The organism is Variovorax sp. H27-G14, assembly GCF_046156345.1.
In the GTDB taxonomy this organism is placed as follows: domain Bacteria; phylum Pseudomonadota; class Gammaproteobacteria; order Burkholderiales; family Burkholderiaceae_C; genus Variovorax.
Window position 1 is genome coordinate 1 of record NZ_JAYLVN010000012.1, and the last position, 115,343, is coordinate 115,343.

General features: G+C 67.1%; 86 protein-coding genes, 5 tRNA genes and 2 riboswitches. Of the genes, 39 read left to right on the plus strand and 52 right to left on the minus strand.

Translation table 11 applies throughout. The features are described 5' to 3' along the window. Positions 1 to 345: 345 nt before the first annotated feature. The 7 genes from VLK31_RS23880 to rfbB form a co-directional block, all read right to left on the minus strand. On the minus strand, positions 346 to 1,299 hold the full coding sequence (locus VLK31_RS23880; protein WP_409170947.1) for a glycosyltransferase: 954 nt from the start codon (positions 1,297 to 1,299) through the stop codon (positions 346 to 348). Beyond that, the gene (locus VLK31_RS23885; protein WP_409170948.1) at positions 1,296 to 3,359 is read right to left on the minus strand and encodes a hypothetical protein; all 2,064 of its coding nucleotides are present in this window, start codon (positions 3,357 to 3,359) and stop codon (positions 1,296 to 1,298) included. Before VLK31_RS23885 ends, VLK31_RS23880 begins: the two co-directional genes overlap by 4 nt. Further along, positions 3,320 to 4,981 (minus strand): glycosyltransferase family 2 protein, encoded by a 1,662-nt coding sequence (locus VLK31_RS23890; protein WP_409171114.1) that lies wholly within the window; start codon positions 4,979 to 4,981, stop codon positions 3,320 to 3,322. The genes VLK31_RS23885 and VLK31_RS23890 overlap by 40 nt, the downstream gene beginning before the upstream one ends. Before the next feature lie 1,463 nt (positions 4,982 to 6,444). Continuing rightward, complete coding sequence (gene rfbC / locus VLK31_RS23895; protein ID WP_409170949.1) at positions 6,445 to 6,993, minus strand: dTDP-4-dehydrorhamnose 3,5-epimerase; 549 nt, start codon at positions 6,991 to 6,993, stop codon at positions 6,445 to 6,447. Next, entirely contained in the window at positions 6,990 to 7,886 is an 897-nt protein-coding gene (rfbA, locus tag VLK31_RS23900) for a glucose-1-phosphate thymidylyltransferase RfbA (RefSeq protein ID WP_409170950.1), read from the minus strand. Before rfbA ends, rfbC begins: the two co-directional genes overlap by 4 nt. A 23-nt stretch (positions 7,887 to 7,909) precedes the next feature. Next, positions 7,910 to 8,800 (minus strand): dTDP-4-dehydrorhamnose reductase, encoded by an 891-nt coding sequence (gene rfbD / locus VLK31_RS23905; protein WP_409170951.1) that lies wholly within the window; start codon positions 8,798 to 8,800, stop codon positions 7,910 to 7,912. Continuing rightward, positions 8,797 to 9,912: a dTDP-glucose 4,6-dehydratase gene (gene rfbB, locus VLK31_RS23910; protein ID WP_409170952.1), complete on the minus strand. Its 1,116-nt coding sequence runs from the start codon at positions 9,910 to 9,912 to the stop codon at positions 8,797 to 8,799. Before rfbB ends, rfbD begins: the two co-directional genes overlap by 4 nt. A 126-nt stretch (positions 9,913 to 10,038) precedes the next feature. Continuing rightward, positions 10,039 to 10,125, plus strand: a riboswitch (glycine riboswitch). 35 nt (positions 10,126 to 10,160) lie between these two features. Further along, positions 10,161 to 10,279, plus strand: a riboswitch (glycine riboswitch). 91 nt (positions 10,280 to 10,370) lie between these two features. Between rfbB and VLK31_RS23915 the strand changes: the two genes are divergently transcribed. Continuing rightward, on the plus strand, positions 10,371 to 11,681 hold the full coding sequence (locus VLK31_RS23915) for a D-amino acid dehydrogenase (protein WP_409170953.1): 1,311 nt from the start codon (positions 10,371 to 10,373) through the stop codon (positions 11,679 to 11,681). 15 nt (positions 11,682 to 11,696) lie between these two features. Here VLK31_RS23915 and VLK31_RS23920 read toward each other — a convergent pair whose 3' ends face one another. The 3 genes from VLK31_RS23920 to VLK31_RS23930 form a co-directional block, all read right to left on the minus strand. Then, a complete protein-coding gene (locus VLK31_RS23920) occupies positions 11,697 to 12,977 on the minus strand; it encodes an FIST C-terminal domain-containing protein (protein ID WP_409170954.1) in 1,281 nt (426 codons plus the stop codon). A 46-nt stretch (positions 12,978 to 13,023) separates the two neighbouring features. Further along, entirely contained in the window at positions 13,024 to 13,833 is an 810-nt protein-coding gene (locus tag VLK31_RS23925) for a PhaM family polyhydroxyalkanoate granule multifunctional regulatory protein (RefSeq protein ID WP_409170955.1), read from the minus strand. Positions 13,834 to 13,905: 72 nt separating this feature from the next. After that, positions 13,906 to 15,351 (minus strand): PLP-dependent aminotransferase family protein, encoded by a 1,446-nt coding sequence (locus VLK31_RS23930; protein WP_409170956.1) that lies wholly within the window; start codon positions 15,349 to 15,351, stop codon positions 13,906 to 13,908. 137 nt (positions 15,352 to 15,488) lie between these two features. Between VLK31_RS23930 and VLK31_RS23935 the strand changes: the two genes are divergently transcribed. From VLK31_RS23935 to VLK31_RS23985, 11 genes are all read left to right on the plus strand, one after another. Then, positions 15,489 to 16,088 carry a LysE family translocator gene (locus tag VLK31_RS23935; RefSeq protein WP_409170957.1) on the plus strand — a complete coding sequence of 200 codons (600 nt, stop codon included), beginning with the start codon at positions 15,489 to 15,491 and terminating at the stop codon, positions 16,086 to 16,088. Further along, positions 16,085 to 17,032 (plus strand): DMT family transporter, encoded by a 948-nt coding sequence (locus VLK31_RS23940; protein ID WP_409170958.1) that lies wholly within the window; start codon positions 16,085 to 16,087, stop codon positions 17,030 to 17,032. The genes VLK31_RS23935 and VLK31_RS23940 overlap by 4 nt, the downstream gene beginning before the upstream one ends. Next, a complete protein-coding gene (locus tag VLK31_RS23945) occupies positions 17,032 to 17,448 on the plus strand; it encodes a VOC family protein (RefSeq protein WP_409170959.1) in 417 nt (138 codons plus the stop codon). Before VLK31_RS23940 ends, VLK31_RS23945 begins: the two co-directional genes overlap by 1 nt. A gap of 61 nt (positions 17,449 to 17,509) precedes the next feature. Next, the gene (locus tag VLK31_RS23950) at positions 17,510 to 18,712 is read left to right on the plus strand and encodes a PLP-dependent aminotransferase family protein (protein WP_409170960.1); all 1,203 of its coding nucleotides are present in this window, start codon (positions 17,510 to 17,512) and stop codon (positions 18,710 to 18,712) included. A gap of 49 nt (positions 18,713 to 18,761) precedes the next feature. Beyond that, positions 18,762 to 19,400 carry a LysE family translocator gene (locus tag VLK31_RS23955; RefSeq protein ID WP_409170961.1) on the plus strand — a complete coding sequence of 213 codons (639 nt, stop codon included), beginning with the start codon at positions 18,762 to 18,764 and terminating at the stop codon, positions 19,398 to 19,400. Between the two features lie 12 nt (positions 19,401 to 19,412). After that, the gene (locus tag VLK31_RS23960) at positions 19,413 to 20,255 is read left to right on the plus strand and encodes a PhzF family phenazine biosynthesis protein (protein WP_409170962.1); all 843 of its coding nucleotides are present in this window, start codon (positions 19,413 to 19,415) and stop codon (positions 20,253 to 20,255) included. Between the two features lie 37 nt (positions 20,256 to 20,292). Then, positions 20,293 to 20,934, plus strand: a complete 642-nt coding sequence (locus tag VLK31_RS23965) for a glutathione S-transferase family protein (protein WP_409170963.1) — start codon at positions 20,293 to 20,295, stop codon at positions 20,932 to 20,934. A 5-nt stretch (positions 20,935 to 20,939) separates the two neighbouring features. Next, positions 20,940 to 21,863 (plus strand): PhzF family phenazine biosynthesis protein, encoded by a 924-nt coding sequence (locus tag VLK31_RS23970; protein WP_409170964.1) that lies wholly within the window; start codon positions 20,940 to 20,942, stop codon positions 21,861 to 21,863. A 34-nt stretch (positions 21,864 to 21,897) separates the two neighbouring features. Next, complete coding sequence (locus VLK31_RS23975; protein ID WP_409170965.1) at positions 21,898 to 22,590, plus strand: VOC family protein; 693 nt, start codon at positions 21,898 to 21,900, stop codon at positions 22,588 to 22,590. Between the two features lie 2 nt (positions 22,591 to 22,592). Beyond that, on the plus strand, positions 22,593 to 23,225 hold the full coding sequence (locus tag VLK31_RS23980) for a LysE family translocator (protein WP_409170966.1): 633 nt from the start codon (positions 22,593 to 22,595) through the stop codon (positions 23,223 to 23,225). Between the two features lie 24 nt (positions 23,226 to 23,249). Beyond that, the gene (locus VLK31_RS23985) at positions 23,250 to 24,218 is read left to right on the plus strand and encodes a threonine dehydratase (protein ID WP_409170967.1); all 969 of its coding nucleotides are present in this window, start codon (positions 23,250 to 23,252) and stop codon (positions 24,216 to 24,218) included. A 374-nt stretch (positions 24,219 to 24,592) separates the two neighbouring features. Here the strand turns inward: VLK31_RS23985 and VLK31_RS23990 are convergent, their stop codons facing one another. Further along, the gene (locus tag VLK31_RS23990) at positions 24,593 to 25,471 is read right to left on the minus strand and encodes a creatininase family protein (RefSeq protein WP_409170968.1); all 879 of its coding nucleotides are present in this window, start codon (positions 25,469 to 25,471) and stop codon (positions 24,593 to 24,595) included. Between the two features lie 383 nt (positions 25,472 to 25,854). Here VLK31_RS23990 and pgaA point away from each other — a divergent pair, with 383 nt between their 5' ends. The 6 genes from pgaA to VLK31_RS24020 all read left to right on the plus strand — a co-directional run bounded on the left by pgaA (position 25,855) and on the right by VLK31_RS24020 (position 35,805). Further along, positions 25,855 to 28,410 carry a poly-beta-1,6 N-acetyl-D-glucosamine export porin PgaA gene (gene pgaA / locus VLK31_RS23995; RefSeq protein ID WP_409170969.1) on the plus strand — a complete coding sequence of 852 codons (2,556 nt, stop codon included), beginning with the start codon at positions 25,855 to 25,857 and terminating at the stop codon, positions 28,408 to 28,410. Then, a complete protein-coding gene (gene pgaB / locus VLK31_RS24000; protein WP_409170970.1) occupies positions 28,410 to 30,554 on the plus strand; it encodes a poly-beta-1,6-N-acetyl-D-glucosamine N-deacetylase PgaB in 2,145 nt (714 codons plus the stop codon). Before pgaA ends, pgaB begins: the two co-directional genes overlap by 1 nt. Further along, positions 30,551 to 31,828 (plus strand): poly-beta-1,6-N-acetyl-D-glucosamine synthase, encoded by a 1,278-nt coding sequence (gene pgaC / locus VLK31_RS24005; RefSeq protein WP_409170971.1) that lies wholly within the window; start codon positions 30,551 to 30,553, stop codon positions 31,826 to 31,828. The genes pgaB and pgaC overlap by 4 nt, the downstream gene beginning before the upstream one ends. After that, positions 31,818 to 32,399, plus strand: a complete 582-nt coding sequence (pgaD, locus tag VLK31_RS24010) for a poly-beta-1,6-N-acetyl-D-glucosamine biosynthesis protein PgaD (RefSeq protein ID WP_409170972.1) — start codon at positions 31,818 to 31,820, stop codon at positions 32,397 to 32,399. The genes pgaC and pgaD overlap by 11 nt, the downstream gene beginning before the upstream one ends. A gap of 145 nt (positions 32,400 to 32,544) precedes the next feature. Beyond that, positions 32,545 to 33,342 carry an SDR family oxidoreductase gene (locus VLK31_RS24015; RefSeq protein WP_409170973.1) on the plus strand — a complete coding sequence of 266 codons (798 nt, stop codon included), beginning with the start codon at positions 32,545 to 32,547 and terminating at the stop codon, positions 33,340 to 33,342. A gap of 330 nt (positions 33,343 to 33,672) precedes the next feature. Beyond that, positions 33,673 to 35,805, plus strand: a complete 2,133-nt coding sequence (locus VLK31_RS24020; RefSeq protein ID WP_409170974.1) for a hypothetical protein — start codon at positions 33,673 to 33,675, stop codon at positions 35,803 to 35,805. Here VLK31_RS24020 and VLK31_RS24025 read toward each other — a convergent pair. Then, a complete protein-coding gene (locus VLK31_RS24025; protein WP_409170975.1) occupies positions 35,749 to 36,732 on the minus strand; it encodes a LysR family transcriptional regulator in 984 nt (327 codons plus the stop codon). The genes VLK31_RS24020 and VLK31_RS24025 overlap by 57 nt on opposite strands. An 86-nt stretch (positions 36,733 to 36,818) precedes the next feature. Between VLK31_RS24025 and VLK31_RS24030 the strand changes: the two genes are divergently transcribed. Beyond that, entirely contained in the window at positions 36,819 to 37,829 is a 1,011-nt protein-coding gene (locus VLK31_RS24030; RefSeq protein ID WP_409170976.1) for a zinc-binding alcohol dehydrogenase family protein, read from the plus strand. A 14-nt stretch (positions 37,830 to 37,843) separates the two neighbouring features. Further along, the gene (locus VLK31_RS24035; protein WP_409170977.1) at positions 37,844 to 38,419 is read left to right on the plus strand and encodes a GNAT family N-acetyltransferase; all 576 of its coding nucleotides are present in this window, start codon (positions 37,844 to 37,846) and stop codon (positions 38,417 to 38,419) included. 13 nt (positions 38,420 to 38,432) lie between these two features. Here VLK31_RS24035 and VLK31_RS24040 read toward each other — a convergent pair whose 3' ends face one another. Next, complete coding sequence (locus VLK31_RS24040) at positions 38,433 to 39,806, minus strand: PQQ-dependent sugar dehydrogenase (protein WP_409170978.1); 1,374 nt, start codon at positions 39,804 to 39,806, stop codon at positions 38,433 to 38,435. Positions 39,807 to 39,937: 131 nt separating this feature from the next. Between VLK31_RS24040 and VLK31_RS24045 the strand changes: the two genes are divergently transcribed. From VLK31_RS24045 to VLK31_RS24075, 7 genes are all read left to right on the plus strand, one after another. Continuing rightward, positions 39,938 to 40,705 (plus strand): alanyl-tRNA editing protein, encoded by a 768-nt coding sequence (locus VLK31_RS24045; RefSeq protein WP_409170979.1) that lies wholly within the window; start codon positions 39,938 to 39,940, stop codon positions 40,703 to 40,705. 54 nt (positions 40,706 to 40,759) lie between these two features. After that, on the plus strand, positions 40,760 to 43,024 hold the full coding sequence (locus tag VLK31_RS24050) for a protein-disulfide reductase DsbD family protein (protein ID WP_409170980.1): 2,265 nt from the start codon (positions 40,760 to 40,762) through the stop codon (positions 43,022 to 43,024). Between the two features lie 95 nt (positions 43,025 to 43,119). Next, positions 43,120 to 43,812: a thioredoxin family protein gene (locus VLK31_RS24055; RefSeq protein WP_409170981.1), complete on the plus strand. Its 693-nt coding sequence runs from the start codon at positions 43,120 to 43,122 to the stop codon at positions 43,810 to 43,812. A gap of 120 nt (positions 43,813 to 43,932) precedes the next feature. After that, positions 43,933 to 45,276, plus strand: a complete 1,344-nt coding sequence (locus VLK31_RS24060; protein WP_409170982.1) for an MFS transporter — start codon at positions 43,933 to 43,935, stop codon at positions 45,274 to 45,276. A gap of 204 nt (positions 45,277 to 45,480) precedes the next feature. After that, a complete protein-coding gene (gene hemE / locus VLK31_RS24065; protein ID WP_409170983.1) occupies positions 45,481 to 46,590 on the plus strand; it encodes a uroporphyrinogen decarboxylase in 1,110 nt (369 codons plus the stop codon). 453 nt (positions 46,591 to 47,043) lie between these two features. Continuing rightward, positions 47,044 to 49,143, plus strand: coding sequence for a primosomal protein N' (priA, locus tag VLK31_RS24070; RefSeq protein WP_409171115.1), 2,100 nt, complete (start codon positions 47,044 to 47,046; stop codon positions 49,141 to 49,143). A 49-nt stretch (positions 49,144 to 49,192) separates the two neighbouring features. Beyond that, a complete protein-coding gene (locus VLK31_RS24075; protein ID WP_409170984.1) occupies positions 49,193 to 50,098 on the plus strand; it encodes a hypothetical protein in 906 nt (301 codons plus the stop codon). Positions 50,099 to 50,149: 51 nt separating this feature from the next. Here VLK31_RS24075 and VLK31_RS24080 read toward each other — a convergent pair whose 3' ends face one another. Beyond that, positions 50,150 to 50,359, minus strand: a complete 210-nt coding sequence (locus VLK31_RS24080) for a hypothetical protein (RefSeq protein WP_409170985.1) — start codon at positions 50,357 to 50,359, stop codon at positions 50,150 to 50,152. 244 nt (positions 50,360 to 50,603) lie between these two features. Between VLK31_RS24080 and VLK31_RS24085 the strand changes: the two genes are divergently transcribed. Further along, the gene (locus VLK31_RS24085) at positions 50,604 to 51,347 is read left to right on the plus strand and encodes a hypothetical protein (protein WP_409170986.1); all 744 of its coding nucleotides are present in this window, start codon (positions 50,604 to 50,606) and stop codon (positions 51,345 to 51,347) included. Positions 51,348 to 51,371: 24 nt separating this feature from the next. Here the strand turns inward: VLK31_RS24085 and VLK31_RS24090 are convergent, their stop codons facing one another. Beyond that, positions 51,372 to 52,412, minus strand: a complete 1,041-nt coding sequence (locus VLK31_RS24090) for an AEC family transporter (RefSeq protein ID WP_409170987.1) — start codon at positions 52,410 to 52,412, stop codon at positions 51,372 to 51,374. Between the two features lie 149 nt (positions 52,413 to 52,561). Between VLK31_RS24090 and VLK31_RS24095 the strand changes: the two genes are divergently transcribed. From VLK31_RS24095 to VLK31_RS24115, 5 genes are read left to right on the plus strand one after another with little or no spacing between them, the layout of a single operon-like run. Beyond that, complete coding sequence (locus VLK31_RS24095) at positions 52,562 to 54,658, plus strand: ATP-dependent helicase (RefSeq protein WP_409170988.1); 2,097 nt, start codon at positions 52,562 to 52,564, stop codon at positions 54,656 to 54,658. Then, on the plus strand, positions 54,655 to 55,134 hold the full coding sequence (locus VLK31_RS24100) for a hypothetical protein (protein WP_409170989.1): 480 nt from the start codon (positions 54,655 to 54,657) through the stop codon (positions 55,132 to 55,134). The genes VLK31_RS24095 and VLK31_RS24100 overlap by 4 nt, the downstream gene beginning before the upstream one ends. Next, complete coding sequence (locus VLK31_RS24105; protein ID WP_409170990.1) at positions 55,131 to 56,300, plus strand: phospholipase A; 1,170 nt, start codon at positions 55,131 to 55,133, stop codon at positions 56,298 to 56,300. Before VLK31_RS24100 ends, VLK31_RS24105 begins: the two co-directional genes overlap by 4 nt. Positions 56,301 to 56,329: 29 nt before the next feature. Then, positions 56,330 to 57,205, plus strand: coding sequence for an ammonia-dependent NAD(+) synthetase (nadE, locus tag VLK31_RS24110; protein ID WP_409170991.1), 876 nt, complete (start codon positions 56,330 to 56,332; stop codon positions 57,203 to 57,205). A gap of 4 nt (positions 57,206 to 57,209) precedes the next feature. Continuing rightward, positions 57,210 to 58,625: a coniferyl aldehyde dehydrogenase gene (locus tag VLK31_RS24115; protein WP_409170992.1), complete on the plus strand. Its 1,416-nt coding sequence runs from the start codon at positions 57,210 to 57,212 to the stop codon at positions 58,623 to 58,625. 27 nt (positions 58,626 to 58,652) lie between these two features. Here the strand turns inward: VLK31_RS24115 and VLK31_RS24120 are convergent, their stop codons facing one another. From VLK31_RS24120 to VLK31_RS24130, 3 genes are all read right to left on the minus strand, one after another. After that, positions 58,653 to 60,032, minus strand: a complete 1,380-nt coding sequence (locus VLK31_RS24120; protein ID WP_409170993.1) for a sigma-54-dependent transcriptional regulator — start codon at positions 60,030 to 60,032, stop codon at positions 58,653 to 58,655. Then, on the minus strand, positions 60,029 to 61,921 hold the full coding sequence (locus VLK31_RS24125; protein WP_409170994.1) for an ATP-binding protein: 1,893 nt from the start codon (positions 61,919 to 61,921) through the stop codon (positions 60,029 to 60,031). Before VLK31_RS24125 ends, VLK31_RS24120 begins: the two co-directional genes overlap by 4 nt. Before the next feature lie 103 nt (positions 61,922 to 62,024). Beyond that, complete coding sequence (locus tag VLK31_RS24130) at positions 62,025 to 63,386, minus strand: dicarboxylate/amino acid:cation symporter (protein ID WP_409170995.1); 1,362 nt, start codon at positions 63,384 to 63,386, stop codon at positions 62,025 to 62,027. 270 nt (positions 63,387 to 63,656) lie between these two features. Here VLK31_RS24130 and VLK31_RS24135 point away from each other — a divergent pair, with 270 nt between their 5' ends. From VLK31_RS24135 to VLK31_RS24145, 3 genes are all read left to right on the plus strand, one after another. After that, positions 63,657 to 65,111 (plus strand): MFS transporter, encoded by a 1,455-nt coding sequence (locus tag VLK31_RS24135; protein ID WP_409170996.1) that lies wholly within the window; start codon positions 63,657 to 63,659, stop codon positions 65,109 to 65,111. Between the two features lie 148 nt (positions 65,112 to 65,259). After that, positions 65,260 to 65,520: a hypothetical protein gene (locus VLK31_RS24140; RefSeq protein WP_409170997.1), complete on the plus strand. Its 261-nt coding sequence runs from the start codon at positions 65,260 to 65,262 to the stop codon at positions 65,518 to 65,520. A 72-nt stretch (positions 65,521 to 65,592) separates the two neighbouring features. Next, positions 65,593 to 66,294, plus strand: coding sequence for an aspartate/glutamate racemase family protein (locus tag VLK31_RS24145; protein WP_409170998.1), 702 nt, complete (start codon positions 65,593 to 65,595; stop codon positions 66,292 to 66,294). Between the two features lie 70 nt (positions 66,295 to 66,364). Here VLK31_RS24145 and VLK31_RS24150 read toward each other — a convergent pair whose 3' ends face one another. Next, the gene (locus VLK31_RS24150) at positions 66,365 to 70,609 is read right to left on the minus strand and encodes an OmpA family protein (RefSeq protein WP_409170999.1); all 4,245 of its coding nucleotides are present in this window, start codon (positions 70,607 to 70,609) and stop codon (positions 66,365 to 66,367) included. Positions 70,610 to 70,671: 62 nt separating this feature from the next. After that, entirely contained in the window at positions 70,672 to 78,720 is an 8,049-nt protein-coding gene (locus VLK31_RS24155; RefSeq protein WP_409171000.1) for an SdrD B-like domain-containing protein, read from the minus strand. Positions 78,721 to 78,984: 264 nt separating this feature from the next. Between VLK31_RS24155 and VLK31_RS24160 the strand changes: the two genes are divergently transcribed. Together VLK31_RS24160 and VLK31_RS24165 are read left to right on the plus strand one after the other, a co-directional pair. Continuing rightward, positions 78,985 to 79,857 (plus strand): helix-turn-helix domain-containing protein, encoded by an 873-nt coding sequence (locus VLK31_RS24160; RefSeq protein WP_409171001.1) that lies wholly within the window; start codon positions 78,985 to 78,987, stop codon positions 79,855 to 79,857. Between the two features lie 7 nt (positions 79,858 to 79,864). Then, positions 79,865 to 82,228 (plus strand): ATP-binding protein, encoded by a 2,364-nt coding sequence (locus tag VLK31_RS24165; protein WP_409171002.1) that lies wholly within the window; start codon positions 79,865 to 79,867, stop codon positions 82,226 to 82,228. A gap of 29 nt (positions 82,229 to 82,257) precedes the next feature. Here the strand turns inward: VLK31_RS24165 and VLK31_RS24170 are convergent, their stop codons facing one another. The 29 genes from VLK31_RS24170 to trpE form a co-directional block, all read right to left on the minus strand. Further along, complete coding sequence (locus VLK31_RS24170) at positions 82,258 to 83,322, minus strand: lysylphosphatidylglycerol synthase domain-containing protein (RefSeq protein WP_409171003.1); 1,065 nt, start codon at positions 83,320 to 83,322, stop codon at positions 82,258 to 82,260. Between the two features lie 29 nt (positions 83,323 to 83,351). Further along, a complete protein-coding gene (locus tag VLK31_RS24175; RefSeq protein ID WP_409171004.1) occupies positions 83,352 to 83,564 on the minus strand; it encodes a hypothetical protein in 213 nt (70 codons plus the stop codon). Positions 83,565 to 83,746: 182 nt separating this feature from the next. Next, positions 83,747 to 83,822, minus strand: a tRNA-Phe gene (locus VLK31_RS24180). Positions 83,823 to 83,840: 18 nt separating this feature from the next. Next, entirely contained in the window at positions 83,841 to 84,545 is a 705-nt protein-coding gene (locus VLK31_RS24185; protein ID WP_409171005.1) for a response regulator, read from the minus strand. A gap of 89 nt (positions 84,546 to 84,634) precedes the next feature. Continuing rightward, complete coding sequence (locus tag VLK31_RS24190; RefSeq protein ID WP_409171006.1) at positions 84,635 to 86,965, minus strand: ATP-binding protein; 2,331 nt, start codon at positions 86,963 to 86,965, stop codon at positions 84,635 to 84,637. Beyond that, a complete protein-coding gene (locus tag VLK31_RS24195; protein ID WP_409171116.1) occupies positions 86,962 to 87,534 on the minus strand; it encodes a DUF4390 domain-containing protein in 573 nt (190 codons plus the stop codon). Before VLK31_RS24195 ends, VLK31_RS24190 begins: the two co-directional genes overlap by 4 nt. Positions 87,535 to 87,586: 52 nt before the next feature. Then, positions 87,587 to 88,927, minus strand: a complete 1,341-nt coding sequence (gene rsmB / locus VLK31_RS24200) for a 16S rRNA (cytosine(967)-C(5))-methyltransferase RsmB (protein WP_409171117.1) — start codon at positions 88,925 to 88,927, stop codon at positions 87,587 to 87,589. Positions 88,928 to 89,054: 127 nt separating this feature from the next. Continuing rightward, positions 89,055 to 89,657: a lema family protein gene (locus VLK31_RS24205; RefSeq protein WP_409171007.1), complete on the minus strand. Its 603-nt coding sequence runs from the start codon at positions 89,655 to 89,657 to the stop codon at positions 89,055 to 89,057. A 98-nt stretch (positions 89,658 to 89,755) separates the two neighbouring features. Beyond that, positions 89,756 to 93,991, minus strand: a complete 4,236-nt coding sequence (gene rpoC, locus VLK31_RS24210; protein WP_409171008.1) for a DNA-directed RNA polymerase subunit beta' — start codon at positions 93,989 to 93,991, stop codon at positions 89,756 to 89,758. A gap of 19 nt (positions 93,992 to 94,010) precedes the next feature. Then, positions 94,011 to 98,135 carry a DNA-directed RNA polymerase subunit beta gene (gene rpoB / locus VLK31_RS24215; protein WP_409171009.1) on the minus strand — a complete coding sequence of 1,375 codons (4,125 nt, stop codon included), beginning with the start codon at positions 98,133 to 98,135 and terminating at the stop codon, positions 94,011 to 94,013. Positions 98,136 to 98,388: 253 nt separating this feature from the next. Then, positions 98,389 to 98,760 (minus strand): 50S ribosomal protein L7/L12, encoded by a 372-nt coding sequence (gene rplL / locus VLK31_RS24220; RefSeq protein WP_409171010.1) that lies wholly within the window; start codon positions 98,758 to 98,760, stop codon positions 98,389 to 98,391. Between the two features lie 43 nt (positions 98,761 to 98,803). Next, positions 98,804 to 99,343 carry a 50S ribosomal protein L10 gene (rplJ, locus tag VLK31_RS24225; RefSeq protein ID WP_409171011.1) on the minus strand — a complete coding sequence of 180 codons (540 nt, stop codon included), beginning with the start codon at positions 99,341 to 99,343 and terminating at the stop codon, positions 98,804 to 98,806. A 258-nt stretch (positions 99,344 to 99,601) separates the two neighbouring features. Continuing rightward, a complete protein-coding gene (gene rplA / locus VLK31_RS24230) occupies positions 99,602 to 100,300 on the minus strand; it encodes a 50S ribosomal protein L1 (RefSeq protein WP_409171012.1) in 699 nt (232 codons plus the stop codon). Then, the gene (rplK, locus tag VLK31_RS24235) at positions 100,301 to 100,732 is read right to left on the minus strand and encodes a 50S ribosomal protein L11 (protein WP_409171013.1); all 432 of its coding nucleotides are present in this window, start codon (positions 100,730 to 100,732) and stop codon (positions 100,301 to 100,303) included. It abuts the gene before it with no gap. Positions 100,733 to 100,869: 137 nt separating this feature from the next. Further along, on the minus strand, positions 100,870 to 101,472 hold the full coding sequence (gene nusG / locus VLK31_RS24240) for a transcription termination/antitermination protein NusG (protein WP_409171014.1): 603 nt from the start codon (positions 101,470 to 101,472) through the stop codon (positions 100,870 to 100,872). A gap of 3 nt (positions 101,473 to 101,475) precedes the next feature. Next, positions 101,476 to 101,859: a preprotein translocase subunit SecE gene (gene secE / locus VLK31_RS24245; RefSeq protein ID WP_093057178.1), complete on the minus strand. Its 384-nt coding sequence runs from the start codon at positions 101,857 to 101,859 to the stop codon at positions 101,476 to 101,478. 104 nt (positions 101,860 to 101,963) lie between these two features. Continuing rightward, positions 101,964 to 102,039: transfer RNA gene (locus tag VLK31_RS24250), tRNA-Trp, on the minus strand. A gap of 21 nt (positions 102,040 to 102,060) precedes the next feature. Beyond that, the gene (tuf, locus tag VLK31_RS24255) at positions 102,061 to 103,254 is read right to left on the minus strand and encodes an elongation factor Tu (protein WP_409169217.1); all 1,194 of its coding nucleotides are present in this window, start codon (positions 103,252 to 103,254) and stop codon (positions 102,061 to 102,063) included. A 74-nt stretch (positions 103,255 to 103,328) separates the two neighbouring features. Continuing rightward, positions 103,329 to 103,403, minus strand: a tRNA-Thr gene (locus VLK31_RS24260). Positions 103,404 to 103,455: 52 nt separating this feature from the next. Beyond that, a tRNA-Gly gene (locus VLK31_RS24265) sits at positions 103,456 to 103,529 on the minus strand. A gap of 65 nt (positions 103,530 to 103,594) precedes the next feature. Further along, positions 103,595 to 103,680: transfer RNA gene (locus VLK31_RS24270), tRNA-Tyr, on the minus strand. A 106-nt stretch (positions 103,681 to 103,786) separates the two neighbouring features. Further along, on the minus strand, positions 103,787 to 104,494 hold the full coding sequence (locus tag VLK31_RS24275; protein ID WP_409171015.1) for a uracil-DNA glycosylase: 708 nt from the start codon (positions 104,492 to 104,494) through the stop codon (positions 103,787 to 103,789). Continuing rightward, positions 104,491 to 105,291, minus strand: a complete 801-nt coding sequence (gene trpC, locus VLK31_RS24280; protein WP_409171016.1) for an indole-3-glycerol phosphate synthase TrpC — start codon at positions 105,289 to 105,291, stop codon at positions 104,491 to 104,493. Before trpC ends, VLK31_RS24275 begins: the two co-directional genes overlap by 4 nt. A gap of 38 nt (positions 105,292 to 105,329) precedes the next feature. Next, positions 105,330 to 106,352 carry an anthranilate phosphoribosyltransferase gene (trpD, locus tag VLK31_RS24285; protein ID WP_409171017.1) on the minus strand — a complete coding sequence of 341 codons (1,023 nt, stop codon included), beginning with the start codon at positions 106,350 to 106,352 and terminating at the stop codon, positions 105,330 to 105,332. 25 nt (positions 106,353 to 106,377) lie between these two features. Beyond that, positions 106,378 to 107,046 (minus strand): LysE family translocator, encoded by a 669-nt coding sequence (locus VLK31_RS24290; RefSeq protein ID WP_409171018.1) that lies wholly within the window; start codon positions 107,044 to 107,046, stop codon positions 106,378 to 106,380. A 16-nt stretch (positions 107,047 to 107,062) separates the two neighbouring features. After that, positions 107,063 to 108,121, minus strand: coding sequence for a low-specificity L-threonine aldolase (ltaE, locus tag VLK31_RS24295; RefSeq protein ID WP_409171019.1), 1,059 nt, complete (start codon positions 108,119 to 108,121; stop codon positions 107,063 to 107,065). A gap of 7 nt (positions 108,122 to 108,128) precedes the next feature. Then, positions 108,129 to 108,713 carry an aminodeoxychorismate/anthranilate synthase component II gene (locus VLK31_RS24300; RefSeq protein WP_409171020.1) on the minus strand — a complete coding sequence of 195 codons (585 nt, stop codon included), beginning with the start codon at positions 108,711 to 108,713 and terminating at the stop codon, positions 108,129 to 108,131. Next, on the minus strand, positions 108,710 to 109,102 hold the full coding sequence (locus VLK31_RS24305; protein WP_409171021.1) for a GxxExxY protein: 393 nt from the start codon (positions 109,100 to 109,102) through the stop codon (positions 108,710 to 108,712). Before VLK31_RS24305 ends, VLK31_RS24300 begins: the two co-directional genes overlap by 4 nt. Before the next feature lie 2 nt (positions 109,103 to 109,104). Beyond that, the gene (gene trpE / locus VLK31_RS24310; protein WP_409171022.1) at positions 109,105 to 110,607 is read right to left on the minus strand and encodes an anthranilate synthase component I; all 1,503 of its coding nucleotides are present in this window, start codon (positions 110,605 to 110,607) and stop codon (positions 109,105 to 109,107) included. Between the two features lie 694 nt (positions 110,608 to 111,301). Between trpE and VLK31_RS24315 the strand changes: the two genes are divergently transcribed. Further along, positions 111,302 to 111,901, plus strand: a complete 600-nt coding sequence (locus tag VLK31_RS24315) for a chalcone isomerase family protein (RefSeq protein WP_409171023.1) — start codon at positions 111,302 to 111,304, stop codon at positions 111,899 to 111,901. Positions 111,902 to 111,914: 13 nt separating this feature from the next. Here VLK31_RS24315 and gph read toward each other — a convergent pair whose 3' ends face one another. The 3 genes from gph to VLK31_RS24330 all read right to left on the minus strand — a co-directional run bounded on the left by gph (position 111,915) and on the right by VLK31_RS24330 (position 115,320). Continuing rightward, the gene (gene gph / locus VLK31_RS24320) at positions 111,915 to 112,619 is read right to left on the minus strand and encodes a phosphoglycolate phosphatase (protein ID WP_409171024.1); all 705 of its coding nucleotides are present in this window, start codon (positions 112,617 to 112,619) and stop codon (positions 111,915 to 111,917) included. Between the two features lie 126 nt (positions 112,620 to 112,745). Continuing rightward, complete coding sequence (locus VLK31_RS24325; protein WP_409171025.1) at positions 112,746 to 113,981, minus strand: cation:proton antiporter; 1,236 nt, start codon at positions 113,979 to 113,981, stop codon at positions 112,746 to 112,748. A gap of 19 nt (positions 113,982 to 114,000) precedes the next feature. Then, positions 114,001 to 115,320: a DUF2254 domain-containing protein gene (locus VLK31_RS24330; RefSeq protein ID WP_409171026.1), complete on the minus strand. Its 1,320-nt coding sequence runs from the start codon at positions 115,318 to 115,320 to the stop codon at positions 114,001 to 114,003. Between the last annotated feature and the right edge of the window lie 23 nt (positions 115,321 to 115,343).

The window sequence follows — 115,343 nt, forward strand, 5'->3', positions numbered from 1 at the left end:
CGATAAAACCTCGTCGGAATTTGCAAGGAAACTGCGTTCTACGCCCAAGTACCTTGCAAATTCCGCGCCACGCACGCTCCGAAATCACCAGTGAAATCAAAGAGTTAGAGATTGTTCAGGGCGGACTAAGTAGTTTTCACTTCAGCGAGATATCGGCCCCATTGTCCAACGTCTCGGCTATCGCCTGCCCGTATGTGCTCACCCATTCGTCGGTATGTTCGACCTGCGTCCAGCGGGGTGGGGGCCGCAATGGAGCCCTTTTCAGCAGCTGTACTTTCCTTACGAGTGTCAGGAGTTAGAAGTTCGTTGAACTATCTTTGAGCCTTAAGCGCCAAAGGCTGTCGATCAACGCACTCGTGTCGCGGGAATGGCGAGATACGCTAAACGACGCACTTCGTGGCGACCTCTGGTGACATTGTCGAGCACCATTCCAGCCGAAAGCGACAACATCGCCGAGATCATGATCGCGGCCGAAAGCACGGCCGTTGGCAACCTGGGGACCGTGCCCGACTCGAGGTACTGCACAAAAACAGGTGCTGCAAATGCCAACGACATGACCGCCAACAGTAGCGCGCAGCCACCAAAAAAAGCCAAAGGCCGCTCACTCAAATACAGGTGTCCAATCGTCTTCAGGATGCGCCAGCCGTCGCGGTAAGTCGACAACTTGCTTTCGGAGCCTTCGGGTCGCGAACCATACGGTGTAACGATCTCACCGCAGGCCATCCTCAGTTCCAGCGCATGCACTGTTAATTCGGTTTCGGTCTCGAAACCATGGGAGGCCGCGGGGAACGACTTGGCGTAGCGGCGCGAGAAGGCACGATAGCCCGACAGCATGTCGGTGAAATGGCCGCCGAAGATGCTGGCGACACTGCCGGTGAGCAGGCGGTTGCCCCATTGGTGGCCACGCCGGTAGGCAGCACCGGCTTCGGTCTGCGGGGTTTCACGGCAGCCGACCACCATGTCGAGGTGCTCGTCGAGCAACTTGTCGACCAAGCGGTGGACGCTGCCCGCATCGTAGGTCGCGTCGCCATCGACCATGACGTAGATGTCGGCCTCGACGTCGGCAAACATGCGGCGCACGACGTTGCCCTTGCCTCGCAGTGCAACGTGAATGACTTCGGCGCCGGCAGCACGGGCTAACTCGGCGGTACGGTCGGAGGAGTTGTTGTCGAAGACCAGCACACTCGCCTCAGGCATGGCGCGCTGGAAGTCGCCTACCACCTTAGCAACAGCGACTTCTTCGTTATGGCAAGGCACGATCACGGCCACCCTTTGGCCCCGGTAAAGAGAAGAGCTCATTTTTTTGTATGTACCCGCATCTGAGTAAGGCCAAGGTACAGGCCGATAACGGTGAAACAGATCACCATGGGCGATGCTGGCGAGGCATAGAGAACGTTCACAGAAGGGATCGACGTGGCCTCCAAGTAGGCGAGCATAAGTATGCGCGAAGCGACACCGGCCAGGCACGCCAAAGCCAGCGCTAGCAAAAAGTCGACACGAGGCCACCGCCACCAAGCCACGGCGGCCCACAAAACGCCGATCAGCGCCACGGCAGACAGCCAAGGCCAAATCACGCGGTATGCCGCAGCAATGCGTGAGGCGATTTTTTGCTCCTGCTGACGGATGCGCTCAGGACGCGTGGTGTATGCGTCGGACACGCCTTCAACATAGACCTTGATGGCATCCGAATCGATGACGAGCCCTAAGTGCACATCGCCGGCTGCATCTCGACCCGCAACAAGCGCCTGCAGGCGACACGCAGGCACTGGGCACGACGTTCGCAGACGAAAGCGCCGGGCTGCGCGGTCAGGAAAGGCGACCTCTACGTCAGGTGCCGGCCCAAGAGTGAGGCTGGAAGGCTGTGCCGCGCCAGCCACGCTCTGAACTGCCAAAGTCGGAACGATGTCCGACGCGGAAACCCATCCCGTGATCTCGTATCTTTCGTCGGCCGGCAGCGACACGCGACCAACCATATTTTTGAACTGTGTCAACTGCTGTTGCGTGCCGGCACTGGCGGAAACACCGATCAAGCCATCGCCCAGCCCGAACATCTGTTTAGTCAGAAGCCATGCGGCATCGAGCGTTGGCTCGACATAGCCCCACCGAAAAATCGGTGCGAGTGTAGATCGGCTGGCGCCACAGGGAATGCGTCCTGCATCGCATGCCGCATTCACCTCATCGGCCAGGCGCTCATAGAAGGCCGCTGCCTCGGGCGCAGTGCGGTAGTGGCCGGCCAATGACACGGCATCCCTAAAGGCCCACATGAACCAGCCCGACAATATTTCAGGACATTCCGTCACGGCCAGTTGCGTGCAACCTACTTGGCGCCACATATTTCCGTTGTCGCCATCCAAAAATGGCTTGAGTTCTGAAGCAGTGGGGCTGGCGGCATATGCCCGTGCGCGCGCATCTGCGGGAAAAACCACATAGCGGCGTGGCGCATCCTGATGAATTCGCGCCAATGCACCGTAGGCGCGCTTGAAGCCGTTTTCCTGAAATTCCGTCGATACGGACACCCCGTATTCCGCAAAGTTGCAAGCCTTGACCGCGGCGACCACCGCGCCAGCCACCATCACGGCGCCTGCTGCAGGCAACAGCAAGCGCAGCAAGCTGCGCACATCGGTTGTTGGGAAACGAACAAACCGACCCTGCGCTTCGGCTGACCGCTGCAATTGCCCAAGCATGCCAAGCGCGACGATCACGACCAACGCGGGAACGATCCAGATACCCTCTTCCCGAGTCATCCAGAATGCCCCCAGCGTCAGGCCAGCGGCAGTACTCATAGCAAGAGCTCGCATGCGCGACAGCCTCAGGCCAGCAATTGGCGCTTGGAGCGCATAAAAAAGCAGCAGTGTTGCGAATGACAGAGAAAGATAGAGTCCCTCACGAATCACACGCGCGAGTTCGGGGTGCCAAAGGACGGGATTGAGCGCGAGCGCGGTGAAGAGCACAACAGCCAAAGGCCGACTGCGCGCACGTTGCCCGACGGCCATGGCAGCAAAAAGGGCCACCATCAGATAGACAAGATGCTCGCCCATCTTCAGGCCCACGCCCAGCGTAGACGAGACATTGATGAACAGGGAATAGAACATCCCCTTGGCGAGCGTCAAATTGTCGTAAGGGCCGAGCCATTGACCGTCCGCCAAATGGCGAGCAGTGCGCACGAACAGCGCATCGTCAAAAGTTGCGGGTCCGATCGCATACACCGGAAAGCCTTGGCGCAACCATAGACTGAAGCAGGCCACCAACAGGTATGGCACCCAAATGCCTGGGCTGGAACGCATGAAAACGCGATCAACGCTCGCAGGATCCTTTGACATCATCCAGTTTCGCAGACTCGCCAGTTCCGTGGCGGCCACGCGTAACTGAAATCCTCCCGATCAAGCGTCAGGTTAGGGCTATATGCAGGGTCATCTTTCAAAATGGCATCCCAACGATCAAGCATGTAGTTCACTTCGCGGACAAAACGCTCTCTCTTTTCAGGCGCCGTGTCGGCACCTCGGGTTGCAGATTCGTGATGAAAGAGTTCGGCGTAGGGTGTCCAGATATTTCTGAATCCTTTTTCAAGCAATCTGAGACAGAAATCAACGTCATTGAATGCGACTTTCAAATTAATCTCATCAAGCCCGCCGATAGAAAGATAACGATCCTTTTTGATGATAAGACATGCTGCGGTTACGGCGGAGAATGATTGAATAAGGTTGGCGCGCGAGAAATATCCGCTGTCTCCAAATGAAATTCCCTTATGAGAATGGTTGGCCACGCCGCCTACGCCCAAAATGACACCGCCGTGCTGCAGAGTTCGATCGGGGTACCACAATTTCGCGCCAACCGCACCCACCCCCGGTTGAATCGCCAAGGAGACCATCTCGGACAGCCACTCAGACGAGATTACCTCGATGTCGTTGTTGATCAGGCCGACGATGTCGCCCTTCGCATGCGTCACGGCCATGTTGTTAAGGGCCGAGTAGTTGAACTCCCGATCGTCACGGATCACTCTGACAAAGACGGAATCTTGGAATGACGCGAGGTAACTCAGGGTGTCGGGATCGTCCGAGCCGTTGTCGACGATGATGATCTCGTAGTTTTCGTATGTAGTTCGCGCCAAGATGCTATCGACACACTGGCGCAGAAGGTGCAAGCCATTACGCGTCGGGATGATCAACGAGACCAGCGGCAAGCTCGCTGGGAGAGCATAGCGGACGCGATGTCCGACACTGGTGTATTCCGCCTTTGCATCTACCCCGAGGCGCAAAAAATGCTCGTTGAGTGCCCGCTCCCCGGCGAGCGCGGCGTAGGGCTTCGCATTAGCCGAGCTCGCAGTGCTTTCCGCATGAATGCGCCAATGGTAGAGAACCCGCGGCACATGCAGGATCTGCGAGGCGGATATCTTCTCCATACAGCGCAGCACAAGGTCCCAATCCTGCGAACCCTCCATGCCCAGCCTGAACCCGCCTACGCTCTTCACAACATCGGTACGAAAAACGCCCAGATGCGAGAACATGTTTTGCGAATAGAAGAGATCGAGATTCCAGTTCGGTTTGAAATAGGGAGACGAACGCACGCCCTCTTCGTCGATCTTGTCTTCATCCGAATAGATCAGCCGGGCATCGGGATTGCGATCGATGCAGTCCGCCACCCAGAACAGCGCATGCTCGGAGAGCAGATCGTCATGGTCCATCAGCGCAACCCATTCACCCGTGGCGAGTTCCAACGCGCTATTGGATGCGGCGGAAATATGTCCGTTTTCGGGTCTAAAGACCACCTTGATGCGCGCATCGGTGGCCGCCAGTTCTACCAGCAGCGCGCGTGACTCGGCAGACGGCGAAGCGTCGTCTGCAATACACAGCTCCCAGTGAGGATAAATTTGTCTTCGCACCGATTCAATAGCCTCTCGCAACCAGACAGGCTTTGCGTTATAGGTCGGCATGACAATCGAAATGAGTGGGGTCTCTTGCATCGCCTCAATTCTTCGATGCATTTTCGCCCGCGTATCCTCCTCGACCGGATCGGGGTCGTAAAGTTTCAGCCAATCCCCATATGTAGTCGAAACGACCTCTGTCGGGAATGCTTTTTCCGCAGGAGTTGGCGTGGCCAATTGAGCCTCTAATATTCGGGCTGAACTACGCAGCCCATCAACGCCAGAATTTCGAAGTATTGTTGCGACTCTCTTGACAGCAGAAACAGGATTACCTGCTTTGCTTATTGCCGGCGGGATGATTTTCAGGGTCCGCAAGAAACGCCTTGCCTGAGTTCCTCCCCAGCGCAATGGTGCGGTCACGCGCCAACTGTACGATGCATGTATCTCTTCGACTTGTCGCTGATATGCGCTCAATACGCCAGGCATTTCTCTAAGTTTCAGCCCGCTCGAATCAGCAAATGCAACAACAACTTCGTGTTGTTGCGCAAGCTGATTCAGTTCGCGCTCAGCCGTTCGAAGCCGTGCGCTTATTTTCGCCATTCGCAAACTGCTCTCGACGAGGCTGGCACTCACCAAATTTTTTTTTGTAGCCTCTTTCAAAAACTGCGATTCAAGAGACGTCAGTCTCGAAGATTTTGTTTCCACTTCATCTTCAGGTAATTGCGCGCGCACAGTCCACGTGTTGTCGCGCTCGTCGACTATTGCCGGAGGAGTGTTATGCAGATTTTTATGACCTCCTACAATCGATTCATAGATGCCAGCAATAAATCGAGTGCCCAATCCATTTTGGGCCGGCAAAGCCTTACGAACTACGCAAATTGAATTAATGAATTCAACTGAGTGAATATGCGCAAGCAGGGCCTCATCAATATCGAAATCATATTCTCGCATGAAACTGGCAAGAATCTCCTTACGCATTGTCGGAATCCCCCAATGCTCATGGCTGATGACGTCTGCCAACCGTTTAAAAAAAGCGATGCTGGAGGCGGGGTGAAAAAGCCCACCTTCAAAACCAGCCCAATAACTGCAATGCAAATCTTCAGCAACAAAAAGGCCACCATCGACCAAATGCGAAAAATAGCGAGCAAAAGACCTAACAATATCCCGAGAGGTGTGAGAGCCATCATCGATAATTAAATCGAATTCGAGACTTATAGCGGAAATACTTTCTTCAGCGTCGTCGGTATTGGCATCGCCAACAACAACAGATACTCGAGAATCCGAGTAGACAAGTTTCGCGCAATCAGGATTGATATCACATCCGACAATCACCTTTGCATGCGGGAAAAACTTACTCCATATCTCCAGCGATCCGCCGTTCTGAATACCAATTTCCAGGAGCCGAGTTGGTCCGTCCCTGTAGGGCGAAAAAAATCGATCATATTCAACAAGATAGCTTGACCATTTATCCGAAACTTTTCCTTGGTGCTGTGCATACAGCTCAATAAGCGTTTTTTTGATCATTTATTACCTAGCGCCTATCTTCTTCGTGGGCCGAATTTCACCATTAGCCCGCCGCCTCATCAATCGAACACTTCAGCGGTAGCCAACGTTGCCCCGCCAGCATCCTTGTCAGACAGTTTGAATTCGCCGTCTAAATTTGGCCAATCGATAGCCAACTGGGAATCATCCCATTTGATGCATCGCTCGAATTGCGGAGCGTAGTAGTCGGTCGTTTTATAAAGAAAATCTGCCGTTTCACTGACAACAAGAAAGGCATGCGCAAAACCGGCAGGCACCCATAGCTGCTTGCGATTTTCCTCATCGAGTTGAACGCCAACCCATTTCCCAAATGTCGCGGAGGATTTTCGAATATCAACCGCCACGTCGAAAACAGCGCCACTGACTACTCGAACCAATTTTCCTTGCGGCTGCTTGATCTGGTAATGCAGCCCCCGCAGGACGCCTTTTGTCGATCGCGAGTGATTGTCTTGAACAAAGTCGACGCGACTGCCCACTGCGTCATTGAAAGCACTCTGATTGAAACTTTCCATGAAGAAACCGCGAGCATCGCCGAACACTTTAGGTTCGATGACAAGCACATCCGGAATAGCGGTAGGCGTTATTTTCATGAATGAATCTCTTCGGTCAAAAGGCGAGCAAGGTACTTACCATAGCCATTCTTTTGCAGCGGCGCGGCCAATTTTGCCAATTGCTCGCGATCAATAAAACCATTGCGCCATGCAATTTCTTCCGGGCATGCAATCTTCAGCCCTTGCCGGTGCTCCAAAGTCGCAATGAATTGCCCAGCCTCCAGCAGGCTTTCGTGCGTGCCCGTGTCCAGCCACGCATACCCGCGCTGCATGATCTGCACATTCAGCTTGCCTGCGTCCAGGTACGCCTGATTGACCGCGGTAATTTCCAGTTCGCCGCGTGCGCTGGGCTTCACGGCTTTGGCGATCTCGACGACGTCGTTGTCATAGAAATACAACCCCGTCACCGCATAGCTGCTCTTCGGTTGCACCGGCTTCTCTTCGATGCTGCTCGCCTTGCCCTGCGCATCGAACGCCACCACGCCGTAGCGCTCGGGGTCGTGCACGTGGTACGCGAACACGGTTGCGCCGGAGTCCTGCGCATCGGCGCCGCCGAGCAGGTGCGCGAGGTCATGGCCGTAGAAGATGTTGTCCCCCAACACCAGCGCACTCGGCGAATTGCCCACGAATTTCTCGCCGATGATGAACGCCTGCGCCAGGCCATCAGGGCTCGGCTGCACCGCGTACTCCAGGTTGATGCCCCACTGGCTTCCGTCGCCCAGCAGTTGCTGAAAGCGCGGCGTGTCCTGCGGCGTGCTGATGATCAAGATGTCGCGCATGCCGCCCAGCATCAGCGTGCTGAGGGGGTAATAGATCATCGGCTTGTCGTACACCGGCAGCAGTTGCTTGCTCATTGCCAGGGTGGCCGGGTGCAGCCGGGTGCCGGAGCCGCCGGCCAGGATGATGCCCTTGCGTTGCGTCGTCGTGGTCATGTCGTTGTTCTCTTTTTTTGAATTCAGAGCGTCTCGCGCAGCATGCGCGCAACGCCTTCCTGCCAAGGCGGCAGGCGCAAACCGAAGGTCGACTGCAGCTTCGAAGTGTCCAGCCGCGAGTTGTGCGGCCGCTTGGCCGGCGTCGGGAAGGCGCTGGTCGGCACGGCCTCCACGGCGTCGGGGCCGGCCTTGAGTTCAACGCCGGCCTTTTGCGCCATGTCGAGCACGAAGCGCGCGTAGCCGCACCAGGTGGTTTCGCCGCCGGCAATCACGTGGTACAGACCCGACTTGGCCGGGTCCTGCAGCGTGGCGCGAATGGCGTGCGCCGTGATGTCGGCCAGCAGCTCCGCACCGGTCGGCGCGCCGAACTGGTCGTCGATGACGGTGAGCTTGTCGCGCTCCTTGGCCAGCCGCAGCATGGTCTTGGCGAAGTTGCCGCCGCGCGCCGCGTACACCCAGCTGGTGCGAAAGATCAGGTGCCTTGCGCAGTGCTGTGCCACCAACTGCTCGCCCTCGAGCTTGGTCTGGCCGTACACGCTGAGCGGGCCGGTGGCGTCGTCTTCTTTCCAGGGCCGGGTGCCGCTGCCGTCGAAGACGTAGTCGCTCGAGTAATGCACCATGAGCGCGCCGATCTGCTGCGCCGCCTGCGCCACCACGCCAGGCGACGTGGCGTTGAGCTTGCGGGCGAAGTCGGGCTCGCTCTCGGCCTTGTCGACGGCGGTGTGCGCCGCGGCATTGACGATGACGTCGGGGCGCACTTTCAGCACCGTTTCGGCCAGTTGCTCGGGACGGCTGAAGTCGGCGTGCAGGTCGGTGCTGTCGAAATCGAGCGCCACCACTTCACCCAGCGGCGCCAGACTGCGCTGCAGCTCCCAGCCGACCTGCCCGCCCTTGCCCAGCAGCAGCAACTTCATGCGGCGGCCTTTGCCGATGCGGCAGGTGCGGCAGGTGCGGCAGGTGCGGCAGGTGCGGCGTCGTACTGCTTCTCGACCCATTCGCGGTAGGCGCCGCTTTGCACGTTGCGCACCCATTCGCTGTTCGCGAGGTACCACTCCACGGTCTTGCGGATGCCGGTGTCGAAAGTTTCTGCGGGCTTCCAGCCGAGCTCTGCTTCGAGCTTGCGTGCATCGATGGCGTAGCGGCGGTCGTGGCCGGGGCGGTCGGTGACGTAGGTGATCTGCGCTTTGTACGGCTGGCCGCCGGCCTTGGGGCTGAGCTCGTCGAGCAGCGCGCACACGGTGTTGACGATCTCGATGTTGGGCTTCTCGTTCCAGCCGCCCACGTTGTAGGTCTCGCCGAGGCGGCCGGCTTCGAGCACGCGGCGAATGGCGCTGCAGTGGTCTTTCACGTAGAGCCAGTCGCGCACCTGCATGCCGTCGCCGTACACGGGCAGCGGCTTGCCGGCCAGGGCGTTGACGATCATCAGCGGGATCAGCTTCTCGGGGAAGTGAAACGGGCCGTAGTTGTTGGAGCAGTTGGTGGTGACCACCGGCAGGCCGTAGGTGTGGTGCCAGGCGCGCACCAGGTGGTCGCTGGCGGCCTTGCTGGCCGAGTACGGGCTGTTGGGCTCGTACTTGTGCTCTTCGGTGAAGGCGGGGTCGGTCTTGGAGAGCGAGCCGTACACCTCGTCGGTGGACACGTGCAGAAAGCGGAAGGCGGTTTTGTCGTCGGCCGGCAGCGCGCTCCAGAAGCCGCGCACGGCTTCGAGCAGGCGGAAGGTGCCGAGCACGTTGGTCTGTACGAAGTCTTCGGGGCCGTGAATGGAGCGGTCCACATGCGACTCGGCGGCAAAGTTGACCACGGCGCGCGGCTTGTGCTCGGCCAGCAAGCGCTCGACGAGGGCGCTGTCGCCGATGTCGCCCTGCACGAAGATGTGTTTCGGGTTGCCCTTGAGCGAGGCGAGCGTCTCGAGGTTGCCTGCGTAGGTCAGCTTGTCGAGGTTGACTACGGGCTCGTCGCTGTTCGCGATCCAGTCGAGTACGAAATTGGCGCCAATGAAGCCAGCGCCGCCGGTAACCAAGATCATGGGGTCCCCTGAATGTATGTTCGAAGTCATCGCCCTGCGGCAATGAAAGTAGCGCGCGATTATCCCATTGGGCTTATAGAGAGAAACACAAGACGCTACCGCTCTCTTCACTCGGTGTTTACAATCGGCCACACTGCAGGAGAGCGGGCCACCTGGTGGCCCTACCGAAGGCGCAAACTCCCATGAACGCTCAGGTCGGCCTGACGAGATCTCGAAGATTTCGGCAAGGGGTCAGTACTGCACTACATCAAACGCCGTCTGGAGAGCCATCTCACCCCCTCACGGGTGGTCGAGATGCACCGAAGGAGCAAACCCGCTGCGGGCGCAGGGGGTGAATCTCTCAGGTACCGAGGACAGGGGGAGCGGCAACTTGGACTTCGGTCGTCCGGTTGCCTGCTATTGATTCAATAGCACACCACGCCCGTCGTTCAAGCGCTGCAACCTCAAAGGTACTTGAAATGCGCGTGATTGTTCTTGGCGCCGGCCTGCTCGGCGTGACCTCGGCTTACTACCTCCAGCAACTCGGCCACGACGTGACCGTGATCGACCGGCAGGCCACCCCGGCCGCCGAAACCAGCTTCGCCAACGGCGGGCAAATTTCCGTGAGCCATGCCGAACCCTGGGCCAACCCCAGCGCGCCGCTCAAGGTGTTGCAATGGCTGGGCAAGGAAGACGCGCCGCTGCTGTTTCGCATTCGCGCCGACATGCGCCAGTGGCTCTGGGGCCTGCAGTTTCTGCGCGAATGCACCCCGGCGCGCACACGGCACAACATCGAGCAGATCGTGCGTCTGGGTACATACAGCCGCGAGATGTTGCAACAGTTGCGCCGCGACACGCACATTGCGTACGACCAGCGCGCCCAGGGCATCCTTCACTTCTATACGACGCAAAAGGAGTTCGACGGCGCCCTCGCCCCCGCCGAGCAGATGCGCGCGCTGGGCTGCGAGCGGCAGGTCATCTCGGCCGACGAGGCGGTGAAGATCGAGCCCGCGCTGGCCCACATCCGCCCCAAGCTGGCCGGCGCCACCTACACGGCGGAAGACGAATCGGGCGACGCCAATCTGTTTGCGCGCGAACTCTCCAACCTGGCCGCCGCGGCCGGCGTGAAGTTTCTGATGAGCCACACCATCACCGCGCTGCGCGAAGCCGGCGGCAAGATCGACCACGTGGAGGCCACCGACAACGAAGGCCGCTTCCAGCGCATCCGCGGCGACGCCTTCGTGATGGCGATGGGCTCGCTGAGCCCGCTGCTGGCCGCGCCGCTGGGCATTCGTTTGCCGATCTACCCGGCCAAGGGCTACTCGGTGACGCTGCCTGTAAAGGACGCCAGCAAGGCCCACCAGGTCTCGCTGACCGACGACGAGTTCAAGCTCGTGTTCTCGCGCTACACGTCGCCGGGCGTTGACGGGGGCGACCGGCTGCGCATTGCCGGCACGGCCGAGCTCAACGGCTACGACCGCGACCTGAACCCGGTGCGCTGCGAAGCCATCGTGCGCCGAGTCGAAGAGCTGTTCCCCGGCGCCGGCGACACCACGCAGGCCCAGTTCTGGACCGGCCTGCGCCCCGCCACGCCAAGCAACGTGCCGCTGATCGGCAAGACCAAGCTGGCGAACCTGTTCCTCAACACCGGTCACGGCACGCTGGGCTGGACGCACGCCTGCGGCTCGGGCAAGTCGATTGCGCGCATCGTGAGCGGGCTGGCGCCCGAGCTGGACTTCGCGTTCACCGGCATGCCGGCGGGCCAGCCGCGCGTGCTGCAGCCGGCCTGACCGGGGCTGTATTGCTCAGTCCTTGCTGGTGAACACCGTCAGCACACCCGTATAGCCATACAGGTGATGCCGGGCAATTTCGCCGGCAGCGAAGAACCCGACCAGGGGCACGTCGCCCAGCGCGTGCCGCACGATCTGCAGCTCCGCGCCCGGCGCGCCGAAGTGCGGGCCACCGCGGCCGGAGCAGCTCACATACACCGCGCCCGCAATGCGCCGCGCGGGGTGCGGCGCGGCCTCGGCCTCGCCCGCCGCCACGGCGCGCGCGGTGGCCAGGGTCTGCTCTTCGGGCTCCAGCTCTTCTCTGATTTCGGCGCAGATGCGCATCAGGTCGGCGCGTGCGGCCTGCGCGTTGCGCCGGCAGAAGGTCAGGCGCATGCCGGCCTCGGCCACGTCGGCAATGGCGATGCCGCGCCGTGTGGGGTCCAGCCCGATGATGTGGCGCACCAGCACGTCGGCGCCCAGGTCGCCGGTGCGGCGAATGCCGTCACTGCCCGCGTCGGCCAGGCCGACCAGCGTGTTGCGCACCGCGTCGATGGCCTCCTGCGGCCGCTCCAGCGACACCTGCAGGTCGGCCAGCAGCACGTCGAGCGCCGGCTCGCCGTCGAGCTTGAGCAGCAGGTTGCCGTCGGCCTCGGTGATCTCGCGCTCGCGCACCGCGCCCGAGCGCAGCGGCTGGCAGCCCTGCGTGACGCGCGACACCAGCCGCACGCCCTCGCCGAACACCACGCCCGACAGGCCGCCCGAAAACACGCCGCCCGCCGCGCCCTGCCCGCGGATGTTGCCGTTGCCGCCCACGGCAAATTGCAACGCGCTGCCGCGGCCCGAGGTCAGGCCGCCGAACAGGTAGCCGGTGTCGGTGCGCCCGGCCATCTCGCTTATCAGCTCGGTCAGGTCGGGTGTGGCGGGGTCGGCATGCACCAGCGCCGTGTGCGCCTCGAAGCCGCTCATCTCTGAGTTGCCCAGCGGCGCCACGCCCGAGAACACGCGGTACTGGTCGCTGGGCAGCGCGCACAGCATCAGGCTGATGCCGGGCTCGTCGAAGTACTCGGCGTTGTTGGCCGACACGCCGATGCCCACGGTGCCCGACCAGTCGGTCACTTCGGGCAGCTCGCCGCTCAGGTGGTCGAGGATGTCCTGCGCGTCGCTGGCGTAGTGGTCGGTGATGTAGAGCAGGCCGAGCGTGGGTGCCGACGCGTAGTCGGGCAGCGCCATTTGCGCGCGCAACTGGGCCAGCACGAGGCCGGCCGCCATGCGCCATTGCGGGTGGGTGGCATGGCCGGAGGGAAACAACTTCATGGTGCGTGCCAACCCGTTCTCTTCAAAAAAATGTCTGTGTATGACGTCAGCGTCGGGCGGAGGTTCGCTTTCGCGCGGCGGTCGATGTCTTCTTTTTGGCGGCCGGCGTGGCGGGCGACTTTCTGGCCGCGGCCTTCACCGGTGCCGCCTTCGCGGATGCTGCCTTTTTGGCGGCGGCGGGCTTCTTGCCCATGACCTGGCCGACCACGTCGGCCAGCGGCTGCGCCATGGCGGGCACCTTGAGCTGGGCCGCGTCCTGCAGCGCCGAGCTGGCGATGTGCTGAAACTGCTCTGTGAGCGCGCCCCACCACTGCATCGGGTCGACCACGCCGGCAGCGCCGGCCTTGGCGGCCTTGCCACCCCGTGGCTTTTTCGCCGCGGTGGATGTTTCTTCTTCGGTGGCTTCGTCTTCGGTCTCTTCGACCTCATCGACCTCTTCGGGTTCGGGCTCCGGCGCGGGCGCCGAAGAGAACGCGGCGGGTGCGGCCGGCGCAGCAGCGGCCGGGGCCATTGCGGCCGCCTGCTTGGTGAACGCGCTGGCAATGTCTTCCATGCGCACGTTCATGCCGCGCAGCGTCGACAGGGTCATCTTCTGCACCTCCAGCGCCTGGATGGTCGCCTTGAGCGCGTGGCCGTTCTGCTCCAGCCAGTACTGCACCGTCTTGAGTTCCTGGATGCGCTTGTCGACCTCTTCCACGCTCAGCGTGGGCGCCACCCAGCTGGCCAGGCTCGGAATGCCGGGCACCGCGCCGGCCCCGCCACCGCCGGCGGCGGCAGCACCCCCGGCAAGGTTCTTCAGGAAGTCGAATCCGGGGACGAACTGGCTGAAGTCGAAGGGCTTGTTGGCATTGCTCATGGGCAGGGTCTCCAGGCTGGGTTTTCTTGTGCCGCCCAGCTTACTCCAAGGCCCCGTGGTTTTTGGCGGCCCTCAGAGCTCGCTTCGCACCTTGCTGAACACCTTCCAGAAGGTCGCGTCCTGCGAGGTTGCGAAGTTGATCCGCATCAGCGTGCTGGGCGGGCGGCGCGCATGAAACAGCGAGCCCGGCGCCAGCAGGTAGCCCTGGTCGAGCATGCGCTGGGTGAGCGCGTCGGTGTCCACGCCGGTGTCGACCCAGCCGAACAGGCCCGCCGGCTCCGACGCGAAGGTGCAGCCGTGCGACATGGCCAGCTTTACCGCGCGCCCACGCGCCCCGTCGAGCCGGATGCGCACGCGCTCCGAATGCCGGCGCAGCTGCCCCTGGTCGATGCACCACGACAAGGCCCGCTCGAACAGCGTGGGCGAGGTCAGCGTGGCCAGCAGCTTGGTTTCGAGCAGCCGCTCCTTCAGCGCGGGCGGCGCGGCCAGAAAGCCGATGCGCCAGTTGGGCGCGATGATCTTCGCGAAGCCGCTCACGTAGATGGTGCGCTGCAGCCCGTCTAGCGCGCTGAGGCGCGTGGCGTGCTCGGGCGCGAGGTGGCTGTAGGTGTCGTCTTCGACGATGTGAAAGTCGTGCTCGTTGGCCAGTTGCAGCACCCGGTGTGCGCTGCCCGGCGTGAGGCTGTAGCCGGTCGGGTTGTGCAGCACGCTCACGCTGACGAACAGCTTGGGCTGGTGCAGCCTGCAGTACTGGGCCATCACGTCCAGGTCGGGCCCGTCGGCGCGCCGCGGCACCGGCAGGATGCGCATGCCCAGCGCCTCCAGCCGCGCGAACTCCAGCGCCCAGCCCGGCTCTTCGACCATCACCGGGTCGCCCGCGCGCAGCAGCGTGCGGCTCACGATGTCCAGCGCATGCGTGGCGCCGATGGTGGTCACGATCTGGTCGGGCGAGGCCGGCACGTTGATGCCCATCAGCTTCTGCGACAGGCTGCGCCGCAGGCTGCCGTCGCCCGCCGGCTCGCCGTACTGCAGCGACAGCTCCTGCAGCACGGCGGTGCTGGTCATGCGGCGCACGGCCGTGGGCATGAAGGTCGAGGCCATCCAGTCGGGCGGGAACACGCCCATGCCCGGCTGCGGCTTGTCGCTGGGGCGGTGGAACATGCTGCGGATGAGCGAGCTGGCGTCGGCCGGCACGCGCGAGGCCATCATCTGCACGGCCATTGCAGCTGGCATGCCGCTCGCGCCACCGGCGTGTGCGCTGTTGGCCGAGCGGGCGTCCTGCACCGGTGCCGAATCGCGCACATAAAAGCCGCGCTGGCGGCGCGCCTCCACCAGCCCCTGCGCCAGCAGCTGGTCATACGCGGCGACCACCGTGTACGGGCTCACGCCCTGCTGGCGCGCGCACTCGCGCACCGAGGGCAGCCGCGCGCCGGGCGGCAGCAGCCGGGTGCGAATGCGCTCGGCCAGGCGGTCGGCCAGCTGGGTGGTGAGCGATTGGGTGGAGGTGCGAGTCAGCATGCGTTGTCGTGCCCCGGAAAAGCTTGGCGCCTTGCGCAATTGCAGGCGCTGTGTCGAAGGATTGACCAATACAGATTCCGCGATTGTTCGGTCATCTGTACTGCAACTGTAATGGTCTGAAGTTTAGAGTGTGTGCCATGAACTGGCAAGAATTCACCGCGCTGCTGGTGCTGGCCACGGCGATGAGTTTCTCGCCCGGACCCAACACCACGCTCTCCACCGCCCTGGCGGCCAACGGCGGCATGCCGCGCGCCATGCGCTTCGTGCTGGCGGTGCCGGTCGGCTGGACCTTGCTGCTGGCGCTGAGCGCCGCCGGCATCGGCGCGCTGGTGGTCGCGGTGCCTGCGCTGCGGGTGGGCATCAAGGCGCTGGGCATCGGCTATCTGCTGTGGCTGGCGTACAAGCTCAGCGGCAGCCGCACGCTGGGCAAGGCCGACGGCGCGAAGCTGTCGGTGGGCTTCGGCCAGGGCGTGATGCTGCAGTTCGTGAACATCAAGGCCTGGCTGCTGGCGCTCACGCTGGTGGCGGGCTGGATTGCCGGGCAGCCCGATGCGCTCGGGCGCTTCGCCATCGTGGCGCCGGTGATGCTGGTCTTTGCCTTTGCCAGCAACTTTGCCTATGCGCTGGTCGGCGCCCTGCTGCGCGACTGGCTTGCCAAGGGCGCGCGGCTGCTGTGGTTCAACCGCGCCATGGGCCTGGTGCTGGTGCTCACCGCGTGGTGGATGGTGCGCGTATGAAGCTCGACATCAAGGACGAAACGCTGGGCATGTGGCTGGGCGTGGTCGGGGTGGCGATGTTTGCCGTCACGCTGCCCATGACGCGCCTGGCCACCGGCTCGCAAGAGGCGCCGCAGCTCTCGCCCTGGTTCGTGACGCTGGGGCGCGCGGCGCTGGCGGGCGTGCTGTCGGCCATTTTCCTGCTGGCCACGCGCTCGCCGCGCCCGGCCCGGCACGAATGGAAGCCGCTGGGCATGGCGGTGCTGGGCAACGCTGTCGGCTATCCGCTGCTGCTGGGCTACGCGCTGCGCGTGGTCACGGCCAGCCACGCGGCGGTGGTAACGGCGCTGCTGCCGCTGGTTACGGCCGCTGTGGCGGCCTGGGTGCTGCACCAGCGCGCGCGGCTCGGCTTCTGGCTGTGCGCCGTGGCGGGCAGCCTGCTGGTGGTGGTGTTCTCGGTGCTGCGCGCCAGCCAGACGGGGCACGGCTTCGGCTTTGAATGGGCCGACCTGCTGCTGGTGGGCGCGGTCATTGCGGCTTCGTTCGGCTACATCTACGGCGCGCAGGTCACGCCGTCGCTGGGCGCGGAGCGCGTGATCTGCTGGGTCTGCGTGATGGCGCTGCCCGTCACGCTGCCAGCCACGCTGATGCTGTGGCCGACGCAGCCGATCGCCACCGCGTCGTGGCTGGGCTTTGTGTATGTCGGCATGTTCTCGATGTGGATCGGCTTCTTTGCCTGGTACCGCGGCCTGGCCCTGGGCGGCGCGCTGCGCGTGAGCCAGACGCAGCTGCTGCAGCCGTTCTTGTCGATCCTCGCGTCCATCCCCATCCTGGGCGAGCCGCTCGACCTGGTGACGCTGGGCTTTGCCATTGCCGTGGTCGCCACGGTGGTGATCGGCAAGCGGCTGTCGCAGCCGGCGGGCGCCAGCGCCGCGCCGCTGGCCGCCAGCCCCAGGAGCAGTTGATGTTCAGCCACGTGACCGTCGGCTGCACCGACCTGCCGCGCACCGCCGCCTTCTACGACGCACTGCTCGCGCCGCTCGGCCTGGTGCGCCGCCCGGTCGTGCCCGACGGCGGCCCCGAGGCCGCCTGCTGGACAGCGCCTGGGCAGGCGCTCCCGCGCTTCTACGCGTACATCCCGCTGAACGGTGAACCCGCCAGCGTCGGCAACGGCAGCATGGTCGCGTTCAGCGCGGCCTCGGCCGAGGCCGTCGACGCCGCCCACGAGGCGGCCCTCCGGCACATCGGCCACGGCGCCAGCGACGAAGGCGCGCCGGGCCCTCGCCCACGCTACGGCCAGGGCTATTACGGCGCCTACCTGCGCGACCCTGACGGCAACAAAATCCATGTTGTGTACCGTGGCGACCTCCGGGCGAATTGACCGCCGATCCGCCTGTACGCTCCTACCCGAATCTCACCTCACCGCCTGAAAGAAGACCCCCATGAACTGGAAACTCGCCGCACGTGCCGCCAAGATGAATCCGTCGGTGCTGCGTGAAATCCTCAAGGTCACCGAGCGCCCCGGCATCATCAGCCTGGCCGGTGGCCTGCCCTCGCCCAAGACCTTTCCGATTCAAGCCTTTGCCGACGCCTGCGCCGAAGTGCTGCACAACGACGGCGCGGCCGCGCTGCAGTACGCCGCCAGCGAAGGCTATGCGCCGCTGCGCCAGGCCGTGGCCGACATGCTGCCTTGGAACGTCGACCCCTCGCAGGTGCTCATCACCACCGGATCGCAACAGGGCCTGGACCTGGTGGCCAAGGTGCTGATCGACCCGGGCAGCAAGGTGCTGGTGGAAACGCCCACCTACCTGGGCGCGCTGCAGGCCTTCGGCCCGATGGAGCCGAACCCGGTGAGCGTGGCCAGCGATGAAGACGGCGTGATCGTCGAAGACCTGGTGGCCAAAGCCAAGGATGCGCGCTTCGTCTACCTGCTGCCCAACTTCCAGAACCCCACCGGCCGCACCATGACCGAGGAGCGCCGCGCCGCGGTGTCGGCCGCCGCCGCTGCCGCGAACCTGCCGATCGTCGAGGACAACCCCTACGGCGAGCTCTGGTTCGACGAAGCCCCGCCGCTGCCGCTGGCCGCGCGCAACCCCGAAGGCGTGATCTACCTGGGCTCGTTCTCCAAGGTGCTGGCCCCCGGCCTGCGCCTGGGCTTTCTGGTGGCGCCCAAGTCGATCTACCCGAAGCTGCTGCAGGCCAAGCAGGCCGTCGACCTGCACACGCCCATCTTCACGCAGCGCATGGTGTCCTCGGTGATGAAAGACGGCTTTCTGGACCGCCATGTGCCCACCATCCGCGCGCTGTACAAGGGCCAGCGCGACGCGATGATCGCCGCGCTGACGCGCGAAATGAAGGGGCTGGACGTGCAGTTCAACGCCCCCAAGGGCGGCATGTTTCTGTGGGCGCGGCTGCCCGAGGGCGTGGACACCGTCACGCTGCTGCCCAAGGCGGTGGAGCGCAACGTGGCCTTTGTGCCCGGCGCGCCGTTCTATGCCGGTGAAGGCGACCCGCGCACGCTGCGCCTGTCCTTCGTGACGGCCAGCGTCGAGCAGATCGACATCGCCATCGCCGCGCTGGCGCAAACGCTGCGCGAAGAGCTGGTGCTGCTGGGCGACAAGCAGCTGGCCGCGGCGCAGATCTGAGCCTGCACCCCCACGCCGCTGCACACATTCATCCTTTGAGGAGACTCCCTTGATCGGCCTTGCCACGCTCTCGCTCTTTCTGCTCGCTGTGCTGGCGCTGTTCCTGTCGCCGGGGCCGAACATGGCCTTCGTGCTGTCGCACGGCGTGGCCCATGGCCCGCGCGGCGGCTTTGCGGCGGCGCTGGGCATCTCGGCGGCCGACCTGGTGCACACGCTGTTTGCCGCCACCGGGGTCACCGCGCTGGTGGCCGCCTGGCCAGCGTCGTTCGATGTGCTGCGCTATGCGGGCGCGCTGTACCTGGTGTGGCTCGCGGTGCAAGCCTTGCGCAACGGGGGAGGCCTTCGCATCGGCGAACAGGCCAGGCCGGCCGGCTTTGCGCGCATCGTGCGCATGTCGCTGCTGAACAACCTGGTCAACCCGAAGGCGCTGCTGTTCTTCATGGTCTTTCTGCCGCAGTTCGTCGACCCGGCGCGCGGCAGCGTGCCGCTGCAGCTGGTGCAGCTTGGCGTGGTGCTGTCGCTGGCCGCGCTGGCGTTCAACACGCTGCTGGGCGCGTGCAGCGGGCAGATCGGCCGCTGGCTGCAGGCGCGGCCCGGTGCCGCCAGGTTGCAGAGCAGCCTGCTGGCCGCCGTGATGCTGGGGCTGGCGGTGCGCCTGCTGTTCCTTGACCGTCCCACCGCGCGCTGAAGAGGTCGTCGCATGAATGTTCTGAAGATCGCCGCCTTCTCCGATGGCGAGACGGGCGGCAACCCCGCTGGCGTCGTCATCGCCGATGCGCTGCCGCCCGCGGCACGGATGCAGGCCATTGCCGCGGAAGTCGGCTTCTCTGAAACCGCCTTTGCCGCACCGGCGGAGGGCGACAGCGGCAGTTGGCGCGTTCGCTACTTTGCGCCGCAGTCCGAGGTGCCTTTCTGCGGCCACGCGACGATTGCGCTGGGCGCCGCGCTGGCCCTGCAGCACGGCGACGGCGTGTTCCCGCTGGTGCTCAACCAGGCGCGCATCACCGTGGAGGGCCGGCGCAACGCCAGCCTGGTGATGGCGGCGCTGCAGTCGCCGCCCACACGCAGCGCGGCGGCATCGCCCGCGCTGCTGTCCGCCGCGCTGGCCCTGTTCGGCTACACGCCGGAAGACCTGGACCCGCGCATTCCACCAGCCGTTGCGCACGCAGGTGCCGACCACCTGGTGCTGGCGCTGAAGACCCGCGCGGCGCTGTCGGCGATGCACTACGAGCTCGAGGCCGGCCGCCAGCTGATGGCCGGTGCCGGGCTCACGACCATCGTGCTGGTCTTTGCGGAGAGCGCGCAGCGGTTTCACACGCGCAACCCTTTTGCGTCGGGCGGCGTGTACGAAGACCCCGCCACCGGCGCCGCTACAGCGGCATTGGCCGGCTACCTGCGCGACATCGACTGGCCGCACGGCGGCGCCATCGACGTGGTGCAGGGTGAAGACATGGGCATGCTGTCGAAGCTGCATGCCGACATTGCGCCCGAGGCGGGCAGCTCGGTGCGCGTGTCGGGCACGGCGCGCGTCATGACGCAATGAGCTGCCGAACCGAAAAATCAACGAAAGAGATCTGACCATGCTGAACATCTGGGGCCGCATCAGCTCGATCAACGTACGCAAGGTGGTGTGGTGCGCGCAGGAGCTCGGGCTCGACTTTCAGCGCACCGAGGCCGGCGGCAGATTCGGCGTGGTGCAAACGCCCGAGTACCTGGCGCTCAACCCCAACGCCATGGTGCCCGCCATCGACGACGGCGAAGGCGCCGAGCGCGTGACGCTGTGGGAGTCGAACGTCATCGTGCGCTACCTGTGCGCCAAGCATTCGCACGGCAACTTCTACCCGAGCGACCTGCCCGCGCGCTTCCATGCCGAGCGCTGGATGGACTGGCAGCAGACCATGCTCAACCGCGCGAGCCGCGACGCGTTCATCCAGTGGGTGCGCACGCCGCCGTCGGAGCGCCAGCCCGCGCTCATCGACGCCTCGGTGCGCGCGAGCGAGGCGCTGTTCGACATGCTCGACGCGCACCTGGCCCGCCACGCCTACATGGGCGGTGACGCCTTCACCATGGCCGACATTCCGCTGGGCTGCGAGGCGCACCGCTGGTTTGGCCTGCCGGGCGCCGAATACCGCCGGCCCACCTGGACCCATGTCGAGCGCTGGTACGCCGACCTGCTTTCCCGACCGGGCACGCGCGGCGTGCTCGACCTTCCTCTCGAATGACCTCCATGACATCCCGCCCCTTCAAGCAAGTCGACGTTTTCACCGCCACCGCCTACTACGGCAACCCGCTCGCGGTGGTCGTCGACGGCCAGAACCTCGACGACGAGGCCATGCAGCGCTTTGCGCAGTGGACCAACCTGTCGGAAACCACCTTTCTGCTGCCGCCGACCGACCCCACCGCCGACTACCGCGTGCGCATCTTCACGCCCGGCGGCGAGCTGCCCTTTGCCGGCCACCCGACCATCGGCAGCTGCCATGCGTGGCTGGAAGCCGGTGGCAAGCCCAAGGCCGCGGGCCAGGTGGTGCAGCAGTGCGGTGCCGGCCTGGTGCCGCTGCGGCGCGAAGGCACCCGCCTGGCCTTTGCCGCGCCGCCGCTCAAGCGCAGCGCCCCCAGCCCCGCGCTGCTGGCCAAGGTGGCCGGCGCGCTGGGCCTGAAGGCGACGCAGATCGTGGCCGCGCAGGTGCTGGACAACGGCCCGGTCTGGTTCGGCCTGCTGGTGAACGACGCCGACGCCGTGCTGGCGCTGCAGCCCGACCACCGCGCGCTGAAAGAGCTGGGCGTGAAGGCCGGCGTGGCGGGCGTGCCCGCGGCGCACGACACCTCGCTGCTCATCGGCCGCTCCAACCGCGAGGCGCGCGCCTTCGGCAACCGGCCCGCCACGCCCAATGACGACGGCGCACGCATCGACCTGGAGGTGCGCGCCTTTGCCGAGCCCATCGGCGTGCAGGAAGACCCGGTCACCGGCAGCCTGAACGCGAGCCTGGCCGAATGGCTCATTGCCGACGGCCACATGCCCGAGCGCTACCTGGCCGCGCAGGGCCAGTGCCTGGGCCGCGCGGGGCGCGTGTACATCGAGCGCGACGCCGCCGGAAAGATCTGGGTCGGCGGCGACGCCGTGACCTGCGTCGACGGCCACGTCACGCTCTAGCCACTTGCCCAGGCCCCCAAGGAACACACCGCCCATGCACGCGCAGCTCGACCACCTGGTGATTGCCGCGGCCTCGCTCGACGAAGGCGTGGCCTGGTGCGAAGCCACCCTGGGCGTGACGCCCGGGCCTGGCGGCGTGCACCCACTCATGGGCACGCACAACCGGCTGCTGAACATCGCCAGCGACGCCTATGCGGCGGCCTACCTGGAGATCATTGCCATCGAGCCGGGCAAGCTGCCCTCGCGCCCCAAGACGCGCCGCTGGTTCGACCTGGACGACAGCGCGCTGCAGGCCGGCCTGGCGCAGCATGGCCCGCGGCTGATTCACTTCGTGGCCCGCGTGCCCGACGCGCAGGCCGCCACGCATGCGCTGGCGCACGAAGAGCATGCGCACATCGACCGCGGCCAGTTGATCCAGGCCTCGCGCGACACGCCCGCGGGCCGGCTCGAATGGCAGATCACGGTGCGCGACGACGGCCAGCGCCTGTTCTACGGCGCGCTGCCCACGCTCATTCAGTGGGGGCCGGTGCACCCCACCGACGCCATGCCCCAGTCCGGCCTGGCCCTGCGCGCGCTGCGTGCCGCGCATCCGCGCGCGCCGGCGCTGGCCGCCGCTCTGTCGGCCGTGGGCATGACCGGCATGCCGGTCGAGGCCGGCCCGCCCAACCTGGTGGCCGTGCTGGACACCCCGCGCGGCACTGTCACGCTCGAATCCAAAGGACTCTGACCATGCTGAGCCTCACCGACATCGCCTGGTTTGCCCTGGCCTCGCTGCTGCTGGCGCTCACGCCGGGGCCCAACATGATCTATTGCGTCTCGCGCACGCTGATCCAGGGCCGCCGCGCCGGAATGATTTCTCTGGGCGGCGTGCTGATGGCTTTTCTGGTGCACCTGTTCGCCGCCGCGCTCGGGCTCACCGCGCTGCTGCTGGCCGTGCCGGTGGCGTTCGATGCCATTCGCTTTGCCGGCGCGGCCTACCTGCTGTGGCTGGCGTGGCAGGCGGTCAAGCCCGGCGGCAATGCGCCCTTCGAGGCGCGCGCGCTGCCGGCCGACCCGCCGGCCAAGCTGTTTCGCATGGGCTTTCTCACGAACCTGCTGAACCCGAAGGTGGCCATGTTCTACCTGTCGTTCTTTCCGCAGTTCATTCACCCTGAGCGCGGCTCGGTGCTGTTGCAGAGCATGCAGCTGGGCGTGGCGCAGATGGCCAGCAGCGCGCTGGTCAACACGGTGGTGATCATGGGCGCCGCGAGCATCACGGCGGTGCTGTCGCAAAGCGCCGGCTGGCTGCGCGCGCAGCGCTACATCATGGGCAGCGTGCTGGCGGCGTTGGCCGTGCGCGTGGCGCTCACCGAACGCAAATAAAACAACGCCAGCAAGGTCCGCCCGATGCGATTCACCCGCCAGGAAATCGAAGCCGCGCAGCACACCGTGCATGCGGCCATGCCCCCGACACCGCAGTACGCCTGGCCCTTGCTCTCGCAGCGCCTGGGCGCCACGGTGTGGGCCAAGCACGAGAACCACACGCCGGCCGGTGCCTTCAAGATCCGCGGCGGCCTGACCTATTTCGAGACGCTGGCGCGCGAGCACCCCGAGGTGCGCCATGCGGTCAGCGCGACGCGCGGCAACCATGGCCAGTCGGTCGGTTTCGCCACGCGGCGTCATGGGTTGGCCGCGACCATCGTGGTGCCGCATGGCAATTCGAGCGAGAAGAACGCGGCGATGCGCGCATTGGGTGTGACGCTGGTGGAGCATGGGGACGACTTCCAGGCGGCCTCCGAACACGCGGGTGTGTTGGCGCTGCGAGACGGGCTGCATCGGGTGCCGTCGTTTCACCGCGAGTTGGTGCGGGGGGTGTCGACGGCGTATGTGGAGTTTTTCGAGGCGCTGTCGGGCACGCCGCCCGATGTGCTGTTCGTGCCGATCGGGTTGGGTTCGGGGTTTGCCGCTGCTGCAGCGGCGCGTGCGCACTGTGGTGTGTCGACGAAGCTGATCGGCGTGGTCTCCGCGCACGCCACGGCGTACCGGGATTCTTTTCTTGCGGGCAAGCCGGTCGAGTCTCCCGTGACGACGCGGTTGGCCGACGGCATGGCTTGTCGCACGCCGGTGCCTGAGTCTGTCGAGGTGATCCTGCGGGAGGCGGACGACGTGGTGATGGTGACCGACGACGAGGTTGCGCAGGCGATGCGCATTCTGTTCAGCGACACGCACAACGTGGCGGAAGGCGCTGGGGCCGCTGCCCTGGCCGCGGCGCTTCAGCAGCAGGAGCGTTGGCGTGGCAAGACGGTAGGGGTCAGCGTGACCGGTGGCAATGTGGACTCGGACATGTTTGCTGGGGTGCTGGGTTCGGTGGCCTGAAGTCGGGGTCCTGAGTTCGGGTCCTGTTCAGGGCGCGTGCACAGGCCGCCGGGTACTCCCCTCCGCGAATGTCCCCCGGGCTTCGCCCTCCTCCTTTATTTCGCTGCGGGGAGCACCCGACGCCCTGTGCACCTGGACACGCTCTGGGTGCTCGCCGATCAATGACTGCTCTGAGCAAAGCCCCCCGCTGTCGGTGTGCGGCTGATCAACCAGTGCTCTGAACACGCTCACGCCGATGGGGTGCCTTGCGCAGCGAAATAAAGGAGGAGGGGCGCAGCCCCGGGGGACATTCGCGGAGCAAGGTACCCCGTCGGCGTGAGCGCCGCCCTGAACAGCAGCAGCTCGACCAATAGCACACCGAAGAACACCGCCCCCTAAGGCAACGGCCCCGTATTGACAGTGCTCAACGGCAGCCGAGACACCTCGGCCAGCAGCAACGCCAACTGCCCCGCAGCCGCATCGATCACCGCCTGACCGCCCTCCGCCGTGGCTGCCGCGGCATTGCCCGCGGCACCGTGCGCGTTGTAGTCCTCCATCGCCCAGCCGAGCTTGGCGCTCTTGCCGTTGCCCAGGATCGCGTAGTCGGCCGCGCGCTGTTCTGACGTCGAACGGAAGTCCTTCGCCTCCCCCATGCGCACCAGCTGCGGGGTGAGGGCCAGCATCATCGAGGTCTCGATCTCGCCCGCGTGCACGCCAAAACGATGCTCCTGCGCGCTGAACCGGGCGCCCGCCTCGCCCAACGGCAGGTTGAACCAGCTCACGCTGTAGACGATGAGCCCGTGCGCCGCACGCAGCTCGCGCGCCACGATGTCCATCGCGCCCACATGTCCGCCGTGGGCGTTGAACAGCACCAGCTTCTTCACGCCCGCCCGCGCCACGCCCGCGCCAATGTCGCTCCACAGGCGAATGAGGGTGTCGGCCGACAGGGTGAGGGTGCCCGCGAAACGCGCGTGCTCCGGGCTCAGACCGATCTGCTGGGTGGGCAGGAACAGCACCGGCAGGTCGGCCGGCAACAACGGCAACGCAGCCGCGACGATGCCGTCGGCCAGCACCGTGTCCACGCCCAGCGGCAGGTGCGGGCCGTGCTGCTCGGTCGCGCCCAGCGGGAGCACGGCCACGGTGGCGGCGGGGTCGAGGCCGGCGAAATCGCGCGTGGTGAGCTGGGACCAGAAGCGGGGCAGTGCACGGGGCGGTGCACCAGCCGATGCACCAGGCACTGCACCAGGCGTGGAGGGGGCCGAAGGAGCGTTCATCGGCCGATCTTAGTGGCCGCAAGACGTGCCGAATGTGACGGACCGGGCGCCGTTGTCCCACAAAAGGAAACGTATGAGGGCCAAAAAACGCCAACCTGTTCACAAATACAACCGAATCCTTGGACTTTGGTTTGCTTTTGTTAACTCTTCTACATACAGTGGAGGTCAGGTTTAGTTTTTAGTACTTATGTATCAGTTTTGATGCAAAAGCCCGGTGTCCCGAAAAAGGCAGTCCATAGCCGTTCGGGGTTTTCCGGGTTCAAGGGAGCAGAGTGTTCATCCAGAAAATAACTGGAGGCACGGTCATGTACGGGCGCCCCACGGCGCTTGCGGAATCGTTGTCTCGTCACCTCGCGCAAGCCGCCCGAGGACTACCCCCCATCGTGTGCGTTCTGGCCTTCGGCACGTCCGCGGCCATGGCGCAACCCTTGCCGGCCGTGGTGCCGGTCGGTACAGCGGCGCCCGCCTCTGCCGACGCCGTGGTGGGTACCTCTGGTACCCCCTACGACGCCGCACGGCATGACGCGCTGATCGTCGAGCGCCGTGAAGGCCGCGTCACGCCCGCGCAGGCGCTGCAGCAGCTCAAGGTGTGGCTCGCCTCGCAACCCCCGCTGGGCGACGCCGAGAGCCGCCGCGTGGCATCCGATGCGATCACCCTGGCCACGGACGACGGCCAGTTCGCCGAAGCCGTGGCACTGGGCCGCCAGGTGACGCCTGCCGGGTTGGCCGACTACGCGCTGGGCCCGCTGGCCGTGGCCGCGCGGCGCACGCACGACCTGGCGCTGCAGGCAGACGCCGTGCGCCAGTGGCGCACCCGCCAGCCCGACGCCCGCGCGCCGCGCATCCAGGAGGCCTATTGGCGGCTGGACTCCGGCGACATCGCCGGAGCCCGCACGCTGTACACCACCCTGGCCGCGGGGGCACCGCAAGAAACCGACGACCGCGTGGCGCTGCTCGAACTGCGCGCCCACATCGCACGCGCCGACAACGATCTGCTGCAGGCGCTGGCCGCCTACACCGAGGCCGCCGCGCTCGCCCCCGGGCGCCGCGACCTGCGCCGCGAGGCCGACTTTCTGCTCGCGAGCAGCGGTGCCGCCTCCAGCGCCTTCGCCGACGCCGAAGCTGCCGAGCGCGACCGCCCCGGCAGCTTCTCGCCGCTGGCGCTCTCCAGCCTGCAGCAGGACGCGCTGGGCCAGCAACTGCGCTGGGCCATCCAGGAACGCGACCAGCGCCTGGGCCCGCAGCGCGTGGAAGCGCTCGACCAGGTACTGGCCGCGCAAGAAGCCGCGCTGGCCCGCGCCGATGCCGCGGCGCTGAAGGCCAGCCCGGCCGACGCCGAAGCCTTTCGCGCCCTGCGCGTGCGGCTGCTGTCCGACCGCCTGCTGGCGCTGGTGGAACGCGGCCGCCCGGCCGACGCCATCGCGCTGTACGACACCCTGCACGCCGCGGGCACCGACCTGCCTTTCTATGCCCTCGGCGCCGCGGCCCGCGCCCACGCGCAGGAGCGCCGCTCCGCCGAGGCCGTGCCGTTGTACGAAGCCGCCGTGGCCAAGGGCGGCACCGACCTGCCCATGCCCGACCCGCTGTACTTCGGCCTGGTCTACGCCTACCAGGACACCGGCCGCTTCGAGCAGGCCGACGCACTGCTCCAGCAGCTCGAAGCGGCCACGCCCGCCCGCATGCGCCTGGCGCCCGAGGCGGGCCGCCCCAACGAGCAGTACACCGACGTGAGCGGCCTGCGCGGCCTGGTGCAGCTCTACACCGACCGCCCGGCGCTCGCGCAGCAGACCTTCTCTGTGCTCACGCGCGAGGCGCCGCTGAACGCCGGCTACGCCTACGGCGCGGCGCTCACCGAGCGCCTGCGCGAGCACCCCGAGGCCGCGGTGGCACGCTTCGAGGCACAAGAGGCCGACCAGCCCGACGACATCACCGCGCGCGTGGGCCATGTCGATGCGCTGGTCGACGCCGGCGAATTCGCCCAGGCCCGCCAGCGTGCCGAAGCGCTGGTGGCCGACGCCGGCGACACGGTAGAGGTGCGCGACATGGAACGCCGCCGCCGCGCCAACACCGGCGCGCTGCTCGAGGTGGACGCCGAGGCATCGCGCGGCGGCTCCGCCCTGGCCAGCCGCGAATGGCGCGTGGACAGCCGGCTCAGCTCCGGCCTCATCAACGACGAATGGCGCCTGTTCTACGACCAGTCGCTAGGCCGCGGCAACACCGACATCGGCAACGCCAACTGGGCACGCGCCGGGCTGGGCCTGAGCTGGCAGCGTGGGCGCTGGCTGGCCGAAGGCGCGCTGCAGCACGCCAACGGCGGGCCTTACCAGAACAGCGTGGCCGGGCGCCTTGACTACCGCGCCAGCGACGCCTGGCGGCTGTCGGCCACTTACGACGGCGACAGCAAGGAGCTGCCGTGGAAGGCGCGCGTGGCCGGCATCGGCGCGCGCGAAACCGGCGCCAGCGTGGGCTACGTGGTGAACGAGTCGCGCCGCTTCGACCTGAAATGGCAGCAGCTCGACTTCAGCGACAACAACGTGCGCAACGGCCTGGAGCTGGGCTGGCGCGAGCGCTGGGTGAGCACGCCGCGCTTTCAGCTAGAGACGCACCTCACGGGCGACACCAGCCGCGGCCGCGCCGTGGACGCGCCGTACTTCAACCCGTCCAGCGACAGCAGCGTGCAGCTGGGCGTGCGCGCGCAGTGGCTCAACTGGAAACGCGACGACCGCGAGTTCTTCCAGGCCGTGGAGCTCAGCGGCGGCAGCTACCGCCAGGCCGGCTTCGGCAGCGGCCCGCTGTGGAGCCTGCGCTACGAACACCGCTGGGAGCTGGGTCCCAAGCTCACGCTGCGCTATGGCGTGAGCATTTCCAGCCATCCCTATGACGGCGTGCGCGAACGACAGCGCGGCGTCTTCCTGAACCTCTCGACGCCCCTGCAGTGATGCGAACGACACCGCCCTCCCTCCCCTCCTTGGCACGCGCCGCCCTGGCCTGGCTGCTGCTGGCGTGCGCGCTCGCGCTGGCCTTGCCTGCCGCCGCGCAGCCGCTGCCCCCCGCCGACCCCGACGACGGCGTGACCTTTCGCGTGCTCTCCTTCCACGACGTGCGCACCAACGTGCGCGCCAGCTTCGAAGATTCACCCGACGAAACCGCCGTGGACGAGCGCAGCTTTGCCGAAGTGTTCGCCTGGCTGCAGCACAGCGGCTACCACCCGGTGAGCCTGCAGCAGATCGTCGACGCGCGCGCCGGCGGCAAGCCGCTGCCGAGCCAACCGGTGCTGCTGACCTTCGACGACGGCTACCGGAGCGCCTACACCAAGGTGTTTCCGCTGCTCAAGCGCTACAACTATCCGGCGCTGATGGCGCTGGTGACCAGCTGGCTCGACGTGCCGCAGGGCCAGCTCGTGCACTGGGGCGACAAGCCCGCGCCGCGCGACAACTTTCTGCTATGGAGCGAAGCCGCCGAAATGGCGCGCTCGGGCCTGGTGGAGTTCGCCAGCCACAGCGACGCGATGCACACCGGCGTGCTGGCCAACCCGCAGGGCAACCTGCTGCCGTCGGCGGCCACGCACCGCTACGACCCCGCCACGCAACGCTACGAGGACGACAGCGCCTACACGCAGCGCGTGGAGGCCGACCTGCGCCGCAGCCGCGAAATCATCGAGGCGCGCACCGGCGCCAAGGTGCGGTCCACCGTGTGGCCCTACGGCGCCTACAACGCGGCGGCGCTGGCCGCCTCCGAGCGCGCGGGCATGCCCATCACCTTCACGCTGGACGACGGCGCCAACACCGCCGCGGTGCCGCTCACGCGCATTCGCCGCGCGCTGGCGGCCTACGACAACGAGGCGCCCACGTACGCACGGCTGCTGCGCAGCCCGGTGGGCGGCGAGCTGCGCGCGGTCAACCGCGTGATGCACGTCGACCTGGACTATGTGTACGACCCCGACCCGGCCCAACAGGAGCGCAACCTTTCGATGCTGATCGACCGCGTGGCCGCCGTGCGACCGCGCGCGGTGTTCCTGCAGGCCTATGCCGACCCCGACGGCGACGGCGTGGCCGACGCGCTGTACTTTCCCAACCGCCACCTGCCGATGCGCGCCGACCTGTTCGCCCGCGCGGCCTGGCAGCTGCGCAGCCGCGCCGGCGTGAAGGTCTACGCCTGGATGCCGGTGACGGCGTTCCGCCTGCCGGCGTCCAACCCGCTGTCGACGCACACGGTCACCACGCAGGGCGGCACCACGCCCGCAGGCCGCTACCACCGCCTCACGCCCTTCGACCCCGCCGTGCGCGCGCTGGTCGGCGACATCTACGAAGACCTGGGCCGGCACGCCTTCTTCGAAGGACTGCTGTTCCATGACGACGCCACGCTGGCCGACGACGAAGACGCGAGCCCCGCCGCGCTGGCCACCTATACGCAATGGGGCCTGCCGGGCGACGTGGCCGCCATTCGCGCCAACCCCGAGCTGATGGCCCGCTGGAGCAGCGCGAAGACGCGCTACCTGATCGAGTTCACACAAGAGCTCGCACGGCGCACCGGCGCCTGGCGCCCCGTGCTGGAGACCGCGCGCAACCTGTACGCACGCCCGCTGCTCGAACCCGGCGCGGAGCAATGGTTCGCGCAGAACTACGAAGCCTCGCTGGCCGCCTACGACTACGTGGCGCTGATGGCCATGCCGCGCATGGAAGGCGAGGCCAACAAGACCAACAACGGCGATGCCTGGCTCGAACGCCTCGCGCGCCGCGTCGCCGACACGCCGCGCGGCCTGGACGGCACGGTGTTCGAGCTGCAGGCGCGCGACTGGCGCACCGGCCAGCCCGTGCCCGACGCCGAACTGACACGCCAGTGGACGCTGCTGCAGCGCGCCGGCGTGCGCAACCTGGGCTACTACCCCGACGACTTTCTGAACAACCAGCCCTCGCTGGAGACCGTGCGCCGCGCGATCTCGGTGCGCACGCTGCTGCCGCGCGCCTTGCGCACGCAGTCGGCCGCCGAGATACCGCCGCAGGCCGCTCCGGCTGTTCAACCCGCTCAGTCCGCCCCGTCCGTGAAACCCGCCGCGCCGGCACAAGGAGAACGCTCGCCATGAGCACCACCTACTTTCTGGCGCACACGCTGCCTTCGCTGCTGTTCGGCTTCGTCTTCTATTACCCCTTCTTCATGGCCTATGTGTGGATGGCCGGCGGCCTCTCGCATGCATGGGTGTTCGAGCGCAAGCGCGACACCGACGTGAACCCGCTCGACTTGCTGCCCTCGCTCCCGCTGGTGACGGTGGTGGTGCCCTGCTTCAACGAGGCGCCGCACCTGCGCGAGGTGATCGAGCAGCTGATGCGCACGCGCTACCCGAACTACGAGGTCATTGCCGTGAACGACGGCAGCACCGACGGCACCGGCGAGCTGCTCGACGAAATGACCAAGGAGTACGGCCGCCTGCGCGTGATTCACAACGCCAGCAACCAGGGCAAGGCCGTGGGCCTGAACACCGCCTGCCAGCTGGCGCTGGGCGAGTTCATTCTGGGCATCGACGGCGACGCGCTGATCGACGAAGACGCCATTGCGTGGATGCTGCAACCCATGCTGGCCTCCGAGCGCATTGGCGCCGTCACCGGCAACCCGCGCATCCGCACCCGCACCACGCTGCTGGGTCGCATGCAGGTGGGCGAGTTCTCTTCGATCATCGGGCTCATCAAGCGCTCGCAGCAACTGGTGGGCACGCTGTTCACGGTGTCGGGCGTGATTGCCATGTTCCGTCGCCGCGCGGTGATCGACGTGGGCTTCTGGAGCCCCGACGTGCTCACCGAAGACATCGACATGAGCTGGAAGCTGCAGCTCGCGGGCTGGAAGCTGCGCTTCGAGCCGCGCGCGCTGTGCTGGATCTTGATGCCCGAGACCCTGCGCGGCCTGTGGAAGCAGCGCCAGCGCTGGGCCATTGGCGGCATCCAGACCATGCTGCGCAACAGCGGGCGCATTCTGCAGCCGCGCCACTGGCGCATGTGGCTCATCTACGTGGAGTACATGACCAGCGTGGTGTGGGCCTATGCCATGGCCGTGGTGGTGGTCGTGAGCCTGGCGCGCCCCTTCTTGCCGGTCGACTCGCAGTGGCACTCCGCGCTGCTGCCGCACTGGCAGGGCACGCTGCTGGCCATGACCTGCATCCTGCAGATGCTGCTGAGCCTGTGGATCGATCGCCGTTACGACCGCGACCTGATGCGCTATTTCGCCGGAACGATCTGGTACCCGATCGCCTTCTGGACCATCACGATGGCGACCACCGTCATCGCCCTTCCCAAAGCCCTGATACGCCGGCGCGGCAAACGCGCGGTGTGGACGAGCCCTGACAGAGGAGTTTCCAATGCCCCATGAGTCCCAATCACCCAACCGCTCCCCCGACGCCAACTACGACCTGCCGCCGCCCAGCCGGCGCCGCTCGTGGGGGCAGCCCGCGGGCGAGGAGCCGATCATCGACGCCGCGCGCATCTCGCTGCGCGCGTTCGGCAACGGCCGCTCGCCGCAGCGCACGCTGGCCATGTTCGTGTGGCTGCGCGTGCTGCGCCCGGCCGTGACCATCGCCATCTGGTTCTGCGCCATCTGGTATGCCTGGCCCTACGTGCTGGGCGCGCGCTCGCAACCCGAGGTCCTGCATCTGCTGGGCCTGTACGCGGTGGTGATCGGCGTGATCCTGGCCTCGATGCTGGTGATGGCGCCGTGGCGCCGCCGCCAGCAGGAGCGCGAGGCGCGCCCGGAGCAGGAAGAGTCGTCGCTGGCCTCGCTGGCCGCCTACATCGAAGTGCCGCCCGCGCGCCTGTCGACCTGGCAGCGCACGCAGCAGCTGCTGGTGCACCACGACAACAACGGCCACCTGCGCGACGCGACCGACACCGCGCCCGGCGCGCTGGAGCCCGAGCCGCTGAAGCGCGCGGCGGGTCGACGCTGAGCCACTGCCGAGGCACCGCTGGCACAACGCTGAGGTGCTGGTGGTCGGCGAGTGATCTGCGGCGCACAGCCGCGTCCGTGCAGGGGTTTCACGCCGGTGCTTCAATCGCCGGCTGACTTCAACTCACCCAGGCAAGGACTCTTTCATGGACCTCCAGCTCCAGGACCAGCACGTTCTCATCACCGGCGGCAGCAAGGGCATCGGCCTGGCCTGCGCGCTGGGCTTCTTGCGCGAAGGCGCGCGCGTGAGCCTCGTCTCGCGTGACATGGCCAATCTGCAGCAGGGCCGCAAGACATTGGTCGATGCGTTCGCGCAGGCCGAGGGCCGCGTGTCTTTGCATGCGGCCGACCTGAAGGACCCGGCCAGCGCCGTGGCCGCGCTCGATGCGGCCGAGCAGGCTTTCGGCCCGGTCGACGTGCTCGTCAACTCGGCCGGCGCCGCGCGCCGCACCCCGCCCGCCGACCTGACGCCCGCCGCGTGGCACGACGCCATGGACGCGAAGTACTTCACCTACATCCACATGATCGACCCGGTCGTCAAGCGCATGGCTGCGCGCGGGCGCGGCGCCATCGTCAACGTGATCGGCCAGGGCGGCAAAGTCGCGAGCCCCGTGCACATGGCCGGCGGCGCGGCCAACGCGGCGCTGATGCTGGTGAGCGCCGGCATGGCCGCGGCCTACGCAGGCCAGGGCGTGCGCGTGAACGCGGTGAACCCCGGCCTCACGCTGACCGAACGGCTGCAGGAAGGCATGAAGGCCGATGCGAAGCTGCAAGGCATCGGCACCGACGAGGCACTGAAGCGCGCCACGGCAAGGCTGCCGCTGGGACGCATCGCGACGCCGGAGGAAATGGCGAACACGGTGGTGTTTCTGGCGTCGGCGAAGGCGAGCTATGTGACGGGGGCGATCGTGGCGATGGATGGGGCGGTGACGCCGATGATCTGAGGCGCCGCCGAGCCCCAAAGACACCCGCGTCGCAGGCCCGTTCTACCGGGCCTTTGCGCGAACTTTGCACGCTCCTAATTCGAGGATAAGACGGTCTGCCTAGATTTCGCGGAGCACTTCCGCCTGCGAGATCCTGACCGAGGTCACGTACGCCACAACAAGCGTGCGTGCGGCGCAGGGGCGAAGAATGAATCAAAAAGTTTTGCTCGCCCGCCATCAGGCAAGCGTGCTCCTTTCAAAGCATCTCCGGAGTCAAGGCCCCTGAAAACCGAACTTTCCGAGTGGCGAACTTCTGCCGCGCAAAGTGCTGACTTTGCGGTCGACTCCATCGTGCAGGAGATCCTGGCCTTCTGTTCCGACCAGAAGCTGAAGAACGTCCTGAACATCGGCCGCGGCACAGTGGCCGCCTCATTGCGCAGCGCCGGCCTGCGGGTGCTGGATTGCGACTTCGACCCGGCCGGACCCCACTGCATTCATTTCGATCCATCGGGCTGCGCCGAGGGCGCCGCGCAGGTCTTCGCAGCGATGAAAGAGCAGACCGGGGGCGAGCCGTGGCTGGTCATCTGCCTCGATGTGCTCGCGCACATTGCCAGCGACGACGTCTTCGCGGCGGTGCGAAACCTTCGTGCCGTGTGCGATGGACATCTCATCGCGTCCCTGTCGACACGCCCATGCAGCCTGGAGGGCAAGCTGCACGCGACGATCCTGCCGAAAGCGACCTGGCTGGAAATCTTCCGAACCGTCGGCTTCGCCGTCGAGGATGACCGCGCTCTGGCCAGTGCGCGAGCGGTATGCCAAAAGCGTCCCAAAGACGAAGAACTCGGGCTCGCCTCGTACTGGGCAAAGTGCGACCTCTTTGGCGACATCGGCAACGGCGAGCCTGACTTCGTCCGGCTTTCAGCAGACCATGGCGCCGGCTTGTCGGAGGGTCCGGCTCGACAGCGTGTCGAGGCATTGATGGACGTCTTGTACCGGCGCGAAAAACGCGCACAGTTCAATGCGGGGCTTGGCGCACTCAAGGACCAGGCAAGCCGATTGCCGCGGATAGGTTTCAACCTCCATCACATGCAGGAGTTCATCCTCTACCGCCCGCTGCTGGATGTCCTGTCGCGAAGCTCGGTGGCAGTGCTGATCCGCACCTCCGTCCTGGATCCGGACGCGCTCTTGCTGGCACGCGAATTCTTTGCCAGGCGCGGCGTGCAGGCCGTGTTCTATCAACGGTGCGCGCAGATTGCCTGGCGCGAGTTGGGTCTGCGCTTCCTGATCACCGGTGCAGAATCGAATGTCACCTGCCACCATCTCATGGGCCGGCAGGTAGCGGAGGCGGCAAAGCTGCACGGCGTGCACACGATTCAGATGCAGCACGGGGTCTGGATCGAGCAGTTTCCGCAACGACTCATCGAGTTCGGCTCCGAGACCATCTGGTCGTGGGGCGAGAGCTACGAACGCTTCATCCATGAAAGTCGAGTCAGCCTGGCCGGCAAGACAGTGCAAGGGTGCGTCCTGCCATGGCAAAGGTTCAGGGCGGTGGGAGGCCCCAAGTTCATCGATATGCGCCTGTCCCCGCCGCAGGATCTCTTTCGCTGGCGGCTGGGCCTGGACACGAGCAGGTACCGGGGGGTTGCCCTGCTGGGTACGAATCTGCTGTGGCATCGGCACGGTACGGCAGCCCAGACCGCCCGCGCGCGCCTCGTGAAGATGATGCAGGCACTGCCGGACCTGCTTTTCATCGTCAAGCTGCATCCCTCCGAACGCGCACCCGGCGCGGGCGAACTCGCTCTTGCGAATTCGGTGGTCCTCGATGACGTGCTGATGGGCATGCTGGACCTGCATGTGACGCGCCTCGTCGCCGCTGTCGACGTCGTGATTTCGTCGCTGTCGACCCTGCTCCTCGATGCTGCGGTTGCCGGAAAACCCTGTGTGCAGTACGACACGGGCAACGACCTGTCCTATGCCGGAATGGCAAGCGTGGAGATCGAGCAGTTGCCGCAGTTGCTCACGGACATCGCCGCCATACCGGTCAACGTGGAGCTCGTACAGGAATACGCCAGCGCAGCAGTGGAGCCGTTCTACGAACACCTCGCGCGCACGCTTGCGGCACCCACCCCCTCATACGCATCGCGCACGCAGATCGAAGGCGATGCCGCGAGCTACTACTCGGCCGCGACGGAGACCGAGAATCTCTGGTGCCAGGTACGCGATTACTGGAGCCTTGATCAAGGCCGCAAGCTCGAGATCCAGCGCTTGCATGGCGAGGTGAACGTACTTTCCACCGACAACACCCGGCTCGCTGAAGAACTCGATGCAGCGCGCACCGATGCGGCACGCGCGTTGCAACAGGCACAAGCAGCCGAACGGACAAAAGCCGGGGAGCTTGCCGCTTTGCAAAGGAGCAAGTCCTGGCGTTTAACGGCGCCCTTGCGCGGCGTGCGCCGTCTGCTTGGTTCCATCGGGGCAGATTGACGCCTTCTGGGCACCGTCGACGAACGACGCGGTCAGCGCCTCGAACTTCAACGCCAGGAAGTCCACAAACGCCCTCACCCGCGCAGGCACGAACCGCCCACTGGGCAACAGCGCATGCAACGGATAAGGCTCGGTCTGCCAATCGGCCAAGAGGTGCACCAGCCGCCCCGAGCTGATGTCGTTGCGCACATCCAGCGCCGACTTCAACGTGACGCCATGCCCCGCCACCGCCCACTCCCGCGCCAGCGAGGCGTCGTCCACGCTGCGATCGCCGTTCACCCGCACCTCCGTCCACTGCCCGTTCTGCGCAAAGCGCCACACGCGGTGGCGTCGCCCCCCGCGGTTGAAGATCAGGCAGTTGTGGTGCACCAGGTCCTGCGGCGTCTTCGGCGCGGGATGACGGCGCAGGTACTCGGGCGACGCGGTCAACAGCGGGCTCGTCACCGCGAAGGGCCGCGCCACCAGGCGCGAATCGGCCAGCGTGCCGTAGCGCAGCGCCACGTCGACCTCGTCGCGCATCACGTCCAGCGGCCGGTCGCCGACCGACAGCGACAGCTGCACGCCGGCGTGCAGCGCCAAAAACTCGTCGAACCAGGGCAGCAGCGTGCTGCGCGTGAGGTCCGAGGGCGCGGCCACGCGCAGCGTGCCGACCAGCTCGCCGCGGTCGGCCGTGACCAGCGACTCGCCCTCGTCCAGCAGCTCGAAGGCGCGCACCGCGTAGTCCAGCAGCGTCTGGCCCTGCGGCGTAAGGCGCATGGCGCGGGTGGAGCGCTCGAACAGGCGGGCGCCCAGTTGCGCCTCCAGCCGCTTGAGCGTGGCGCTGGCGGCGGCCGGCGTGATGCCCAGCGCATGGGCGGCGGCCGTGAGCGTGCCGCCGCGCGCCGTCTGCACCAGCACCCGCAGATCGGAGGTATTTTCAATTTTCATTTGAATATGTTGCTGATAAATACCCGCTTATCAATCAGCGATTGCAATCCTACAGTCGAGGCATCGTTTCATCCAAGGACCCCGCCATGAAAGCCGTCGGCTACTACCAGCCCCTTCCCATCGACAACGCCGAATCGCTGCAGGACATCGAGTTGCCCGCGCCCGTGGCCGGCCCGCGCGACCTGCTGGTGCGGGTGAAGGCGGTGTCGGTCAACCCGGTGGACACCAAGGTCCGCAAGAACGCCGCACCCGAGGCCGGCCAGGCCAAGGTGCTGGGCTGGGACGTGGTGGGCATCGTCGAAGCCATCGGCGGCGAGGTGAAGAACTTCAAGGTGGGTGACCGCGTGTACTACGCCGGCTCCATCGTTCGCCCCGGTGCCAATTCGGAACTGCACGCGGTGGACGAGCGCATTGCCGCCATCGCACCCAAGAGCCTGGACGACGCGCAGGCCGCCGCACTGCCGCTGACGACCATCACTGCTTACGAGCTGCTGTTCGACCGACTGAAGGTGCCCAAGGGCGGTGGTGAAGGCCAGACGCTGTTGATCACCGGGGGCGCGGGCGGTGTCGGCTCCATCCTGATTCAACTGGCGCGCCAGCTGACCCAACTGCGCGTGGTGGCCACCGCCTCGCGCGCCGAAACGCGCGAGTGGTGCCTGGCGCTGGGCGCGCACGCGGTCATCGACCATTCGAAGCCGCTCGCGGCGGAGCTGAAGGCGGCCGGCATCGGCGAGGTCGACATGGTCGCCAGCCTCACGCAGACCGAGCAGCACTACGCGCAGATCATCGAAAGCCTCAAGCCCCAGGGCCAGATGGCGGTGATCGACGACATGAAGCTGCTCGACGCCATGCCGCTGAAAACCAAGAGCCTTTCGCTGCACTGGGAAATGATGTTCGCGCGCTCGCGCTTCGAGACGCCGGACATGGCCGAGCAGGGCGCGCTGCTGGCCGAGGTGGCGGCGCTGGTCGACGCGGGCCGCGTGCGCACCACGGCCAACGCGAGCTTCGGCACCATCAACGCGGCCAACCTGCGCAAGGCGCATGCGCTCATCGAGAGCGGCAAGGCGCAAGGCAAGGTGGTGCTGGCCGGGTTCTGAGCACAATCGGGCGCATGACCGACACAGCGCCCACACAACCCACACCAGCCATCGAATTCGACACCGAACGCCTGCGGCTGCGCGCCTGGCGCGAGAGCGACCTTGCACCCTTCTTCGCACTGGCCTGCGACCCGCAGGTGATGGAGTTCCTGCTGCCGCTGCCGACACGCGCCGACAGCGACGCCATGGTCGCGCGCTTCCGGCAACGCTTTGCCGAAAACGGCTGGGGCCTCTGGGCCGTGGAGCACAAGGCCTCGGGCGAGTTCATCGGTTTCACCGGGCTCAACGTGCCCGCTGTCACGCTGCCCTTTTCGCCCTGCGTGGAAATCGGCTGGCGCTTCGCGCGCCATGCATGGGGCCAGGGCTTCGCGAGCGAGGCGGCGCGCGGTGCGCTGCAGGTCGGCTTCGACCGGCTCGGGCTCGACGAGATCGTGGCCTTCACCGCGACCGGCAACCTGCGCTCGGCGGCGGTGATGGACCGCATCGGCATGAAGGAAGACACCGCCGGAGCCTTCGAGCATCCGTTCGTGCCGGAGGGGCACGCGCTGCGCCGGCACCGGCTCTACCGCATCGGCCGGCCGCAACGCTGAGCAAGCACGCGGCTTACTTGTCCTTCGACACCCGCCACACGGCGTTGCCCACGTCGTCGGCCACGATCAGCGCGCCGCCCTTGTCCAGGGTCACGCCCACCGGTCGGCCCTGGGCCTTTTCGTCGGCGGTAAGAAAGCCTGTCAGCACGTCGACCGGCGGGCCGCTGGGCTTGCCGGCGATGAAGGGCACGAACACGACCTTGTAGCCCGACTTGGGCTTGCGGTTCCACGAGCCGTGCTCGCCGACGAAGACGCCGCTGGCGAACTGCTCGGGCATGAGGCCCGCGCGCGAGAAGGCCATGCCCAGGGGCGCGACGTGCGAGCCCAGGGCGTAGTCGGGTGCGATGGCCTTGGCCGCCATTTCGGGGTTCTGCGGCGTGACGCGCGCATCGACGATGCCGCCGTAGTAGCTCCACGGCCAGCCGTAGAAGGCGCCGTCTTTCACCGAGGTGAGGTAGTCGGGCACCAGGTCGCTGCCGATTTCGTCGCGCTCGTTCACCACGGTCCACAGGGCCTTGGTGTCAGGGTCCCAGCCCATGCCGTTGGGGTTGCGCAGGCCGCTGGCAAACAGGCGCTTCTCGCCGCTCTTGGTGTCGACCTCCCAGATGGCGGCGCGGCCTTCTTCGGCGGCCAGACCGTTTTCGCCGATGTTGCTGTTGGAGCCGACCGTCACGTAGAGCTTGCTGCCGTCGGCATTGGCAATCACGTTCTTGGTCCAGTGGTGGTTGATGCCCGCGGGCAGCTGCGTCACCAGCGTGGGGTTGACGCTGATGGTGGTCTGGCCCTCGGTGTAGGGCACCTTCACCAGCGCGTCGGCGTTGGCGATGAACAGCTCGTTGCCCACCAGCGCCATGCCGTAGGGCGACGTCAGGTTGGTCATGAACACCTGCTTGAGCTCGGCCACGCCGTCGCCATTGGCGTCGCGCAGCAGGGTGATGCGGTTGGCGCTGGGCACGCCGGCGCCCGCGCGGCCCATGACCTTGCCCATGACCCAGTTGCGCACGTTGGCCACCAGGCCGTCGCCACCGTCGGTGGCGCTGCCGCCGGGCTTGGGCGGCTTGTTGCTCTCGGCCACCAGAATGTCGCCGTTGGGCAGGGTGTAGACCCAGCGCGGGTGGTCCAGCCCGCGCGCCAGCGCCGTGACCTTCAGGCCTTCGGCGGGGGTGGGCATGGCGGTGTCGGTCCAGCCGATGGCGGGTGCCACGTTGACGGTGGGAATCAGGGTCTTGTTGGGCTCGGCCAGTTGCGGGCGCGGACCGGTGGTGGCCTCGGGGGTCAGCTTGGCGGCCTCGCCACAGCCGGCGACGAGCAGCGCGACGGCCACGGCCACGGCGGGTGCCTGCCAGGTCAAGGCGATGCGGGTGGAGGCTTGCTGCGGTGCTTTCATGCGGGGTCCTTGTGCGGCCCAGTGCCGCATTGCGGCGCAATCTTCCCTGTCGGCCCGGCCCGGGGCTGTCGGTCGTGGGCGCTTTCTGGCGTGGGCGCACCGCATTCGCGCATCGCCGCTACCATCGCCGGATGACCGACGACCTGTTCCGTGCCGACGCCTACCTGCGCACCTGCGACGCCCGCATCGTGCGCATCGACGAGACCGGCGTGGTACTGGACCGCACGGTGTTCTATCCGCTGGGCGGCGGGCAGGCCGGCGACAGCGGGGTGCTGGCCCTGGCCGACGGCCGCGAGCTGGTCATTGCAGACACCCGCAAGGCCAAGAACGACGAAGGCCAGCCGACCAACGAATTCGTGCATGTGCCCGCGCCTGACCAGGCCGAGCTGCTGGCCACACTGAAGCCCGGCGACACCGTCACCGCCCGCCTCGATTGGGAGCGCCGCCACCGGCTCATGCGCTTCCACACCGCCACCCACCTGCTGTGCCACTTGGTGCCGCAACCGGTGAACGGCTGCTCCATCACACCCGAATACGCGCGGCTCGACTTCCACATGACCGACCCGCTGGACAAGGAAGCGCTCACCGCCGCGCTGGCCCGGCTGGTGGAAGCGGCCCATCCGCTGACCGTGGGCGCCATCACCGACGACGAGCTGGACGCCAACCCGGCGCTGGTCAAGAGCATGAGCGTGCAACCGCCGCGCGGCACGGGCACGGTGCGCACCATCCGCATTGGCGGTGAAGGCGAGGCGCAGATCGACTTTCAGCCTTGCGGCGGCACGCATGTTGCAAACACTTCGGAGATTGGCGCCATGGTGGTGACCAAGATCGAGAAAAAGAGCGCCAACAGCCGGCGCGTGGTGCTCGGTTGGGCACCGGTGGCCGGCGCCGCCGCCTGAAACATTCCGGCACATCCTGGAACTTAGCCCCCCTCGAATGCTCCGACTGACGGCATGATCTTTTCGCGCATCCAATTCGCTACGCTTCTGATAGCAACCGCCGCGGCCTGCATGCCGGCTGCCGCGCAATCGACATCGGCGAGTTCGCCCATGGCATCCAAGCCGGGCGCCGTGGTCACCACCCCCCATGTGCGCGCCGAGCTCATTGCGCACGCGCCCGACGGCGTGACGCCCGGCGCCCCGGTGTGGGTCGGCCTGCAGATCACGCACCAGCCCGAGTGGCACACCTACTGGAAGAACGCCGGCGATTCGGGCCTGCCCACCGAACTGACCTGGACACTGCCGCCCGGCGTGTCCACCGGCGAAATTGCCTGGCCGGTGCCCGAGAAAATCGCGGTCGGCACGCTGGCCAACTATGGCTACGAGAACACCGTGCTGCTGCCGGTGCCGCTGGAGGTGTCCACGCTGTACAAGCCGCCGGTCTCGCTGGGCGGCACACCGGCGATGGACATTCAACTGAAAGCCTCCTGGCTGGTTTGCCGCAAGGAGTGCATTCCGGAAGAAGGCACCTTCTCTTTGTCGCTGCCGCTGCAGGGCTCGACCGCGCTGCACAAGGCCGATTTCGACACCGCCGCCGCCGCCCAACCCCAGCCGCTGGCCAAGCCAGGCACCGTGCAGGTCGACGGACAGATGCTGAAGGTGCGCCTCGAAGGCCTGCCCGCCGCCGTGCAGGGCAAGACGCTGGGCTTCTTCCCCGAAACCCCCGAGGTGATTCGCACCGCGGCCGTTTCCGGCAAGGACTGGACCCAGGCCTGGAACAACGGCGTGTGGACCGCGTCGCTCCCGCTGGCCGACCAGCGCAGCGAAAGCCCCACCACGCTGCCGGTGGTGGTGGCGCTGGCCGAAGCCGACCGGCAGGCCGGCCAGCCGATCGCCTGGCGTGCCGAGGCGCCGGTGTCGGGCACGTGGCCCACCACCGCGCCGCGTGCCGGGGTGTCGCCGGCGCTGCAGGCCGCACTGGCCACCAACGCGGCGAATGTCACCGGAGTAACCGGGGCCACCGCTGCCGCGTCATCGAGCGACCTGCCCACCCCCTCCTCCACCACTTTCCTGGCCGCCCTCTTCGGCGCGATGCTCGGCGGCCTGCTGCTCAACCTGATGCCCTGCGTGTTCCCGATCCTTGCCATCAAGGTGCTGGGCTTCGCGCGACAGGCTGGCAACGACAGCGCGCACCGCAAGGCGGGCCTGGCCTACACGGGCGGCGTGATGCTGTCGTTCCTTGCGCTGGGCGGGGCCATGCTGGCGTTGCGCGCGGCCGGCGCCGGGCTGGGCTGGGGCTTTCAGTTGCAGTCGCCGGGCGTGGTGGCGGCGCTGGCGGGGCTGTTCACGCTGATCGGGCTGAACCTGGTGGGCGTGTTCGAGTTTGGCCGTGCGGCGCCGTCGTCGGTGTGCAGCGCGCAGGCCAAGCATCCGCTGGCCAACGACTTTCTATCCGGCGTGCTGGCCGTGGTGATCGCCTCGCCCTGCACCGCGCCGTTCATGGGCGTGTCGCTGGGCTTTGCCATCGGCCTGCCGCCGGTGCAGGCGCTGCTGCTGTTCGCGGCGCTGGGCTTCGGGCTGGCGCTGCCTTATCTGGTGGCCGGCTTCGTGCCCGCCATCGCGCGGCTGCTGCCCAAGCCCGGCCCGTGGATGCACACGCTGCGCCGCCTGCTGGCGTTCCCCATGTTCGCCACCGTGGCGTGGCTGGTGTGGGTGCTGGGCCAGCAAAGCGGCATCGACGGCGCGGGCACCTTGCTGGCGCTGCTGGTGTGCCTGGCCGCCATCGTGTGGGCGCTCACGCTGCGCGGGCGCACGCGCATGGTGATTGCCGGCCTGCTGATCGCCTTCACCGCGGTGCTGACCGCAGCCATCGGGCGCAATGTGTTGCAAGTGGTGGAGCCGGCGCAGCTGGCCTCGGCCGCAAGCCAGGGCGCGGCCGGCCAGCGCTGGCAGCCGTGGTCGGCCGAGCGCGTGGCCGAGCTCTCGGGCGCGGGTCAGCCGGTGTTCATCGACTTCACCGCCGCCTGGTGCGTGACCTGCCAGTACAACAAGAAAAGCACCCTGTCCGACACGCAGGTGCTGGCTGACTTCGACGCCAAGAAGGTCGCCATGCTGCGCGCCGACTGGACCCGCCGCGACCCGGCCATTACCGCCGCGCTGACCGCGCTGGGCCGCAGCGGCGTGCCGGTGTATGTGCTGCAGGCGCCGGGCAAGCCACCGGTCGTGCTGACGGAAATTCTGGGCAAGGACGAAGTCCGCGCCGCGCTGGCCGCGCTTTGACCACCTGCGTGACATGGGTTGTCACAGGCACTTGAAGAAACCGTTCTAAGCTGCAGTTGTTGTTTGGAATTTTTCTTTTGGAGTTCAAGCTGGCCATGTCTCTTTCGCCAACCGCCGACTCGCGTTCCCTGCGTGCCGCGCGCCAAGCCCGCGCCGCCCTGAGCCGGGCCTCCCGCCGTGCCGTAGTCGCCGCAGCCGTGGCGCTGGGCGCCACTTTTCTGATGGGCACCAATGCCGCCGCGGCACCCGTGGTCGGTCAGCAAGCGCCCGACTTCGTGGCCGTCGACACCACCGGCGCCAAGCACAAGCTGTCCGATTTCGCGGGCAAGTTCGTGGTGCTGGAGTGGACCAACCCCGGCTGCCCCTTCGTGCGCAAGCACTACGGCAGCGGCAACATGCCCGCCACCCAGAAGGCCGCGACCGACAAGGGCGTGGTGTGGCTGGCCATCAACTCCACCGAACGCGCCGCCACCGACTACCTGAAGGCCGACGCGCTCGACGCCTGGATGAAGTCGCAAAAGGGCTCGCCCACCGCTGTGCTGATGGACGAGGACGGCGTGATCGGCCAGGTCTACGGCGCGCGCACCACGCCGCACATCTTCATCATCGACCCCAAGGGCATGCTGGTGTATGCGGGCGGCATCGACAGCATTGCGTCGGCGCGGGTGGACGACATCAAGACCGCGACCAACTACGTCAACCAGGCGCTGGGCGAGGCCTTCGGCGGCAAGCCGGTGTCGACGGCCAGTACGCGGCCCTACGGCTGCTCGATCAAGTACAAGACCTGAGCACGGCTAGAGCTTTGCGCCCTGGGCAAGGCGTGACAGCTACCTGACCGCCGCAGTCAGGCCACGGTCGGGAAGCCCGGCCTACCCTTGGCGACCACAAACGCCACAGGGGACAAGAACATGAGCACCGCGCCTTCCACAGCGCCGCAAGGCGCGCCCGGCCACGCCGCCACCGGCATCGCCTCCTCGTCGAAAGTCGCCACCGTTTTGCGCGTGACCGGCGGCAACTTCATGGAGATGTTCGACTTCTTCCTGTTCGGCTTTTATGCCACGCAGATATCGAAGGCGTTCTTCCCCGCGGGCAACGAGTTCGCCTCGCTGATGCTCACCTTCATGACCTTCGGTGCGGGCTTTCTGATGCGTCCGCTGGGCGCGATTTTCCTGGGCGCCTATGTGGACCGCGTGGGCCGGCGCAAGGGCCTGATCGTCACGCTCGCGCTGATGGCCGTGGGCACGCTGCTCATTGCCTGCGTGCCTTCCTACGCCACCATCGGCCTGGCCGCGCCGCTGCTGGTGCTCACCGGGCGGCTGCTGCAGGGCTTCTCGGCCGGCGTGGAGCTGGGCGGCGTGTCGGTCTACCTGTCGGAGATGGCCACGCCGGGCCACAAGGGCTTCTACGTGAGCTGGCAGTCGGCCAGCCAGCAGGTGGCCATCGTGGTGGCGGCAGCGCTGGGCTACTGGCTCAACGTGACCTACACCTCGCAGGAAATCGGCGACTTCTACTGGCGCGTGCCCTTCTTCGTGGGCTGCATGATCGTGCCGGTGCTGTTCATCATTCGCCGCTCGCTGCAGGAGACCGAGGAGTTCATGGCGCGCAAGCACCGCCCCGACGCGCGCGAAATCTTTCGCTCGATGGTGGCCAACTGGGGCCTGGTGGTGGCCGGGATGATGCTGGTGTCGATGACCACCGTGTCGTTCTATCTGATCACCGTGTACACGCCCACCTTCGGCAAGGCCGTGCTGCACCTGAGCACCACCGACGCGCTCATCGTCACGCTGTGCGTGGCGGTCTCCAACTTCATCTGGCTGCCGATCATGGGCGCGCTGTCGGACCGCGTGGGGCGCAAGCCGCTGCTCATTCTGTTCACCGTGCTGACCATCCTCACCGCCTACCCCTCGCTCAAGTGGCTGGTGGGCGCGCCGAGCTTCGTGCGCATGCTCGAAGTGGAGCTGTGGCTGTCGTTTTTGTACGCGAGCTACAACGGCGCGATGGTGGTGGCGCTGACCGAGGTGATGCCGGTGAACGTGCGCACCGCCGGCTTCTCGCTGGCCTACAGCCTGGCCACCGCGCTGTTCGGCGGCTTCACGCCGGCCATTGCCACCGGGCTGATCGAGATGACCGGCGACAAGGGCGCGCCGGGCCTGTGGATGACGGCGGCCGCCATCTGCGGGCTGGTTGCCACGCTGGTGCTGTACCGACGCAACGTGAGCGCGGCGGACACGCGGCGCGTGCCAGCGGTTTGAGTGTGGTGCGCGCCCGCCGACGGTAGCGCTCGCTCAAAACCTCAGAGCAGCAGTTGATCGACTGATCACCGGGAGCGTGCCCTGCGCACGCGCCCCTGCGCCCGCGCCCCCGTGCACCCGCCCCCGTACGACACGCCCCTGTCCACACACCCACGAACCGCACATTCGAACCTACCAAGCGCGCCCCCCTGCGACAATCGCCGGATGCCTTTCGCCCCCCTGCAAAACGACACCTTCCTGCGCGCCTGCTGGCGCCAGGCCACGGATCACACCCCCGTCTGGCTCATGCGCCAGGCCGGCCGCTACCTCCCCGAGTACGTCGCCACCCGCGCCAAGGCCGGCAGCTTCATGGGCCTGGCCACCAACACCGACTACGCCACCGAAGTCACGCTGCAGCCCCTGGCGCGCTACCCGCTCGACGCGGCCATCCTGTTCTCCGACATCCTCACCGTGCCCGACGCCATGGGCCTGGGCCTGTCGTTCGAGGCCGGCGAAGGCCCCCGCTTCGCGCGCCCGGTGCGCGACGAAGCCGCCGTGGCCGCGCTCGAAGTGCCCGACATGGAAAAGCTGCGCTACGTGTTCAGCGCCGTGGCCTCCATCCGCCAGGCGCTGGCCGGCCGCGTGCCGCTCATCGGCTTTTCGGGCAGCCCCTGGACGCTGGCCTGCTACATGGTGGAAGGCGCCGGCTCCAGCGACTACCGCCTGGTCAAAAGCATGATGTACAGCCGCCCCGACCTGATGCACCGCATCCTCGCGGTCAACGCCGACTCGGTTGCGGCTTACCTCAACGCCCAGATCGACGCCGGCGCGCAGGCCGTGATGGTGTTCGACAGCTGGGGCGGCGTGCTGGCCGACGGTGCGTTCCAGGAGTTCAGCCTGGCCTACACCGCCCGCGTGCTGGCCGGCCTGAAGCGCACCGGCGCCGACGGCCAGCCGGTGCCGCGCATCGTGTTCACCAAGGGCGGCGGCCTGTGGCTGGAAGCCATGCGCGAGCTCGACTGCGAGGTGCTTGGTGTCGACTGGACGGTGAACCTTGGCTCGGCGCGCCGCCAGGTCGCGGAAGGAACAGACGCCAAGGCCAAGGCGCTGCAGGGCAACATCGACCCGAACGTGCTGTTCGCGCCGCCCGCGCAAATAGAGGCAGAGGTGGCCAAGGTGCTGAAGGCCTTCGGCACGCCGCACGCAGACCCGCATGCCAAGGGACCGACCCACATTTTCAACCTGGGCCACGGCATCAGCCAGTTCACGCCGCCGGACCATGTGGCGGCGCTGGTGCAGGCGGTGCACAGCCAATCGCGCGCCCTGCGCGTTTGAAACTGTGACCTGGGGGGCGGTCCGCGCAGCGGCGCCGGGCCGCTCCAAAAACCGGGCCCCGGGCGTTTGTCAAGCGCAAAAACGGTATATGGGTACTGACTTATGCACAAAACCCGTGTTGCAGTGCGCAAGATGTTCCAAGCCCCCGACCCCTTTGCTCCCAAAGCAATAGCACTTCTAAGTCGTTGATTCATATAGGTTTTGAGTTTTGCGTTTTTTCCGGGCATTTCGGCGGAAGCCTTGATTTGCAAGGCTTGGCGGCGCGTGGAGCGTTGTTGTCAACAAAGTTATCCACAGAAACGCTGGACAGATTCCAAAGCACTGGAAAATCAACGACTTAAGCGCTTTTGCTCCAAGCCGCATTAACAAACCTTGCCAAGAAGGACACCCATCTCCACCGCCACCCTGCCCCCAGCTGGTGCTTTCGAGCCGACGAACGGTCACCCCGCCGCCCTGCCGTGGCGGCTGGACATCGCGGTGCAAACCCCCGCGCATGCCGCGCTGGGCGACCTGCTGAGCTACGCCAGCGCCGCGCCTTTGCCGCCCGGCACGCTGGTGCGGGTGCCGCTGGGCAAGCGAGAGGTGCTGGGCGTGGTGTGGAACCCGCCGACCTCGCTCGAAGGCGCCGAGCCCGACATGGCGCTCAAGCCCGTGGGCGCGGCGCTCGACGGGCTGGAGCCGCTGGGCGAGACCTGGCGCGACCTGGTGGCCTTTGCCGCGCGCTACTACCAGCGCTCCATCGGCGAGATTGCGCTGGCCGCGCTGCCGCCGCAGCTGCGCGACCTGAGCACCACGCAGCTGGCGCGCCGGCTCAAGCGCAAGACCACGGCGGGGCCGGTGGCCGAGACCGCTGAGTCGTCGAACCTGATTGCACTGAGCGCGGAGCAGACAGCCGCGCTGGCCCGCATCGAGGCCGAAACCGGCACCTTTTTGCTGGTCGGCAGCACCGGCAGCGGCAAGACCGAGGTGTACCTGCGCTGCGTGGCCGACCTGCTGGCGCGCGACCCCGAAGCTCAGGCGCTGGTGATGGTGCCCGAGATCAACCTCACGCCGCAATTGGAAGCCCGTTTCAAGGCCCGCTTCGGCGACGAGGCGGTGGTGTCGCTGCACAGCGGCATGACCAACCCCCAGCGCCTGGCCAGCTGGCTGGCCGCGCACAACGGCGCGGCGCGCATCGTGCTGGGCACGCGCATGGCGGTGTTCGCGTCCATTCCGGGCCTGCGGCTGGTGGTGGTCGACGAAGAGCACGACCCCAGCTACAAGCAGCAGGAAGGCGCGCGCTACTCCGCGCGCGACCTCGCCGTGTGGCGCGGCCAGCGCGAAAAGGCCAAGGTGATCCTGGGCTCGGCCACGCCCTCGCTCGAAAGCTGGCACCACAGCCGCCCCCCCGAAGGCGACGACCCGGGCGGGCGCTATGTGCGCCTGGCCATGCCCTCGCGCATTGGCGCGGGCGAGCTGCCCACGGTGCGGCTGGTCGACATGAACCTGCAGCCGCCCAAGACGGTGATCTCCGGCGTGCTGCTCGACGCCATTGGCCAGCGCATTGCGCGCGGCGAGCAGAGCATGATTTTTCTGAACCGCCGCGGCTACGCGCCGGTGCTGGCCTGCGGCGACTGCGGCTGGAAAAGCGAGTGCCCGCACTGCAGCGCTTTTCGCGTGTTCCACAAGATCGACCGCACGCTGCGCTGCCACCACTGCGGCTTTACCGAGCGCGTGCCGCGCGCCTGCCCGGCCTGCGGCAACCCCGACATCGCCCCCGTGGGCCGCGGCACCGAGCGGCTCGAAGAGCACCTGACCGAGCTGTTCGCGGCCGTGAAGCACCCCGACGGCAGCCCCGTGCGCATCGCGCGCATCGACGCCGACAGCACCAAGAAGCAGGGCGCGCTCGAGTCGCAACTGGCGGCGGTGCACGCCGGCGAGGTCGACGTGCTGGTCGGCACGCAGATGATTGCCAAGGGCCACGACTTTCGCCGCATCACGCTGGTGGCCGCGGTGAACCCCGACGGCGCGCTGTTCTCCAGCGACTTCCGCGCACCGGAGCGGTTGTTCAGCCTGCTGATGCAGTCCGCCGGCCGCGCGGGCCGTGATGCCGCCTACCTGGCGGCGCAGGGCAGCCGCGCCGAGATGTGGATCCAGACGCACCATGCGCAGCACCCGCTGTTCACGGCGCTGCGCCAGCACGACTACGCCGCCTTCGCGCAGCAGCAGCTCGACGAGCGCCGCGCCGCCGCCATGCCGCCCTTCGCCTTCCAGGCGCTGCTGCGGGCCGACGCGCGCGAGCAGGCGGTGGCGCAGGCCTTCTTGAACATGGCCGCCGACCGGGCCGAGGCGCTGCCCGGCGCCGACCTGGTCACGCGCTACCCGGCGGTGCCGCTCACCATTCAGCGCGTGGCCAATGTGGAGCGCGCGCAGATGCTCATCGAAAGCCCCTCGCGCGCCGCGCTGCAGCGCCTGCTGGTGCTGTGGCAGCCGCTGCTGCATGAACTGCGGCGAACGCCCGAGGGCAAGGGCGTGATCCGCTGGCTCGTCGACGTCGATCCGCACAGCATCTGAGCCGGTTGTCCTGCAAGGCTTGCGCGCGCGCTTGAACAAGGTGGGTGCCATGAATACTCTTCACACCCCTTTGGCGTCTTCAGCGTCCTTGGCACGGCGCCCGGTCGCAGGGCTGCTGATTGCGGCAGCCTTGGCGCTGTCGCCTTTGGCGGCACTGGCCCAGCAAGCGGCGGACGGCGGCGGTGCGGCGTTGCGCGCCAAAGTCGATGCGCTGAAGCCGCAGCTCGCGCGCAATGCCTTCAAGCGACCGCTGACCATCGAGTCGAGTGAATCGCCCGAGCGCCTGAGCGGCGACGTGTATGCGCTGGTCGACCATCCGTTCAACCAGGTGAGCGGTGCGCTGCGCGAGCCGGCGGCGTGGTGCCAGGTGCTGATGCTGCACCTGAACATCAAGCATTGCTCCGTGAAGGGCGGCGGCGCCGCGCTGGCGGTGGCGGCGGGCCGCAAGTTCGACCAGCCGCTGTCGGACGCGCAGCAGATCGACTTTGCCTACAGCGTGGCCAAGGCCGACGCCAACTACCTGAACGTGCGCCTGAGCGCGGCCACCGGGCCGCTCTCCACGCGGGACTACAACATCGTGCTGGAGGCCACACCCGCCGACAACGGCAAGACCGCCCTGCACATGAGCTATGCCTACGCCTACGGCACCGCGGCGCGGCTGGCCATGAAGGGCTACTTGGCCACGGTGGGCAGCGACAAGGTGGGCTTTACTTCGAAGGACGGCGGCGCGTACATCGGCGGGGTACGCGGCGTGGTCGAGCGCAACACCATGCGCTACTACCTGGCCATCGACAGCTACCTGGACGCGCCGGCCTCGGGCCAGCTGGAGCAGCGCCTGGGCGCATGGTTCGACGCCACCGAGCAGTACGCGCAACAGCTGCACGAGGTCGACCGCAACGACTATCTGACCATGAAGCGCCACGAGTTCCAGCGGCTGCAGTCGGGGGCTTCCTGAGCGCTTGCCGCGGTGCCTGAGCGCTTGCCGCGGTGCCTGAGAGCGCGGTTGTCAGTGGTAGCCGGTGGGCTCCTTGCCCATGTCGACGTAGCGCAGCTCGTTGTGCCGGCGGCGCACGATGCTGGCCGGCCATGCGAACACCACCAGGCTGAGCGCACCCAGTGCAATGGCTGTGGCAGTGCCGTATGTGCCCGCGTGCCAAAACCAGCCGACGGCGGCGAGCCAGGAAAACCACAGCAGGATGCGAACCAGTATTGCCATTGCGCGCCCCATTCACATCTTTGACCTGGAAGCACTGTAGCAGCGCAACTGCAAACCGAAGCATTCATCTGAAGCCATAGCGCGCGCTATGCCTTCTGGCCTGCCTTGGCTTACCCGAAATTTTGTGAAAAAAGGGTTGACGCCATACCCCTCGCTACTCAAGCTGTAAAGGCGTGAACCCGCCGCCGGGTTGGCGTTCCAAGCATGCTCGTCCGTCGCAAAACAAGGTCCCGCAAAGGTCGCCATGAAACCGCCGTCGCTCTCGGGTTGGGTTCTGTCTGTCGCGTGCTGCGTCGCTGGCCTCGTCAGCGCTGTGCCAGCTGGCGCGGCCGAACTGGCGCTGCAGGGCAACCGGCTCGTGGTGTCGGGCATGCTGGACGGCACGGCCGTGAAGGAATTTGCCGACCAGCTGGGTGGTGGCGCGGTGCGCACCGTGGTGTTCGAGGACTCGTTCGGCGGCACCGCCGAAGCGGCTGGCGCCTATGCCGACGCCATTCGCGCGAGCGGCGCACAAACCGAGGTGCGGGGCCAGTGCATGGCCGCCTGCGCCTACGCCTTCCTGGCCGGCAAGACCCACCGCTTCGGCTACGGCGCGCAGGTCAACGGCATCTTGCTGCCGGTGGCCGTGCGGCCCACGGCCGCCGAACTGGCGGTGCGATGGCGCGGTGACGAAACCCACAAGACGCTGGCCGACTTCACGCCGCCGGCCGCCACGGTGGCCGTGGCTACATCGGCTATATCGGCTACAGCGTCCACCACCGAAGCTGCAGCCAAGCCGGTGGACGCCAGCGTGAAGGAAGTGAAGGACACCCGAGACACGCACGACAACTGGCAGCCCGACCACGGCGTGCTCTTCACCGCCAGCCCCACGCTGTTCGGCCGGGTCTACAACGCCTACTACTGCGACGGCACGCAGGGCCGCGACTTCTCCAAGTGCGAGCGCCTGCCCGACGCGGACCCGTACAAGCTGGGCGTGCTCACGCCCTGACTACGAGCTGGGCGTGCTCACGCCCTAGGGTCTGTTCAGCAGCCCGACCGCCAGCGGAAAGCTGAAGAAGGCCACCACCGTCGTCCACAGAATGATGCGGGCGATGCGCCCGTTGTCCGCACCGAAGCGTTCGGCCAGCATCGACACATTGCTTGCGCTGGGCAACGCAGCCACCAGCACGATCACCACCAGCGCCGGCTGCGCCAGCGGCAGCCCCAGCGCCATGGCGCCCAGCCCCAGGCCCCACACCAGCAGCGGGTGCACCAGCAGCTTGACCGCCACCACGGGCAGCACGTCGGCCCACGGTGCCTTTCGTGCGGCCTTCATCAGGCTTGTGGTGCCCATGGCCTGCGCCACCGCCTCGCTGGCACCGTGCTCGCGCGCCAGCAGCGCCGAGCGCGCCAGCACCGCGCCAATGGTGAACAGCGCCACCGGCGAGGCCGCGTCGGCCAGCATGGCCACGGTGCGCTCCAGCGGCCCCGGCAGCGGCCAGCGCGCGGCCGACAGCAGCACGCCCAGCAAGATGGACCACGGCATCGGGTTGACCAGAATGCCGCGCAAGGCCTTGCGCGCGGCCAGCGTGGCGCCCTGCCGCGCCGAGCCGTCCGGGCCCAGGGCGCCGTCCAGCCGCGACAGCGCAATGCACAGCGACGAAGTCACCACCAGGTCGAACGCGATGGTAATGATCATCGGCCCCGCCGCCTGCGCGCCCAGCAGCGCCACCAGCAGCGGCACGCCCATGAAGCCGGTGTTGGGAAACGCCGCCACCAGCGCGCCGAAGGCCGCGTCGTTCCAGCCGATGCGCGCATTGCGGGTGAACACCACCACGCCCGCCACCACCGCCAGCGCGCACACGCCCCACACGAGCGCCACGCTGCCGTCCAGCAGTTGCCCGATGGGCGTGCCCGCGCCAAACCGCAGCAGCATGCACGGCAAAGCGAAATACAGCACGAAGCTGTTGAGGCCGGGAATCGCGTCCAGCGGCAGGATGCGCGCGCGGGCGGCGGCATAGCCGGCCGCGATTAACGCGAAGAAAGGGAAAGTAACAAGGAAGACAGGCAGCACCGGGCGATTGTCGTTGCGTTGCAGCAGCGCCGCAGAGTGCCCGACGACGTGTCCCGCCTACAACCCTGTGCAGGCCCTCCCCCGTATCATTGCCCGCTTTTGCGCTCACGCCCCGCGTGCGGCGCTTTCCGGTTCCCCCTCCCCCACCCATGTCCCACGGTCTCAATCTCGCGCAGCAGGAAGCTGTCAATTACCTGCACGGTCCCTGTCTGGTGCTCGCAGGCGCAGGCTCCGGCAAGACGCGGGTGATCACGCACAAGATCGGCCGCCTCATTCAGGCCGGCATGGCGCCGCAGCGCATCGCGGCCATCACCTTCACCAACAAGGCGGCCGCTGAAATGCGCGAGCGCGCCAAGGACCTCATCGGCAAGGACGCGCGCAAGGTGGTGGTGTGCACCTTTCACGCGCTGGGCGTGCGCATGATGCGCGAAGACGGCGCGGTGCTCGGCCTGAAGAAGGCCTTCAGCATTCTGGACAGCGACGACGTCACCAAGATCCTGAAAGACGCCGGCGGAACCACCGACGCGGCCACCGCCCGCATCTGGCAGTGGACCATCAGCAAGTGGAAGAACATGGGCCTGAACGCGGCCCAGGCCGAGGCCGCCGCGGCGGACGACAACGAGCGCATCACCGCCAAGATCATGGGCCGCTACGAAGAGCGCCTGCAGGCCTACCAGAGCGTGGACTTCGACGACCTGATCGGCATGCCGCTGAAGCTGCTCTATGAATTTCCGGAAGTGCGCGCCAAGTGGCAGGCCGCGCTGGGCCACATCCTGGTGGACGAATACCAGGACACCAACGCCACCCAGTACGACGTGCTGAAAGCGCTGGCCGGCGAAACCGGCCAGTTCACCGCGGTGGGCGACGACGACCAGTCGATCTACGGCTGGCGCGGCGCCACGCTGGACAACCTGCGCAAGCTGCCGGTCGACTACCCGCAGCTCAAGGTCATCAAGCTGGAGCAGAACTACCGCTCCACCAGCGCCATCCTGCGCGCGGCCAACAACGTGATCGGCCCCAACCCCAAGCTGTTTCCCAAGACGCTGTTCTCCGAACTGGGCGAAGGCGAGCCGGTGCGCATCGTGGACGCCGACAGCGAGGTGCACGAGGCAGAGCGCGCCGTGGCGCGCATCGTGAGCATCCGCGCGGGCGACGCCATCACGCAGGGCAAGCAGCACAAGGAGTTTCGCGACTTCGCAATTTTGTACCGCGCCAACCACCAGGCGCGCGTTTTCGAGCAGGCGCTGCGCAAGGCGCAGATTCCGTACAAGGTGTCGGGCGGCCAGAGCTTCTTCGACCGCGCCGAAATCAAGGACCTGTGCGGTTGGTTCCGCCTGTGGGTCAACAACGACGACGACCCGGCTTTCCTGCGCGCCATCACCACGCCCAAGCGCGGCATCGGCCACACCACGCTGGCCAGCCTGGGCACCTTTGCAAGCCAGTACAAGCTGAGCCTGTTCGAGGCGCTGTTCAGCCCGTCGCTGCCCAGCGTGATGCCCAAGCGCACGCTGGAAGGCATTCACGAATTCGGCCGCTACATCAACGACCTGGAATACCGCGCGCGCCGCACCATGGGTGCCGAAGACTCGCGCGCCTTCATGCTCGAATGGCTGAAGGAAATCGACTACGAAAAGCACTTGTACGACGGCGAAGACAGCGAGGCCGCCGCGGCATCGCGCTGGACCAACGTGCTCGACTTCGTCGACTGGATGTCGCAGCGCGCCGGCGGCACGCTGGACGACACCTCGGGCGCCGACAGCAACATAGAGACCGAGCGCAAGAGCCTGCTCGAGGTGGCGCAGACCATCTCGCTGCTCTCCACCATCAGCGAGCGCCAGCAAGACCAGGACGTGGTGACGCTGTCGACCCTGCACGCCTCCAAGGGCCTCGAATGGCCGCACGTGATGCTCATCGGCGTGACCGAGGGCCTGCTGCCCTTCAAGCTCGACGACGACAGCGGCCGCCAGCAGGTGGTGAGCGAAGAAACGCAGCAGCGCCTGCAGGAAGAGCGCCGCCTGATGTACGTGGGCATCACCCGCGCCCAGCGCAGCCTGGCCGTGAGCTGGACCAAGAAGCGCAAGCAGGGCCGCGAGATGGTGCCCTGCATTCCAAGCCGCTTCATTGCCGAGATGGGCCTGAACAAGGAAACCATCAAGGAAGACCCGCGCGAAAAGCTCAAGGCGCTGCGCGCGGAGTTCGCGCGCAAGGCCCAGGAGAGCGCTGCCAAAGCGGCCGCCACGCTATGAAAAAGTTTTTTGCCAATGCGGCCACCGTGCTGCGTGGGGGCGCTCTGCTCGCCACCTTCGCCCTCGCGGGCTGCGCCATCGGCCGCGGCAACCCCGACTGCCCCACCGACGCGCGCGAGCTGCCCCTGCCCTCGCTTTACGGCCGCTGGGAGGCCCGCTTCGACGGCCTGCCCGCCGTGGCCGCCGTGCAACTGGGCAAGCACCCCGACTACGACGGCGTGCGCGGCACCATCACGCGCAACCCGAACAACCCCGCCAGGTCCACGGTGGCGCAACTCGCCGGCGACGTGGACGACGAAGGCGCGCTCTCCATCGACGAATCGCAGGACGGCCGCGCCATCAGCGGCGTCTGGTCGGGCAAGCTGCAGGCCCGCTCGTGCGGCCGTGAATTCCGGGGCACCTGGCGCAACGCCGCCGACGACAGCACCCACCCGTTCGTGCTCACCAAGACCGCCGCCCCGCAAGGAAAGCCATGAAACCCCAACGATTCCATTTCAAGCCGGCCCGGCTCGCGGCCCTGGCCGCCTGCCTGGGCGGCGCGGCCGTGGCGCATGCGCAGGCCGTGGACAAGCCCGCCAGCCCGCTGGCCGACGCGCAGCTCACCTGGCAGCAGTGCAGTGCGCTGGGCGCCAACAACGAGGCCCGCCTGGCCTGCTTCGACCGCTGGGCGCAGCAGCAGACGCTGCCCTCGGTGTCGGTGCCCGTGGCGCCGCCGGTGCTGGCCGCCACGCAACCGCCGGTGGACGCCTCCATTCCCGCCACGCGCGTGGTCTCGGTGGCCACCACCGAGGGCTGCCGCGACCGCCAGTACTCCACGCTCTCGCGCTTCTGGGAGCTGGAGAACGCCACCGACTGCGGCACCTTCGGCTTTCGCGGCTACCGCCCGCTGAACGTGTCGGTCTCGGCCGCCACCAAGAAACCCGAGACACCCACCTCGCCCTCGGCCGACCACACCGGCACCCCGGTGGCCTACCAGGCCAACGAGATGCGCATCGGCCTGTCGGTGCGCACCAAGCTCGCGCAGGGCCTGCTCACGCAGAACGACCCGACCAAGAAAGACTCGCTGTGGTTCGCCTACAGCCAGCAGTCGACCTGGCAGCTGTTCAACGGCGCCATCTCGCGGCCGTTTCGCACCACCGACCACGAGCCCGAGCTGATGTATGTCTACCCGACCGACTTCAAGCTGCCCGGCGGCTGGCGCTGGCGCTACACCGGGCTGGGCATCGTGCACCAGTCCAACGGCCAGAGCCTGCCGCTGTCGCGCAGCTGGAACCGCGTGTACCTGATGGGCGGCGCCGAACTGGACGACCGCTTCACCATCACCGGGCGCATCTGGAAGCGCATTTCCGAGAACGCCGCCAAGGACGACAACCCCGACATTGCCGACTACATCGGCCGCGCCGAACTCACCGGCCGCTGGAACTTCAACCGCGACAACCAGTTCGGCATCACGGTGCGCAACAACCTGCGCGACAGCGGCCGCGGCTCCATTCGCCTCGAATGGCTCAAGGCCATCGGTGACCCGACCAAGAGCAACCTGCGCTTCCACACGCAGCTGTTCTCGGGCTACGGCGACACGCTGGTCGACTACAACCGCAAGCGCACGGTGCTCAGCATCGGCCTGAGCCTCGTCGATTTCTGATTCCACTCATCCTCACGCCGTTGCACACCATGAGCGAAGACCTGACCCCCGCCGACGACACGCAACGCGACATCATCGCGGCTCTGCATGTGGCGCCCGTGTTCGATGCCGCAACGGAGCTGGCGCGCCGCATCGACTTTCTCGCCAGCTACCTGAAGCAGACCGGCCTGAAGACGCTGGTGCTGGGCATCAGCGGCGGTGTCGATTCGCTGACCGCCGGCTGCCTTGCGCAGCGCGCCGTCGAGCAACTGCGCGCGCAGGGCCACGGCGCCACCTTCATCGCCATGCGCCTGCCCTACGGCGTGCAGAAGGACGAGGCCGAGGCGCAGGCCTCGCTGGCCGTCATCAAGCCCGACCGCACCATCACCGTGGACATTCGCCCCGCGGCCGACGGCATGCTGGCCGCGCTGAAGGCCGGCGAGCTGAAGTTTCGCGACGCGGCGCATGAAGACTTCGTGCTCGGCAACATCAAGGCGCGCGAGCGCATGGTGGCGCAGTTTGCGGTGGCGGGCGCGCATGACGGCATCGTCATCGGCACCGACCATGCGGCCGAGGCACTGATGGGCTTCTTCACCAAGTTCGGCGACGGCGCGGCCGACATCACGCCGCTCACCGGGCTGAACAAGCGCCGCGTGCGCGCGGTGGCGCAACTGCTGGGCGCGCCCGACGCGCTGGTCTACAAGGTGCCCACGGCCGACCTCGAATCGCTGGTGCCGGGCAAGCCCGACGAAGACGCGTTCGGCGTCACCTATGCGCAGATCGACGACTTTCTGGAAGGCAAGCCGGTGTCGGCCCGGGCGCGCGAGATCATCGTGGCGACGCACCGCAAGAGCGCCCACAAGCGCGCGCTGCCGGTGGAGCCCACGCCACCAGGCGCAGCGAGCGCACCAGGCACCGCGAGCTGACCCCATGGCGGACGAAGCCCCCACGCCGCCCGCCCTGCGACACAGCTTCGACACCCTGCGCGCGGCCAGCCTGCGCGCACAAACACCGCCCTGGCCCGAGCGCGCCGACCGCCTGAAGCGCCTGCGCGCGCTGCTGCTGCAGCACCGCGCGGCCATGGCAGCGGCCATCAGCGCCGACTTTCACAACCGCGCCGTGCAGGAGACCGAGCTCGCCGAGCTGTTCCCCTCGCTCGAAGGCATCGACCATGCGCTGCGCCACGGCAAGCGCTGGATGCGCGTGCGGCGCCGCACCACCGGCCTGTGGTTCAAGCCCGCGTCCTCGCGCCTCATGCCGCAGCCGCTGGGCGTGGTGGGCATCGTGGTGCCGTGGAACTACCCGCTGTACCTGGCGGTGGGGCCGCTGACCGCCGCGCTGGCCGCGGGCAACCGCGTGATGCTGAAGCAGTCGGAGTTCACGCCGCGCTTTGCCGCGCTGTTCGCGTCGCTGGTGGGCAAGGCCTTTGCGCAAGACGAGATCGTGGTGGTCAACGGCAATGCAGAAATCGCGCGCGCCTTCTGCGCCCTGCCCTTCGACCACCTGCTGTTCACCGGCTCCACCGCCGTCGGCCACCAGGTGATGCGCGCGGCCAGCGAGAACCTCACGCCGGTGACGCTGGAGCTGGGCGGCAAGTCGCCCGCGATCATCGGGCCCGGCGCCAACTTCGACAAAGCCGTGGAGCGCATTCTGGTCGGCAAGACGCTCAATGCGGGCCAGACCTGCATCGCGCCCGACTACGTGCTGCTGCCCGAAGGCCAGCAGCAGCGCTTTGCCGACACGGCGCGCCGCGTGTTCTCCGCGATGTACCCGCGCCTGGAAGGCAACGCCGACTACACCAGCATCGTGAGCGCGCGCCATTTCGACCGGCTGCAGGAGCTGTCGGCGCTGGCGCAGCAGCAGGGCGCCACGGCGCTGCCGCTGTCTAACACCCCGCCCGACGCCGCCACGCGCTGCTTCGCGCCCGTGCTGCTGAGCGGCGTGCACGACGGCATGCGCGTGATGCAGGAAGAAATCTTCGGCCCGCTGTTGCCGGTGCTGACGTACAAGAACATCGACGAGGCCATCGCCTATGTCAACGCGCACCCGCGCCCGCTGGCGCTCTACCTGTTCGAGAAAGACCGCGCCACCATCGCGCGCGTGATGCAGGAAACGGTGAGCGGCGGCGTGTCGATCAACGAAACCCTGATGCACGTCGCGCAGGACGACCTGCCCTTCGGCGGTGTCGGTGCGAGCGGCATGGGGGCGTACCACGGTGAATACGGCTTCGAGACCTTCTCGCAGATGAAGCCCATCTTTCAGCAGTCGGCCTTCAACGGCGTGGGCCTGTTCCGCCCGCCCTACGGCAAGACCTTCGCGCGAATGATGAAGCTGCTGCTGCGCTAGGCCGGGCATTCAGGGCATTCAAGCCCGCTACTTGAATTCGTCGACCGCCACGCCCAGCTTGCGCACCTTGTCGTGCAGCGTCTGGCGGGCAATGCCCAGCGCCACGGCGGTGGCCGGCTGGTCGCCGCGCTGGCGGCGCAGCTCTTCCACGATCACCGCGCGCTCGAAGGCCTCCACCTGCTGCGGCAGGCCGCGCGGCAGCGCCGCCGCCAGCACGCCGTCGGCGCTGGCGCCGGCACCGCCGCGCGCCTGCGTGAGGCGCTCGCCCAGCAGCCCCAGCACGAAGCGGTCGGCCACGTTGCGCAGTTCGCGCACGTTGCCGGGCCAGGCATAGGCCATCAGGTCGGCCAGCTGCGCGTTGCTCAGCAGCGGCGCGGCGCGCTCGTAGCGGGTGGCGGCCTGCAGAGTGAAGTGCTCGAACAGCAGCGGAATGTCCTCGCGCCGCTCGCGCAGCGGTGGCAGCTCGATGAAGGCCACGCCCAGCCGGTAGTACAGGTCGGCCCTGAACTGCTTGCGGTCGCTCATGTCCTTCAGGTCGTCCTTGCTGGCGGCCACCACGCGGCAGTCGAAGGGAATGGTCTTGTTGGAGCCGATGCGCTCGATGCTGCGCTCCTGCAGCGCGCGCAGCAGCTTGATCTGCACGGCCATGGGCATGCTCTCGATCTCGTCCAGAAACAGCGTGCCGCCGCTGGCGTACTCGAACTTGCCCACGCGCACGCGGGTGGCGCCGGTGAAGGCGCCGGCCTCGTGGCCGAACAGCTCGCTCTCGGCCAGCGCCTCGGGCAGGCCGCCGCAGTTGAGCGGCACGAAGTGCTGGCGGCGCCGTGCGCTGTGGTCGTGCAGGCAGCGCGCCACCAGTTCCTTGCCGGTGCCGGTTTCGCCGTACACCAGCACGTCGGCCGAGGTTTCGGCCAGCGTTTTCACGGTCTGGCGCACCTGCTGCATTTGCGCCGAGCGCCCGATCAGCACCGACTGAATGCCCTGCCAGTTTTCCAGCGCGTCGCGCAGCGCGCGCACCTGCAGCGTGAGCGCCCGGCGCTCGATGGCGTGGCGCACGATGGCCACCAGCCGCTCTGAGCTGAAGGGCTTTTCGATGAAGTCGTAGGCGCCCTCGCGCATGGCCTGCACGGCCATGGCGATGTGGCCATGGCCGGTGACCAGAATCACGGGCAGCGCGGGGTCGGCCTGCTGCAGCTCCAGCAGCCATTCGGCGCCGCTCATGCCGGGCAGGCGCACGTCGCTGATGACGATGGCGGGCACGCCGAAGCCAATGTGCGGGCGGGCGCGTTCGACGCTGGGAAAGGCATCGACCTCGAAACCGGCCAGGGTCAGCACCTGGGTGGTGCTGACGCGGACGTCTTCGTCGTCCTCGACCAGCATCACCCGGATGGCGGGGGCTTCGCTCACGGGGGGGTCACTCCTGTTGAAAAAGGGAAAGGGGAGAAATCGGAGGCATCGGAGGAATCAGCAAGAGGGGGCGGGCTGTGGATCACGGCGATGGCCGCGGGCAGGTCCACCACAAAGCAGGCCCCGCCGGTTGCCAGGTTGGTCGCGCGCAGCGTGCCGTCCATGGCGCGCACCAATTGTGCCGAGATGACGAGCCCCAGGCCCAGGCCCGACCCCGCGGGCTTGCGGGTCACGAAGGGCTCGAACAGCCGCGGCAGGATGTCGGGGTGAATGCCCGGGCCGGTGTCGGTCACGCTCAGCACCACGCGGCCGTCCTTCGGGCGGGCCTGCAGGCACAGCGTGCGCACCGGTGCGTCCTGCATGGCGTCGATGGCGTTGCGCATCAGGTTGACCAGCACGCTGCCCAGCGCGGCCTCTTCGGCCATCACGCTGAGCGTGGCGGGCTGCACGTCGAGCACCAGGCTCACGCGCTGCTTCTTCAGGGGCTCGGCCACGATCATCTGCGCGTCGGCAATGGCCTGCGACAGCAGCAGCGGCACCAGCGGCAGATCGCTCTTGTGGGCGAAGGTCTTCAGCTGCGAGGTGAGGCGCGCCAGCCGGTCGACCATGTTGCGGATGCGCTCCAGGTTGCCGCGCACGTCGTCCAGCCGGTTGCGGTCGAGCAGGATGCCGGCGCTTTCAGACAGCGTGCGCATGGCCGTGAGCGGCTGGTTGAGCTCGTGCACCACGCCGGCCGACATCTGGCCCAGCGCGGCCATCTTGCCGGTGTGCACCAGCTCGCCCTGGGCGGCGCGCAGCTGCGCGGTGCGCGCCACCACGGTCGACTCCAGCGTGTCGTGCGCGGCCTGCAGCGCGGCTTGGTTGGCCAGCTTCTGGCGCACCGCGCGGCGGCGCTGCCACAGCGCGACGGCCAGCAGCAGCAGCACCGTCATGGCCAGCGTGGCGGTGAGGGCCGCGTTGCGCGCGGCCACGCGCACCGGCGCCAGGTCGTCCAGCACCACCAGCTGCCACGGCGCGCCGCGCAGGGTGCGGGCCGAGGCGAGCTGGTCGCGCCCGTCGAGCGAGATCACCTGCACGTCGCGGTCGAGCGCTTCTTTCTGCGTCCAGCGCAGCGGCTGCAGGGGCGCCTCGCCGTAGGGGCGTGAGCGCAGCACCTCGGCGCGCTGCGCGGCGTCCAGCGGCAGCAGCGGACGAAACTTCAGGTCTTCGCGGGTGGACAGAATCACCACGCCGCGCGGGTCGATCAGCGCCACGTCGCCCGGCAGCTTGCGCCAGGCGCGCTCGGCCTCCTCCAGGTTGACCTTCACCGCCACCACGCCGCGCTGCGGCTGGCCGCGGCGCAGCGCGTAGGAGAGGTAGTAGCCCGGCCGCTTGCTGGTGATGCCCACGCCGTAGAAGCGCCCCCGGCCCTGCCCCAGCGCGTCGATCACGTAGGGGCGAAACGACAGGTCCTGGCCCAGCGTGGTGCCGGGCTTGTCCCAGTCGGAGGCGGCCAGCGAGGTGCCGGCGGCGTCGAGCACGTAGAGCATTTCGGCGCCCGCCGTGGCGTTCACGCCGTCCAGGTAGCGGTTGACGGCGTCGCGCAGCTGCGTGTCGGAGGGCGTGCCCAGCAGCGCCGGCACGATGGGCGTCATCTCCAGCAGCGCGGGCAGGTAGTCGAAGCGGGCCAGGTCGGCGTCCAGGCCGGTGGCGAGCATGTCCAGCCGGTGCTCGGCGGCCTCGCGCAGGCGGGCCAGGCCGTTCTGCATGGCGAGCTGGTGGCCCGCGAAAGCCGCAATGGCGGCAATGCCCACCAGGGCCAGCGCGCCGCACCAGCGCGGCAGGCCCCGCCACCCCTTGGGCGCGTCCGGCGGCAGATCGAAACGGCGAACCGGCTCCCTTGAATTCATGGGAGCGTTATTGCACAAGGGCGCACCGCCCGCATCGGTGGCTGCCCGATGACCCCGGGGCGCCCCCCCGCGGGGGGCGCCTCAGGCTTGGCTCAGGCTTGGCTCAAGTGCGGCGGGGGGCGCCGGCCGGCATGTGCACGTCGGTGGCGTCGAGCACGCGCTCGGGCTCGTCGGCCTGCACCACCGTTTCCTGGTTCAGGTGCTGGTGCATGCGCACGGTGTCCAGGTCGCCGGTCCACTTGGCCACCACCAGGGTGGCCACGCCGTTGCCGATCAGGTTGGTCAGCGCGCGCGCTTCCGACATGAAACGGTCGATGCCCAGAATGAGCGCCAGCCCCGCCACCGGCACATGGCCCACCGCCGACAGCGTGGCCGCCAGCACGATGAACCCGCTGCCCGTGACGCCCGCCGCGCCCTTGGAGGTGAGCAGCAGCACGCCCAGCAGCGTGAGCTGCTGGGTGAGCGTCATGTCGGTGTTGGTGGCCTGCGCAATGAACACGGCCGCCATCGTCAGGTAGATCGAGGTGCCGTCCAGGTTGAACGAGTAGCCAGTGGGCACCACCAGGCCCACCACCGACTTCTTCGCGCCCAGGTTCTCCAGCTTGGCCATCATGCGCGGCAGCACCGACTCGCTGGACGAGGTGCCCAGCACGATCAGCAGCTCTTCCTTGATGTACTTGATGAACTTCCAGATGCTGAAGCCGTGAAAGCGCGCAATGCCCCCCAGCACCACGAAGATGAACAGCAGGCAGGTCAGGTAGAAGGTGGCCATCAGCTGGCCCAGCTGCAGCAGCGAGCTCACGCCGTACTTGCCGATGGTGAAGGCCATGGCACCGAAGGCGCCGATGGGTGCCAGCTTCATGATGTAGCCCACGATCACGAAGAGCACGTGCGAGCCCTTCTCGATCATGTCGAACACCAGCGTGCCGCGCCCGCCGAAGCGGTGCAGCGCAAAGCCGAACATCACCGCGATCAGCAGCACCTGCAATATCTCGCCCTTGGCGAAGGCGTCCACCAGCGTGCTGGGAATGATGTTGAGCACGAAGTCGGTGGTGCTCTGCATCTTGCCGGGGCCGGTGAAGGCGGCAATGCCCTTGGTGTCGAGCTGGCTCACGTCCACGTTCATGCCGGCGCCGGGCCGCACGAGGTTGATGATCACCAGGCCCACCACCAGCGCGATGCTGCTGACCACCTCGAAATACAGCAGCGCCAGGCCACCGGTCTTGCCGACCTTCTTCATGTCTTCCATGCCGGCGATGCCCACCACCACCGTGCAGAAGATGATGGGCGCAATGATCATCTTGATCAGCTTGATGAAGCCGTCGCCCAGCGGCTTCATGGCGGCGCCGGTGTCGGGCCAGAAGTGCCCGAGCATCACGCCCAGCACGATGGCCGTGATGACCTGGAAGTACAAGGACTTGTAGAAGGGTTGAGGTGGTTTCGGGTGTTCCATGGCGGTGCTCATTGGTGTGTGTCTCCTGGTCTGCTGGCGCTGGTTCTGGCTGCGGCCCGGGTCCGCAGCAAGACGGCGGCCGGTCGGAAGACTTTGCAATCGACATGCCACGCTGCCGCACCCCCGGCGCGCGCGCTAAGTGGTTGATTTCATTGGGCCCCGCACGGCAACGCGCCCGCGGGCCCGCCGACCGCCCGGATGGCGCGGGCGGGGGCCGTCCGATCCGCCGGACCGGCATGCTGGGGGAAACCCTAGCTAACAAAGCGGTGGCAGACTTCGCGCATGAACGACAACGCCGGGCCCGCAGCGGCCACCGACACCGGCAACGAAGCCAACAAGGAAGCCCACAAGGAAGCCACCTCGCGGCGCATCGCGCTCACCGTGGCGGCCGCCTTCTTCATGGAAACGCTGGACGCCACGGTGATCGTCACCGCGCTGCCGGCCATTGGCGCGGGCTTCGGCATCGGCACGCTGGACGCCAGCCTGGGCGTGACGGTCTACCTGATTGCCATGGCCGCGCTGGTGCCCGCGGCCGGCTGGTGCGCCGGGCGCTTCGGCGCGCGGCGGGTGTTTGCGCTGGCGGTGGGCACCTTCACCGTGGCCTCGCTGCTGTGCGGGCTGGCGCCCAGCTTCGGCCTGTTCGTGGCGGCGCGCGTGCTGCAGGGCGCGGCGGCGGCATTCATGTCGCCGGTGGGCCGGCTGGTGGTGCTGCGCGAAACGCCCAGGCACCGGCTCATCGAGGCCATCGGCACCATCACCTGGCCGGGCCTCATTGCGCCGGTGCTCGGGCCGCCGCTGGGCGGGCTGATTGCCACGCACGCGTCGTGGCGCTGGATCTTTTTGCTCAACGTGCCGCTGGGCCTGGTGGGGCTGCTGCTGGTGCTGCGGCTGTTTCCGCGCCGCACCGACGTGGCGCCCACGCGCTTCGACACCCTGGGCTTTGTGCTCACGGCCGTGGCGCTGGCCGCGCTGGTGGAGGGCCTCACGCGGCTGGGCGGCGCGCACCCCGCGTCGGCCACCACGCTGGGCCTGCTGGGCATCGGCGCCGCGGCCGCCCTGGCCGCGGTGCGCCATGCACGGCGTGCGGCGGCGCCCCTGCTCGACCTGCGCGCGCTGGCGGTGCCCACCTATGCCATTGCCACCGCCACGGCGGGCTTTGTCTCGCGCGTGGCCATCAACGCCTCGCCGTTCCTGCTGCCGCTGATGTTCCAGATCGGCTTTGGCATGACGGCGTTCCAGGCCGGCTCCATGCTGCTGGTGTACATGGGCGGCAACCTGGTGATGAAGAGCGCCACCACCGCGGTGCTGCGCCGCTTCGGGTTTCGCAAGGTGCTGGTGGTGAACGGCGCCATCTGCGCCGCCACGCTGTTCGCCTGCGGGCTGCTGGTGCCGGGCGACCCGCTGCCGGGCATGTGCGTGCTGCTGTTCGTGGCGGGCATGGCGCGCTCCATGAACTACACCGCCATCAACACGCTGGCCTTTGCCGATGTGCCCGACGCCGCGCGCGCCAGCGCCAGCACGCTGGGCACGATGCTGCAGCAGGTGTCGCTGGCGCTGGGCGTGGCACTGGGCGCGATGGTGCTCGGCGCGTCGCAGGCGCTGCGCCATGCGCCGGCGGTGCAGCTGGTGGACTTTCACCACGCCTGGTATGTGGTGGGTGCGCTGATGGCGCTGGCCACGCTGATGACGCTGCGGCTGGAGCGCGACGCCGGGCTGGCGGTGTCGAGCAAGCGCTGAGCACACGGCGGCACGGCATTTCGGCATCGGCGTTCGGCTTCGGCGGGCATGGATAGAAATGCCATCGCCGCCGCGCAAATCTATCTGCCGCCGTTCTGCATTCAAGACCTATGCTGGTCGCCTTCTTCTGCGCATTGCAAAGGCCCCCTTGGACACAGATTTCGGACTCGAATGCAACCCGCTGCTGCCGCCGGGATGGACCTTCGAGCTGCGCCTGAGCCGCAATGCCCAGGGCGAGTTCAGCGGCGCCGGGCTGGTGCGCCGCGAGGGCCAGGCCATGTGCCACCTGACGCTGCCCGGGCTGCGCCACAACCGCGCGCAGGCGTTGGCCGCGGTGAAGAATCGCGTGGAAGCGTGGCTGGCCGAATGGCAGTCGCGCGCCGCGCTCCAACCTGCGCTCGCGCTCTGATGCCGACCGGCAGGGTCTGGGCCATTCACCGCACTGTCCCCCACTTCATTTGACTGTTCTGGAGAAGACCTGATGCCATTGCACATCGGCGTGGTTGGTTGCTCGGCCGAGGGCGCGGCGCTCTGCTATCGCACGCTGTGCGTGGAAGGCGCCGCGCACATGGGCGACGGGCATGGCCCGCACGCGCACCCCGAGGTGTCGATGCACACGCACTCGCTGGCCGACTACGTCACGTGCCTGGAGCACGGCGACATGGAAGGCGTTGCGCAGTTGATGCTGTCGTCGGCGCGCAAGCTGGCCGCGGCCGGCGCCGACTTTCTGGTGTGCCCCGACAACACGATTCACCAGGCGCTGCACCTGGTGCTGCCGCGCTCGCCGCTGCCGTGGCTGCACATTGCCGAGGTGGTGGCGGCGCACGCCGCGTCGCGCGGGTTCAGACAGGTGGGCGTGCTGGGCACGCGCTGGCTGGTCGACAGCGAGGTCTATCCGCGGGCGCTCGAGGCCGCGGGCCTCACGGCCGTGCGGCCCGCGCCGGCGGAGCGCGCGGAGCTCGGCCGCCTGATCATGGACGAGCTGGTGCGCGGCGTGGTGCGGCCCGAATCGACGGCGGCGCTGCAACGCATGATCGAAGGCCTCAAGGCGCGCGGCTGCGACGCGGTGGCCCTGGGCTGCACCGAGCTGCCGCTGGTGCTGAACGACGCCAACTCGGCCCTGCCCACGCTCGACTCCACGCGGCTGCTGGCGCGCGCGGCGCTACGGCGCGCCACGGCCTGACGGCGCAGCCGGCCCGTGAAACGCGAGGTCATTCCCCGCGCGCCCACTCCCCCCACGGACACGGCCCTCATCAGAACTTGCCCAGCACGTTCAGAAACCACCCCTTGCTGCGGTAGCTCATGTCGGTGAGGTTGTCCGAGTAGTCGGTGAAGTTGTAGCCCACGCCCACCTTCAGGTTCTCGTTGACGTGGTAGTACGCCGCGGTGACGAACCCGTTCTTGCGGTCCTGCAGTTCGCGTGCGCGCAGCGAGCGCCACTCCACCATCCAGTCCCAGTTGCGCACCAGCTTCCAGTCGACGCGCAGCACCGCGAGTTCGGCCGAGCTCTTGAACCACGGCGAGCTGCTGTCGCGGCTCGCGCGCAGTTCACCGCGGCGCCAGGCGTACTTGCCGCCCAGCGTCCAGCGCTCGTTCAGGTCCCAGGTGGCATCGATGGCAAACACATGGCTGCGTTGCTGGTAGTCGATGCCGGTGGTGGAGACGGTGCCCAGGTTGGAGTCGACCCCGCCCGACACCACCTGGCCCGGCGACGACAGGTCGTACAGGTAGGTGTACTTGAACAGCAGGTTGAGCCGGTCGTTGAAGGCCGGGCGCAGCGCGTAGCCGAGCATGGCTTCGGTGTACTTGGCCGCGGCCAGCGTGCCGGTGGTGCTGTCGCTGTCGGCCCAGTTGAACTTGCCGACCCAGCGCGCGTCGTCGTCCACCTTCCAGCTGAAGGAGTTCTTGGCCAGCCAGCTGGTGCGGGTTTCGGCGGTGGTGCGGTCCTTGCGGTATTCGAGGCCGCCGCTGTACTTCACGCGCTCGCTCGAATAGCCGGTGGTGAAGGCCACGGCCTCGCGGCGCGTGGCGCCGAGCGTTTCGGCGCCGATCCAGCCGTTCTCGAAGTTCACGCCAAAGGTCCAGCGCGTGTCGGGCGCGTACTGCACGCCGTAGGCATGCGTGAGGCCCGGCTGCGTGCCGGTGGCCTGGCGGTGCTCGGTGAACAGCGTGAGGCCGTCGCCCACGCGCGAGCGCACGCCGGTCACCAGGCTGCCGCCGCGGCCAATGAGGTTTTCGTCGGTGCGCCCGGTGTCGGCCACGTAGGTCACGTACAGGTTGGAGCGGTCGTCGTACTGGTAGTCGACGCCGGCCTTGCCGGCCAGCCCGCCGTCGCCGGTGGAAAGCTCGCCGCGCAGCGCGAGCTTGTCGCTCACGCGGTAGCGCCCGCCCAGGCCCAGGCGGTCGTTTTCCAGCCGCGTGCCGGTGCGCCGCACGGTCTTCTGCGCGAAGCCATAGGCGCTCCAGGTGTCGCTGCCGGTGTAGTCGAGCTGCACGGCCGCGTCGGCGCGCTCGCCCGACACGGCCTGCGTGGTGGGCAGCGACGGGCTGGTGATGAGCGCGTCGCCGGTCTTGTCGTCGTAGCGCATGCCCAGCCCGAGCTTCCAGCTTGGCGACAGGGCCACGGCGTACTGCGCGTCGAGCACGCTGGCGTTGTAGCCGTCGCGCTCGTCGCGGCGGTCGGCCTTCAGGCGCAGCTCGCCGTTCTCACCCTTCTCCCCAAAGGGCACGGTGCCTTGCACGCCGACCTGTCGCGTGGCGTTGCTCGCGTACTGGCCCGGCGCGGAGAAGCCCGCGTCGCGCGACTGCGCATAGGCGCTCACACGCCCGCCGCCGCGAATGTCGTAGTCGCCCAGGTCGGCCTGGCCTTCCAGGCGCCAGGCACTGGCGTTGCCCGTGGGGCCGTTGCCCAGCGAGTTGCTGGCCGTGTTGCCCAGCGACCCATTGCGGCCCGTGAAGCTGAAGCCCCCGTCCAGCGAGTCGAGCTGGCTGGTGCCCGGGCCCTTGCTGCGCGCGAACTCGCCCTTGACGTAGGTGTTCTCGGTCTTGCGCAGCGTGAGGTCGGCGCCGGCCAGGCGCTGGTCGCCGCCCACTTGGTCTTGGCGCGACGCGGTTACGCCCACGCCCACATGGTCGTTGGCCCACCACGCCACGCGCCCGCCCACGGCCAGCGTGTCGAGCGAGCTGGACAGCGGCGTGTACTCGTAGTCCACCACCAGAAAGGTCGGCATGCCGGTGAAGCCGCCGGCACGCACCAGCGCGCCGTCGTCCGACAGGCTGGGCAGCGGCGCGGACAGCAGCACACGGCCCTGCAGGTAGTCGATCTCGTAGTCGGAGCTGGGCACCAGCGGCGTGCGCTTGAGCACGAAGCCCGAGTCGCGGTCGCGCACCTCCAGCGTCACGCGTTCGGCGCCGCGCGTGATGTCCTGGTTGCGCAGGTAGTACAGCGAGCCGCCGGTGCCGCGGAACTCCTCGCGTGCAGCCAGCGTGCCGGGCTCGGCCGCGAAGGCGTCGACCTTCAGGCGCGCCTCGCCGAAGGCGGTCGACTCTTCGCCCAGGTAGCGGCCATGAAAGCCGTACAGGCCGCGGCTCACGCGGGTGAGTTCGGTGTCGCCGAAGTTGAGCTTGAAGTTGCCCCACATGGCCTGCGAGCGGCCGTCGTCCACGCGCAGGTAGAAGCGGCCCTGCGTGGGCGCGTCCTCGATGGTGGTGGAGTCGTCGCCGAAGGTGCTCCAAGAATCCTCGGGGTCGAAGCGGCGAAACAGCGAGGTCGGGTCCTTGCGGTCGAGGTTGCGAAACAGCTCGTTCAGCGGGCGCTCTTCGGTGTCGACGCTGGCCGTGAGGGTCCAGCGGTCGTTCAGCTGGCCCTTGGCGTAGCCGGCGATGCGGCCTTCGCTCCAGCCGCCACCGCCGTAGCGGTTCTTGTCGTTGGTCATGATCGCGGCCGGCCCGCTCACGCTGTTGCTGCCCACGGTGAGGTCGGCCTGGCCCACGAAGAACCAGTCGCTCGCGGGCAGGTCGAAGTCGCGCCGGTAGGCACGCGTGGCGCCCTGCGTGTCGGTGACGGCAATCTCGCCGGTCTGCACGCGGCGCGGCACCAACTGCTGGAACACGAAGCGCCCGCTCTCGTCCACCGGCACCGCAAAGCCGAGCGCGCGCACGCTCTCGCCGGGGCGAATGGCCGCGCCGCTGGCGGTGACGGTGCCCGCGCTCAACGGAATGTTGGCAATGGCGATGTTGTTGTTGCCGTAGCCGCGCAGCAGCTCGCGCGCGGGGTCGGCCGGCGCGCCGGTCTCGGGCTTGTGGCGCTGGGCCAGCGTGAGCGAGAGGTCGTCGGTTTCGTCGAAGCGGCCCTGGCGGTCGTACACGCGCACGCGGTAGTACAGCTTGCCCGTGGCGCCTTCGGCGAGGCGCTCCGTGAGCGCTTGGGGCACCTGCCACTCGCCGCGCAGGCCGGCGTCCAGCGGCACGGTGGCCAGCAGGCGGCGCTGCATCACGTCGTTGGCGGTGTACACGCGCAGCTCGGCCTTAGCGGTGAACAGCAGGTAGTTGCTGTAGCCGGCAAAGCGCACCGTGTCGCCGGCCACAACGGTGGTGGGCCAGGCGCTGGCGCTGAGGCGGCGCGGCTGCGAGAGGTTGTCGTACTGCAGGCGCAGCTGGTTGCGCTCGAGCTGCACGTCGACGCAGCGCTGGCGGTCGGCGCTGGTGGTGCCCTCACCCGAGGGCAGCGTGCCGTCGGCGGACAGCAGCTGGCCGTCCACGCTCAGGCGCAGCGGCGCGTCGTCGGTGCCGAAGGCGGTGAAGGTGCGGCACACGCCGGGGTCGACCGGCGCGGGCGTGGGCGCGGCAGTGGCAACGAGCGCATCGCGCCAGTACACGCGCACTTCCACGCGCCGGTTGGCGGACCAGTTGGCGGGGTCGGCGGCGGGCGTGGCCACGGGCGCGTCGGGGCCGCGCGAGGTGGCGGTGGCTGCCGCATCGGGCAGGCCCAGGCGCTGCGTGAGGTAGCGCCCCACCTGCTGCGCGCGGGCCAGGCCCAGCGCCTGGTTGTCGGCAAAGCGCGCGCGCGACGCGGCGCTCAGGCCCTGCGTGTCGGTGTGGCCGACGATCTCGAAGCGCAGGCCTTCGCGGCCTTTGACCTGGTCGGCGATGCGCGCGAGCTGCGCGCGGTCGGCCGGGGCCAGGCCGTCGGCGCCGGAGTCGAAGTGCGGCGTGCCGGTGTCGCTGCGCTCGACGGATGTGACGGTCGCCGTGGGTGTGGCGGCAGACTCGGGTGCGCGTGCATCGCCGAGCACGAAGGTGGCCTTGGGCAGTTCGCGCTCGCTGCTGCGCGGCAGGCGGCGTGCGCCGTCGATTTCCACGGCGCGCGCATCGGCGCTGGCGTGATCGAGCATGCGGCCGCGCACGGCCGTGTCCTGCGCGGCGGCAAGCCCCATGCTCAGGCAGGCGGCGGTGACGGCGCCCGCCAGGGTCATGCGCTTCGGAAGCTGTCTTCTCATGTCGGCTCGCTGGATCGGGTTCGGTGTGGGGGGACGGGGCAAGGCGGTGGTGCGTCCTTGCGTCATGGCTGCACCGCCTGTGCGGCGGCGGCACCAGAGGCGCCAGCAGTGGTGCCAGCGGGGGTGCCAGGCACCACCTCGACCTCGACGTCCAGGTTGAACAGCGCGGGCTCATTGCGCGCGGCGCGTTGTTCGCCCAGCTGCTTCCAGCGCGCGAGCACCGCGGCCTTCACCGCGTCGGTGCGCTGGCGGGCCAGCGACTCGGCCTCGCCGGGCGCGGCCTGGTAGGCCAGGCGCAGCACCGAGGTCTTGGCGGCCAGCACGGCGACCGTGCGGTCGAGCTCGCCCACGAAGCCGGCGCGCAGCGTGGCGGCGCCGTCGTCGAACGCCGCGCCCTGCAGCGCGAGGCGCACCACGCGGTGCACGGTGGCGCCGAAGTTCATCTTCAGCACCTTGCCGCGCGTGGCGCGCTCGGCCGCCGGGTTCTCGCTGGTGGTGCGGTAGCCCGAGGGCAGCGTGCGCTCGTCCAGCTTCAGCACCAGGTTGCTGCCGGTGCCTTCCTTGGGAATGGCGGCGCAGGCGATGTGGTAACGGCCCTGGGCGTCGGTGGTCACCAGCACGCCGTTGACGGTGGCGATGCGCACGTTGGCCAGGCCGGGCTCGCCCTCGTCCTGGTAGCCGTTGGCGTTCTTGTCGTCGTAGACCTTGCCGATGACGTCGGTGCAGTGGAACAGCGCGTCGGGCACCACGCGCACGGTGGCGGTGGCCAGGTTGGACAGGTTGCGCCCGCCCACGCCCTGCAGCGCAATGACCTGGTTGACGAACTCGCCCTCGCCCACGCCGACCCCCACGCCCGCAACCATCAGGTATTCCTTGCTTTCGTTGGGCGCGAAGTTCTGCCCCGGCACCACCAGCTGGCGTCCGTTGGTCTGCGGCACCACCGGCAGCGCCACGCCGCCAGGCAGCGTGCGCACGGTGAGCGAACCCTGGATGTAGCGAAAGCCCGGTGGCAACGTGTCGACCACGGCCACGCCCGGCACGGGGTTGCCGCGCGTGTTGCGCGCCGTGATGCGGTACGGCAGCAGCTCGCCCTTCTTCACGGTGAGCTTGGAGGTGGTCTTGCGCAGCTCGATGAGGGTGGCGTCCGACGGGTCCAGCGGAATGTTGTTGGCCACCACGTGCTGGCCGCCGCCCACCGGCATCTGGAACACCATGTAGTAGCCCGCGCCCGGCACCAGGGCCGCGCCGGGGCTCACCACGCAGGGGTTGGTCTGCGCGGGCGCCGGACCGTTGGCGGGTGCCGCGCAGCTCTGCGTGCCCAGCGCGCCGCCCGCGGCCGGGTAGATGGACGACGGCAGGTAGGCACCCGGCGGCGTGACGGCCAGGCGGTACTCGCCGGCCGGCGCGCCCGGCAGCAAAAAGAAGTCGTAGTAGCCGCTGGGGCCGGTGGTGTAGGTGTCGCGGCCGTCGAACAGGTGTTGCGCGGGGTCGAAGCCCGGCGGGCCCACCAGGCGCACCACGGCGCCGGGCACGGGCGTGCCGCTCACGCTGTCGTACACCACGCCACCCGGGTCGTACGGCAGGTCTTGCTTCTGCACGTTGGCGCCGGCGTTCACGCGCACCTTGATGGTGAAGCGCGGGTCGCTTGCGGCCGGCGTGGGGTACGCGCCGTTGGCGCCGTTCTGCGCGGCGTCGGTCGGCCACACGCCGCCCACCACGCGCCCTTCGGGCGAGCGGAAGCGCACGCGGTATTCGCCGGGCACCAGGTCGCCGAAGCGGTAGCTGCCGTCGGCGCCGGTGGTCACGGTGTAGACCACGCTGGCGGCGGTTTCAGAGCAGGCGTTGCCGCCGTCGGCGCAGCGCAGCAGCTCCACGGTCCAGCCTTCGCCCTGGCCTTCGCCCGACTCGCGGCTGCGGTTGTGGTTCTGGTCGAACCACACGGTGCCGGTGAGCGACGCGGGCTGGTTGCTGTGCTCGCTGAAGTCGTAGCCGGTGCCGTGTGCGTCCAGGCCTGTGAAGCTCACGCGGATCTGGTTCGGGCCGGCGGTGGTGCCGCCCAGGGTGCCGGGCACGGCGATGCCTTCGTCGTAGCCCGAGGGCTGCGTTTCGGTGAGCGTGTAGCCGCCGCTGCCGGGCAGGGGCAGGCCGGCCAGGTCGTAGCGGCCGTTGGCGTCGGTGACGGCGGTGCGCGTCACGGCTTGGCCCGCGGCGTCGGTGCCGGTGAGCGTGACGGTCACGCCGGCGATCGGCAGGTCTTGCGGATCGCGCGTGCCGTTGCGGTTGGCGTCGTTGTAGACGGTGCCCGCCAGCGACGCGCCGCGCTCGCCGAAGTTGTAGTTGTCGCCATTGCCGCCGCGGTATGCGATGGCACTGAGCACGTCGTTGCCCAGCGTGCCGCTGGCCACGCCGTCCAGCGTGCCCACGGCGTCCAGGCCGTCGGCGTAGGTCAGCGGTTGCGTCTCGCGCACCGTGTAGCCGGTGGCGTCGGCCGGCAGCAGGCCGGTGAACACGTAGCGCCCGCTGGCGTCGGTGACCGCCGTGGCGTTCACCACCAGCCCGCTGGCCGAGCGGCCGGTGAGCGTGAGGGTCACGCCGGCAATGCCGGCCTCGGTGGGCTGGCGGATGCCGTCGTTGTTGGTGTCCACGTACACCCAGCCGGCAATCTGCCCGCCGCGCTCGCCGAAGTTGTAGTCGATGCCCACGTCTTCCGACACCAGCGCGAGGCCGCCGAAGCGGTCGTTGGTGCCGCCGGGGTTGGCGCTGCCGCGCGGCGCGCCGCCCACGGTGCCCAGCGACTCGGGGCCGTCGGCCATGCCGGCGGGTTGGGTCTCGTCGATCTGGTAGGTGCCGGGCACCAGCGCGTCGACCAGGTAGCGCCCGTCGGCGGCGGTCTGCACGGTGCGGTCCACCGCGTTGCCCAGAAAGTCGGTGCCGGTGACGCGCACGGTGGTGCCGCCAATGCCGGGCTCCGCGCTGTCGCGAATGCCGTTGGACGGCGCCACGTCGGCGTACACGTAGCCCGACAGGCTGGCCGGCTTCACGGCCGAGAAGTTGTTGCCGGCCGAGCCCGCGCCCACGGCGCCGAGCACGATGTTCTGAATGACGCTGGCGTTCGAGCCCCTGGGCCCGTTTGCCACGCCGCTGCCGCCGGTGGGCACGGCGCCGGGCGTGCTGCCCGCGCCGCTCACGTTGCCGGCGTGCGTGATGCCGGGTTGGTAGCCCGCGGGGCGGGTTTCGGTCACGGTGTAGCTGCCCGGCGCGAGGTTGGGAAAGCTGTAGTCGCCGCTGGCGTCGGTGGTGGTGGTGCGCGACACGGGCTGGTTGTTGACGTCGGTGCCCGTGAGGGTGATGAGCACGCCCGCCAGGCCGGGCTCGGTGGCCGGCGCGTCTTGCGCGCCGTTGCCGTCGCGGTCGTAGTACACGCGGCCCGAGATGCCCCCTGGCAGCAGTTCGCCGAAGTAGTACTCGCCCTGGGCCAGCGGCACGTTGGTGCCCGCAACGGTCACGCCGGTGATGGCGTTGCCGCCGCCTTGCGGCGTGCCGGGGTTGGCGTTGTTGTTGGCCTTGCCGGGCGCGTAGCCGGCCGGCTGCGTCTCGGTGATGGTGTAGCCGCCCGGTGCCGACGGTGGCACGTTGCGGAACTCGTAGCCGCCGGCGGTGCCGGTGGGCACCGCGACGATGTTCACCGGGTTGCCCGCGGCGTCGGTGCCGGTGAGGCGCAGCACCACGTTCAGGATGCCGGTGTCGCCGGCCTGCGGCACGCCGTCGTTGTTGGCGTCCACGAACACGCGCACCGAAATGCGCGTGAGCAGCTCGCCGAAGTCGTAGCCGGTGCCGCTCACGTTGGAGAGCAGCGCAATGGCGCTCACCACGTCGTTGCCCAGGGTGCCGCCGGCGGTGCCGGCCGCGTCGCTGCCATCGGCAAAGGCCGCGGGCTGCGTTTCGCTCAGCGTGTAGCTGCCGGGCGTGAGGTTGGCGAAGGCGTAGTTGCCGGTGCCGGTGGCCGTGGTGGTGGTGCGGCTGACCGCGGTGCCGAACATGTCGGTGCCGGTGAGCGTGACGGTGACGCCGGCAATGCCGGGGTCGCCCGCGCTGGCGGCGCCGTTGTAGTCGGCGTCCTGATACACGCGACCGGCCAGGCTGGACGCGCGCACTTCACCGAAGTTGTTGGCCGTGGACACACCGCCCGTGCCGAGCACGATGGTGTCGATGCGGTTGGCGTTGGAGCCGTTGGGCCCGCTGCTCACGCCGGCGCCGCCCGTGGGCACGGTGCCGGGCGTGCTGAGCGCACCGCTCACGGTGCCGGCGCGCGTGATGCCGGGCTGGTAGGCCGCGGGCTGGTCTTCCACCACGCTGTAGCTGCCCGCGGGCACGGTGAAGCCCCAGTTGCCGTTGGCGTCGGTGGTGGTGGTCTGCGTGACCGGGTTGCCGATGCTGTCGGTGCCCGACAGGCGCAGCGTGACGCCGGCAATGCCGGGCTCGCCGCCGTCGATCAGGCCGTTGCCGTTGTTGTCTTCGTACACGCGGCCCGACAGGGCGCTGTTCTGCACCACGACCTTGCCTTCGTTGAAGTTGTTGCCGGCGTCCGGATCGGCACCGCCGTTGGTGTCGCCCGAGCCGGTGGTGACGATGTGCGCGCGGTTGGTTATTTCCGTGCCGTTGGCCGGCGCTGCGCCGGCAAAGCGCACGGGAATGCGCACGGTCGCCGTGCCGTTGGCGGGCATGGAGGCGATGTCGCAACTCACCGCCGTGCCGCCCGACACGGTGCAGGTGGGCGCGGCGGGCGTGAAGCTGCCGGCCGTTACGGTGAACACGGGCGTGCCGGCCGACACCAGGGCGGCGGGCAGCGTGTCGGTGAAGCTCGTGGTCTCGGCGCTGTCGGGGCCGTTGTTGCGCAGCCGCACGAGCCAGTCGAAGACTTGCGTCGACGACACGGTGGCCAGCGGGGTGGCGGTGCCGGTGGCCACGGCGGTCTTGGCGACCACTTCCACGTCGGCCTTGAAGCGGAAGGTGGTGTTCTCGGCCACCGTGTTGTTGCCCTGCACGGTGTCGTACACGTTGCGCGCGGCGTCGAAGAAGTCGACCGCGGCGCGGTTCTGGAAGCTGCCGCGCGAGGTGCCCTTGAGCACCACGCGGAACTGCAGCGAGCTGGGCTCACCGGTGGCCGTGGGGCCCGTGCCGCCCAGCTTGGGAATGGTGAACACCACCTGCCCGCCGGCCGCGCCCACGGCGGCGCCGTTGGCCAGCACATAGGTGGTGCCGCCCGCGGGCGTCACCGACACCAGGGTGGGTGGCGTTTCGCCCAGCGGGCCGGGCAGCGGCAGCAGGTCGATCAGGCGCACGTCTTCCGCGGTGGACGCGCTGTTGTTCGACACGGTGATGGTGTAGCCCACGTCGTCGCCCACGTTCACCGGGTCGACGTCGTCGCGCTTGGTCACGACCAGGTCGTACACCGGCGCGGTGATGGCCGCCGGGGCGGAGGCGTCGTTGTTGCCGGTGTCGCTTTCTGGCGTGGCCGTGCTCACGTGCACGTTGTTGGTGGCCGTGGTGCCGTTGAGCGCGTAGAGCGGGCGCACGCGCACGGTCACGGTCTGCTGCACGTTGCGGTCCAGCGAGGTCCAGCCGCACGCGAGCTGGTTGTTGGTGGTGCCGCTGCCCGTGGGCTGCGTGGTGTCGGGCTGCACGGTGCAGCTGCCGCCGCCGCCGTTGACGGTGGCGGAGATGAACATCAGGCCGGCCGGCAGCGTGTCGACCACGCGCACGTCGTAGGCGCGGCTGAGGCTGCCCTGCGCCAGGCTCTGGTTGCGCGCGGTCAGTGTGTAGGTGAGCAGCTGGCCCACGGGCACCGTGGTCGGGCTGGCCGACTTGGTGACCGTGACGTCGCTGCGCGCGTTCAGGTAGGCCCTGGCGCTGCCGTCGTTGTTGCTCAGGTCGGGGTCGGCCGGCGTCTGCGCAATGGCGCGCGCGGTGTTGTCGATTTCGAAACCGTTGTCCACGGCCGAACGGCCGTCGCCGTAGTGGGTGGCCACGACGCGCACCACGGGGCACAGCGGCAGAGCGCTGGACGCGTCGGTGCTGGAGCGGCACACCGGCAGGTTCGACAGGCTGCAGCCCGTGAGCCCGACCGTGCCACCGCCGGTGGAAGGCAGCGCGCAGGTGCCAGCGAATGTGCCGCCATTGGCAATTTGTGTGACGGTGGAGGCGCCGACAACCTGCACGAAGTTGTCGGTGATGGCCACGCCCTGCGCCGCGGACGGCCCGGTGTTGACCACCTCGATCTCCCAGGTGACGGGCAGGCCCGCGGTCTGGCGGTTGCCGGCGCTGTCGCCGATGCCCACCACGCGCTTGAGCACCTTCACGTCGGCCGCGGTGGCGGTGTTGTCCGCGCCGGTGCCCAGGTCCACGCAGTCGTTGCCGGTGTTGGCGTCGGGGTCGGTGCCCGCGGCAAGTGCCACGTTCACGCACATGCGGTTGACCACCTGGCCGCCCGGTGGCAGCGCCGGGATGGTGACGTTCACCACCACGTAGCCGCCGTTGCGCGCGCCGCTGCCGTTGGAGGTGTCCACGCCAATGTCGGCGCCGAGCGTGCGCGTGCAGTTGAGCAGGGCCGGGCCGGTGACCGGCGCGGCGGGCGTCGGGTTGAGCGGGCCGCCGCCCTGGGTCAGCGTGCAGCTGTAGCCGTCGCGCTGGGTGAAGCTGTTGATGAGCACGCCGGCCGGCAGCTGGTCGACCAGGTTCAGGGTGCTGCCCGCCAGCAGGCGCGTGGGGCCGAGGTTGGTGGAGCCCACCTGGTAGTCGAAGGCCTGGCCCAGCGGCACGTTGTTCTGCGGCCAGCTGCGGCGCTTGTCGGCCTTGAAGTCGGTCTCCGACACGGCCACGTCGGCCGGCACGCTGCCGGTGGCCGAGCCGGCGATGGGGCCGGTCGCGCTCACGGTGGCCTGGTTGACCACGCCGGCGCCGGCGCTGATGGCAATGACCGGAATGACGATGTCGCCCAGCGCCACGTTGGCGCCGCTGGTGCCGATGTTGGTGCGGGTGCAGCTCACGGTTTGCGCGCTGACCGCGCAGTTCCAGCCGGTGGGCGCGCCAATGGGCGACTGCACCGCGAAGTTGGCCGGCAGCGTGTCGCTCAGCGTGACGCCCGTGGGCGCCGTGCCGCTGAAGCTGGGCTTGAGCGTGAAGTTGAAGCGCTGCCCCACCAGCAGCTGGCCGCCGTCATGGCTCTTGGCCAGCGCCAGCACGTAGCCCGCGGTGACTGCCGTATTGGCGGTGGCGCTGTTGTTGGCCGACACGCCGTCGCCCACCACGCCCGCCGGCGTCACGGCCGGCTGGTGCGTGATGGTGGAGCCGGTGCCCGCCGTGACCACGCCGTTGATGGTGAAGGTGCGCGTGTTGCTGCCGGGAGTGGCCGGCGTGGCGGGCACGTTGCAGGTCAGCAGGCTGCCGCTGACCGAGCAGCCCGAGGGCAGGCCGGTGCCCGAGACCGAGAGGCCCGTGGGAATCGGGTAGGTCAGCGTGGAGCCAGTGCTGGTGTCGGGGCCGTTGTTGGTGAGCGTGAAGACGATCGGCACCGTGGCGCCGCTGGGCGTGGTGCCTGGCGCGGTGACGGCCACGGCCACGTCGGCGCCGCGGTTCACGGTGATGGCCTTGGTTTCGCTGGAACCGCTGCCGCCACCGCTGGGCGTGGCGGTGACGCTCAGCGTGCCCTGGCTGACCGTGCGCAAGAGCACCTCGAAGTCGAGCCGCTGGTTGGCGCCGAGCGTGATGCCGGAGCAGGTCAGCGTGCCGCCGCCGACGCTGCCCACGGGCACACTGGACGTGCAGCTGCCCACGGGCACCGCGCCGGTCCCCAGGTACACCGCGTTGGCGGGAATGCTGTAGGTGAAGGAGGCGCCCGGGGCGCCGATGGGCAGGCTGTCGGTTTCGGCGAGGGTGACCGTGCTGGTCACCGTGCCGCCGGCGGGAAGGATGTCCGGCGAGTGCACCAGGCTCGACACCTGGGGCACCGCATGCGCGGTGGCGGCCAGCAGCAGGCCCGCGAACGCGGCCGTCAGCGGGGCCACCAGGCGTGACCAGTGGCGAGCGGGCGCCTGCGCCGCAGGGGAAGACACGCCGCAGCGCGCTGGCAAATTCGTTGGAATCCTGGACATCCCGTCCCTCGTGATGGCTCTGATGGACCGGGCACCGTTTGGTCTGCTGCCACAGTGGCTGCGGCGGGGTGCTCCGGAAAGGCGCGATTCTTTGGCGCCTGCCTCAGGACGGTTTTTGGGATTCAGGACGAAATGTTTGCTAAACCTGACGTTTGTTTACGAATGCAACGTAATGTGAAATTGTTCACACGGTGTTTCGGGGCGGCACCCCTACCCTCCACACCCATGTCTTACTGGTCGACCACCCCACCCCGGCGCGCGCACATCCTCGTCATCGACGACAACCTCGAGGAACTGCAGCTGCTGCTGGGCGTGCTGCGCGAGGCGGGGCACCGCATCAGCCTGGCGTTCGACGCCATGCAGGGCTACCGCCGCGTGACCGCGCTGCAGCCCGACCTGGTGCTGCTGGACGTGCGCATGGGCGCGAACGACGGCTTCACCACCTGCCGGCTGCTGAAGGCCGACCCCGCGACGGCGCGCATTCCGGTGATCTTCGTCACCTCGTCGGGCTCGGTGGAAGAGCGGCTGACCGGGCTGCGCGAAGGCGCGGTCGACTACATCCTCAAGCCCTTCGAGCCCGCCGAGGTGCTGGCGCGCGTGGCGGTGCACCTGGCGCTTTCGTCCAGCCGCCAGCAGGCGCAGGCCTGCATTGCGCAGGCCGAGAGCGTGCTGGAGAACGCCAGGGGCGGCATGGCTGGCGGTGATAACACCGACCGCGTGCTCGCGCAGGCCGCCGAGCGCCTGGTGCGCGCCAACCTGGCACAGGTGCCCGCGCTGCCGGAGCTAGCGGCGCGCGTGGGCACGCATGAAAAGCGGCTGTCGCGCGTGTTCCGCGAACAAACTGGGCACACGGTGTTCGAGTTCGTGCGCGAGACGCGGCTGGCCGAGGCGCAGCGCCTGCTGGGCGCGTCGGCGCTCAGCGTGGAAGAAGTGGCGCTGGCGGTGGGCTTCTCGGGTGCGGCCAATTTTTCGACGGCGTTTCGCGAGCGCTTCGGTTGCACGCCCACGGGGTTTCGCAATGCGCCCCTGTCGGCGATGACACAGACGGCGACGCCTCGGCCCCTCGCGCTCCAGGCGCGCGTGGCGCCGCCGGCATGAGCCCCCGGTGACACGCCTGCGCGGGCTCGCCGCCCTGCTGCTGTGCGCGGCCTTCTGGCTTGCAGGACCGACAGCGGCACAGGCAGCACAGGTGGCACAGGCCGGCATGCTGCATCTGGACGACCAGGCGCAGTGGCCGATGCAGATCGACCAGACGCTGGAGATCTTCGAGGACACCAGCGCGCAGATGTCGCTCGACGAGGTCGAGGCCCTGGGCAGCGAAACGCGCCTAGGCTTCCAGCCCGGCAGCACCGCGCTGATGCGGCAGGGGTTCTCCAAGTCGGCCTTCTGGCTGCGGCTGGTGCTGTCGAACGACAGCAGCACGCCCCAGCCGCTGCGCCTGGTGCTCAACGCCACCTGGCTGCAGCAGGTCGACTTTCATGTGCAGCGCCAGGCACCGGGCTCCACTGGCCCTGCCGGCCGTTCTGGCCGCACGGCCTGGAGCCCCTGGACCCATGAAGAAGCCGGCGTGTCGGTTCCGTTGCGGGCCAGGCGCGACCGCGTGCCCACGCTGTCGCTCGACCTGCAGCCCGGCGAGCGCGCGCGCGTGCTGGTGCGGGTGCAGTCGCACAGCAGCGTGAAGCTGGCGCCCGAGCTGCACACCACCGACAGCTGGCGCGCGGTCGAGAGCAGCCATGCGCTGGTCGATGGCCTGCTCATCGGCGGGCTGCTGGTGCTGTCGGTGTATTCGCTGGCGCTGTGGTTCATTTCGCGCAGCGCGCCCATGGCGCTGCAGAGCCTGGGCTTTGCGCTGGTGGCGCTCTACGAGAGCGCCTACCGCGGCCATGCGCGGCTGGCCCTGTGGCCCGACAGCTTCGACTGGAGCTACCGCGCCGCCGGCGTCACCGCCGGCTGCTGCGTGCTGAACCTCATGTGCCACATGTACGCCGTGTCGCGGCGCGGCCCGGTGCGCGCGCCCGGCCTGCCGGTGCTGGTGACGCTGGCCGCGCTGCAGTGCGTGGTGCTGGTGGGCATGGCATGGGGCCCCTACGGGCCATCTGCCAAGCTCGGCACGCTGAGCGGCCCGCTGGCGGTGCTGGCGCTGACGGTCAGCACCTTCTTCTACATGCGGCGCGCGGGGCCGGGCGGCCAGCTGGCCTTTCTGATGATGTGCGCCGTCACCATCGGCATGTGCCTGCGGCTCACCGAGCTGGTGCTGCCGGCGCACGTGATTCCGGGCTTCGACGCCTACGCGCTGGGCTTTCCGGGCCTGCTGTTCGGGCTGGTGGCGCTGGCCGCGTGGACGCACCACCTTTCGCGCCAGCGCCTGGTCGCGCAGCGCACGCTGGTGCATTGGCAGGCCGACGAGCAACTGCGCCTGCGCGAGGAGGTGGCGCGCAAGACCCACGCGCTGAACACCGCGCTGGAGCAGGCCGAGCTGCAGTCGCGCGAGCAGACGCGGCTCATGGCCTACATCAGCCACGACCTGCGCGCGCCGCTGGCCACCATCATCGGCAACGTGCGGCTGCTGCGCGACGAAAGCCTGCCGCCGGCCGAGCGGCTGCATGCCATCGAGCGCAGCGCCACCTACCAGCTGGCGCTGATCGACGACCTGCTGGAGTACGCCAAGGGCGAGCTGCTGCCCTTCTCTTTCGAGGCCAGCCCGGTGCGCCTGCGCGCGCTGATCGACGACGTTGCGCAGTACGCCGACACGCTCGCGCAACGCCAGCACAACACCTTCGAACTGACGGTGACGGGCGCGCTGCCGGTTGCGGTGTACATCGACAGCAAGCGCTTTCAGCAGCTGCTGCTGAACCTGCTGTCGAACGCGGCCAAGTTCACGCGCGACGGCAAGATCGGCCTGCGTGTGGAGGCCCGGGCGCGCGCCGACGCATGGCGGCTGAAGTTCGAGGTGTGGGACAGCGGCGTGGGCATCGACAAGGAAGCCCAGGCACGTATCGCCCAGGCCTTTGCGAAGGGCGCGCCAAGCGCGGACGGCAACGGGCTGGGCCTGGCGATTGCGCGGCGCATTGCGCAACACATGGGCGGTCGGCTGCTGCTGGAGAGCCACCGCGAACTGGGCACGCGCGTGCGCTTCTCGGTCATCGTGAAGGACGCGCCGAAGGAGCTGCTGCCGGTGGTCGACATGAAACCGCGAACGCCGACCGCCGTGCCCCCGCCCTCACTGCAGGGCCGCAGGCGCGACCCGCCTGTGCCCGTGATGGCGAGCCTGCCGGCGGCAGTGCGCGAAGAACTGGAAATGCTGGCACGCGACGGCCGCTGGAGCGACCTGCACGAATGGGCCGACCGGCTGGCCGCCGACACGCGGCATTCGGCACTGGTGGGCGCGGTGCGGCGGGCGCTGGACCTGCTGGACTTCGAGCACATTCGCATGCTGGCGCGCGCGACGCCGAACGCACACGGCGACTGAGCCAGCGGCGCGGCCTCAGTGGGGTGGGCCTATCGCCGTGACTGGACGGCTTCGGGTGCTGCGTCTCTATGCGGGACGCCAGCGCCCTGCTCGTCATTGGCGCCATCGGGATGGTTGGTGGCGTAGCGCTCGAGGAACAGATAGAGCAGCAGTCCGCCGGCCAGCGGCAGCAGGTAGTAGAGCGCGCGGTAGGCGAGCACCGCGCCCATCAGCGCGCCCTGCTTCACCGTGCCCGACAGCAGCGCGAGGTACACCGCCTCGAGCACGCCGAGCCCGGCTGGAATAGGTGTGATGACGCCGACGATCGAGGCCGCGAGCAGCACGCTCAGGGTGGTGGCATACGGCACCTGCTGGCCCAGCAGCAGGTACATGGCGGCGCCCATCAAGGCCCAGTTGCTGGCCGACAGCGCCAACTGGACCACCGCGAGGCGGGCGCTCGGCAGCGTGAGCCGCTTGCCCCTGAAAGTCCATTGCCGGCCGCGCGACACGGCGCAGGCCACCACGTAGCCCAACGCCAGCAGGATCATCACCACGCCCAGACCGCGCAAAGCTAACTCGCCGATGTGCGCCTGCCGTGGCGGCTCGATGGCACCGGCCGCGAACAGGCCGCCAGCCAGGAGGCCGTAGCCCAGCCAGTTGGTGACCAGGCTCAGGCCGACAATCTGCGCGACGGTGGCGTCGTCGAGCCCGGCGCGGGCATACAGGCGCGCGCGCATCGCGATGCCGCCGACCAGCGAGCCCAGGTTCAGGTTGAACGCATAGCTGGTCACCGCGATGGCCCAGGTGCGCCAATACGGCAGACGGTGGCGCAGATGGCGCTTGCCGATCAGGTCGAAGCAGCCGTAGAGCGCATGGCTAGCGGTCGCCAAGCCGAGCACGGCGAGCAGCAGCCAGGGTGAATAGCGCTGCAGCGCGTGCCATGCGCCAGCCCAGTCGACCTTGTGCGCGTGCGACAGCAGCAGGCCGAGCACAGCAATGCCGAGCAATGGGAGGGCCCATTTGCGGCAGCGTTGCCAAAGGGAGGCGGGGGTGCCGGCGGCTTCGGGCGCGGCGTCAACCGGCGGTGTTCCCGCGTGGGCGGCCTGGGGGCTCATGACGGGAGAAGAGGGGAAAGCCGGGGAAATCAGGCGGCGTCTGGCTTGCCAGTGTTGTCCTGGGTCTTGGAAGGCTCGGAGGCCTGGGCAACACCCTCGCCCTTTTCGTCGAGCTTGTGATTGCGCACCTTCTTCATCGCCGCCTCGCCCTCCATGTCGCGGCCGTCGCTGGGCACGGACTCTTCCTGCGTGGGTTCAGGCTCTTCGCGCGTCGTGGTCTGGGAAGGCTTGGGTGTGGGCATGAACGGCTCCTCGGTCTCTGTGAATGCACAGAGTCTTCGGTGTCCGAAGGCCGCGCATCGCCAGCCTGTGACGACGACGGGTGCAGGACAGTTGCCATAGCCGCCGACGCCGTGGCGAGAGGCATGAGCCGCAGCCCCAATTGAAAAGCCCCTGACTCTTTTCAGAATCAGGGGCTTTGAATTGGTGGCCTGGGGCGGAATCGAACCACCGACACGCGGATTTTCAATCCGCTGCTCTACCAACTGAGCTACCGGGCCATTGTGTGCAGCCTCGAATTATACAGCGCTTCTACGACCTCTTGAGAGATCCACACCAAGTTGTTTGAGTTTTCTATAAAGATGGGTGCGTTCGAGGCCGGTTTTCTCGGCCACGCGGGTCATCGACCCGTTCTCCATGGCCAGATGGAACTCGAAGTAAGCCTTCTCGAAGCCGTCGCGCGCATCGCGCAGCGGGCGGTCGAGGTCGAAACTCTGCGTCGACTGGGGTCCGGCGTCGGCCACTGGCACCGCGGCCAGCGAAGCCATCAGCAGGCTGTCGCCGGTGGTGGTGATCGCCGCGGCCTGCGTGCTGCCGCTGGCCGGCGTGGGCACCACCCCGGCGGCGGCGCGGCGGGCGCTCTCGCGCGCCAGGCCCTGCTCCACCGCCTTGAGCAGCTTCTGCATGGTGATGGGCTTTTCGAGGAACGCGAAGGCGCCGATGCGCGTGGCGTCGACCGCGGTGTCGATGGTGGCGTGGCCGCTCATCATGATCACCGGCATGCTCAGCAGGCCCGCGGTGGACCATTCCTTGAGCAGCGTGACGCCGTCGGTGTCGGGCATCCAGATGTCCAGAAGCACCAGGTCAGGCCGAGCGCGCTGGCGCGCGGCGCGAGCTTCGGCGGCGTTTTCCGCGAGCTCCACGTTGTGGCCTTCGTCATTGAGAATTTCGAAGAGCAGGTCCCGGATGCCCAGCTCGTCATCGACCACGAGAATGTTTGCCATGAGTGCTGCTTGTTGTATGCGCTGGTGTCTGCAATGGTGTGTAGGAGTCCGCTTGCCCATCCCCCGCCTGTGCGACGGATTCGTGCGGCTCAGGCGGCGGAAGACTTCGAATCTTCGGTGTGAGCGACCGCTGCGCGCGGCTCGCTGGCTAGCGCGAATGATAGCGAGACTTGTGCCCCTGCCACAGCCCCATCCACAACGCGGTTGGAAAGCTCGATGCGCGCACCGTGTTCGTCCGCAATCTTCTTCACGACCGCGAGGCCCAAACCGGTACCTTTTGTTTTCGTGGTGACGTAGGGCTCGAACGCCCGCTTCAGGATGTTTTCAGCAAAGCCCGGGCCACTGTCTTGCACCGTCAGGCGCACGCGCTGGCCCGAATCGCCCAGCCGCGTGCGAATGACAACCTCGCCCGGCTTGCCGGTGCCGCGGGCGGTGCCCTCGGCGGCGTCCTGGGCGTTCTGCAGCAGGTTGTGAATGACCTGGCGGATCTGCTGCGCGTCGCCACGCACCGGCGGGCAGCGCTCGTCGATTTCGCTGCGCAGCGTGATCGGCAGGCTGTCGGCGTTGTAGAGCTGCAGCACGTCGGCGAGCAAGGCGTTGAGGTCGACCGGCTTCAGGTCGGCCGCCGGCAGCCGCGCGTAGTCGCGAAATTCGTTCACCAGGCGCTTCATTGCATCGACCTGGTCGACGATGGTCTTCACCGACTTCACCAGAATGGCCTGCTCGACCGGCGGCACCTTGCCCGACAGCTTCATCTCGAGCCGCTCGGCCGACAGCTGGATGGGCGTCAGAGGGTTCTTGATTTCGTGCGCCAGCCGGCGCGCCACCTCGCCCCAGGCCTGGGCGCGCTGGGCCGAAACAATCTCGGAGATGTCGTCGAACACCAGCAGGCGCGCCGCGCCGGGCAGCTCCGCGCCGCGCGCGACGATGTTGATGGCGCCGTCCTGCTGCGGCAGGTCGCGGCCCGAGGCATGCAGCTCGAAGGCGTGCTGCCAGTGGTCCAGGCCGTGCTGCATGCGCTCGACCAGAAAGTCGTCGAACTGCTGCTGCACCTTGGCGCCGAAATCGGCCAGGCCCGGCACGTCGGTCAGCGCCTGGCCTTCGTAGGCCGCCATGGGCGCGCGCAGCACGCGCGTGGCGCCGGGGTTGGTCGACAGCACGATGCCCTTGGCGTCGAGCACGATCACGCCAGAGGTCAGGTTGTCCAGAATGGTCTGCAGGTTGGCGCGCGCGGCGTCCAGTTGGCCCATGGTCTTCTCGACCGCGCCCCGCGCGTCGGCAAGTTGCTGCGTCATCACGGCGAACGAGCGCGTGAGGCCGCCCAGCTCGTCCTTGCCCTGCAGCACGGCGGTGGGACGCAGGTCGCCGGCGGCCACCTGGCGCACGCCGTCGGCCAGCACCAGCAACGGCCGTGCGAGCTGGTTGCCGAACAGCACGGCCAGCAGCACCGCGCCGAACACGGCCAGAAACAGGCTCAGCGTGAGCGTGCCGATGTACATGCGGCGCAAGCCTTCGCGCGCGAGCGCCCGCTCCTGGTACTCGCGGTTGGCCTCCTGCACGGCCAGCGCGTTGACCACCACGGCCGTCGGCAAGGGCCGCGTCACCTGCAGGTAGCGCGGCGCAGTGTCGAAGTCGAAGCCCGGTCGCGGCACCATGACAAGCACGCGCACGCTCGCCGCCGGCGGTGGCGCGCCCGGCGCGACGGTTTCGTCCAGCCCTTCGATGTGCGTCAATGGGCGGTCGGGGCGCACCTTGCGAAACTGCAGCAGGTTCGGTCGCTCGGGGCTGATCTGGAAGCGCGAGGAGCCGGCGCTGCCCACCAGCTCACCGTTGTTGTTCCACAGCACGACGTCGGTCGCCTCCAGTTGGTCGCGGATGCGCTCCAGCTGCAGGCCCGCGCTGGCGTCCGGCACCTGCGCAAGCTGCGCGCTGGCGCTGCGCGTCTTGGCAGCCAGGTCTTCGGACAGCGAATCGAGCGTGGCGCGCCCGAGGTTCAGGCCGGCGTCGAGCGCGCCTTCCACCTTGACGTCGAACCAGCTTTCGATGGAGCGCGCGACGAACTGGTAGGACACCACATAGACCAGCGCCCCCGGCACCACGCCCACCAGCGCGAAGATGGCCGCGAGCTTGATGAGCAGCCGGCTGCCGAACTTGCCCTGGCGCAGCCGCCGCAGCAGGCGAAACGCGACCCAGCCGATCACCAGCACCAGCAGCACCGCCACCACCACGTTGATGCCGAACAGGCGCACGTAATAGCGTTCGTACAGCGCGCGGTTGTTGGTGGCCTGCGCCAGCAGGAAGATCAGCACCAGCCCGATGGCCGTGACCAGCGCGGCACCCACGCCCACAGCCCAGCGCATGGCGCGCGTGCGGCTCGCGGCCGGCGTGGCAGCTATGCCGCTGCGCCCGGAAGTGCTCACTTGTCTTTCTCCAGCGCAAGCCGGGCCGTGCGTTCGGCGGCAATGTTCCAGTCGGACTGCCCCACCACGCCGATCTGGAACGGGCGCGGCAGCTGCGACGTGTCGAGCCGGAAACGGAAGGTGACCTGGTGCAACGGGTCTTCGCCGACTTCGGCCGTGTCGCCCAGCCGCAGCCGCCCGACGCGCTTGATGGCGTCCAGCGCGTCGCTGAGTGTGTCGAAGTTCTGGTTCAGCGAAATGCCCAGGCCGGCCGCGCCGGTCATGGGCGCCGCCGACACATTCAGGCGCCAGCGCCGCGTCAGGGGCTGGTAGGCCAGCCGCATGTGGCGCGTGACCTGGGCAACCTTGCGGTCGGTCCAGTACCAGCGCTCCTGAAAGATCTCGGCCTCGGCCACGAAATAGATGGCAATGCCCTTCTCGAGCACGTCCTCCACCAGCGTGGGCAGTTCGAACTGCACGGCCGCACTGAAATACACGCCGTCGTCGGCCTGCTCCAGGCGCATCTGGGTGATAGATGCCGATGCGCCGCTGCGCCCCTGCGCCGCCACCGGGGCAGGCAGCCATGCCATGCACAGCACCCACACCCAGAGCAGCACGGCCAGCAGCGCGGGCCGGCGCAGCTCAGAGCGAGCGCTTTTCGAGCAGGGCGTAGAAGAAACCGTCGTGGTCACCCAGGGGATTGTCCGGGACGCTGCGGCCGTTCGACCCGTTTTGGGGCAGCAAATGGCCGGGGGACGGCAGCAAACGTGCGTCGGTGTTGTGTACAAGAAACGCATCAATTTGTTGCGAACCTTCTTCGCGGAACACGGAGCAGGTGCAGTAAAGGAGACGGCCGCCGGGCTTCACGAGCGGCCAGAGCGCCGACAGCAGCGCGGCCTGCTGGGTGGCAAGCTGCGCGGTGTCGCTCTCGCGGCGCAGCCAGCGAACGTCGGGATGGCGGCGCACGATGCCCGAAGCGGTGCACGGTGCGTCGAGCAGGATGGCGTCGAACGGCGTGCCGTCCCACCACTGGGCGGGTCGCGCCGCGTCGGCCACCAGCACCTTGGCCTTCATGCCGATGCGCGCCAGGGTTTCGTCGATGCGGCGGCTGCGCGTGGCATCGACCTCGATGGCGGTGACCTCGATCGCGTCGGGGCCGGCCAACTCAAGCAAATGCGCTGTCTTGCCGCCCGGCGCGGCACAGGCGTCGAGCACGCGCAGCGGGGCCGCTGCGCCTGTTGCCGGCCGACCTTCGAGCAAGCCTTCGAGCAGCAGTGGCGCAGCCATTTGCGCGGCGGCGTCCTGCACCGAACTGGCGCCGCCCGCGAAACCGGGCAGCTGCTGCACCGGTCGGGCGCGCGCCAGTTGCAGGCCGAACGGGCCGACGCGCGTGGCGGCCAGGCCCACGGTCTCCAGCTCCACCAGGTACGACGCGGGCGTCGACTTCTGGGCATTGACCCGCAAGGTCATCGGCGCTTGCGCGTTGTCGGCGCTCAGCACGCGCTGCCACTCGCGCGGATGGTCGCGCTTGAGGCGCTCGATCCACCAGCGTGGATGGTTCCACTGCGCGACGGGTTCGCTGTCGGTGATGGCCACCAGCTCGTCGCGCTCGCGCAGAAAGCGCCGCAGGCAGGCGTTGATGAAGCTGGCCTGCGCCCGCGTGGCGGGATTGCGCTTGGCGGCTTCCACCGCTTGGTCGACCAGCGTGAACGGCTCGTACGGGGCGCGCTCGGTGTCCCAGGCCAGCGCCAGCGCGGTGCACAGCAGGGCATCGGGCAGCGGCGGCGGCGTGCGCTTGGCCAGGTGGCGGCGCAGCGCCTCGGCACGGCCGAGCCAGCGCAGCACCTGGAAGCCGAGCGCCTGCACGCCGGGGCGCAGGGCGGGCTCGACCGCCTCGAACGCGACCGAGCCGGAGGTGCCGGCGCGCACCGACGCCAGCGCCACCGCGGTCAGCTGCAGTTGCCGCCAGAGCGGGGGTTGCAGCGACGGCGAGCCGCTGCTGCTATGGGGAGAATCGGAATGTAGGTCGGACAAGTTGGGGCGATGGTAACGGGCGACCGCAAGGCCGGACGCCGCGCAATGGAAAGAAAAGGGCAAGCTCAGCGCGTACTCAGCGCAACGGCGCGGCCGCACGCAGACGCACGGCCCATGCCACCAGCAACGCAGGAAACTGCGCAATGGCCGCGTTGTACTGCGCCACCGCCAGGTTGAACTGGTTGCGCGCAATCTCCGCCGCCGCCGACGGCTCGGGCCAGGCGATCGGCTCCGCCGCGCCGGAAAGCGCGCCCGCGGAGCCCGCCACCAACGGCGCCGGGCGCGACAGCGTGCCGTCGGCGTCGAACACCGTCACGTCGTCCGGGTGCTGGCGCCGCCATGCGCCGATCCACACCTGCAGCGCGGTGGCCAGTGCCGCCATGCCGCCGGCATCGAGCGGATGCAGCCGGGTGGCGCCCAGCAAGGTCGACAGCTGGGTGGTGGCGGCCTGCAGCGGCGCAATGGACGACAGCGACTCGTTGAGCACCGCCTCCACCGGCGCAGCGGCAATGCTGGCCTGCACGAAATCCAGTTGCTTGCTCAGGGCCGCGTCGAGCGCGCCGTAGGCCTGCAGCACGGTCGCGCGCAAACGCACCAACCGGTTGTAGGCGCCGACAAACCAGAACAGCAGCACCGCCACGGCGATCCAGCTGACCAGCGATTCGGGCAACACACTCATCGACAACAAGGCCTCATGCAAAACACAAAGAAAAACGCCCCCCGACCGGGGACGGTCGGGGGGCGTGTGTACCGGTCATGGCCGGTGATGCTAACCAGTTATTCGGTCGCGGCGCCTTCGCTGGCGTCCACCGTGGTCACTGCTTCGCTGCTCTCGTGGGAGGCGGCCATGTCGGCAGCTTCCGACTCGGCAATGGCGCGGCGCTCGGCGTCGTCCATCGCGTCCTTGGCCCGGCGTGCCTGGTGGTACGCCATGCCGGTGCCTGCGGGAATCAGGCGGCCGACGATCACGTTTTCCTTCAGACCGCGCAGCTCGTCGCGCTTGCCCATGATGGCGGCTTCGGTCAGCACGCGCGTCGTTTCCTGGAACGAAGCAGCCGAGATGAACGAGTCCGTCGACAGCGACGCCTTCGTGATACCCAGCAGCAGGTTGGTGAACGTCGCGGGGATCTTGCCTTCGGCGCGCAGGGCGTCGTTGGTGTTGAGCATTTCGCTGCGTTCGACCTGTTCGCCGGAGATGTAGTTCGTCTCGCCGATGTTGTCGACCACCACGCGGCGCAGCATCTGGCGAACGATCACCTCGATGTGCTTGTCGTTGATCTTCACACCCTGCAAGCGGTACACGTCCTGCACTTCGTCCACGATGTAGCGCGCCAGTTCTTCCGAACCCAGCAGGCGCAGGATGTCCTGCGGATCCGCCGGGCCGTCGACCACGGACTCACCCTTGTTCACCACCTGGCCTTCGTGCACCAGGATGTTCTTTTCCTTCGGCACGAGGTCTTCGTAGACGCCGCCTTCGGGGTCGGTGATCTGCAGGCGAATCTTGCCCTTGGTCTCTTTACCGAACGACACGGTACCGGTCATTTCGGCCAGCATGCCCTTGTCCTTCGGCGAACGGGCTTCGAACAGCTCGGCCACACGCGGCAGACCGCCGGTGATGTCGCGCGTCTTCTGGCCTTCGACCGGAATACGGGCCAGCACTTCGCCGGGGCCCACGTCCTGGCCGTCGCGGATCTGCACCAGCGAGCCGATGGGGAAGCCGATCGTCACCGAGTGGTCGGTGCCGGGGATCTTCACTTCCTGGCCTTGTGCGTCGATCAGCTTCACCTGCGGGCGAACGACCTTGGCGGCGCCGCGGCGCTTCGGGTCGATCACCACCAGGGTCGACAGACCGGTCACTTCGTCCACCTGCTTGGCAACCGTGAGGCCTTCCTCGACGTTTTCGAACTGCGTCTTGCCGGCGAACTCGGTAATGATCGGGCGCGTCAGCGGATCCCAGTTGGCAAGCACGTGGCCGGCCTTGATCTGCTGGTCGGCCTTGACGGCCAGGATCGCGCCGTACGGCACCTTGTGACGTTCGCGCTCACGGCCGTGCTCGTCATGAATGACGATCTCGCCCGAACGCGAAATCACGACCAGGTCGCTCTTGCTGTTGGTCACGTAGCGCATCGTGGCGTTGAAGCCGATCGAACCGGTCGACTTGGCTTCCACGCTCGAAGCGATGGCAGCGCGCGAAGCGGCACCACCGATGTGGAAGGTACGCATCGTCAGCTGCGTGCCGGGTTCACCGATGGACTGCGCAGCGATCACACCGACGGCTTCGCCGATGTTGATCAGGCCGCCGCGGCCCAGGTCGCGGCCATAGCAGGTCGCGCAGATGCCGAAGCGGGTTTCGCAGGTCAGCGCGGTGCGCACCTTGACTTCGTCGACGCCCTGGGCTTCCAGGACTTCGATGTTGTCTTCGTCGAACATCTCGCCGGCCTTCAGCAGCACCGAACGGTTTTCCGGGTGCAGCACGTCGTCCGCAGCCGAGCGGCCAAGGATACGGTCGCGCAGCGACTCGATCACTTCACCGCCTTCGACGATGGCGCGCATCAGGTAACCGCCGTGCGTACCGCAGTCTTGCTCGGTCACGACCAAGTCTTGCGTCACGTCGACCAGACGACGGGTCAGGTAACCCGAGTTCGCCGTCTTCAGCGCCGTGTCGGCCAGACCCTTGCGGGCACCGTGGGTGGAGATGAAGTACTCCAGCACGTTCAGGCCTTCGCGGAAGTTCGCGGTAATGGGCGTCTCGATGATCGAGCCGTCAGGCTTGGCCATCAGGCCCCGCATGCCGGCCACCTGGCGAATCTGCGCTGCGGAACCGCGGGCGCCGGAGTCGGCCATCATGTAGATGGAGTTGAACGACTCCTGCTCGACTTCCTTGCCGTGGCGGTCGATGACCCTCTGCTTGGACAGCTTGGCCATCATGACCTTCGACACTTCGTCGCCGGCCTTGCCCCAGATGTCCACCACCTTGTTGTAGCGTTCGCCGGAGGTGACCAGACCGGACACGTACTGCTGTTCGATCTCCTTCACTTCCTTGGCGGAGCGCTCGATGATGCCGTGCTTTTCAGCGGGCACCAGCATGTCGTCGATCGCGATAGAAATGCCGGCCTTGGTCGCCAGACGGAAGCCGTTTTGCAGCAGCTTGTCGGCGAACACGACGGTCTCTTTCAGGCCGCACTTGCGGAACGAGACGTTGATGAGCTTGGAAATTTCCTTCTTCTTCAGCGCCTTGTTCATGTTGGAGAACGGCAGGCCCTTCGGCAGGATCTCCGACAGCAGGGCGCGGCCCACGGTGGTGTCCACCAGGGAAATCGACGGCGTGAACACGCCGGTTTCCTTGTCCTTGGTGTACTCCGTGATGCGCACTGCCACCTTGGCTGCGAGCTCGACTTCGTTGGCGTCCAGCGCGCGCTGCACTTCACCGATGTCGGAGAAGATCAGGCCCTCGCCCTTGGCGTTGATGCGGTCGCGGGTCGTGTAGTACAGACCCAGCACCACGTCCTGCGAAGGAACGATCGACGGTTCGCCCGACGCCGGGAACAGCACGTTGTTGGAGGCCAGCATCAGCGTGCGGGCTTCCATTTGTGCTTCCACCGACAGCGGCACGTGAACGGCCATCTGGTCGCCGTCGAAGTCGGCGTTGAATGCCGCGCAAACGAGCGGGTGCAGCTGAATCGCCTTGCCTTCGATCAGGATGGGTTCGAAGGCCTGGATGCCCAAACGGTGCAGCGTGGGCGCACGGTTCAGCATGACCGGATGTTCCTTGATGACCTCTTCCAGGATGTCCCAGACCACCGGCGTGCCCGATTCGACTTCCTTCTTGGCAGCCTTGATCGTCGTCGCGATGCCCATGGCTTCCAGGCGCGAGAAGATGAAAGGCTTGAACAGCTCGAGCGCCATCAGCTTGGGCAGGCCGCACTGATGCAGCTTGAGCGTCGGGCCCACCACGATGACCGAACGGCCCGAGTAGTCGACGCGCTTGCCCAGCAGATTCTGGCGGAAGCGGCCGCTCTTGCCCTTGATCATGTCGGCCAGCGACTTGAGTGCGCGCTTGTTGGCGCCCGTCATGGCCTTGCCGCGACGGCCGTTGTCCAGCAGCGAGTCCACTGCTTCTTGCAGCATCCGCTTTTCGTTGCGCGCAATGATTTCCGGAGCCTTCAGCTCCAGCAGGCGGCGCAGACGCGAATTGCGGTTGATGACGCGGCGGTACAGGTCGTTCAGGTCGGAGGTCGCAAAGCGGCCGCCGTCCAGTGGCACCAGCGGACGCAGGTCCGGCGGCAGCACGGGCAGCACTTCCAGCACCATCCAGTTGGGCTTGATGCCCGACTTGCGGAAGGCTTCCAGCACCTTCAGGCGCTTGGAGTTCTTCTTGACCTTGACTTCGGAGCCGGTCAGGTCGCCGCGCAGGCGTTCGATCTCGCTGTCGAGCTCGATGCCTTCCAGCAGGTCCTTGATGCCTTCAGCGCCCATCTTGGCAACGAATTCGTCGCCGAATTCCTTGCGCTTGGCGTCGTAGTCGTCCTCGGACATGATGCCGAACTTCTTCAGCGGGGTCATGCCGGGGTCGGTGATCACGTACGCTTCGAAATACAGCACGCGTTCGATGTCGCGCAGCGTCATGTCCAGCACCAGGCCCAGACGCGAAGGCAGCGACTTCAGGAACCAGATGTGGGCGCAGGGCGCGGCCAGGTCGATGTGACCCATGCGTTCGCGACGCACCTTGGTCTGCGTGACTTCAACGCCGCACTTCTCGCAGATCACGCCGCGGTGCTTCAGGCGCTTGTACTTGCCGCACAGGCACTCGTAGTCCTTGATGGGGCCGAAGATCTTGGCGCAGAACAGACCGTCGCGCTCGGGCTTGAACGTGCGGTAGTTGATCGTTTCTGGCTTCTTCACTTCGCCGAAAGACCACGAGCGGATCTTTTCGGGCGAAGCCATGCCGATCTTGATGGCATCGAAATGCTCATCGGGCGTGAATTGCTTGAACAGGTCGAGTAATGACTTCATGTGACTCTTTCCTTGTCGCTTAAGAACGTTCGAGTTCGATGTCCAGGCCCAGGGAACGAATTTCCTTGACCAGCACATTGAACGATTCCGGCATGCCGGCTTCGATGGAGTGTTCGCCCTTGACGATGCTCTCGTAGACCTTGGTACGGCCCACAACGTCGTCGGACTTCACCGTCAGCATTTCCTGCAGGACGTAGGCGGCGCCGTAGGCTTCCAGCGCCCACACTTCCATTTCACCGAAGCGCTGGCCACCGAACTGGGCCTTGCCGCCCAGCGGTTGCTGCGTGACCAGCGAGTACGGACCGGTCGAGCGTGCGTGCATCTTGTCGTCCACCAAATGGTGCAGCTTCAAGAAGTGCATGTAGCCGATGGTGACCGGGCGATCGAACTGGTCGCCGGTGCGTCCGTCGTACAGATACGCCTGGGTGCGCGTGTCGGTCAGGCCCTTGATCTTGGAGATGTCGTCCGGGTAGGCGAGCTTGAGCATGCCGCGGATTTCTTCTTCCGATGCGCCGTCGAACACAGGCGTCGCGAAGGTCGCGCCGTTCTGCAGGTTCGCCGCCATCTCGAGCAGTTCGGTGTCGCTCAGCGAGCCGATGTCTTCCTTGCGGCCCGAGCCGTTGTACAGCTGCTCCATGAACTTGCGCAGTTCGAGCACCTTGGTCTCTTGCTGCAGCATGTCGCCGATGCGCTGGCCAATGCCCTTGCCGGCCCAGCCCAAGTGCACTTCGAGCACCTGGCCCACGTTCATCCGCGAAGGCACGCCCAGCGGGTTCAGGCAGATGTCGCACGGCGTGCCGTCGGCCATGTGGGGCATGTCTTCGACCGGAACGATCTTGGACACCACACCCTTGTTGCCGTGGCGCCCGGCCATCTTGTCGCCGGGTTGCAGGCGGCGCTTGACGGCCAGGTAGACCTTGACCATCTTGAGCACGCCCGCAGGCAACTCGTCGCCCTGCGTGAGCTTCTTGCGCTTTTCTTCGAACGCGAGGTCGAAGCTGTGGCGCGTCTGCTCCAACGAGTTCTTGATCGACTCGAGCTGCGTGGCCACTTCGTCGTCCGCCGGGCGAATGTCGAACCAGTGGAACTTCTCGACCGACGACAGGTAGGCCTTGTCGAGCTTGGTGCCCTTGGCCAGCTTGTTCGGGCCGCCGTTGGCGACCTTGCCGGTCAGCAGCTTCTCGATACGGTCGAACGCATCGGCTTCGACGATGCGAAGCTGGTCGTTCAGGTCGAGGCGGAAGCGCTTGAGCTCGTCGTCGATGATCTGCTGGGCGCGCTTGTCGCGCGTGATGCCTTCGCGGGTGAAGACCTGCACGTCGATCACGGTGCCTTGCGAGCCCTGGTCGACACGCAGCGAGGTGTCCTTCACGTCGGAAGCCTTCTCGCCGAAGATGGCGCGAAGCAGCTTCTCTTCAGGCGTCAGCGTGGTCTCGCCCTTCGGCGTGACCTTGCCCACCAGCGTGTCGCCCGGCTGCACTTCGGCGCCGACATAAATGATGCCGGATTCGTCGAGGCGGTTGAGCTGCTGCTCGGCCAGGTTCGGGATGTCGCGCGTGATTTCTTCGGCACCCAGCTTGGTGTCGCGAGCCATCACCACCAGTTCCTCGATGTGGATCGAGGTGTAGCGGTCTTCGGCAACGACGCGTTCGGAGATCAGGATCGAGTCTTCGAAGTTGTAGCCGTTCCACGGCATGAACGCGATCAGCATGTTCTGGCCGAGGGCCAGTTCGCCGAGGTCGGTCGATGCACCGTCGGCCACCACGTCGCCCTTGGCGATCTTGTCGCCGCGCTTGACGATGGGGCGCTGGTGAATGTTGGTGTTCTGGTTCGAACGCTGATACTTGATCAGGTTGTAGATGTCCACACCCACTTCACCGGCTGCCGCTTCGGCGTCGTTCACGCGCACCACGACACGGGTCGCATCGACGTAGTCGACGATACCGCCACGGGTGGCCGTGACCACGGTGCCCGAGTCGACCGCGGAAACGCGCTCGATACCGGTACCGACCATCGGCTTTTCAGGGCGCAGCACAGGCACGGCCTGACGCTGCATGTTGGCGCCCATCAGTGCGCGGTTCGCGTCATCGTGCTCAAGGAACGGCACGAGCGATGCAGCCACCGAGACGATCTGCGCGGGCGACACGTCCATGTACTGGATGCGTTCTGCACCCACCAGGATCGATTCGCCGGCTTCACGCGCGGAAACCAGGTCGCCGGTCAGCACGCCGTCCTTGTCCAGGGCCGCATTGGCCTGGGCGATGACGTACTTGCCTTCTTCGATGGCCGACAGGTAGTCGATGTCCATCGTGACCTTGCTGTCCACCACGCGACGGTACGGCGTCTCGATGAAACCGTATTCGTTCAGGCGGGCATACAGGGCCAGCGAGTTGATCAGGCCGATGTTCGGGCCTTCAGGCGTTTCGATAGGGCACACGCGACCGTAATGGGTCACGTGCACGTCACGCACTTCGAAGCCTGCACGTTCACGCGTCAAACCGCCCGGGCCAAGAGCCGACACGCGGCGCTTGTGGGTGATTTCGGACAGCGGGTTCGTCTGGTCCATGAACTGCGACAGCTGCGACGCGCCGAAGAATTCCTTCAGCGCGGCCGAGATCGGCTTGCTGTTGATCAGGTCGTGCGGCATCAGCGGCTCTTGCTCGGCCTGACCCAGACGTTCCTTCACGGCCTTCTCGATACGTGCCAGGCCGGTGCGGTACTGGTTTTCGGCCAGTTCGCCGACGCAACGCACGCGGCGGTTGCCCAGGTGATCGATGTCGTCGACTTCGCCATTGCCGTTGCGCAGGTCCACCAGAATCTTGACCACGGCCAGGATGTCTTCGTTGGTCAGCACCATCGGGCCGGTGGATTCGTCGCGGCCGACCTTGGCGTTGAACTTCATGCGGCCCACGCGCGACAGGTCGTACGTGTCCGGGTTGTAGAACAGGCGCTGGAACAGGGCCTGCACTGCGTCTTCGGTCGGCGGCTCGCCGGGGCGCATCATGCGGTAGATGGCCACGCGTGCGGCAAATTCGTCGACCGTTTCGTCGATGCGCAGGGTCTGCGAGATGTACGCGCCCTGGTCGAGTTCGTTGGTGTAGATCACCTGAACGTCTTGCACGCCGGAGGTGCGCAGCTTCTTCAGCAGCGCTTCGGTCAGCTCGTCGTTGGCCTTGGCCAGGATCTCACCCGAGTCGGCTTCCACGATGTTGCGAGCGATGACGCGGCCGACCAGAAAGTCTTCCGGCACGCTGATGTGCGTGGTGCCGCCCTGCTCGAGCTCGCGCGTGTGGCGCGCGGTGACGCGCTTGTCCTTGGCGACCACGACCTTGCCCGACTTGTCGGTGATGTCGAAGCGCGCGACTTCGCCGCGCAGGCGCTCGGAGACGAACTCCATCTGCGCGCCGCTGTCCATCAGGCGGAAGTTGTCGTTCACGAAGAAGTTCGCGAGGATCGATTCCGGGTTCAGGCCAATGGCCTTCAGCAGGATCGTGACCGGCATCTTGCGGCGACGGTCCACGCGGAAGTACAGCATGTCCTTCGGGTCGAACTCGAAGTCGAGCCACGAACCGCGGTAAGGAATCACGCGGGCCGAGAACAGCAGCTTGCCCGAGCTGTGCGTCTTGCCCTTGTCGTGTTCGAAGAACACGCCCGGCGAACGGTGCAGCTGCGAAACGATCACGCGTTCCGTGCCGTTGATGATGAAGGAACCCTTTTCGGTCATGAGCGGCACTTCGCCCATGTAGACCTCTTGTTCCTTCACTTCCTTGACCACCTTGGACTGCGACGTCGACGACTCGCGGTCATAGATGATGAGCTGCACCTTGGCGCGCACGGCCGAGGCAAAGGTCAGACCACGGGTCTGGCACTCACGCACGTCGAACGCCGGCTTCGCCAGGTTGTACTCGAGGAACTTCATCTCGACAAAACCGTTGTGCGAGACGATGGGGAAAGCGGCGTCGAACGCGGCCTGCAGGCCTTCGACGGTGCGCTGTTTGGGAGCGATGCCGGCTTGCAGGAACGCGGTGTACGCGTCTTTCTGCATCTGCAGCAGGTAGGGAATTTCGACGACGCTGTCGCGGTTACCGAAACTTTTTCGGATGCGCTTGCGTTCGGTGTAACTGTACGCGGACGATTGGGCCATGAGAGCTCCGGGGCTTGAGATCTTCAGCGACTTGGGGCGGGTGCCTAAGCACCCCTGCTCCTTGGCGGCTGGCCACTACCAGCCGTTGGCGGACGGCGATGCATTGCACATCACCCGAACCAAGGGGTCTTCTGCAGTCGGGGTCAGAAGACACTCAAAAGCTGCTTGGTTTGGGCAGCTTTTGGGTGCGCTCTGAAAGCGGCAAAGGCTGGAGGGCCTTTTCAGGCACCTCCAGCCCTCTAGGGGGTCTGAATTACTTCAGTTCCACCTTGGCGCCGGCCTCTTCCAGCTTCTTCTTTGCAGCTTCAGCGTCAGCCTTGGACAGGGCTTCCTTGACAGCCTTGGGAGCGGCTTCCACCAGATCCTTGGCTTCCTTGAGGCCCAGGCCCGTGATTTCGCGCACGGCCTTGATGACCGACACCTTGTTCGCGCCGACTTCCGTCAGCATGACGTTGAATTCGGTTTGCTCTTCGGCGACTGCGGCGGCGGGGCCTGCAGATGCGGGGCCTGCCATGGCGGCAGCGCTCACGCCAAACTTCTCTTCGATGGCTTTCACCAGCTCGTTGAGTTCCAGGACCGTCATGCTGTCGAGCGCGGTCAGAAATGCGTCTTTATCGAATGCCATTTTTGTTTCCTAACAATTGGGTTGAATACTTCAAACGCGAGGCTTAAGCAGCCTGCGCTTCTTCGGCCGGTGCATCTGCGACGGGTGCAGCTTCGCCTTCGCCACGCTTCGCGGCCAGCGCCGCGAGAACGCGTGCCGTACGGGAAATGGGGGATTGCATCAAGCCCAGCAATTGCGCCAGCAGCACTTCCTTGGAAGGGATGCTTGCGAGTTGCTTCACGCCGTTCACGTCCAGGACCTTGCCGCCAAACGCACCCACGCGAATCACCAACTTGTCGTTGGTCTTCGCGAAGTCGGCCACCACCTTGGCGGCGGCCACTGCGTCTTCGGAAAAGCCGTAGATCAGCGGACCGGTCATCTGGTCGCCAATGACTTCGAATGCGCTACCGACAACAGCACGGCGTGCCAGCGTGTTCTTGAACACGCTGAGAGTCACACCCTTGCTGCGCGCTTCGGTACGCAGTTTGGTCATATCGGCAACCGTGATGCCACGGTATTCCGCCAGCACGAGCGTTTGAGCTTTTGCGGCGAGGCTGGTCACATCACTGATGACCGCTTCTTTCTCACTGCGATTCAGACTCAAGGTCTACTCCTTTTAATGCGATCTTCGGCCGGGGCCTGGGATCGCGCTTCATGCAGCGACCAACTGTTTCGGAACAAAATTCAAATTCCTTGCAGTGGGATCGCCATCTGCGCTGGATACCGGAAGGAGCGATCCGGCCATTAAGTGCAGCGCCCTGCACACCAGCGGTCTTGGATGGCCTGCGGCAACCGAAGCCGCCGCAGCCCACCACATCCGCTCCACCCTTTCACCGTCAGGCTAGGGGCGGAGCAAATCTCTTCAGCTCGCCGAGATGGTTTGCGTGTCCACGCGGACACCCAGACCCATGGTCGACGACACAGCCACCTTGCGAAGGAACACGCCCTTGCTGGTCGCCGGCTTGGCCTTGACCAGTGCGTCGATCAGCGCGACGAGGTTGCCTTGCAGCTTGTCGTTGTCGAACGAGCGACGCCCGATCGTGCCGTGGATGATGCCGGCCTTGTCGACGCGGAACTGAACCTGGCCAGCCTTGGCGTTCTTCACGGCCGTGGCGACGTCCGGGGTCACGGTGCCAACCTTGGGGTTGGGCATCAAACCACGCGGGCCGAGGATCTGACCGAGCGTACCGACGACGCGCATGGCGTCAGGGGCAGCGATCACGACGTCGAAAGGCATGTCGCCAGCCTTGACCATGGCAGCCAGGTCGTCCATGCCGACGATGTCGGCGCCGGCGGCCTTGGCTTCTTCAGCCTTGGCGCCTTGGGCGAACACAGCCACGCGCTTGGTCTTGCCGGTGCCGTTGGGCAGCACGACGGCGCCACGCACGACCTGGTCGGACTTCTTCGCGTCGATGCCGAGTTGCACGGCCACGTCGATCGATTCGTCGAACTTGGCGGTGGCCGCGTCCTTGACGATGACGATGGCGTCAGCCAGGGCGTACAGCTTGTTGCTGTCGACCTTGCCTTCGAACGACTTTTGCTTCTTGGTGATCTTGGACATTTACACGCCCTCCACAGTCACGCCCATCGAACGGGCAGAGCCGGCGATGGTACGAACGGCTGCATCCAGATCGGCTGCAGTCAGGTCCTTCATCTTGGCCTTGGCGATGTCTTCGAGCTGAGCGCGCGTGATCTTGCCAACCTTGACGGATTGCGGCGTGGCCGAACCCTTGTCCAGCTTGATGGCCTTCTTGATCAAGGTGACCGCCGGGGGCGTCTTGATGATGAAGGTGAAGCTCTTGTCAGCGAACGCGGTGATGACCACCGGCAGCGGCAGACCCGGCTCGACGCCTTGGGTCTGCGCGTTGAACGCCTTGCAGAACTCCATGATGTTCAAACCACGCTGGCCCAGTGCGGGACCGATGGGTGGTGACGGGTTGGCCTTACCAGCTGGTACTTGCAGCTTGATGAAGCCGACGATTTTTTTCGCCATGCTTTGCTCCTTGCGGGTGATATCGCCTTGGCTTGCGGCCGCAGCTCCCCGGGGTTGAACGACTCTTCGAGATCAAGGCCGCGCGCCGAGTCGGACAGCGCGCAGCCGGAAATGGGGCGGGCCTTTCAGCCCTCGGCTCAGGTCTTCTCGACTTGGCTGAATTCGAGTTCCACAGGCGTCGCGCGGCCAAAAATCATGACCGACACGCTGACCTTGCTCTTCTCGTAGTTGACGTCTTCCACCGTGCCATTGAAGTCGGTGAACGGGCCTTCCTTGACGCGCACGAACTCACCCACGGTGAACTCGACCTTGTGGCGCGGCTTCTCGGTGCCCTGCTGCATCTGGTTGACGATGTCCTCGACCTCTTTTTGCGAGATCGGAGCCGGACGGTTCTTGGCGCCGCCCACGAAACCCGTCACCTTGTTGGTGTGCTTCACTAGGTGCCAGCTCTCGTCGTCCATGATCATTTCGACCAGCACGTAGCCGGGGAAGAAACGACGCTCGGTGGTGCGCTTCTGGCCGTTCTTGATTTCGACCACTTCTTCGGTCGGAACCAGGATGCGGCCGAACTTGTCCTGCATGCCGGCGCGGTTGATGCGCTCGAGAATGTTTCGCTCGACGGCCTTTTCCATGCCCGAATAGGCATGCACCACGTACCAACGCAGATCGGGGTTGGCGGCGGGGGCCAGCAGAGGATTGATTTCCTCTTGCGGCGTGGTTTCAACTGCGTCGTCGGTCATTGCTTATTTTCTCCAGCCCAGAATGAGGTCGAAAAACACCCATTCGAGCGTCTTGTCGGTGAGCCAGAGGAAGACGGACATGATCGCCACGAAGGCGAACACATAGGCCGTCATCTGCATCGCTTCCTTGCGGGTCGGCCACACGACCTTCTTGACCTCGCGCCATGAGTCGCGGCCAAAGGCCCACAACTGGCGACCATTCTCCGAACTGCCGAAAGCAGCCACCGCGGCAGCCAGACCCACGAGCAGCGCGGCCCACTGCACCAGCGAGCCTTGGCGCGACAGCAGATAGAACGCCACGATGGCGCCCACTGCCAGCACGACCGCCACGGCCAGTTTGGCCTTGTCGGCACCAGTGCTCACGGTTTCGATTTGAGAAGTGGCCATGTTTGGCTGATTTCCTGTGACCCTGAGGCCTTCAATTCAATGCGTCTTTTCAGACGCCGAAGCCCGTCGGGACACGACGGGCTTTTTTCGGGGTGCCACCTAGGTGGCAGGGGCAGTAGGAATCGAACCTACAACCTTCGGTTTTGGAGACCGACGCTCTGCCAATTGAGCTATACCCCTCCGGTACTCTTTACGCTCGACTTAGATGTCGAGGATCTTGGCCACAACGCCCGAACCCACGGTACGGCCGCCTTCACGGATGGCGAAGCGCAGGCCTTCTTCCATCGCGATCGGGTTGATCAGCTTCACGGTGATGCTGACGTTGTCGCCAGGCATGACCATTTCCTTGTCTGCGGGCAACTCGATCGCGCCGGTCACGTCCGTCGTGCGGAAGTAGAACTGCGGACGGTAGTTGTTGAAGAACGGCGTGTGACGGCCGCCTTCGTCCTTCGACAGGACATACACCTCGGCCGTGAAGTGCACGTGCGGCTTGATCGAGCCGGGCTTGCACAGCACTTGGCCGCGTTCGACTTCTTCGCGCTTCGTGCCGCGCAGCAGCACGCCGACGTTGTCGCCAGCTTGACCTTGGTCCAGCAGCTTGCGGAACATTTCCACGCCGGTGCAGATGGTCTTGACCGTCGGGCGAATGCCCACGATTTCGATTTCTTCGCCGACCTTGATCACGCCACGCTCGACGGCGCCGGTCACGACAGTGCCGCGACCCGAGATCGAGAACACGTCTTCCACGGGCATCAGGAACGTGCCGTCCACGGCGCGCTCGGGCGTCGGGATGTACGTGTCCAGCGCTTCAGCCAGCTTCATGATGGCTTCTTCGCCCAGCTTGCCCTTGTCGCCTTCGAGGGCGAGCTTGGCCGAGCCGTGAATGATCGGGGTGTCGTCGCCTGGGAAGTCGTACTTGTCCAGCAGCTCGCGCACTTCCATTTCAACGAGTTCGAGCAGCTCGGCGTCGTCGACCATGTCGCACTTGTTCAGGAAAACGATGATGTAACCCACACCCACCTGGCGAGCCAGCAGGATGTGTTCACGGGTCTGGGGCATCGGGCCGTCAGCGGCCGAGCACACCAGAATGGCGCCGTCCATTTGAGCGGCGCCCGTGATCATGTTCTTCACATAGTCGGCGTGACCGGGGCAGTCGACGTGTGCGTAGTGGCGGTTGGCCGTTTCGTACTCGACGTGCGCGGTGTTGATCGTGATGCCGCGGGCCTTTTCTTCAGGCGCTGCGTCGATCTGGTCGTACGCCTTCGCTTCGCCGCCGAACTTGGCCGACAGAACGGTTGCGATTGCAGCCGTCAGCGTGGTCTTGCCGTGGTCGACGTGACCGATCGTGCCCACGTTGACGTGCGGCTTGGTGCGGGTGAATTTACCTTTTGCCATTTTTCGACTCCGAAAAAAACGTTTTCAACGTATGCAGTTGGGTTGCAATGCTGCATTTGCAACCCCCAAAAAACTGGTGCCCTTTGCGGGAATCGGACCCGCGACCTCCCCCTTACCAAGGGGGTGCTCTACCACTGAGCCAAAAGGGCTTTTTGTAACAAAGTTACGAATTCACATCGCTTCAACAACGAACCGAGTCTCTGGAGCGGGAGACGGGAATCGAACCCGCGTCATCAGCTTGGAAGGCTGGGGTTCTACCATTGAACTACTCCCGCATCGGGGGCACTTCAAGGCACCCAAAGCGCTAGATCCAATCGCTCTTAGAAACCAAATTCATCGCTGGTGGAGAGGGCTGGATTCGAACCAGCGTACTCGTAAGAGGGCAGATTTACAGTCTGCTGCCATTAACCACTCGGCCACCTCTCCGGCGAGCCTCGAAATATAGCACGTTTCCGTGACTACCCAGAAATCCGGCATCACGAAGATGCTGGAGAACCGATCGAGGAGCGAATCCTTCGATTGTCCAACAACTTCAGCCCTCGGCCCGCTGCGCCTCGCGCCAGGCACGTGCTTCCGAGAAATGTCCGCAGCCGATGAACGGCACCGGCGCGCGCAGCGCGGAAAGCGGGGACGGATGATTCGACATCAGCACCCTATGGCGCGCAACGTCGATCAATGCACGCTTACTCTGGGCGTGCGCACCCCATAGCATAAAAACAACAGGTTTCGCGCCATCCGAAACACGGCGAATCACCGCGTCGGTCAGCACTTCCCAGCCTTTGCCGGCATGGCTGGCCGGTTGCGCCTCTTCCACGGTCAGGCAGGTGTTGAGCAGCAGCACGCCGTGGGTCGCCCACTTCACCAGGCTGCCACCCGGGTTCGGGAACGCCGGTGGCGCCTCGCCCAGGTCGCGCTGCAGCTCCTTGAAGATGTTGCGCAGCGACGGCGGCAGCGCCACGCCGGGCGCCACCGAGAACGCCAGCCCTTCGGCCTGACCGCGCCCGTGGTACGGGTCCTGCCCCAGGATCACCACGCGCACATCGTCGGGCGGCGTCAGTTCGAGCGCACGCAAGGGCTGCGGCGGAAAGATCACCGTGCCGGCGTCGATGCGCTCGCGCAGGAAGCCCTGCAGCTTCCCGCCCACGGCGCCACTGAAAAATTCGTCGACCAGCGGTTGCCAGCCCGGTGCCACGGGCCAATCGGCGGGGTCGCTGCTCGACAGCGGATCGGCCCGGCTCATTGGAACAACGCAGCAAGGGCCTCGCCGGGTTCCTTGGCGCGCATGAACGCTTCGCCCACCAGGAAGGCATTGACGCCCGCCGCGCGCAGCGTGGCCACGTCCTCGCGCGTGGCGATGCCCGACTCGGTCACCGCCAGGCGGTCGGCAGGCAGCTTCGGCAGCAGGTCGATGGTGGCCTGAATCGACACCTCGAAGTTGCGCAGGTTGCGGTTGTTGACGCCGATCAGCGCCGTCTTCAGCTTCAGCGCACGGTCGAGTTCGGCCGCGTCGTGCACTTCCACCAGCACCGCCATGCCCAGCCCGCGCGCAATGGCTTCGTAGTCTTTCATCTGCGCGTCGTCAAGGCACGCGGCAATCAGCAGGATGGCGTCGGCGCCCATGGCACGCGACTCGTACACCTGGTACGCGTCGATGATGAAGTCCTTGCGCAACACCGGCAGGTCGCACGAGGCGCGCGCCTGCTTCAGAAAGTCCACGCTGCCCTGAAAGAACTGCTTGTCGGTCAGCACCGAAAGGCACGCGGCGCTGATGGTGCCATCGCCTTCCGCATAGCTCTGCGCAATGTCGGCGGGAATGAATTCTTCGCGCAGCACGCCCTTGCTCGGGCTGGCCTTCTTCACTTCGGCAATCACCGCGGCGTGGCCGGCGGCAATCTTGGCGCGCATCGCGGCTTCGAAATCGCGCGTCAGCACGCGGCTCTCGGCGTCGAAGCGAACGGCTTCCAGTGGCGCGCGCTTCAGGGCCGCAGCCACTTCCTGGCGCTTGACTGCAATGATCTTGTCGAGAATGTCGGACATGGCTTCGGGTGCTCTCTTGATGACGGTGACTCAGGGGTTCAAACGGTTGCGCAAGCCTTGACCAGTTCGGCCAGCTTGGCCTTTGCCGCGCCCGACGCGACAGCGCTGCGCGAGCGTTCGACGCCCGTGGCAATCGAGTCGACCACGTTCGCGGCATACAGCGCAGCGCCGGCGTTCAGCAGCACGATGTCGAGCGCCGGGCCGGCCTGATTGTCGAGCACCCCCAGCAGCATGGCCTTCGACTGCTCGGGCGTCTCCACGCGCAGCGTGCGGTTGCTCGACATCTGAAAGCCGAAGTCTTCGGGGTGCAGTTCGTACTCGCGGATCTCGCCGTCCTTCAGTTCGCCCACCATGGTGGCCGCGCCCAGCGAGATCTCGTCCATGCCGTCACGCCCGTACACCACCAACGCATGCTCGGCGCCCAGGCGCTGCAAAGCGCGCACCTGGATGCCCACCAGGTCGGGGTGGAACACGCCCATCAGAATGTTCGGCGCACCGGCCGGGTTGGTCAGCGGGCCAAGGATGTTGAAGATCGTCTTGATGCCCAGCTCCTTGCGCACCGGCGCCACGTTCTTCATGGCCGGGTGGTGGTTGGGCGCGAACATGAAGCCGATGCCGCACTCCTCGATGGAGCGCGCGATCTGCTCGGGCTTCAGGTTGATGTTGATGCCCAGCGACTCCAGCACGTCGGCGCTGCCCGACTTGCTCGACACGCTGCGCCCGCCGTGCTTGCTCACCTTGGCGCCCGCGGCGGCCGCCACGAACATGGAGCAGGTCGAGATGTTGAAGGTGTGCGAGCCGTCGCCACCGGTGCCGACGATGTCCACCAGATGGGTCGTGTCCTTCACCGGCACCTTGGTCGACACCTCGCGCATCACCTGCGCCGCGGCGGTGATCTCGCCGATGGTTTCCTTCTTCACGCGCAGGCCGGTGATCAGCGCGGCCATCATCACGGGCGAGCACTCGCCGCTCATGATGAGGCGCACGATGTGCAGCATCTCGTCGTGAAAGACTTCGCGGTGTTCGATGGTGCGCTGCAGCGCTTCCTGGGGGGTGATCATGAAAAAGGTCTCCTCGAAAAATGAATCAGCGGCCGATGCGAACGGCGGGCGCGTCGGTGAACGCGAGCTTGAGGCCGAAGCCGATGAAAAGAGCGCCAGCCACGCGGTCCAGCCAGTGCATGCCCTTGCGCACCGCGCCGCGCCCGGCCATCCAACCCGCTGCCACGGCCCAACCGACGTTGACCGGAATCGCATTGAGGTTGAACAGCACGCCCAGCAGCACGAAGCACAGCGCCTTGTTGTCTGCACCGGGTGCGATGAACTGCGGCACGAAGGCCAGAAAGAACAGCGCCACCTTGGGGTTCAGCACATTGGTCCAGAAGCCGCCGAGAAAGATCGCCTTCAGGCCGCGCTCGCCTGCTGTCGTGATTGCCGCGGCAGCCTCGCCCAGGTCGGCGGGCGGTGCCGGGCGCGACAACACCATGCGCACGCCCAGGTACAGCAGATAGGCCGCGCCGATGTACTTGAGCACCGTGAAGGCCGCTGCGGACGTGGCCATCAGCGTACCCACGCCGACCGCGGCCGCGAAGATGTGAACGAAGCAGCCGGCCGTGATGCCCAGCCCCGCGACGATGCCGGCGCGCACGCCGCTGCGCAGCGAGTTGCTCACGACGTACAGCACGTCGGGCCCGGGCGTGAGGTTCAGCAGCCAGCCGGCGGCGATGAAAGCGAGCAGATGGGGAAGATCAGGCATCGCGTCCTCGCGGTGTTCAGGGCTTGAAGAAGGCGCGAATCGCAGCGACGGCCCGGTCGACGCCGGCGGCATCGACATCGAGGTGGGTCACGAAGCGCAACCGGTAGAGCCCGGTCGCCAGAATGCCCTGTTGGTTGAGGCTGGCAATCAGTTCCGACGAACGCGCATGCGCGGCACCCGTGAGATCGGCGAACACGATGTTGGTGTGCGGCGCCTCCACTACCACCCCTTCGATGCCTTCGAGCCCCTGTGCCAGCCGTTGCGCAAGCGCATGGTCGTCGGCCAGGCGGTCGACATGATGGTCGAGCGCATGCGACGCCGCCGCGGCCAGCAAGCCGGCCTGGCGCATGCCGCCGCCCGCCATCTTGCGGATGCGGTGCGCGCGCGTGATGAATTCACGCGAGCCCACCAGCGCCGAGCCGATCGGCGCGCCCAGGCCCTTGCTGAAGCACACCGACACGCTGTCGAAGCACTGCGCGATGCGCCGGGCTTCGGCGCGGATGTCGCTGCGCTGGTTCAGCGCCGCTTGCGCCGTGGCCGCATTGAAGAGGCGTGCCCCGTCCAGGTGCCGCTGCAGCCCCTTGCTTTTTGCGAGATCGGTTGCGGCCTGCACGTACGCGAAGGGCAGCAGCTTGCCGCCCAGCGTGTTCTCCAGCGCCAGCAGCCGCGTGCGCGCAAAGTGCGCGTCGTCGGGCTTGATGGCGGCTTCGATCTGCGCAAGCGGCAGCGTGCCGTCGGGCGCATGGTCCAGCGGCTGCGGCTGCACGCTGCCGAACACCGCCGCGCCACCACCCTCCCAGCGGTAGCAGTGCGCCTGCTGGCCCACGATGTACTCGTCGCCGCGGCCGCAATGCGACAGGATCGCGCACAGGTTGCTCTGCGTGCCCGTGGGCACGAACATCGCCGCCTCGAAGCCCAGCAGCGCCGCGATCTTTTCCTGCAGCGCGTTCACGCTCGGGTCGGTGCCGAAGACGTCGTCGCCCAGCGGCGCCGCCATCATGGCCTCGCGCATCGCGGGCGTGGGTTGCGTGACGGTGTCGCTGCGCAGGTCGACGAGGGAGGTGCGGTCGGTCATGGCGAGGTCAGTCCAGGAAGTTCTTGAGCATGGCGTGGCCGTGCTCGGTGAGGATGGATTCGGGGTGGAACTGCACGCCTTCGATGCGCACGTCATGCGCAAAACCGGTGTGCCGCACCCCCATGATCTCGCCGTCGTCGGTCCAGGCGGTGACAGCCAGGGCCTTCGGGCAGCTCTCGCGCTCGATGGAGAGCGAGTGGTAGCGGTTCACGGTGAAGCGCTCTGGCAGGCCCGCGAACACGCCCTCTTGCGTGGTCGTGATCTCGCTGGTCTTGCCGTGCATCAGTTGCTGCGCGCGCACGATCTTGCCGCCGAAGGCCGCGCCGATGGCCTGGTGGCCCAGGCAAACGCCCAGAATGGGCAGCTTGCCTGCGAAGGCCTCGATGGCCGCCACGGAAACACCCGCTTCCGCTGGAGAGCAAGGCCCCGGCGACACCACCAGCCGCGTGACGCCCGAGGCGATCAGCTCGCCGATCTGCGCCACCGTGATCTCGTCGTTGCGGTGCACCTGCACATCCGCACCCAGCTCGCCCAAGTACTGGACGATGTTGTAGGTGAAGCTGTCGTAGTTGTCGATCATCAGCAGTTTCATGGCTTGCCCACAATCCGGTGCACGCCCTTCACCACCGGGAACACGTTGAAGTTGATCAAGAGGCCCAGCTTGAGGCCCGACAGCCGCAGCGCGGCCATCACCTGCGCGCGGTGCAGGTCGGTCAGCACGTCGACCGCCTTGAGCTCCACGATCACCGACTGCTCGATCACGAAGCCCGCGCGGTACACATCGCCCAGCGAACGGCCCTTGTAGCTGGCCGACAGCGCCACGTCGCGCGTGAAGCCGATCTCGCGCTCGGCCAGCTCGATGGCCAGCGCCGCGGCGTAGGCGCCTTCGTCGAGCCCCGTGCCGAGCACGCGCTGCACTTCGACGGCGGCGCCGATGATCTCGTGCGAAAAGTCGTTCTGAATATCGGGTGCGGTGCTCATGTTCATTCCAGGCCTTCCTCGACCAGTTCGGCGGCACGCAACAGTGCGCGCGCCTTGGCTTCTGTTTCTTTCCACTCCAGCTCGGGCACCGAGTCGGCCACCACGCCGGCCGCGGCCTGCACGTGCAGCATCTGGTCCTTCACGATGCCGGTGCGGATGGCAATGGCCACGTCCATGTCGCCTGCATAGCTGATGTAGCCGCAGGCGCCGCCGTACAGGCCGCGCTTGGTGGGCTCCAGCTGGTCGATGAGCTCCATGGCATGCACCTTGGGCGCGCCGGTCAGCGTGCCGGCCGGGAACGTGGCCTTGAGCACGTCGATGGCGGTCATGCCGTGCTTCAGCGTGCCTTCGACGTTGCTCACGATGTGCATCACGTGGCTGTAGCGCTCCACCGCAAAGGCCTCTGTTACCTTCACGGTGCCCGTCTTGGCAATGCGCCCGATGTCGTTGCGCGCCAGGTCGATCAGCATGACGTGCTCGGCGCGCTCCTTGGGGTCGTTGATGAGCTCTTCTTCAGCGGCCTTGTCGAGCTCGATCGACGCGCCGCGCGGGCGCGTGCCGGCCAGCGGGCGAATGGTGATCTTCTGCTCGCCGTCGCCGGTGTTCTCCTGGCGCACCAGGATCTCGGGCGAGGCGCCCACCACATGGAAGTCGCCCAGGTGGTAGTAGTACATGTAGGGCGACGGGTTCAGCGAACGCAGTGCGCGGTACAGCGACAGCGGGGACTCGGTGTAGCGCTTGCTGATGCGCTGGCCCACCTGCACCTGCATGAAGTCGCCCGCGGCAATCATTTCTTTCGCGCGCTCCACGGCCGCGATGTAGTCGGCCTTGGCAAAGCTGCGCTCGGGCGGGTGCGCCTGCGTGGGCTTCACGACGGGTGCGCTCACCGAGTACTTGAGCTTGTCCTTCAGTTCGCGCAGGCGGCGCTTGCCCACGGCGTAGGCCTCGGGCTGCTTCGGGTCGGCGTAGACGATGAGGTACAGCTTGCCCGACAGGTTGTCGATGACCGCCAGTTCCTCGCACTGCAGCAGCAGGATGTCGGGGCAGCCCAGGGTGTCGGGCGGGCAGCTTTTTTCGAGCTTGCGCTCGATGTGGCGCACGGTGTCGTAGCCGAAATAGCCCGCAAGGCCGCCGCAAAAGCGTGGCAGGCCGGGCCGCAGCGCGACTTTGAAGCGCTTCTGGTATTCAGCGACGAAGTCCAGCGGGTTGCCCTGGGCGGTCTCGACGATCTGTCCGTCGGTCACCACTTCGGTGACGGCCTCTGCGCCGAAACCGGAGGCGCGCAGCAGCGTCCTTGCCGGCAGGCCGATGAAGCTGTAGCGCCCGAAGCGCTCGCCGCCCACCACCGATTCGAGCAAGAAGCTGTGCTTGCCGCCGCCTTGCGAATGGGCGAGCTTGAGGTAGAGGGAAAGGGGGGTTTCGAGGTCGGCAAAGGCCTCGGCCATCAGCGGGATACGGTTGTAGCCCTGGGCGCTGAGGCTCTTGAATTCAAGTTCTGTGATCACGGATTCGTTCTCCAATTGCATGCCGGCGCTGTGTGGGCCGGTGGCAAGGTCATTCACTGGTGGCCCGGCGTCGTGGGGGTCGACTCGGCACCGCGGGCGCACGGCGTGCGCCGTGCAATCAAACAGTCAGCGAAGTATGGCAACGCCAGGGCCAGGCTCCCCGGCTGCCTTGACCTGTTTGATGGGTGTGATGAACGAACATGAGGCGCGGAGTTTAGCCCACGAAAACGCTGAATGAGCGCAAATGCGGCTTCCAACTGCGTTCTGCGCTCTGTTCAGGGCGACGCTCACGCCGACGGGGTGCCTTGCTCCGCGAATGTCCCCCGGGCTTCGCGCTACCGCCTCTCCTCCTTTGTTTCGCTGCGCAAGGCACCCCATCGACGTGAGCGTTCTCAGAGCAGTGGTTGATCGCGCGATCACCGCAGAGCGTGCCCTGGTGCACAGGGCGTCGGGTGCTCCCCGCAGCGAAATAAAGGAGGAGGGGCGAAGCCCCGGGGGACATTCGCGGAGGGGAGTACCCGGCGGCCTGTGCACGCGCCCTGAACAACGGCGCCAAGAACAGCAGCGCCAAGAACAGCGGCCCAAAGAAGAACGGCCCAAAGAACAACACAGCCCTTCAGGGTTCCCCCGATGGTCCGCGCCTAAAACAAAAAGATACATTCGCACGACCGTTCGCAAATTCCAAGGAAACCCCGTGCTCGCCCTATCGTTCTCGACCCTTTGCGCCCGCCTTGGCCTTCTGGCCTGCCTTGCCACCACCCTCGGCGCATCCGCTGCACAGGTCGACGTGGCCGGCGTCAAGCTCGAAGACCGCCTGGACCTGCGCGGCACCGCGCTGCAATTGAACGGCGCCGGCGTGCGCTACAAGGCCATCTTCAAGGTCTACACCGCGGGCCTGTACGTGGGCCAGAAAGTGTCGACGCCCGAAGAGGCCCTGGCCGCGCCCGGGGCCAAGCGCGTCGCCATCACCATGCTGCGCGACATTGACGCCAACGAACTCGGCAAGCTCTTCACCAAAGGCGTGGAAGACAACTCGCCCAAGAGCGAAATGCTCAACCTCATTCCAGGCCTGCTGCGCATGGGCCAGATGTTCGCCGACCAGAAACAACTGAAGACCGGCGACACCTTCACCATCGACTGGCTGCCGGGCACCGGCACGCTCATCACCGTTCGCGGCGTGCCGCAGCCCGACCCGGTGAAAGAGCCGGCGTTCTTCAATGCGCTGCTGCGCATCTGGCTGGGACCGAACCCGGCCGACTGGAAGCTGAAGGACGCAATGCTCGGCAAGCAGTAGCTCGCCAGCGTGTTCAGGCAGCGGGCACAAGCTGCGCCAGCGAATCGACGAACCCGTCCGCATCCACGCCGCGCACCGACTCGCCGTGGTTGTAGCCATAGCTCACCAGCACCACCGGGCAACCCGCCGCGCGCGCGGCCCGCGCGTCGTTGCTCGAGTCACCGATCATCAGCGTGCGCGCGGGCACGGTGCCCAGCGCCTCGCAGGTCTTCAAAAGCGGCAACGGGTCGGGCTTCTTGCGCTCGAAGGCGTCGCCACCGAACACCAGCTCGAAGAAACCATCGAGCCCCTTGGCCGCCAGCAGCGGCCTGGCGAACGCGCCCGGCTTGTTGGTCAGGCAGGCTAGCCGCACGCCACGCGCGCGCAGCGCCTGCAGCCCCTCGACCACGCCGGCATACACCGCCGAATGCTGCCCGTTGATGGCCAGATAGTGGTGCTGGTAACGCGCCCAGGCGGCGTCGTACAGCGCGCGCGCCTTCGCTTGCGCGCCATCGGGGTCGGTGGGCGCCAGCACATGCAGCAGTGCCGAATGAATCAGGTGCTCCGAGCCCTTGCCCACCATCCGCTCGACGGCGGCCGGCGCCACGGGCGGCAGCGACAGGTCGCGCAACATGCGGTTCAGGGCCTCGGCAAAGTCGCCGAGCGTGTCGACCATGGTGCCGTCGAGGTCGACGATGGCGGCGTCGAAGCGGGCGAAATCGAAGCTGATGGAGTTCAAAACAAACAAATAGAGTTGAAAAATTGCTCGGCTCGAGCGCTGTCGAAAGCAAACATGACTTTGCACGAAGCATCCGCACCGCACCGCACCGCACCGCGCCGCACCGCGCCGCAGCCTGTGCTTGCCTTAGCCTTTTACTGCCAAACGCACCACCCGCCCGATCGTCAAGCCCTGCACAAGAATCGAAAAGACCACCACGCAATAGGTCAGCGCAAGGATGGTCTCGCGCTCCGCGCCAATGGGCAGCGACAGCGCCAGAGCCACTGAAATTCCGCCGCGCAGGCCGCCCCAGGCAAGCACACGGGACGAGCCTTGCGGCAACCGGAAAAAGCCGTTGCCTACGCCCACTGGAAGGCCGACGGTGAGCCACCGTGCGAAGAGGGTCACCGCGATCGCCACCGCACCGGCCACCAGCAAAGGCAGCGTGAACGCAATCAGCAGAACCTCCAGGCCGATCAGCACGAACAAAACGGCATTCAGAATCTCGTCGACCAGCTCCCAGAACATGTCGATGTAGCGGCGCGTGTGGTCCGACATGGCAAGGGCACGCCCGCCGTTTCCGATCATCAGTCCGCAGACCACCATCGCCAGCGGCCCCGACACATGCAGATGGCTGGCCAGCGCATAGCCGCCCATCACGGCCGCGAGGGTGAGCAGCACCTCGACCTGGTATTGGTCGATGCTCCTCAACAGCCGAAAGGTCAAGTAGCCCAGCACCAGACCAAAAGCAATGCCGCCACCCGCTTCGCGCAGCAGCAGCCCGCCGGCCACCGCCATCGTGGGTGTCGTTCCGCTGGCAAGCACGCCCAGCAACAGAGCGAATATCACCACGCCCACGCCGTCGTTGAAAAGAGACTCGCCTGCAATCACGAGCTCGAGCGTCTTGGGCGCACCGGCGGACTTGAGAATGCCCATCACCGCGATCGGGTCGGTCGGCGAAATCAATGCCCCGAACAGCAGGCAATACAGCAGCGGCAACTTGACCTCGACGAGCGGGAGCGCCAGCCACATGCCCACTCCCACGACGACCGTCGAAAGCAGGGTTCCGGCCAGCGCCAGCGCGGCAACCTGCCACCGGTACTGCCGCAACGCGCGCAGGTCGACATGCAGAGCACCGGCAAACAGCAGGAATGACAGCATGCCCTGCATGAGCACGTCCGAAAAATCGATCGACCGCAGGAAAGACTCCTCGTACTGGCGCAGGCCGTGGTCCAGGCCCAGCGCGTCAAGCGCAACCATGAACAGCGAGATGGCCAGCGCAATGGCCATCACGCCGATGGTGGTGGGAAGGCGCACGAACCGGTGGTTCAGGTAGGCAAGCAGCGCGGTAACGACGAGACAAATTGCGGCGATGTCGAGCATGGCGTGTCTTTCCGGCGTGCTACAGCCCGCGTGCGCCTATGGCCCCCAGCGCGCCGTGGGCCATGGTGCGCAGCAGCGTTTCGTGGCGACGGCCGACATCGGCCAGATCCGAGGCGTTGCGAATTTCGCGTTGCGCGTCCGACCAGACAAGGTCAGCGTGGTTCAGCAGCACTGACTGCCGGTCCTTGTCGTTCTCGCATGCCATCACTGCCGTCAGGACGTCGAGCAGCCGGACCATCACCGCCGTGCTCCCCGCGGCGTTCTGCCGGATCATGTGGAACATGACATCGGCCAGGCTGCGGTAGGTCACGTTCGGCACCACCAGTGCGACCGCTTCCTGGCGCATCGTCACGCCACCGGGGAGATGGCTGCCGGCAAGATCACACAGTGCGGCGCCCAGGCGATCGAGCACGCTCATCGCAGTGTGCGGGTCGTTGATGCCTGGCGAAAGCGCCCGCACAGCCACCTCCACCAGTTGCCGCACAGCATGCTCGGCATCACCTTCGCTGCCGCGTGTCGCACCCAGCGCGGTCGCGTTGCGAATGGCCTGCTCGGCGTCGGGAACCTGAACCGACATCAAGGCAACAGGTGCGCCGGGAAATATGTAGTCACCCCGGCGGGCAAGCAGGAGCACCGCCGTGCCGTGCCTGGCAGCCCAGTCGGCCAGGCCTTTTTCGTCGAGCTGCTGCAGGTAGCCGCGCCGGGCATCCACGATGGTCGTCGCGTTGGCCCAGAACGTCGCGGGCGGAGGTGCTGGTTGCGGCTTGTCCGTCACCACGGCGTTCATTGCGTTGCGGATGTCGTCGCTCACCAGTTCGATGACGGTGTCGACGTTGATCCGATTGGCCATGTGGCCCACGAAGTAGACCAGCGTCGCCACGCAGGCGAAGGCCAACAGAACGCCTACCGTCAGCGCAAGGTGCGGGGTAAAAGAACCCTCCTCCTGCGTTCTGACGCTGCGAAGCACCATCAGAGCGTAGGAGAAGGTGCCGAGAAAGGCACCGAGCGTGACCTGAACGCCGCGGTCGCGAGTGAAATTGCGCAGCAGGCGTGGCCCCATCTGGCCGGCTGCGAGCGACAGCGCGGCGATGGTGATGGAGAACACCGTGCCGGCGACGCCGATCGTCGACGAGGCGATCGCACCGAGCAGGGTGCGTGCGCCCGTTCCGCCGCCGTTGTACAGCCAGTGGCTGTCGGTCAACCAGGCAGGCAAGCGGCCGCTTTGGTCCATGCCCAACAACGCGAGGGCCAGCAAGACACCGCCAAGCACCATGGCGCCGGGAACGAGCCAAAAAGTTTCGGCGAGTTGGTTGGTGAGTTTGCGCAGCCTGGCGATCATGGGTGTGGGGTCAAGGGGGCGGA

Excerpts from the sequence above, each read along its gene's own strand:
- VLK31_RS23880 (WP_409170947.1), bottom strand. The coding sequence starts at position 1,299 with ATGAGCTCTTCTCTTTACCGGGGCCAAAGGGTGGCCGTGATCGTGCCT.
- VLK31_RS23890 (WP_409171114.1), bottom strand. The coding sequence starts at position 4,981 with ATGCATCGAAGAATTGAGGCGATGCAAGAGACCCCACTCATTTCGATT.
- rfbC (WP_409170949.1), bottom strand. The coding sequence starts at position 6,993 with ATGAAAATAACGCCTACCGCTATTCCGGATGTGCTTGTCATCGAACCT.
- rfbA (WP_409170950.1), bottom strand. The coding sequence starts at position 7,886 with ATGACCACGACGACGCAACGCAAGGGCATCATCCTGGCCGGCGGCTCC.
- rfbD (WP_409170951.1), bottom strand. The coding sequence starts at position 8,800 with ATGAAGTTGCTGCTGCTGGGCAAGGGCGGGCAGGTCGGCTGGGAGCTG.
- rfbB (WP_409170952.1), bottom strand. The coding sequence starts at position 9,912 with ATGATCTTGGTTACCGGCGGCGCTGGCTTCATTGGCGCCAATTTCGTA.
- VLK31_RS23915 (WP_409170953.1), top strand. The coding sequence starts at position 10,371 with ATGCGCGTGATTGTTCTTGGCGCCGGCCTGCTCGGCGTGACCTCGGCT.
- VLK31_RS23920 (WP_409170954.1), bottom strand. The coding sequence starts at position 12,977 with ATGAAGTTGTTTCCCTCCGGCCATGCCACCCACCCGCAATGGCGCATG.
- VLK31_RS23925 (WP_409170955.1), bottom strand. The coding sequence starts at position 13,833 with ATGAGCAATGCCAACAAGCCCTTCGACTTCAGCCAGTTCGTCCCCGGA.
- VLK31_RS23930 (WP_409170956.1), bottom strand. The coding sequence starts at position 15,351 with ATGCTGACTCGCACCTCCACCCAATCGCTCACCACCCAGCTGGCCGAC.
- VLK31_RS23935 (WP_409170957.1), top strand. The coding sequence starts at position 15,489 with ATGAACTGGCAAGAATTCACCGCGCTGCTGGTGCTGGCCACGGCGATG.
- VLK31_RS23940 (WP_409170958.1), top strand. The coding sequence starts at position 16,085 with ATGAAGCTCGACATCAAGGACGAAACGCTGGGCATGTGGCTGGGCGTG.
- VLK31_RS23945 (WP_409170959.1), top strand. The coding sequence starts at position 17,032 with ATGTTCAGCCACGTGACCGTCGGCTGCACCGACCTGCCGCGCACCGCC.
- VLK31_RS23950 (WP_409170960.1), top strand. The coding sequence starts at position 17,510 with ATGAACTGGAAACTCGCCGCACGTGCCGCCAAGATGAATCCGTCGGTG.
- VLK31_RS23960 (WP_409170962.1), top strand. The coding sequence starts at position 19,413 with ATGAATGTTCTGAAGATCGCCGCCTTCTCCGATGGCGAGACGGGCGGC.
- VLK31_RS23965 (WP_409170963.1), top strand. The coding sequence starts at position 20,293 with ATGCTGAACATCTGGGGCCGCATCAGCTCGATCAACGTACGCAAGGTG.
- VLK31_RS23970 (WP_409170964.1), top strand. The coding sequence starts at position 20,940 with ATGACATCCCGCCCCTTCAAGCAAGTCGACGTTTTCACCGCCACCGCC.
- VLK31_RS23975 (WP_409170965.1), top strand. The coding sequence starts at position 21,898 with ATGCACGCGCAGCTCGACCACCTGGTGATTGCCGCGGCCTCGCTCGAC.
- VLK31_RS23980 (WP_409170966.1), top strand. The coding sequence starts at position 22,593 with ATGCTGAGCCTCACCGACATCGCCTGGTTTGCCCTGGCCTCGCTGCTG.
- VLK31_RS23985 (WP_409170967.1), top strand. The coding sequence starts at position 23,250 with ATGCGATTCACCCGCCAGGAAATCGAAGCCGCGCAGCACACCGTGCAT.
- VLK31_RS23990 (WP_409170968.1), bottom strand. The coding sequence starts at position 25,471 with ATGAACGCTCCTTCGGCCCCCTCCACGCCTGGTGCAGTGCCTGGTGCA.
- pgaB (WP_409170970.1), top strand. The coding sequence starts at position 28,410 with ATGCGAACGACACCGCCCTCCCTCCCCTCCTTGGCACGCGCCGCCCTG.
- pgaC (WP_409170971.1), top strand. The coding sequence starts at position 30,551 with ATGAGCACCACCTACTTTCTGGCGCACACGCTGCCTTCGCTGCTGTTC.
- pgaD (WP_409170972.1), top strand. The coding sequence starts at position 31,818 with ATGCCCCATGAGTCCCAATCACCCAACCGCTCCCCCGACGCCAACTAC.
- VLK31_RS24015 (WP_409170973.1), top strand. The coding sequence starts at position 32,545 with ATGGACCTCCAGCTCCAGGACCAGCACGTTCTCATCACCGGCGGCAGC.
- VLK31_RS24025 (WP_409170975.1), bottom strand. The coding sequence starts at position 36,732 with ATGAAAATTGAAAATACCTCCGATCTGCGGGTGCTGGTGCAGACGGCG.
- VLK31_RS24030 (WP_409170976.1), top strand. The coding sequence starts at position 36,819 with ATGAAAGCCGTCGGCTACTACCAGCCCCTTCCCATCGACAACGCCGAA.
- VLK31_RS24035 (WP_409170977.1), top strand. The coding sequence starts at position 37,844 with ATGACCGACACAGCGCCCACACAACCCACACCAGCCATCGAATTCGAC.
- VLK31_RS24040 (WP_409170978.1), bottom strand. The coding sequence starts at position 39,806 with ATGAAAGCACCGCAGCAAGCCTCCACCCGCATCGCCTTGACCTGGCAG.
- VLK31_RS24045 (WP_409170979.1), top strand. The coding sequence starts at position 39,938 with ATGACCGACGACCTGTTCCGTGCCGACGCCTACCTGCGCACCTGCGAC.
- VLK31_RS24050 (WP_409170980.1), top strand. The coding sequence starts at position 40,760 with ATGATCTTTTCGCGCATCCAATTCGCTACGCTTCTGATAGCAACCGCC.
- VLK31_RS24055 (WP_409170981.1), top strand. The coding sequence starts at position 43,120 with ATGTCTCTTTCGCCAACCGCCGACTCGCGTTCCCTGCGTGCCGCGCGC.
- VLK31_RS24060 (WP_409170982.1), top strand. The coding sequence starts at position 43,933 with ATGAGCACCGCGCCTTCCACAGCGCCGCAAGGCGCGCCCGGCCACGCC.
- hemE (WP_409170983.1), top strand. The coding sequence starts at position 45,481 with ATGCCTTTCGCCCCCCTGCAAAACGACACCTTCCTGCGCGCCTGCTGG.
- VLK31_RS24075 (WP_409170984.1), top strand. The coding sequence starts at position 49,193 with ATGAATACTCTTCACACCCCTTTGGCGTCTTCAGCGTCCTTGGCACGG.
- VLK31_RS24080 (WP_409170985.1), bottom strand. The coding sequence starts at position 50,359 with ATGGCAATACTGGTTCGCATCCTGCTGTGGTTTTCCTGGCTCGCCGCC.
- VLK31_RS24085 (WP_409170986.1), top strand. The coding sequence starts at position 50,604 with ATGAAACCGCCGTCGCTCTCGGGTTGGGTTCTGTCTGTCGCGTGCTGC.
- VLK31_RS24095 (WP_409170988.1), top strand. The coding sequence starts at position 52,562 with ATGTCCCACGGTCTCAATCTCGCGCAGCAGGAAGCTGTCAATTACCTG.
- VLK31_RS24100 (WP_409170989.1), top strand. The coding sequence starts at position 54,655 with ATGAAAAAGTTTTTTGCCAATGCGGCCACCGTGCTGCGTGGGGGCGCT.
- VLK31_RS24105 (WP_409170990.1), top strand. The coding sequence starts at position 55,131 with ATGAAACCCCAACGATTCCATTTCAAGCCGGCCCGGCTCGCGGCCCTG.
- nadE (WP_409170991.1), top strand. The coding sequence starts at position 56,330 with ATGAGCGAAGACCTGACCCCCGCCGACGACACGCAACGCGACATCATC.
- VLK31_RS24115 (WP_409170992.1), top strand. The coding sequence starts at position 57,210 with ATGGCGGACGAAGCCCCCACGCCGCCCGCCCTGCGACACAGCTTCGAC.
- VLK31_RS24125 (WP_409170994.1), bottom strand. The coding sequence starts at position 61,921 with ATGAATTCAAGGGAGCCGGTTCGCCGTTTCGATCTGCCGCCGGACGCG.
- VLK31_RS24130 (WP_409170995.1), bottom strand. The coding sequence starts at position 63,386 with ATGAGCACCGCCATGGAACACCCGAAACCACCTCAACCCTTCTACAAG.
- VLK31_RS24135 (WP_409170996.1), top strand. The coding sequence starts at position 63,657 with ATGAACGACAACGCCGGGCCCGCAGCGGCCACCGACACCGGCAACGAA.
- VLK31_RS24145 (WP_409170998.1), top strand. The coding sequence starts at position 65,593 with ATGCCATTGCACATCGGCGTGGTTGGTTGCTCGGCCGAGGGCGCGGCG.
- VLK31_RS24150 (WP_409170999.1), bottom strand. The coding sequence starts at position 70,609 with ATGAGAAGACAGCTTCCGAAGCGCATGACCCTGGCGGGCGCCGTCACC.
- VLK31_RS24160 (WP_409171001.1), top strand. The coding sequence starts at position 78,985 with ATGTCTTACTGGTCGACCACCCCACCCCGGCGCGCGCACATCCTCGTC.
- VLK31_RS24170 (WP_409171003.1), bottom strand. The coding sequence starts at position 83,322 with ATGAGCCCCCAGGCCGCCCACGCGGGAACACCGCCGGTTGACGCCGCG.
- VLK31_RS24175 (WP_409171004.1), bottom strand. The coding sequence starts at position 83,564 with ATGCCCACACCCAAGCCTTCCCAGACCACGACGCGCGAAGAGCCTGAA.
- VLK31_RS24185 (WP_409171005.1), bottom strand. The coding sequence starts at position 84,545 with ATGGCAAACATTCTCGTGGTCGATGACGAGCTGGGCATCCGGGACCTG.
- VLK31_RS24195 (WP_409171116.1), bottom strand. The coding sequence starts at position 87,534 with ATGGCATGGCTGCCTGCCCCGGTGGCGGCGCAGGGGCGCAGCGGCGCA.
- VLK31_RS24205 (WP_409171007.1), bottom strand. The coding sequence starts at position 89,657 with ATGAGTGTGTTGCCCGAATCGCTGGTCAGCTGGATCGCCGTGGCGGTG.
- rpoC (WP_409171008.1), bottom strand. The coding sequence starts at position 93,991 with ATGAAGTCATTACTCGACCTGTTCAAGCAATTCACGCCCGATGAGCAT.
- rpoB (WP_409171009.1), bottom strand. The coding sequence starts at position 98,135 with ATGGCCCAATCGTCCGCGTACAGTTACACCGAACGCAAGCGCATCCGA.
- rplL (WP_409171010.1), bottom strand. The coding sequence starts at position 98,760 with ATGGCATTCGATAAAGACGCATTTCTGACCGCGCTCGACAGCATGACG.
- rplA (WP_409171012.1), bottom strand. The coding sequence starts at position 100,300 with ATGTCCAAGATCACCAAGAAGCAAAAGTCGTTCGAAGGCAAGGTCGAC.
- rplK (WP_409171013.1), bottom strand. The coding sequence starts at position 100,732 with ATGGCGAAAAAAATCGTCGGCTTCATCAAGCTGCAAGTACCAGCTGGT.
- nusG (WP_409171014.1), bottom strand. The coding sequence starts at position 101,472 with ATGACCGACGACGCAGTTGAAACCACGCCGCAAGAGGAAATCAATCCT.
- secE (WP_093057178.1), bottom strand. The coding sequence starts at position 101,859 with ATGGCCACTTCTCAAATCGAAACCGTGAGCACTGGTGCCGACAAGGCC.
- tuf (WP_409169217.1), bottom strand. The coding sequence starts at position 103,254 with ATGGCAAAAGGTAAATTCACCCGCACCAAGCCGCACGTCAACGTGGGC.
- VLK31_RS24275 (WP_409171015.1), bottom strand. The coding sequence starts at position 104,494 with ATGAGCCGGGCCGATCCGCTGTCGAGCAGCGACCCCGCCGATTGGCCC.
- trpC (WP_409171016.1), bottom strand. The coding sequence starts at position 105,291 with ATGTCCGACATTCTCGACAAGATCATTGCAGTCAAGCGCCAGGAAGTG.
- trpD (WP_409171017.1), bottom strand. The coding sequence starts at position 106,352 with ATGATCACCCCCCAGGAAGCGCTGCAGCGCACCATCGAACACCGCGAA.
- VLK31_RS24290 (WP_409171018.1), bottom strand. The coding sequence starts at position 107,046 with ATGCCTGATCTTCCCCATCTGCTCGCTTTCATCGCCGCCGGCTGGCTG.
- ltaE (WP_409171019.1), bottom strand. The coding sequence starts at position 108,121 with ATGACCGACCGCACCTCCCTCGTCGACCTGCGCAGCGACACCGTCACG.
- VLK31_RS24300 (WP_409171020.1), bottom strand. The coding sequence starts at position 108,713 with ATGAAACTGCTGATGATCGACAACTACGACAGCTTCACCTACAACATC.
- VLK31_RS24305 (WP_409171021.1), bottom strand. The coding sequence starts at position 109,102 with ATGAGCACCGCACCCGATATTCAGAACGACTTTTCGCACGAGATCATC.
- VLK31_RS24325 (WP_409171025.1), bottom strand. The coding sequence starts at position 113,981 with ATGCTCGACATCGCCGCAATTTGTCTCGTCGTTACCGCGCTGCTTGCC.
- VLK31_RS24330 (WP_409171026.1), bottom strand. The coding sequence starts at position 115,320 with ATGATCGCCAGGCTGCGCAAACTCACCAACCAACTCGCCGAAACTTTT.